Below are 112,682 nucleotides of genomic sequence, written 5' to 3'. Positions count from 1 at the left end.
TGATTGGATCATCAAACTCCAAAACAGCCTCCCGTTCTGTGAGCTCAGCTGATGATACCTCGCCAGCCTTCTCGCAAATCTCATTCCAGGTAAACATCCCGCTCTTCTTCTCTTCACCCATGAAGATGACATGTTTGAGGAAAGGAAATGAATCGGCTTTGATCTTTCCGGGCCGTGACTCTAGCGCCTCGGGACATGCCTCGTAGAACATGCCGACATAATCGGATGTCTTAAATGAATCCTGCAGAATCAGGGTCTGGACCTCGGCCTGCCTCAGGGCAAACTCAAGCTCATAAGTCCGGTATGCAGGATTGATATTCACCATGATAGCCCCGATTTTTGCTGTGGCAAACTGGATAATGACCCATTCAGCATAATTCAGAGCCCAGATTGCGACACGGTCACCGCGCTCAACCCCAAGCGACATCAGCCCGCGGGCAAAGCGGTTCACCTCTTCAAGAAATTCCCGGTAGGTATACCGTATTCCCTGGTGTACAGAAACAAGAGCTTCGGTATCCGGATATTTCGCTGCGATACGATTGAGCATATCACCAATCGTCTCACCCATCAGCGGTATCTCCGAGACACCGCATGCATAACTGCCAACCACCATTCCTTAACACGTAACAGCTACAGGAGAAAAAAAGTATCGAAACAATAGTTCGGAATATTTAAATCAGGATAGCACAATTTTATATTGGACAAAAGGGGGTCGTGGCCTAGTCCGGTATGGCGACGGGCTCCAGCGGTCTTGGCGTATGATGAACAATCGGGTCTGCTGATTTGATTAAGATGATGACCCGTTGGAGCGCTGATGCACAATTATCCGCTTCTCACGCCTGTCGGAGAGACCCGTCGATCGTGAGTTCAAATCTCACCGACCCCACCTTTTTCCCACACATTGCCACTCTTATTCTGAAATAACAGGAAACCTGCAGGCAGGTTGATCGAAAGACAGCTGCTTGACAATTTATATAATTACGAATCATATCAATACAGCAAGGCAGGAACATCTGTATGTATGCAATAGGTGAAGCATTAGTTGGAGATGGCGCAGAACTTGCGCACATCGATCTTCTGGTAGGAGATAAGAACGGGCCTGTAGGAACCGCATTTGCCAATGCACTATCCCAGCTCTCGGCAGGACACACGCCTCTTCTGGCTGTGATCCGACCAAATCTCCTGACAAAACCCGCAACCGTCATCATTCCGAAAGTGACGCTGAAACGGACAGAACAGGTAAACGAGATGTTTGGACCAGTTCAGGCGGCAGTCGCAAAAGCAGTTGCCGACAGCCTGGAAGAGGGGCTCTTTGCCGGTATGAATATCGATGATATCGTCATCATCGCCAGTGTCTACCTTGCGCCGGATGCAAAAGACTACAATAAGATCTACCGGTTCAATTACGGCGCAATGAAACTCTCGCTCTCAAGGGCATTTGAACAGTTCCCTGACGAGAAGACGATCCTCCATGAGAAAGACCGGGCAGCACACGCTGTTATGGGATTCAAGGTTCAGCGTCTCTGGAACCCGCCATATCTCCAGGTTGCACTGGATCTTGTTGATATGAAACAGGTTGAACGGGTCTTAACAGAACTCCCCGCAAACGACCACCTGATCATTGAGGCGGGCACGCCGCTCATCAAGCAGTTCGGCCTCCAGGTCATCAGCGAGATCCGAAAGATCAGGCCAAACTCCTTCATCATCGCCGATCTCAAGACACTCGATACCGGAAACCTCGAGACACGGATGTGTGCAAACGCTTCAGCAGACGCAGTCGTCATCTCAGGGCTTGCACCAGTCTCAACCATTGAGAAAGCCGTCAAAGAGGCCCGGAAAACCGGAATCTATGCGATCATCGATATGCTCAATGTCAAGAGCCCGGTTGACCTGGTCAAGTCACTTGCACAGGCAAACGCCCTCCCCCACATCGTTGAGATGCACAGGGCAATCGATGCCGAGGGATCAGACTATTCCTGGGGCGACATCCCCGCAATCAGGAAGGCTGCAGGCGGGAAGGTGCTGGTAGCAACAGCTGGCGGCATACGGGTGAATGTAGTTAAGAAAGCCCTTGAATCAGGTGCAGACATCATTGTTGTCGGCCGTGCCATCACCGCAAGCAAGAATATCCAGAACGCAGCAGAAGAATTCTTAGCAGAGATCAACCAGGAAGAGATCGATCAGTTCCGTATCATGACGGACTTCTAAACACTTTTTTTTAAACCCATCCCAAGGCTTCAACACAAACATCCCGATACGGGTACTGCATGGTGCGTTGGCAGCGAGACGTCAGGCTACACACCAGCACTATGCTCAAAAAAAAGAAAAGGGTGACGAGGACGCTTTTTCAGGCCTCAACAATCTCAACAAGCGTTACTTCAAAGATGAGGTTCTTTCCGGCGAGCGGGTGATTTGCATCAAGTGTGATCGAGTCATCATTGATCTCGGCAACACCGACTTCAATCACCTGGTCTTCTCCAACCTGCACCTGGAAACGGTCTCCGACACTTGGAGAGATATCCGGTGGGAACTGGTCCTTTGGTACCGGGAAGACGATCTCTTCGTTGCGCTCGCCATATGCCTGGTCTGCAGGTACTTCAATGCGGCGGGACTCTCCTGCCTCCATACCTTCGATACCCTGATCGAACCCTGCAATCACCTGGCCGGCACCGACTTCGAACTCAAGCGGTTCGCGTTCGAGCGACGAATCAAAAACCTCGCCGTCTTCGAGTGTACCGGTATAGTGGACCTTAACATGATCACCAATTGCTACTGTTGTCATATCCAGAGACGTAAGGGTTGATGCTATAAGAAAGAATCGGATCGGGCGATGAACACTCCCTTCATTATAGAATCTTGAGAAACCCGGTTCTCCAGACAGGGAAAAGGTAGAAGAACAAGATCAGCATTCAGACTGCAATATGAAAAAGAACCCCCACCTGATCCAGCAGATGACGGCAGCAGAGTATCGGGATCATCCGTTTGACATCGTGATCCTCCCACTTGGATCCCTCGAAAGCCACGGCGGCCACCTTCCCTTTGGAACAGACGCACTTACTGCCGCAATCCTTGCCGAAGAGGTTGCAGAGAAGATCCCCGGTGCAGCCGTCCTTCCGGTTGTCCCCTATGGGGCATCTGATCAGTACCGCAACTTCTCTTTCACCGTCTCGCTTGGTTTTGAGACCCAGACTGCCATTATCAGGGATATTCTGCTCTCGGTGTATCGTGAGGGCATCAGGAACATCTTCATTCTCAATGGTCATGACGGCAATATCGCACCAATCGAGATTGCCGCACTCAAGGTGAAGGCCGCTCATCCGGATATGAATATCATCACACTCGGTGCATGGTGGGAAAGCCTCGGGCCCCTCCTTCCGGATGGCTTCTTCGAGGTCTGGGGAGGGCTTGGACACGGCGGCGAGGGAGAACTCTCAATTGGCCTTGCACTCTTTGAAGAGCTCTGCCAGCCGGAACTCGCCAGGGGACGGGTCCCGGACCTCCCGGAGTTTGGGAAGATGATCTGGCTCTCTTCAGAGATAACCGATACCGGCGCAACAGGAGATCCGACAAAGGCAAGTGTTGAGAAAGGAATGGTGATGAAAGAAACACTGGTGGATGCAATCGTTGCAATGCTCACCAGGCAGAATGAGACGGGCTGGAAAACCGGGTATACAACCTGAGAGATCAGATTTCAATATTTGGGTTGAGCAGCGTCTCCTCATCGCATCCATGGAGCGAGACAGCAGCAAGAGCCCCGATAACCCCCCTCCCCCCGGCAAGACGGATACCGGTCTCTTCAGCCAGAGCCGCTGCCTCCTCGCGGGTAATTTCCTCCCGCCGGACCTTTGCCCCATAGGCACGAAGCAAGGGGTGTACCCTGATCCCAACTCTGACCGCAACCCCCCATTCTTCTGAGGCAGACTCACCTGAGACAAACGAGATCGCCTGATCAATGATCGCATCCAGATGATCGGGCTCAGCAGCAAACTCGATGAGGCTGCATGAGTTGCCAGCAGTCTTATTGGCAACCCCCGGCCAGAGCATGGCAACCTGGTGGGCAATCGGCTTCACCCCCTCAGTCCTGCCGAGCTGCTGGAGCAGGGCATAGGCAAGGGCAAATGTCGCACCATCACCAGCGGAGTCGGTATCATCAACCCCGACGACAACAAGCGAGAGTGCCTTTGTATAGACATCGCCTTCCACGATCGTCCCGCTCCGTCGGGTTGAAACCCCCAGAACACCCCGGGCACGTGACATCATCTCGGTGAGCGAATAGGACGGGCCACCGAAAGACCGGATGGTATGGACGATTCTGTCATCTTCCCGCTGAATCGAGATGACACCAACTGCCGGGAGCGGTGAAAGCCCCACATCCGCAGAGACTGAGCCGATCGCTCCACGTTCCCGGAGAAGGGTCCCGTCCCTTTTGACATGTGTCAGCACACCGCCGGTGCGGCCGTGATGATGCCTGCAGAAAGCCGCACACCCGGCACTCATACATTCATGGTAGATCTCGACGATATCATCATCACAGGTTGTAAAGATCCGCTTGCAGAGTGTCTGCGGCAGTGCTGTCCGGGCGACATACCGTGCAGGTTCCCTCCCTTTGCCGGGGGAATCGAGGATGATACATTCCTCCTCGAGAAGACGGTTGATCCAGTCCTGGGCAGTAGTCCTTGGGATACCAACAGCACCAGCTATCTGTGAAACAGTAAACGAACCGTCTTCAAGCGTTATACGCCTCATCAGGGAGAGGATTTTATTCCTCTTCTCAAGCACCCCGGCCATGGCAGTTCCTGATCAGTATGAGATCAGCAAGGATTGCACTTGCAGTGGGAATCGGGCCTGCACCCTTTCCGATGAAGGTTACAGGCCCGGCAAGGTCACAGCAGACAGATATCGCATTCAGTGTCCCGTCAACAACCAGCGGGTGATCGAGCGGGATAAGACGGGGCGAGACCCTGACCTGGTTCTTCTCAGGCAGGATCTCCCCGATCAGCCGAATCGTGGCACCCTGGTCTTCAGCCAGCGTCAGCGACTCGGCGGTGATCAGGTCGATACCATTGATCTCCACATCTGCCAGGTCCACATTCATCCCGAGGATGGTGTTTGCAAGGATCACCAGCTTGATCGCGGTATCGATCCCCTGGACATCATAGGTCGGATCAGCCTCCGCATACCCGAGATCGCGTGCTTCCTGGAGCGCCTGGGAGTAGGTCAGGCCCTCGTCACGCATCCGTGTCAGGATATAGTTGCAGGTGCCATTGAGAATACCGTGAAGAGAGCGGACAGAGTTCCCTGCAAGCCCGCTCCTGAGTGCATTGACGATCGGAACAGCACCGGCAACCGTCGCCTCGTACATGAGATGGGCGCCGGATTGATCGGCAGTCTCCTGCAGCGCCTGGAAGGCACAGGCGATCGGCCCCTTGTTGGAGGTGACAACATGCTTTCCAGCACTAAGGGCAGACCTGATGATCGACGTCGCAGGTTCTCCGCCATTTGCATTTGTCGGCGACGTCTCGACCAGAATATCAAAGGCACCTGAAGCAAGGATATCAGATGCAGCAAGGCCGGCTGTACCGCAGAGGCCGGTCTCTCTCTTGAAAGCGAGCACTGTGTCAGGATCAAGTCCTTCTGGCGCGATGACTGCGGATTTCGAATCAGCAATTGCTGTCACGCTGAAGCCATGATCGTCTGCGGCAAGCACCCGGGCAAGTCCCTGGCCAACTGCCCCAAATCCGATGATGGCAATCCTCATTCCACACCCTCCAGCGGTTCGAGCACAAGGATATTTTTTCGTCTGGAGACCGAATGGAGGAGTGCAACCGCCCGCTGCATATCCTCTGGAGAAACGGCACGTATCGTCATCTTTGCAGTTGAAGGCTCGTTTATTGCGGGCATCACCATGTGGAGTTCAGAGACCTCTGCATACCCGGTCTGGTCAATCTGATCAACTGTGTCCGTCAGATCCGTATGCATCAGATGACCGATCATGATCAGGGTCTGTTTCTGGAGGAGCCGCTCCTTGCCGATCCGGATCACGCCGCAGCCCCGGTCCCGGAGGATCTGGATCAGTGTATCCAGTTTCTTCTCAGGGAGTTCCAAAACAACATCCACGGTCAGGGTATTTGCAGTTGATGTCGGATCGCGCTGGTGGATGATAGTAATGATATTGCCACCTATATCCGAGATGGGTTTTAATGCCCCAAGCAGTTGCCCCGGTGTATCCTTTAACTCGAGCTTCATTGAGATCTGCACTCTGGATCACTCCCTGTTGTATAAATCGTCACATACCGATAAGAAGGATTCGGAGATCAAAAAGGAATTATTTCTTTGAACCCTTCGCACCGCTGATGATCGGGAGCAGGTCTGCAATCTCGCCGAGCCGTTCGGCAGGCAGCCCCATCACCATCTCACCATCTGCAATCCCGGAGAATTTCCTTGAGCCGTCACAGCCAAGCGAGATATTCGCATCCCCGTTCAGGTACACCATTGCAGTCGCATCCGAGCAGACTGACTGGATACCCGACATCTCCGCATGAATTCGGCCACCCAGGCGGTAGAGGAGCGACTGGGCCATCTTCAGCATCGGACGGGGTTCTGCCACAATGAGCACAACGTGGGGGGCAAACGGTGTTGATTCAAGTGGTGCATACAGGGTTGCATATGTCCCGCCTGAAGGCAGATGCGGGATCCGATCGATGGTCCGACGGCAGGCAGCCCAGCTCTCGTACTTCCCAAGTGCATAGTAGAACTCCCCTGAAGCAAGAGACGGGGTGCGTTCGCGGAGGCCAAGTGCCCAGCTCCCCCCCATACACGTGTGTTTTGAAACCGGGGCATAGAAACATCTGCCATCGGTTCGTGCCATTGAGACCATCTGGCAGTGCCGCATCTCCGACTCAGCCTCTTCCATACCGGAGGGGATCTCTTTCTCTGATCCTGCCAGTCTGATTGCCACAGGAGAGCCTGTGAGGCTGAGTTCGCTCTTCAGCACCCCTGCTAGTGCTGCATACTCCGGATCTGATTGCATATCTTCCATCGTTTCGTCACCTTCTTCTTTCGCTCCTGAAGACCCCTTTTGTTCGCTTCAAGATAAACCTGATGATCAGAGACGCCTGAGTTTCTGCTCAACCTTCTCAAAGAAGGTCCGCCTGGCCGTGATGAAGTGTGCCGGGTGCTCTGAACGTCTGACACGGATTGAGGCAGAGAGACCAAGCCGCCTGATCTCCACCCCGTCGATCACAAGGTTTGCCGGTTTGTCACTCTCAAGGCGGATCTCTATCTTTCTCTCTGTTGAGATGATATGCGGCCGTGATGAGAGCATGTATGGCGCCAGTGGCACAAGCAGGACCCCGTCTATCCCCGGATCAACAATAGGCCCGCCTGCGCTCATCGCATAGGCAGTCGATCCCGTCGGCGTGCTGAGGATGACCCCGTCTGCCCGGAATGTCTCTGCAACGATATCATCAATGACAATAGAGAACCTGAGCATCTTGGCAGGGCGCGAGGTGACGATCAACGCTTCATTCAGGGCCTCTCCAATGCTGCCGGTCTCATCTTCAAACGAGAGGCGCATCCGCTTCTCGATGGGAAAACCAGGTTCAAGGGATCTGAGAAACGATGAGGCATGGCCGCGTTCGAGATCCGCCAAAAACCCGACTTCACCCCAGTTGACCCCGATGATCGGGACCTGGTGCTTCATTGCCGAGACCGCCCGCAGCACGGTGCCGTCTCCACCGATAGCAACCACGATATCGGCTTTCCCGGGCATATCATCAAAACCTATGCCATCTTTATGGAGCTTATGGGCAGTATTCTCTTCTAAGAGAACCTCATGGCCTGCAGAGGCAAGATCCGCAGCAAGGCTGCCTGCAAATGCAACCGCCTCAGCGCGGTCTATCCGTGAGAAAAGAAAGAAACGCATGCGTCACCTCAGGTATTCGATCACTTTCCGGTGGATCGCAGCATTTGTCGCCACCATGCACCTCCCAACCCCGACATCATCTGGAAAATGAACAGGTGTTCCATCCAGTCCCGATACCATGCCGCCAGCCTCCCTGCAGATGAGCATTCCTGCTGCAGCATCGGTTACGCGGAGTGTGTTTCTGAGATCGACAAACCCATCCAGCCTGCCGCAGGCAACATAGCAGAGCTCGAGTGCAGATGCTCCAAAGAGACGCCAGCGCCGGATCCTGCTGCCCAGCTGCATGGCGCGGCCGGGATCAAACTTCTTGCCATACAGGCTCATTGCACTCTTCTCTAAGAGCGAGACAGATGATACATGTATCGGGGAGCCATTGCAGTATGCACCACCGCCACGAACCGCATAGAACTCCTCTGAAGAAGCGAGATCCAGCACAAAACCCTCCTGGATAGCGCCGCCCTCACCATATGCAAGAGAGAGGGCATAAAACGGAATCCCTGATACGGCATTGAAGGTTCCATCAATTGGATCGAGATAGATTGTTCCCTGCTCACCCGGCATGGAGACCATGCCAGCCTCTTCACTCAGCACCATGCTGCAGATCCCTGCATCCTCAAGCAGACTGAGGACGCATCGCTCTGCAATCTGATCTATGGCCTTTGTCGGGGATTGATCCGCACCCATCCCGACGATCTGCCCACCCTGATCAGTACCAGGAACAGACGCGATCTCTCTCTGTAATGCCAGCTGGATGGAACGGCAGGCAGCAAGGAAGGGTGTTTCTCTCATCCTGCGTTGTCTTTATGTTCTTCGGATTCAATAAATTACTCCTGCGAGTAAACATCATGAAAGAACAGACAGAAGTTGGGAAGCTCAAAGAAGGGCGTTACGTTGTCATTGAAGAAGAACCCTGCAAGATCCAGAGTATTTCTATCTCAAAGCCCGGCAAGCATGGTGCGGCAAAGGCACGTATTGAGGCAACCGGTATCTTTGACGGTGTCAAGCGCTCATTCGTTGCACCTGTCGGCGCGAAGATTTACACACCAATTGTCGAGCGGAAGAGCGGACAGGTGATCAGTATTGCTGGCAATGTCGTATCATTCATGGATATGAAAGATTACACAAATTTCGATCTTGCTGTTGAGGATGATCAGCTCGGAAAAGCTGAGCCAGGGAAAGAGCTCCCATATATCGAATCAATGGGCAAACGGAAGCTTGACATCTAGAATATGCAATCTTTTGCAACCCCACTTTTTGCCGATGCTGAAGCCTCCTATACCGAGGCACGGTATGTCATATTCGGCGTGCCCTATGACGGCACAACATCGTATAAGCCAGGCACACGGGCGGCTCCAAACGCCATCCGGGCCGTCTCCTACAATTTCGAACCCTATATGCCGGAGTATGATCTCGACCTCACAGACGTTCCCTTCTGCGATCTCGGTGATATGTATACGGAAACTGACCCCGAATCGGTCACAAACCAGGTCGAAGATACGGTCTCAATGATCCTCGCAGACGGAAAAGTGCCGGTGATGCTTGGTGGAGAGCATTCGATCACGATCGGTGCTGTGCGCGCTGTGCGGCCCCGCTGGTATCTGGTCTGTGATGCTCATCTCGATTTCCAGGACGAATACCGGGGCAGCCGGTATAACCATGACTGTGTCTCTGCACGGGTTGAGGAGATGGGAGTTGAGAATATCATCATCATCGGCGCACGGAGCGGTTCAAAAGAGGAGTTTGCCCATGCAGCCAGGCATACCGTCTATACAGCAGATATGGTGAGGGAGAGAGGTATTGATGCGATCCTGCGTGAGGTGAAGGAAATGATCAGATCTGATCCCCTCTACCTCTCAATAGATGCAGATGCAGTCGATTCGTGCCTGACTCCGGGGCTTGGGACGCCTGATCCTTTCGGTATCACCCATTGGGATCTCAGATCCGTCATCCGGGCGCTTGCACCTCTGGCGGTTGCATTTGATTATGTTGAGGTGCTTCCCTGCGATTCAGAACAGACCGCGGGGGTTGCTGCACGGATGATTCGTGAATTTATCGGGTGCAGGGAAGCATCCGGCACTGGCAGCGAATAAAACCAGTTGTTTTGATTGAAACGGTTCCGGACGGGGCAACTGATTTGAGATGTTGAACAGAGATGGTGCGATGTCAAAACACGACCTTTTTATCTTTCCACTACGTTCTAAGAGTGGTGTCTTGTGAGTATACGAGACTGGATTCTTCCAAAAGAATATATCTTCTATGATATCTTCGAGCAGCTCGCAGATACTACTGCGGAGGCTGGACGGCTCCTTGTCGATCTTGTCGATGATTATGAGGATGTCGACAGAAAGATCAGGGAGATTAAAAAACTCGAACATCAGGGAGACTCACTGGCGCATCATGCCTTTGCCGAGCTGAGCCGGAGTTTTATCACCCCCCTTGAGCCTGCAGAGATCTCCCGCCTGACGACTGCACTTGACGACATCCTGGATTTTATTGACAACACTGCCAGGAAGATGCAGAATTACGGCATTGAAGAGACGGATGCATATATGAGGGAATTTGCCAAGATCGTCTACTTCTGTGCTGCAGAGGTCGCAAAAGCGGTCAGGGAGATCCGATCGCTCAAGAATCCAAAGCTGCTTGAACAGAAATGTATCGAGATAAACAGGCTTGAGAACCTTGCAGATGATGTCCTCTCACATGCAATCCAGGATCTCTTCAAAAGCGAGGATGCGATCCGTATCATCAAGCTCAAAGAGATCTATGAGAGCCTTGAAGAGGCGACAGACAGGTGCGAGGATGCGGCAAATGTCCTTGCCGATATTGCAATTCGCTATTCGTGAGCATATATGGAACTGCTGATCATTGCCGGGATTGCACTCGCCCTGCTTTTCAATTTCGTCAACGGGCTAAATGATGCGGCAAACGTCATCGCTACCGTTGTTGCAACCCGGGCATTAACCCCCCTGAAGGCGATTGTCCTTGCTGCTTTTTTCACCCTGGTCGGCCCGTTTCTGTTCAGTACTGCTGTTGCAAAGACAGTCGGAACCGCGATTGTGAATCCCGATCTGCTCACCCCCTCGCTTGTCGTCATCGGTCTTGTGGGAGCAGTGTTCTGGCTCTATTTCTGTTCGCATTTTGGAATACCCGTATCAGCGAGCCACTCTCTGGTTGGTGGGATCATGGGGGCGGGTATTGCTGCAGGAGGTATAGTTGCTGTCTTATGGCCAACAACAGCAGCAATGACCGGTTTTGTCTATTACGGAATAATTGGAACACTTGTTGGAGGGTTCATCTTCGGGTGTCTCGCCCTTGCCATGGGGGATCGCAATATGAAGTATCCTGCTCTCGGAGCGCTGATCGGTTTTGCCTTTGCGATCCCGATCTCGATGCTGCTTGGCCTGATCGAGATACGGGGCATATTTGCTGTTGCGATCTTCATTATCATCTCACCTGTCCTTGGTTTTATTGCCGCATATACCCTCTCAGGGATGATCATGAGGTTCCTGTCTCGTGCGGGACCGCCACGTAAGATGAACAATCTCTTTAAAAAGCTCCAGATAGCCGCTGCCTCACTTCACGCAATCGGTCATGGCGCAAACGATGCCCAGAACGCCATGGGAATCATTACTGCGATCCTTCTTGCCGCAGGATACATCTCTGTCTTTGAAGTACCTATCTGGGTTATTCTGGCTTCATGTGGTGCGATATCCCTCGGAACACTTCTCGGAGGGTGGCGGGTAATAGACAAGATGGCTCATGATATCACGAAGATTGCCCCGTTCCAGGGATTCTCGGCATCCACATCAGGAGGGATGGTACTCTCGGCGATGTCAACACTTGGAATTCCTGTCTCAACAACCCATGCAATCACCGGAGCGATCATGGGGGCAGGCTCAACCCAGGGTCCTGCTGCTGTCAGGTGGGGTATTGTCAGGGAGATCGTGGCTGCCTGGATCATCACGGTACCAGCAGCTGCACTCGTCTCCTACTGCTTCTTTGTTCTGTTATCACTATTATTCTGACTGCCCATACCGGCAGAGTGATGCAATGGCACAGGAGGGACAGGCAGGTTTTCGTGCCGAACAGACCTCCCTCCCATGCCGGATGAGACAGTACGTCAGTTCACCCCAGATCTCCTGCGGAAACATGGCCATTAAATCCTCTTCTATCCGGTCAGGGTTTGAGGAGTCAGAGAAACCGATGCGCTGTGCAAGCCTGCGTACATGGGTATCCACTGCAATGCCGACATTTTTTGAGAACGCATGATCGAGGACGATATTTGCCGTCTTCCGCCCGACTCCCGGAAGCATCAGGAGCTCGTCCATGGTATCAGGTACACGGCCGGAAAACCATTCAAGCAGGGTCCGCGCAGCCCCCTGGATATGTTTTGCTTTTGCATGGTAGAACCCGGTTGGCCGGATAACCGTTTCCAGTTCAAAAAGATCAGCGTCTGCAAGCGCCTCTGCTGTCGGATACTGTTCAAAGAGCAGTGGCGCAATCCTGTTCACAGTCTGGTCTGTTGTCTGTGCAGAGAGGATCGTCAGTACCAGGCACTGGAACGGATTCGCTGACTCGAGAAACTGCGTGCTGGTATGAGGATAGAGGCCTGAAAGCCGGGAATAAACAAGAAGAGCAGTCTGTTTGTCCATAATGGGGTAGCGCAGATTCGAACTGCGGTCAAAGCGTCCCAAACGCTCTAGGATGGACCAGGCTACCCTACTACCCCGTGACCTTATCTTATTCGGGTTCAGTCTAAAAATAGGTATCGTTCTTTTCCGCCATTATCAGAGCGGGAGAACGTTTCTCTGCTGGTCCGACACAACTGTTCCGTCGAAACGTCCGGCTATGATCGCATCTTTGACAAGAGCCGGATTTTTGCCATCCATCACGATAAACGGAATATTGCTCCTCTCCACGATCTTTGCTGCCAGCAGATCGACTATCATATTTGATCCCGCACCCATCCGTTCCTTCATGATGATATCAATCAGGTTCGCAGGGGTGATCCGGGAATAGCGTTCTGCAGCGGGATCTTTCTTTGGATCTGCCGAATAGATCGCATCGATTGCTGTTGCATTCACCAGGAGGTCAGCTGACACCTCTTCGGCAAGCACTGCCGAGACCGCATCGGTGGTCTGGCCGGGGGCAACACCACCCATCACCACAACCCTTTGATGAAGCGCGGCCTCTTTTGCCTCCCGGTAGGTTGCCGGAACCGTGGGGTATGCTGCATCCCCAAGCGCAGAGAGGAGGAGGAACGCATTGATCCGTGTCACCATGATGCCAAGCTCATCTGCAGTTCCATCATCAAGCCCAAGCCCCCGGCAGACCGAGATATACCGCCTGGCTTCTCCACCCCCGCCACAGACGCAGAAGACAGAATAGTGCTGCGCAAGTTCCCGGAGCGTGGCCGCCCACTCACCAAGCAGGTGGGAATCCAGTGTGGGGACAAGGACCGACCCTCCAAGCGAGATAACTACTTTCTTCATGATACCCAGATCATTTCATCATGGATCACATATAATGCCGCATTATAGATTGGGGAGAAAACGTGTATGAGAGGTATGGGAATGACAAAAGAAAGACCTGGTATCGCACGGTTATGGATGCGTGAGGAGGATGCCATCCGCTGCCGGCTCTGCCCCCACGGCTGCCTGATCAAGGAGGGGCACGCAGGCATCTGCTGTGTCCGCAAAAATGTGGAGGGGTCGCTTATCTCCCTGACCTATGGAAAGGTGGCATCGGCTGCAGTTGACCCGATTGAAAAAAAGCCGCTGTTCCATTTTCTTCCCGGGACATCCACCTTATCGTTTGGCGGAATCGGCTGCAATTTCAGGTGCCGCCACTGCCAGAATCATGAGATCTCCCAGGCAAGCGTAGAATCCATCCCGCTTCAGACGATCCCCCCGGCAGATGGTGTCAGCATGGCAAAGCAATCAGGTGCGGAGAGTATCACCTGGACCTATAATGAGCCGACCATCTGGCACGAATATGCACTTGATATGGGAACAATCGCCCGCAGAGAGGGACTCTCTACGATCTATGTCACAAACGGCTATATCACCGAAGAGGCGCTGGATGAGCTGGCACCCATGCTTACTGCCTTCCGTGTGGATATCAAGGCGTTCAATGACGATTTTTACAGGAAGGTCTGTGGCGGCCGACTCCAGCCGGTCCTTGACGCAACCATCCGCGCGCATGAGCATGGGATGCATATCGAGACCGTCAGCCTGATCATCCCCGGTGTAAATGATGACCCAGCAGAGATTGACAGCCTGATCAGCTGGGTGATCGAAAGCCTTGGTCCCGAAACGCCGATGCATTTCACCCGCTACCGCCCGGATTACCGGATGCACCATCCGCCACCGACACCGGTTCCCCGGCTTGAAGCAATCTATGAGCGGGCACGGGAACTGGGACTGGTATACCCCTATCTCGGCAATGTGGTGGGATCTGCCTACACAGACACCTGGTGCCCGTCATGCAATGAGCATCTGATCCAGAGGGGCGGCCATGCTGCTCACCTGACCGGTCTTGTTGGCAACCGGTGTGGCAACTGCGGCCACCTGATACCGGTTCTTCTCCCATGACACCTGAGCCTGCATTTCTCGTTGACCGGATGCTTGGTCCCCTCACCCGGTATCTTCGGTTCCTCGGCTATGACTGCGAGAGTGCCGACAGCCTTCCTCCGGGAGATCCCCGTGAAGACACCACCCTGCTAGCATGGGCAGAAGCGGAGGATCGTATCCTCCTTACCCGTGATCGTGAACTGGCAGTGCGGGCAGGGGATGTGGGCATCTATATCGGGGCATCTGACGTTCTTGACCAGGTGCGGTACCTGAAGGAGCAGGGGGTTATCACGCTCTCGGTGAGGCTGATCCGCTGCTCGCGCTGCAACACACTACTTGAGGATGCAGACAGGGAGGAGATCGAGAAGACACCATATGCACCGCCGGATACGGACGGATTCACGTTTTATCGGTGCCCGTCATGCAGCCGCCTCTACTGGAACGGATCCCACACCGGGGATATCATCAGGCGAATCGGGGGCCTGAACCAGACGTTATGAAAATACCCCCTTGCTCTCCCAGTATTCATATTCGGATCTCCATTCATCCTTATTTGCCAGAACAAGATCGATCATGCGCTGCCGCAGAACCAACAGATCCGCCTCCTGGTCAGGGTAGCTCCGTTTCTCGCCTATAGCGTCACAGAGATCACGGCCGAGTGCTTCTGCCATCGAAAGGGCCGAATCCACAGCTTCTGGATCTCCCATGATATTGACCCCAAGTGAACCGGTTGCGACCCCGCCGAGGGTATTGATGACGCTGTTGAGGTATGTTGCAACCTCCTCTGCATGCGATCCGCCTGCAGTCGAGATGCTGCATCCGTACCTGCCTGCAAGACGCTGGCAGTGTACAGCATCAGCAAGCCGGTCAATGAATGTCTTGAGCTGTGCCGTCACCGAGTTGATGTAGACAGGAGACGAGAAGATGACACCATCTGAAGACAGCAGGCTGCCATACACCATCCCGAAGTCATCATCAAGGATGCATGACCCGGTTCTGTAGCATGTACCGCAGGCATTGCAGTACTGGATCTCAAGTTCACAGATATCCAGGATTTTTGTCTCTGCACCTGCCTCTGACGCTCCTTTGCAGGCAGCAGCCAGAAGGCGCCGTGTTGAGCTCTGGTACCCCCTCGGGCTCCCATTGAGTGCAAGGATCTTCATGGAAGAGAATCTGGCGCTCCGGATTTATAGATATTCAGAAGAAACTTTTTTAAAATTAAGGTGGAAGTATACTACCAGCATGAACACCCCCCTGCTGTCAATGATCGGAGATGCACGTGAGGATGGCATCCTGATCTCAGATAAAGATTCGATCATCTATGCAAATGATACAATCAGGAGGCTTGCCGGAGAGGAGAGGGGCGATTATCCCAATCCGGATCAGATGATCCGATCCATACTCAGACAGAGTGGGATTGATGATCAGGCAGAGATTGCAGAGATTTTGGGCCCCCTCCCCGGAATGATCCCGCTCAGGGGAAAGGAGCTTCTGCTACAGTCACCATCCGGTGAGAAGCAGTGGTACGAACTCTCCATCCAAAAGAGAGAAGATGGCAAAACACTCTGGTTTTTCAGGCAGATCACCCGTTGGAAGACGGCTCTTGCGAAGCAGCGGGAGAGTGAGGAGAAGTACCGCCTCCTCTTCCATGGGGGTTATGACGGGATCGTCGTCTATACCATCAGCAGTACTGGTGAGCCCAAGGCATTCATCGAGGTAAATGATATCGCCTGCCGGAGGCTCGGGTACTCAAGGGATGAACTCAGGTCCAGATCTCCGCTCGATATCGTCCCTCCCAGGCGGGTGGGCGGGATCCTGAGAGAGGTGAAGAAGCTCCTCGTCTCTGATCAGATCCTCTTTGAGACCGAGCAGGTGAGATCAGATGGAACGCTCTGCCCGGTCGAGATCAATGCCCACAGGATGATGCTCGGTGACCGTATGGTCATCGTCTCCATCTCCCGCGACATAACCAGGCGGCGGCGGGACTTTGAGATCAAGCAGACGGCATACCGCCAGATAGAGGAGAATATCGAGCAGTTCGCCATCCTTGGCGACCATATCAGGAACCCCCTCACCGTCATCCTCGGGTACGCGGGGTGCTGCGGGGATGAGGCGATCGGAGAGGAGATCAGGATGCAGGTTGAGATCATCAGGGGCTACCTTGACCAGCTGGACCAGGGGTGGATAGAGTCGGAGAAGGTCAGATCATTTCTCAGACGCCACTACCGTTGACACCATCTCTATACCTATAACCAACCGTGATCAACAGGTACAGCACGAATGAAAGATCTGATTATTCGCGGGGCACGGGAGCATAACCTGAAAGATATCATGGTGACGCTCCCCCGGGATCAGCTGATAGTGATCACCGGCGTCTCCGGCTCCGGCAAATCCACACTTGCATTTGATACCATCTATGCAGAGGGACAGCGCAGGTATGTCGAGTCACTGTCGGCATATGCCAGGCAGTTCCTCGGGCAGATGAATAAGCCGGATGTGGATGCTATCGAAGGGCTATCCCCGGCAATATCAATAGAGCAGAAGACCACCTCCAAAAACCCAAGAAGTACGGTTGGAACCGTCACCGAGATCTACGACTACTTCCGGCTGCTCTTTGCACGAATAGGAGTCCCGTTCTGTCCGGAGCATGGGATCAGAATTGAATCCCGATCCCCCCAGCAGATTGCTGATGCAATGTCGGCACGAGAATCCGCCAGGATCACCATCCTGGCACCGATCGTCAGGCAGAAGAAAGGGACATACGGACAGCTCTTTAAGGATCTTGATGCAGAAGGGTTTGCCAGGATCAGGGTCGACGGCACAATCCATCGGACAGACGAGGAGATCCCGCTTGAGCGGTATGTGAAGCACGATATCGAGATCGTCATCGACCGCCTGGATCCAAAGGAACCGTCACGGCTTGCCGAGGCTTGCGAAACCGCAGTGAAGCGTTCGGGAGGCCTGGTAATCGCAGTCTATGATGACGGATCTGAGGAGTGCTTCTCTGCAGAAATGGCCTGCCCGATCTGCGGGATCTCCTTTGATGAGCTCCAGCCACGGTTCTTCTCTTTCAACACGCCGTTTGGAGCATGCGGGACCTGCAACGGACTTGGCATCCGGATGCGGTTTGATCCCGATCTGATCATTCCTGACCGGTCGCTTGCTATCACTGAAGGTGCCGTTGCACTCTACAGAAACTTCCTCGATGGCTACCGGATGCAGTACCTGGCAGCAGTGGCAGCCCATGAGGGATTTGATATCTCCACACCCATTGAGAACCTGACAGAGAGACAGTATCATACACTGATGCATGGATCTGATGAGAAGATTCGGTTCTCGATGCGGATGAAGAACGGTGAGGGCGAATGGTCACATACTGGCGCGTGGGAGGGGCTCATCCCGCAGGCAGAGCGTCTCTATCGGGAGACAAAATCAGAATACCGGCGTGAAGAGCTGGAAAAGTTCATGCGTGTCACACCATGCCCCTCCTGCGGCGGTTCCCGGCTGAAAAATGAGGTCCTGGCCGTGAAGATCCATGATCATTCAATTGCGGACGTCACAAACCTCTCAATTACAAAAGCTCTTGCGTTCTTTGATACCCTGCCCCTCACCACCCAGGAAGAAGAGATAGCAAGACAGGTCAGAAAAGAGATCCGATCCCGTCTCCTCTTCCTCGAACAGGTCGGGCTTGGCTACCTGACCCTCTCACGAAACGCAGGCACACTCTCCGGGGGCGAGGCACAGCGTATCCGGCTGGCAACCCAGATCGGATCCAACCTGATGGGCGTCCTGTATGTGCTGGATGAGCCATCAATCGGGCTGCACCAGCGTGACAACAACCGCCTCATTGAGACCCTCAAACAGCTCCGGGATCTCGGCAACACCCTGATTGTTGTCGAACATGACGAAGATACCATCAGGCAGGCGGACTATGTCGTGGATATGGGCCCCGGAGCAGGGATTCACGGCGGGGAGATTGTTGCCTGCGGGACACTGCCTGAGATCCTGAAGAGCGATGAGTCACTGACTGCACGGTATCTCAGAGGAATCGAGACGATTCCTGTACCAGACCAGAGACGTAAACCCGGCCCGTGCATCAGGATTTCAGGGTGCAGCGAGCATAATCTCAAAACAATAGACTGCGGGATACCGCTTGGACTCTTCACTGTCGTCACCGGAGTCTCTGGTTCAGGCAAATCCACCCTCATCTACGAGACCCTCTACCCCGCCCTGATGAACAGGGTATACCAGTCACGCCATACACCCGGGGCATTCAGCACCCTCACCCTTGACCAGGAGATCGACAAGGTGATCGTGATAGACCAGAGCCCGATCGGGAGGACACCGCGATCAAACCCGGCCACCTATACCAAGGTCTTTGATGACATCCGGAAGATCTTTGCAGAAACAAAAGAGGCGAAGATGCGGGGGTATAAACCCGGACGATTCTCCTTCAATGTGAGAGGCGGGCGGTGCGAGGCATGCCAGGGAGACGGCACAATCAAGATCGAGATGCACTTCCTCCCTGATGTCTTTGTTGAATGCGAGGAATGCAAAGGAAAGCGATACAACCGCGAAACGCTCGAGGTCCGGTACAGGGGCAGGACAATTGCGGATGTTCTTGCGATGAGTGTCGAGGAGGCACGTGATCTCTTTATGAACATCCCCTCAATCAGGCAGAAGCTCGAGACCCTCTGCCAGGTGGGCCTTGGATATATCGCACTTGGCCAAAGCGCCACAACCCTCTCCGGCGGTGAAGCCCAGCGGATCAAGATCACTCGTGAACTGGCCAAACGATCAACCGGCCAGACGGTCTATCTTCTGGACGAGCCGACAACCGGCCTCCATTTCCATGATGTGAAGAAACTTGTCTCTGTTCTGGACAGTCTTGTTTCGAGAGGAAACACTGTTGTTGTGATTGAGCATAACCTTGATGTCGTCAAGTCTGCAGACTATATCATCGACCTTGGACCAGAAGGAGGCGATGCAGGCGGACACATTGTTGCTGCAGGCATGCCTGAAGAGGTGGCAGCAGTTGAAGAGAGTCATACGGGAGCGTTTCTCAGGCGAATGTTAGAGATATGATTGATGCAGCATCCATACCTGAGCTTCCCGGATCCTATCTCTTCAGGGACGGGGAGGAACGCGTCATTTATGTCGGCAAGGCAAAAAATCTCAGAAAGAGGGTGCAGAGCTACTTTTCCAAAAAGACCACCGATCCAAAGACAGCCGTGCTCGTGGATGCAATCAGGTCTGTTGATTTCATTGCAACAGATGATGAGACCGAGGCGCTCATCCTTGAAAATACCCTGATCAAGCAGTACCAGCCAAAATATAATATCGATCTCAAGGATGCGAAAAGCTACGCCTTCATCCACCTCTCAGATGATCCCTACCCCCGGATCGGCATTGCCCGCAGAACAGGACAAGACGGGAGGTACTTCGGGCCGTTTGTCTCTGGCCGTGAGCGAAACAGCCTCCTTGCAATGGTGAAGAAGACCTTTGGCATCCGTTCATGCCGTCGTCTTCCAAAACGCCCATGCCTCCGCTACCATATCGGAACCTGCAAGGCACCCTGTACCGGGACAGTCACCGAAGAAGAATACCAGGAGCGTGTCAGGCAGGCAGAGCTGGTCCTGAAAGGGAAAGCCACGCACCTGATAGCCGAGTTGAAGCAGGAGATGGAGCGGCTCTCATCCGGATGCGACTATGAGTCGGCTATTGCAGTCCGTGATACCATCACTGCCCTTGAAAACCTCTCCGGCCGCCGGATGACAGCCCGAAAACATGCCAGTGACGGGGATGTCATACACTACCGGCGATCCGGTGGCGAGGTCTTCCTTCTCCTCTTCCACCAGAGAAACGGGACGCTCATGGGCAAGGAAGAGTACCGGTTCGATGAGTCGCCTGAGTTCCTTTCGGAATTCCTTGTCCAGTACTACAGCGACCACGATGTTCCTGCGGAAGTTATTATACCAGAACCAGTTGATGATGCCATCACCGGGTACTTACGAAGCATCAGGGGGAAGAACGTGGATCTGACCATCCCAAAACAGGGTGCAAAACGGGAACTCCTCGATCTTGCGGGGAAGAACGTGGATCTCACCTGGTTCTCAGGAGAGGAGCGGGTACATGCACTGCAGCGAACACTCCGGCTGCACACGCTTCCCTGGACGATTGAAGGGTTTGATATCTCCCATCTCCAGGGAACAGCCGCAGTCGGGGCGATGGTCCGGTTCACTGGGGGCCGCCCGGATAAACGGAGTTACCGGCGATTCTCTCTGAAGACTGCTGACGGTGGTGATGATCCTGGAGCCATCCGGGAGGTGGTCAGGAGACGGTACAGCAGGCTGATCCGTGAGGGGAGGGATCTTCCGGATCTCGTTGTCATAGACGGGGGGAAGGCCCAGCTGTATGCTGCAGAGGCAGAACTCCAAAAGCTTGGTTCTGCCATACCGGTTATTGCAATTGCCAAACGCGAGGAGGAGATCTGGATGCCAAAGATACCCTATCCCCTCCCAATTACCCCGGATTCTCCTGAATCACTCCTTATCCAGGAGATCAGGGACGAGGCACACCGGTTTGCCCTCTCCTACAACAGGATTCTGCGGAGGAAGAAGGTGATCCCATGAGTTTCCAGATGCGTGCAGACTATAAACCCGCCGGATCCCAGCCCGATGCCATTCAAAGCCTCGAAGACGGGTTTGCCGGGGAGATGAGGAAACAGACCCTCCTCGGCGTGACTGGATCGGGCAAGACCTTCACGATCGCAAACCTGATTCAGAGGCTTGGGATGCCGACGCTGGTTCTTGCCCACAACAAGACGCTTGCAGCCCAGCTCTATAATGAATTCCGTGATTTCTTCCCGGATAACCGGGTGGAATACTTTGTATCCTACTACGACTACTACCAGCCGGAATCATATCTCCCGAGGAAAGACCAGTACATCGAGAAAGATGCTGATATCAACCCCAAAATCGAACAGATGCGCCTCTCGGCAACCGCATCGCTTCTCTCACGAAACGATACCATCATCGTCTCAAGTGTCTCCTGCATCTACGGCCTCGGCAACCCTGATCACTTCAGAAACCTGGGGTTTGAGCTGCGGGTTGGAGAGACGATACAGAGGCGGGATCTGATCGAGCGGCTCTTTGAGATACAATTTGAGCGAAATGACACCGAACTCGCACCGGGACGGTTCCGTGTCCGTGGCGATACAGTCGAGATCATCCCCGGCTATTTCAACAATATCATCAGAGTCGAGCTCTTTGGTGATGAGATCGAGCGCATCTCCGAGATCGAGAAGACCGGAGGGCGGAGGGTGGAGTCAATGGAGTACTTCCATGTCTATCCGGCACGCCATTTTGTCACCCCCGAGGAGGAGCGGAAACGGGCAGTTGTATCGATCCGGGAAGAGCTTGAGGAGATCCTCCCCGGGCTCGGTATGATCGAGGCACACCGGCTCCGCCAGCGCACCCTCTTTGATATCGAGATGATCGAGGAGACGGGGAGCTGTAAAGGTATCGAAAACTATTCACGTCATTTTGACGGCAGAAAGGCAGGAGAACAGCCATACTGTCTCCTCGACTATTTCCCTGATGACTTCCTGCTGATCATAGACGAGAGCCACCAGACCCTGCCGCAGGTGCGGGGGATGTATAACGGCGATTATGCCCGGAAGAAGAACCTTGTCGAGTACGGGTTCCGCCTGCCAAGCGCCTTTGATAACCGGCCATTAAAGTTTCACGAGTTTGAGCAGTACATGAAGCATGTCGTCTTTGTCTCGGCAACACCCGGAGACTATGAAGGAGAGCATGCTGAATTGGTTGTGGAGCAGATCATCAGGCCCACCGGCCTTGTTGACCCACCGGTTGAGGTGCGGCCGATCTCCGGCCAGACAGAAGACCTGCTCGGAGAGATCAGTCAGACCATTGATGCGGGGGATCGGATCCTCGTCACGACCCTGACAAAAAAGCTGGCAGAGGAGTTTACCGACTACCTCATCGGCCGCGGGATCAGGGCACGGTACCTCCATTCAGAGATAACAACACTTGAGAGGACCGAGATCATCAGGCAGCTCCGGCTCGGCACCTTTGATGTGCTGGTTGGGATCAACCTCCTGCGTGAGGGCCTTGACATCCCTGAAGTCGGGTTCATCGGCATCCTTGATGCAGATAAGGAGGGGTTCCTCAGAAACGAGCGGAGCCTCATCCAGACGATCGGCAGGGCTGCCCGGAATGTCAATTCGCGTGTCGTGCTGTATGCAGACAGGATGACAAACTCGATGAATCGCGCCATTGCAGAGACAGAACGGAGGCGGCGCCTGCAGATTGCATTCAATGAAGAGCACGGGATTGTGCCGGAGACGATCCGAAAACCGATCAGGGAGAAGGATGTCGAGGCGACAGACATTTCAGCGGTTCCACAGGACGAGATCCCAAACCTGATCATCAGGCTGGAGTCAGCGATGCGGGCTGCTGCCGAGTCACTGGATTTTGAACGTGCAATTGAGCTTCGGGAAGAGATCAGGCAGGCAAAAGAGATGATGGATCAGGGTGCTGACAGGAGGTAGCCTCTGTCATACCCCCTGGTAGGAGTCATCAATGGCTTTGTTTTCCTCTTCACCCTCGGGTATGATAATCCAGGCAAGGATATAGATGATGATACCCGGAAATGCCGGGACAAGCGAGAGGACGATCCACGCAATCCTGACAAGCGAGGGATCCCATCCATAGTGTTCTGCTATTCCTCCGCAGACTCCTGCGATCAGCCGGGTGGATCGCGATCTCATCAGACGTGGTGCTTCTTCCATACCTACACTAGAGATGGGAGTGCCTCTTACATGTACCTTCTGTTGGCAAGGGTGCATACACCTCTTGTTGTAGCGGTGGCATAGCCGGGATGAGAAGAGGCTTTCTGGCCCGGGGATGCTGTCGTACACCATGGCTTTTTTGGAAAAAGAGGGAAGTTATGTGCAGGCCTGTAATTTTTCCCGGATCAGGTGACAACAACTGTCAGGGTAAACGTGTCAGCTGGTGCGGCTTCAGGCTCCCATGGGCGGATGTCTTTTCCATCTATGGTGTATGTTCCGGGCGTCCGTGCTTCAAATGTCCAGATGTGTGTGCCGGGTGCACCCATAAGCCCGGTCTCCTCAGGGATGAATTCGTCATCTACCAGAGCAATGCCCGGAGGTACATCAAGATCCCAGGTATACCCGGTTGTCGGGTTCTCAGGAAGGCTGATCGCAAACCGGGAGCCGGTATCCAGCGTCACTGTTTCACCATCATTGGCCTGGTCAAATGTAAGCATCTCAGGGGACGGTGGAGGTGCCGGCTGATCATCAGGCGCTTCGGCAACACAACCAGCTGTCAGGAGCAGAAGAGCAGCAATAAGCGCAATAAATACAGGATTGGAGTTCATACGTTCTCACCTGTTGAGAATTCCCTGTTTCTTGATAATAAATGTATCGAAAGTGGACGAATCAAACCCTGGACGTCCCTGCATACCAGGAAAAAACAGCTCATGATGCCGCCATGGGCACCAGGCATACAGAATGAAAATGATGAATATGCCCATGCATTTCATATAAAAAGGGTGCCTGGAATGAGAGAGCGCTGCTGGTCTTCGATTAAATGCCAGTCTCCTCTTCATCAGGGAAGAGAAACTCAAACGAGCACCTGGAATCTCCGGCAGCATAACATTCCCGTTCGACTGCATGAACAGTTCTCCCCATATGTTTTGAAAAGATTACCGAGAGGAGGCCGGTATCAAAGGAACAGGCAGGACGCCCCAGCTGCGGGAGCTCGGCACATTCAAAGCAGTTTGAGACTGAGAAGGAGAGCGGTTCAAGGGTGGTGTCGTGAATCCTGCCAAGCTGATGATGCTCCCAGAAGAGAGAGAGGTTTGAAAGGAGCGTTTCTGTATCGGCAGCAAAAACCGCAGGGTAGATCGCCTCCCCGACAGATTCCCCGCACCGTCTGAGAAGTGGATCGATAGAGATGCCTTCCATCATGAGTGAGACCCGGAATATCCTGTAGACGAGTTTGTACAGGGCAAAGGGATCGATGCTACCATCACGGTACTCGAGAGCATAGACTTCAAGCTCATCAGTCAGGCGATCTGATGGAGAGAAGCTTCCGATACAACGGGAGGTTAAAAAGAAGTATTTTTTCCGTTCGTCATCCTCGCCATGCCGGGATCCGACGATCCCCTCATCAACAAGGTCTGAAAGGTGTGCGGAGATCGTCGATTTCGCCCTCCCGGATGAGGCAACGATTCTATCGAAACTCTGCTCGCCGGTCTCCAGCAGATCCAGAATCTTCCGGCGGACAGGATTGGCAACTGCACGGACACCTGCTTCTGTCCCGTATATCGATAGTTTATTCCCGCCTGTGCTCATGGATCACTCCTGTATAATCAAAAGGAACTGCATAGGTATATAATGTTCGTCCATATAAGAACAATAGGATAACCCAACCACTAGGAGGTGCAGATATGGTCAAAATATACTCGGTTGCTCTGGATACGATGCATGAAGTGGAGGAGATTAGCAAAAGTGAGAGTGAGTGGAAGGCGGTGCTCGATCCACTCACCTACCGGGTTGCACGCAGAAAGGATACCGAACCCCCATTCACCGGGATCTATCATGACTGCCACAAACCCGGCATCTATACCTGTGCATGTTGCGGGACAGATCTCTTTCGATCTGAAGACAAGTTCGACTCCGGCACCGGGTGGCCGAGTTTCATACGGCCTGTATCAGAGGCAAATATCCGGATTCAGCCGGATATGAGCCTCGGTTTTGTAAGGGATGAAGTCCTCTGTGCGCTCTGTTCAGCACACCTGGGCCATGTCTTTGATGACGGCCCGCACCCCACCGGGCTCAGGTACTGTATGAACTCTGCTGCGCTCAGGCTGAAAACCAATTCATCCTGATTTATATACTAGAAAAGATTACGTGTATGTGGATACCTCATGTCTGCTCTACCAGGATGTAAAGGACCTTGCCTTTCTTTTGTAGCAGACTTCGTCTTTTTCTTCTTTAGATAGGGAGACCGCCTTTATTTTTCGGTCTCCCGTGCAACGATGATGAGGTACCGGAGGTTATCGCCATGTTTGGTATTCCTGATCCGTTTATCTGGATTGCGTATCTGCTTGCGATTGGGTTTGCAATCGCATGCGTAGTGTATGGTCTCTTGAACTGGAGCAATGGAGGGGCTGACGGTGGCAGTTGATGCGTTGACCATCTCGATTGTGGTCGCAATCTACCTGCTTATGATCATCGGCATCGGGTACTATGGGTACCGCAAAACAAAGGTTGCCGAGGATTACATGGTTGCAGGGAGAAACACCCATCCGCTTGTCATCGCACTCTCCTATGGAGCAACCTTCATCTCCACTGCCGCGATCGTCGGGTTCGGCGGTGTTGCCGCCAATCTCGGGATGGGGCTGATCTGGCTTACCGTGTTTAATATTGGTATCGGTGTCTTCATTGCGTTTGTATTCTTCGGAAAACGTATCCGCGAGGCTGGAAAGAGACTTGGAGCCTATACCTTCCCTGATCTTATGGGAAAAGCCTATAAATCACCATTCCTGCAGTTTTTAAGTGGTATCATCATCATCCTTTCAATGCCTATCTACACCGCCGCCATCCTGATCGGAGGGGCACGATTCATTGAAGTCACACTCGCAATTCCCTATGAGACCGCGCTCCTTGGGTTTGGCATCATCGTCGGTTTATATGTCGTCTTTGGCGGTTTAATCGCTGTCATGCATACCGATGCACTGCAGGGCGCAATCATGCTCATTGGTATGAGCCTTCTCCTTGTCCTGACGTACGTCTATCTCGGAGGGGTGGTAACCGCACATACCGCACTCACGAACATGGCGGATCTCGTTCCTGAAGGGCTTGCCGCAGCCGGCCACCAGGGCTGGACATCCATGCCTGCACTCGGATCGCCGATCTGGATGACGTTGATCACCACCATGGTGCTGGGTGTCGGTATCGGTGTTCTTGCCCAGCCGCAGCTGATTGTCAGGTTCATGACTGCCCGTGACGACAAATCACTCCACCGCGCAACCCTGATCGGCGGGCCCTTCATCCTGATGATGACCGGTGTTGCCTTCACGGTAGGGGCACTGACAAACGTCTATTTCTACCAGAAGAGCGGGGAGCTTGCCATTACTGCAGCAGGCGGCAATGTCGATTCCATCATCCCGATGTATATCTCAAGTGCGATGCCTGATCTCTTTGTCATCATCTTCATGCTGACGCTCCTCTGTGCGGCGATGTCAACATTAAGTTCGCTCTACCACACAATGGGGACAGCACTTGCCTGCGATGTCTGGGGCAGGGGCAGGGAATGTGCCCTCTCGCTCAAAGCGAACAAACGCGGCATCATCATCATGATGGTCATCTCGATACTGGTTGCCTTCCTCCTTCCGGGGAGTATCATCGCCCGCGCAACCGTCATCTTCATGGGGCTCTGTGCATCGGCTTTCCTGCCCGCCTTCATCAACGGGCTCATCGCCAGGTCCCCCTGTGTCAATGGCGCAAAGGCATCAGTTCTCATCGGAGCCTTTGTCTGGTTCATCTGGACGCTCTTTGTCCATGCAGCAGAATCAAGCGTCCTTGGGTTATCCCAGTTCATATTCGGAGTTCCGTCAGTGCTCGGCCATCCCTGGAGCGTATGCAACCCGCTTGTCATCGCACTTCCAATATCACTCATCGTGATGGTCATCTTCCAGATACGGCATAACCGGAGGATGACGTCCTAAAAAACCTTTTTTTGAAAAATAAGAACCTGGATTGTCCCTGACTCACCTGTGGTAGGGCTCTCCTCTGATGATCCGAAACCCCCGGTAGATCTGTTCAAGGAGAAAAAGACGAACCATGGTATGGGTAAAGGTCATCTGCGAGAGGGAGAGGAGATGATCAGATCTGGATCTGATCTCTTCAGAGAGGCCCTCAGCACCCCCGATCAGAAAGGTGAGCGTGCTTGAGCCTTCGATCATGGAGCGTTGAAGAAATCCTGCAAAAGCCTCGCTTGTCATCCCGGTGCCAGATGGGTCAAGAGCAAGGACAAGGCCGGGTTTTTTTCCTGCGGCTGCAAGAAGTGCTTCACCCTCGCGTGCAATGGCCTTTCTCCTCTCACCGGGTGATGATGCAGATGGCTGATCAGGTACATCTGTCATACTGACCGTGGCATAAGGGGAGAGCCGCCGGATGAAATCGGCGATCCCCTCCTTCTGCCATGATTCACGGGCTTTGCCAACGGCGATGATCCGGATCTGCATCATTGATCAGATATCGGGATCGATCGCAAGAGCCTTCCCGAGGCACTCCATCGCTTCCTGCCGCTCCCCGATGCTGTCATAGATCCGTGACTTCTGGTACCAGGCAAGGGCATAGTCCGGCTCTGTTTCTGTGATCTGATCAAAGCATGCCATGGCCTGCTCCTTTTTGCCGACATAATTCAGGATGAGCCCTTTGCAGTACAAGGCATTGACCTCATTCTGGGAGAGATCAATCGCCCTGTCATAGGATTTGAGTGCATCATTGTAGCGTGCAAGGGCCATGAGGACTGCACCGCGGGCACTCCAGAGCGGGCCGTTCTTCGAATCGATGGAGAGCGCTTTCTCGTAATAGTCAAGCGCGTCATCATATTTGCCAAGCAATGCTGCAGCAGATGCGCGATTCACAATGGCAGCGACATCATCCGGATAGTGATCGATGAGCTCGTCGAACTGCCGGGCAGCCTCCCGGTATCTGCCGATATGTGCATAGAGCGATCCGATCGCATACATGGTGGATTTGGCTTCAGGCTCTTCTTCTTTGAGTTTTGTATAAACTTCGACTGCTTCATGGTACCTGCCGGCAGACTCCAGTGCCGATGCATACCCACGGGCGAGCGCATGATCGGCCTTTCGCATATGCAACGCACGTGAGTACGAGTCGATCGCCTCCTCGAACCGTCCGAGTTTGAGGAGGAGAGCGGAGGAGAACCTGAGATAATCCACATTGTCCGGCTCTTCCCCAAGCAGATCTGTCATCTGCTGGAGTGCCCGTTCATCATCGCCAAGGAGTGAGAGGACACGGGCGTTGGCAAATGCTGATCCGGGGACGCCGGCTGCTTTTCGGTATGCCTTTTCCGCCAGTTTCAGGTCACCGACAGATTCCGCCAGCCTGCCGAGTTCAAGCCAGGTGCCAAGATCATGCTCTTCCCTGATGAGATAGGTGGAGAGGGCATCACAGGCTTCCTTCCACTTCCCCGAGAGCGTCAGTGCAGTTGCCCTGCTCCGATGAATTGTTGCCGGGATCTCATCTTCCTGTATGGCACGGTCATATGCCTTGACCGCCTGCGAATATTCACCATCTGCGGTCAGTGCATCGCCCATGGCAGCCCAGATCCGTGCATCATCTGAGTGCTTCTCACCGGCTGCTTTCAGGATATCCAGTGCATCTTTGGGAGATTCGGCACTGAGGAATGCTTTTGCTGCTGCAAGAACGAGCACCGGATCATCGGGATGCTCAGCAATCGCTTTTCTGTATGCACCTGCTGCATCATCGTACTGGCCAAGGAGCATCAGCAGTTCCCCAAGCCTCCTGTAGATCATGGTCATCCCGGGATGCTGTTCTGTGATTGTCCGGCAGAGATCTGCGGCATCCTCAAATCGCCCGAGACGGGTGAGAATCCCCTCCATTGCAACCAGCAGTCCGGGGCTCTCTGCACCATGGTTCATTGCTTCCTGGAGTGCGTCACCAGCGGGTTCATCCATGCCGAGGTGCGCAAGCACAGATGCACGGGTATACCATGCCCCGATATCATCCGGATATTTCTCGCAGAACCTGGCAAGTGTCTCTTCGGCATCCTGGTTCCTGCCTGTGGCATTCTGAAGAGAGCCGAGCCTGAAGAGCGCGTCCGGGATCGTCTCGCTGACATTCTGGTAGTACCGGATAGCCTCCCCGTACCTCCCCATGTGTTCAGATGCAATTCCTGCAAAATATGCTGGTATTGCGTCATCTGCATGGGATCTGAGGTAATCCTCAAGATGGGAGAGACCATCCTCGAACCTGCCACTCCTGAGAAGCGCCTCTCCGGCAAGGGCAAGCTGGAGATCACCTCCGGCTTTCCGGAATGCTTCAGCTGCTTCCGGATACCGGGCACGCTGCATCAGGATGCTGCCTGCAACTGCATTGAGATGGAGATATTTGGGATCGATTGAGAGCACCCGGGTTATATCCTCAAGTGCCGGGTCGAACCTGCCGAGACGCCGGTAGGCATCTGCCCTCCCAATCAATGCAGACGGACTCCGTTCATTTCTGGAGAGAGCGTCGGTAAAGGCTTCAGCTGCATCTTCATAACAGCCGCGTGCAGAGAGAAGCTCCGCCTGCCAGAGCGAGATGCCATCTGCACCAGTACTCTTCTCCTGGAGGGACGTCACAGAGTCTGCTGCGAGTGCAAAGTCACCCATCCGGTATGCCAGCTGGGCGATATGCAGAAGAATTCCGGTATTGTCCGGGTCTTCAGCCAGTATCTCTTTTCCAGCCTGAAGTGCTTCTTCCACACGCCCGGATGCATCCAGTGCCAGTGCCCGGATCATCCGGAGTGACGGGTTCTTCCTCAGCCGCTCAGGGAGTGTCTCAAAGAGTGCAAGAGATCCGTCTGCATCGCCTGTGATCAGGATGAGTTCTGTCTTGAGTGCGACTGCATGCCAGTCTTTTGGGGCAATCTCAATCAGTTTTGTGAGATCTGCGGAACAGGCTTCATAGGATCCAAGTCGCATCAGTGCTTCTGCCCTGCCGCGGAGCGAGCTGACATCTTCTGGTTCATTCTCAAGAAGTGCACCAAATGCATCTGCTGCCTCAAGATACCTCCGTGACTTCATCAGGACATCGGCATAGAGACGCCGTGCCTCGGACATCTCCCCGTTTGTTTTGAAGAGCGTGGAGAGGATCTGAAGCGCTGCCTGGTAGTTGCCAAGCGCTGCCTCGGCTTCTGCTGCGATCAGCTGGATTGCGGTCTTCTTCTGCTCTTCCGGTGGCAGGCGGTTGATCATCCTGAGTGCGTCTTCATACTGGCCGACACCGGCAAGAGACTGTGCCTGGAGGGTGAGCAGGGCAATATTTTTGGTTTCGATCTCGATAGGGGCGATATGGGCAGTATCTTTTGGACCCGCTTCTTCAAATGAGCGGCCGAAGAGGCTCATCTCACCGTCACTTGCAACCCATGCAACCTTTTTGGATCCATCCGGATGCTGCATCCTCCTGAAACTCTCAAGTGCCTCCTTGTAGCGGCCGAGATTCATCATGGCAAGGCCACGCCTGTACCAGCCGTTTGTATTGGTCGAGTCGTTCTTCAGGATATGATCATAGCATTCTGCAGCCCGTTTCATTCTGCCAAGCCGCTCGCTGGTGACGCCAAGCAGGTACCATGCCGGTTCATACTCAGGGTTTTTCGTGATGATCTTCTCAAAACCACTATATGCCTCTTCATACTGGCCTGCCATGAAGTGGCAGTGGGCACGGGCAGTTCCTGCTGCGGTGTCGTCGGTGACGCCGCGCATCACCTCGCCATAGGATGCAGCAGCAGCAGCAAAGTCGCCTTTTGCCTCCTCGATCCGTGCCCGGGAATACCATGCGCCGGGGTTATCGGAGTTGATCTCAACAGATGCCCGGTACGCGGCAAGGGCGCCGGTCATATCACCTGTTCCCTCAAGTGCACGGCCTTGTATCGCATGCATCCGGGCCGGTTCATACCCGGCTCCAAGGGCGGTTTCTATCACGGGAATCGCTTCAGCATATTTTCCCATCCGCATCAGGAGGTTGATCCGCCAGGTCAGGATCACCCCGTCTTCGGGTGTCTCCCGGAGCACCTGGGCGAGGGTGGCTTCTGCTTCCTCGTACCTGCCAAGTGCATCCAGCCATTCAGCTTTACTCAGGTGAATATCACGCCGTGAGGCATCAGAGTCGGGGAGGCGTTCGAGATGGGCAACTGCTTCGGTAAACTTTCCGAGATGGGCATAGATGCCTGCCATTGCGATCCAGTTGGCGGGGTCTCCAGGGTTGATAGCGGATGCTTTTGAGAACGCCTCAAGCGCCTGGGTATACCGTCCAAGGACCCGTTCTCCCGATCCGATGAGATACCAGGCATCACCGTTCTGCGGTTCGATATCAACGGCCCGCCTGCACTGCTTCACCGCATCCTCGACTTTTCCTTTTTCAAGGAGCGCTTCTGCTTTCTGGATGAAGGGTGCGGCAGTATCGGTTTTTCCTAGAATATTTCCAAAGAAGTCCATCAGTCATCCTCTCTTTCATTAATGGTTGTGCTTCAAGAAGAAGGGTCTTGTGATCAGTTGGTTCCACCAGGAGATGTCCCGAAGACGGGGCTGCCGTGACGCTGGCTGATCCGGGATTGTAAGATTGTGGGCGCGTGGAAAAAAAGTGCTTACCATCTTCCTGCCCTGAAGAGGACAAGAAGGGCAATAAGTGCCGGGAAGACGGAGAGGGAAGTCGGGGCAGGCCCTGGAAGTGGGGAGAGGGTTTCTGAGATATCCAGCGTCTCGCCTGCAGCAATTGTGACAGTCCCGCTCCACGGAGCATATCCCGGACTGGAGATCCGGACCTGATAGGTGGCAGGAGCGAGATCGGTTGCATGGAATGGGGTTTTGCCATACAGCTGGTTATTGAGCGTCACTTCAGCACCGGCTGGAACTGATGTGACCCGAAGAGCTCCTGTCTCCACCGGTGCCGGTGGAGGTGATGGTTCCGGAGTATCTGCTGGTTCTGAAGAGACGAGACTGACAACGAGCACCTCGGTTTTTCCAGGGTATACGGTGATTGTTCGTGTCCATGGGTGATAGCCGTCTTTCCTGAGATTGATGATCTGTTTTCCAGTCGAAACCTCAGTCAGGATAGCAGGAGTGTTTTTCCCGGTTGGCGCACCATTGCGCAGGATCGGAATGCCCGGAGGCGAGGAGGTGATAGTAATTGATCCGGAGTGTGGAAGCGGCAGGGGATCCGCAGTAAGAACGGTTGTTCCTTCAGTCACCTGGACTATCGCTGACCACGAATAGCTGGCAGCACTTCGGAGTTCAAGAACCCTGCTTCCGGTTGGCACACCGGTGATGAGAGCAGGAGCAGTCCCCCGTGGTGCGCCATCAAGGTAGATTGTCGGATTCGTTCCGGCAGGCACCCGGATATCAATTGATCCTGTTTCTGAAACGGGCTCTTTGGGCTGTGGGATGATGATGTCAGCGATGATGGTGTCATAGCGGCAGGTTGTGCAGCGAGCCAGTGTATGGACGTTTCCGGGGGTGTCTGAGGCATAGAGCGTATAGGTGCCTGCTTTCAGGCCGGTTTTTCCGGATATCCCCTGGGTATGCCAGGCATACTCCCAGCTTCCATCCGGGTTCACAGGCACCCTGATTGTGTCTCCTGAATCGGCACGAGCGGAGCCATCCATCAGGGATACACCGGTTGGGTAGAGATCGGGGCCGGTCATAAACAGGTAGAGGACCGTGGTGTGCTCGGCTGTGCCGGTGAGCGTGACCGAATCACCAAGAGCAATATCAATTGGTTCTGTGGTTGTGAATGAGACACTCGCTGCTCCGGGAAGAACCAGAAGCAGCAGCCCAAGAGAGAGGAAGAAGAGACGAATCATGGCCAGTCACGCGCGGCGAAGTTCAATGGCTGCTCCATAGACATATGGTTTATCCGGATCGAAGAGTCGTGATGGTGATCCGAATTCGGGCACCTGTTCATAATGGGTGATGATATTGCCGGGATAGATATGCAGGGATCGCGTTTTGTAGGGGATCCCGGATTCACGGATTTCTGAGGGGCTTTCCGGGGAGAACCCTGGCGGCATTGTGTCTTTGTTGTATGCAAAGAAGATAACCATCATCGGGTAGCCCTGTGGCGGGATTACATCCCGGATTCTCTGGGCATCCATCACGAAGGTGAAATAGAGTGCGTCCTCCTGTCTCATTGGAATTGCGGAAAGGCTGACTGGTATACCGGCCAGTTGATCCGGAATGATGAGAACGGGAGATTCAACGACGGGAACCGGCTCTGGTACCGGTGTTGGAACTGGCACTTCTGGTGCCGGTTCGTCTGCTGCGGTGCATCCTGCGAGGAATGGCACAAAAAAGCAGAGGGCAAGGAGAGGGAGAAGAAGTTTCTTCATGATAGATAAAATACACGCAGTGGATAATATACATACCGTCCCCGGATGTGTCTACCCTGCCTCTCTGCGTATGGCTCATATGCAGGAGGGGTGGTAAGACAAACCCGGTTCAAAAATGCAGAAAGAACAGTTTTTATAAACTCCTCCTCCATTACTCATGATCATATGACGGATGAGGGTTATCAGACTGCTGAGGTTCAGGGAAAAGAGATCTCCTATGACCCGGAGACACTCCGGAGGATCAGGGATCACCCCTGCTTCTCGGAGAAGGCATGCCATGCGTTTGGAAGGGCGCATCTTGCTGTCGCTCCGAAATGTAATATCCAGTGCAACTACTGTGTCCGCGACTTCGATTGTGTGAACGAATCCCGTCCGGGCGTGGCAAGCGAGGTGCTGAGCCCGGAGCAGGGGCTTGAACGGGTGAAGGAGGTGCTTGAGAAGTTCCCATACGTGAAGGTGATTGGTATCGCCGGGCCGGGCGAGCCGCTTGCGAACCCGGAGACGCTTGAGACGATGCGGCTGATTCATGAGAACTTTCCCCACCTGATCCTCTGTGTCAGTACAAATGGCCTGGTGCTGCCGGATGTCATTGATGAGCTGATCAGCTATGATGTCTATAACCTGACTGTGACACTGAATGCCATTGATCCGGAGATTGGTGCAAAGATCTATTCGCATGTCACGTACAAAGGGAAGAAGTACGAGGGGGTTGAGGGGGCGGAGATCCTCCTTGAACAGCAGTTGAAAGGTATCCGGATGGCGGTTGAGCGGAAGATGATCGTCAAGATCAACACGGTCTATATTCCCGGCATCAATGACGAGCATATCCCTGAGATTGCAAAAAAGGTTGGTGCGATGGGTGTCTTCAACTACAACATCATCCCGGTGATTCCGCAGTATAAGTTTGCAGATGTCACTCCACCAACCCCGGCAGATAAGAGAGCTATGCATGACCGCTGTGCACCGTACGTGAAGCAGATGAAGCACTGCCAGCGGTGCCGGGCGGATGCTGTCGGGAAGCTTGGAAAGGATCAGCAGTCCTGCCTTTCAAGCGGAAAAGGAGATGGGTGTTCCTGAATCATACAGGAGAGCCATGAAGAGAGCCGAGCTGAATACACACTGAGGGAAAAAGGTTGCAAACAGATGAACCCGGATGCCGGAGTACGGGGGGGAAATGGCTATCTGCGGGCATCTTGCACCCAGGTGCACTTCTACAGGCTCTGTCACGGCAGGAGACGAAATGACAGGCAGTTGCCATAAAAAGGTGTGAGCATGAGCAAAATCGTGCTTGTTGACGAAGCAACCGGAAAGCCGATCCGCCACCCGCTCCGGACGCTGAAGGAGGCAGACGAGCAGCGGGAATGGTACGAGCGGATGACCGGCCGGAAGTTCCGGGTGGTGAAGGTCTTCCGATCCGGGATCGGGGCTGAACGGATAGATAGGAAATAATCCGCAGAAAGAGATGGCGGGGAGATTGTGTTTCTCCTTTTCCCTTCGGATCTCCTCTTTTCAATACTTCATTCCATCCTTCTTCTTCCGGATAGATAGCACCTCGATCACCAGCCGGTTATGCAGAAGAAAGAAGATGACGCGGTAGTTGCCGGATCGCATCCGGTACCGGGGAAGATCGGCTGAGGAATCAACGATCTTCCGGACATCATACCGGCGGTAATCAAGGCCATCGGCAAAACCTTCCAGATCGTCAAGGACGGCGGAGATCTGCTGTTTTGGAATCCGTGAGATCTGCTGCTCCACGCGGGCCGGGATCAGGGGAGGGTGCGGGTACACCAGATGGAGGCCCCCGGCATCAGAGCCACTGAAGACCACCCAGCCGGGGCGATCACCCCGATTATCTTCCAATACTTTTTCTGGATGGACGGCACATTCTATTACGGCGCGAGGGTAGCCAAGCCCGGCCAACGGCGTCGGACTTAAGATCCGATCCCGCAGGGGTCCGCCGGTTCGAATCCGGCCTCTCGCATTCCAGCATCATATTTCAGTATCAGATTTCATTTCAGTAACAGGCACATCCAGCCACGCGCAAATCCTGCCAGAAGAGGTGGACTGGATTCTTCTGTTTTTTCATCAGGAGCGACCGTCGATGTATGAACACCTTGCACTTTCGGCAACGGCATTTCTGATGGGATTTCTCCCTGTTTTTGAGATTTATCTTGCAATCCCTGTTACAATGGCACTTGGGCTTGATGGTTTCTCCGCAGTGCTCTGGTCATGCATCGGAAACTTTCTGGCAATACCGTTTGTTATCGTCTTCTATGATGCCCTCAACAGTAGGGAATGGTGGAGCAGGTACCTCATGAAACTGACATCGTCAAAGTGGAGTGTCAGAATGAAGCAGCACGGCTGCCTCTTTATCCTCATTGCAACCCCGCTTATCGGATCATGGGCAGTCGGGGTGCTTGGGAAAGTGATAGGGATGGAGAAGCCAGGGCTCCTTGTATCGTCAGGAGGCAGTATCATCGCCTACGGGATTCTTATCGGGGTTCTTACGCAGTTTGGGATAGACATTTTGTAGGGAGGCGGTAGTACTGAGAGAGAAAGATGATAGAGATAGAGACGAGAGAGAGAGAGAGAGTAAGAAAGAAAGAGAAAGAGTAAAGCCTGAGATTACGATGAATGAGAGGAACTGACTATGGATGAGCAGATAGTGGAATATATTGCAATACAAGATTTCCGAACCGACATTCAAGATCCCATCGTGTTACAAAAGGGAGAGAGAGTCATTATTGGAGAAGAATCTACTGATCCCTGGCCAAACTGGGTTTTCTGCACAAAGGCAGATGATTCAATACCTGGTGGAGCAAGAACGGACGGATCAAAAGCAGGTGATTTAAAAGCAGACGATATAAAGAAAGGCGGATTAATAGCAGATGGTTTAAAATCAAATGATGGAAATACTGACGGTTCACATCAGGGTTGGGTTCCAAAACAAATAATACACTTCTCAAATCAATTCGGTGAAATCCTTGAAGATTATTCTGCAAAAGAGTTAGACATCGATGAAGGAACAATTGTTGAAGGAATCAAAGAACTGAATGGCTGGTTATTGGTTAAAATTCAAAGCACAAATGAAATTGGATGGGTTCCAATGGAAAATATGAAGAGGGTTGACTGAAACAGCGTGGTTATTGGAGATAGTCACATTTAATGGAAAATTTGGGTTTTATCTGGCCGATGATCACGGCTGTATCCATACTTTCCAAGTGGAGCCTTGGTGCCATGAAGAACAAGGCTCGTCCAGTCCATGTTGATGTTTGTATGACCAAATTCATACCTCTCAAATAGGATGTCCTGGATGTCGGAGATGATTTCTTCCCGGTTGGCACCAAGAATTTCGAGGACACGGTAGAGTGTTCGTTCGCTGAATTCAGGAAGGTTGAATTCGTCGAGCACTTCAGGCCGGTAGATCCATTCGTGAGACCGCTTTATGCTGAAGTTATCCGTCATTTTGTAGCTGACAAGGGCTTGAAGCAAATTGTTGATATCGATACCCCTCGTCTTGTGTTTCCCGAAAACAGGGGAGAGATTCAGGGTTTCATACAGCCTTTTAACGAGGTAAAGGGTACCGATAGGAAAGGATATATTCTCATTCGGTTCAAGTTCATTGGTTCTTAGTTTTGTTTGCATTTTCGTCGATACAAACATCACTAAGAACACTTTTATTTCTTGTTAATGGCAAAGTTGGGTTATTAAGCGGTTTAAAAAATACAAAGAGTGTAAAAATATCCGACTGGGTGGTGAAGGGAAACTCAAATGGGGACCACCATATTATGCATATCTTGCAATGAAAATAAAATAAACAATTAAGAATGAATGCATTTATTATAGTGAAGTAATCCCGTGGAGTGTTGCACGCAAAAATAATGGATTTGCCATTATATCAAAAATATAAATTAAATTACAATATATAATTATAATGGAAGATTTTGTAGCAGATTGTTCTCATTCTTTTTTAAATGAGATGCTTAAAGAGATATCTGGAATAATTCATCCATTTTATTCAGACAAGTCTGTGTAATATCAGCTATGGATTCGAAGTATAAAATAATTGGATGATCTTTAGTATATTCCTTAAGTGGAGAGTAATCCTTATCTGGATAGCGGGTTTTGCTTTCATGCAGTTGAGTTACAATCGCAAAATAAAGGAGAGGATTGATAATAACCATATCTTTGGTAACAGCGAGTAGAATATTTTTAATTCTTTCATCATCAAATATATTATTTGTCTTATTATCAATAATTTCCTTAGCTTTAGGATTATTTTTTAAAACGGACATGACCTCTTCTATTGCCCTAGAACGAATTGACTCTCTAGTTTTTGGATCGAATTCTGGAGATTTGAAATAATCCTCACATTCCTGAATTTTTTGCTCATCATTTTGATAACGTTCTATTCTTGTTTGCAGTTCTTCAGAGGTTGGGTTGGGATAAGATTCCGTAATTTTATCAATCTCTTTTTGAGCCCAGTGGAGATCATTATCAAAATGTGTTAAAAACGTAGAACCTTCAGGCGATTCTTTATTTATAGATGATGGATAATATTTTCTGATAGCGTTTACTTGACGTATCAAAGGACTGATTATTATGCGACGGAATTCATTGAGAGTGATTTTTAATACTTTATGACCTTTATGACCTACACCATCATTTCTCATACTCCTTGCCTTCTCAGGAGTTATTGTACCAATGTAATAACCATATGCTTTCCAACCTTTTTCTATACCTTGTTGGAGAGAAAAAACCGCTTGTGGAAAAAAAGAGTGTTCAAATAAAACAATTGAAGCTTTTATGTCCTGTTGAGCTACAGCAAGTGTATCCTTTGCCAATTTCATATCAGGATTTAAATTATTATTAATCCCCAAGTTCATTAATAATCACCTTCTGATATAATCATACCTAAAAAACCCCATTCTATAAAAAATTACTTATACGTCTCTGTACTCTACATACCCATCCGCTCAACGTAACCATTCAGATACATCGATTCTGCAAGGAGAGGGTTTCCCGGCACTGAACCATGGACCTGCCGGAGTTTCTTTATCGCCAGGGATGACGGGAGCCTATCAATTACTCACACCCCCCAGATACCGCACATCCCCAACCCCATCCCTCCCAAAAAACCCCGATAGGGGGAAAAAGATCTCTTGTACTAGTACTGCTCACAACAATAACACGATAACACCCGGATCAAAAAATCACTCACACCCCGCCGCTCTTTCTGATATACCCATGAAACAAACAGAAGAGACAGAATCGGAAAGAATGAGTGGACGGGGTTCTTTCCGGAACTTAGAGTGGAACCTCTTTTTGTACACGCTGGTGAGTAACAATAATAACACGATAGAGCCTGTTGTCCGGCAATTCCAACCCCCCTTTCATCCTTTTATCCGGCGACGATAACAATCGCTGGCGAACCGATCCCTTCCCCTCTCGCACAAGAATATTTCATACAACCTTAACGCAGTTCCGGGAAAAGTTCAGGGACAAGTTCAGGGAAAAGCTCCTGGTGCAGGAGGGACTCTAAGAGTTTTTTGGCGAATCTGTTGAGAGAGGGAATATCTGGAATCTTATGGCTTAAATGGTCGTGTTGGGGTGAGGCAACAATCCGGAATTTCCGTATAGTTGGCTTCCTCTGAAGGTTTACTGTGAGAAACGGGTACCTGCGGTCCAATCAACACATCGATCATTCCAATCTTAAGTTGCCATTTCGTGTACCCGGTACACATTTTTGCAACCAATTATGTGGGAGATGTACACATTTATCCAACTTAAGAACTGAAGGGATGTAGTTTTCATAGAACTCCACCAGAGGACATCCAAAGATCCAACCTACCTTGTAATACCTGCCTTGTAATACCTGAAGCAGATCGATAGTTTAGGTTCTGAGTCTCATCGAGCCGGTTTTGGGTAATTATAAATCCACTCAGGATTATTCTAGAACAGGCAGTATCAAAGTTCAGGACAGGCTGTATTAAAGTTCAGAAAAGGCTGTATAAAAGCGATTTTGACAAATTGATTCAGGAAGCAGAAATAAAAGCCCCTGATAATGAATCCTAAAACAATCACACGAAGAGGAGAAGATGATTCAGGAGTACCTCCGATGACCCACCCCCAGCACAACATCATCCTTATCGGCATGCCGGGTGCCGGGAAGAGCACCGTCGGCGTCGTCCTTGCAAAGACGCTTGGCATGCAGTTTATTGACTGCGATATCCTGATACAGCAGCAGAGCGGCAGGATGCTCCAGGAGATCCTTGACGAGGACGGCCCCGATGCATTCCGCCAGATCGAGGAGGAAGTGATCCTCTCACTCAGCCCCCGCCACTCGGTGATCGCAACCGGCGGAAGCGTCATCTGGAGCAGGGCCGCAATGGAGCACCTGAAATCTCTTGGAGTTGTTGTGTACCTGGAGATCTCCTGTTCCGAGATGGAAAAGAGGATCAAAAACATCACAACACGGGGTATCGTCCTCCTTCCGGACCAGACCCTCCGCGAGATGTACGAGAGCCGGGTACCCCTCTATGAGCAGTATGCCGACATCACGATCGCATCTTCAGAAAAGGATGTGGAGTCTGTTGTCAGGGAACTGCATGCGATTTCATAAAAACGAACATGGTTCATGGGGGAGAAAGAGACAGAGAATGCCTCCCTGCAAGAACCCGGAGCCAGCCATCACTTTTCAGAAATCAATTCAACTTATTTTATATAGGAGAAGGGTTTTTCTACAATCATGCGAATCAAGGCATTACTCTTTGCAATCATCCTGATGATTGCGATGCTCGCTTTCGCGGGCTGCGTCTCCGATCACCCTGTTCACACCGAAGAAAATACCGGCGAAACCCTATTCCAGAAGGGCCTTGCCGAATACGAAGCCGGAAACTACCAGGCCGCAGAAGCAGCATTTGAAGGATCAGCGGCCTGGTATTTCGCTCATGGCCACACGGATCCCGGGATTGAATCCAGAAACTGGATGTTTCGGTCAACGAGAACCTATGGCGAATTTTCACTGGGTGAAGCTGCCGCACGGGATGCCCTGAAAGCGGCAGTGCCCGATATCACCGAAGAAGAGATCAACAGCTGGCTCGCAGACGAAGCCCAGAAACTTGTCTCCGACGGTGAGACCCTGTATTTCTATAATACCGCAAGGAACTACCTCTATGCCCATCCGGAACTCCTGCAGAAGCAAAAGCTGGCATTCTCCTTTGAATTTATGTCCCGGTATGCACTGGCTGAAGATGTCCGGACAGGCAGTCTGAAGGCAGAGGATCTCCCCTACAGGAACCCGATACACTACGAGGGGACGATGCATCTTGAGATTGCAAAAGAAAACCTTCCCGAAGGAGGCACCCTGAAGATCTGGTACCCCCACCCCATCGAGACCGATATCCAGCGTGATGTCTCGGTTACGAACATGGCATATCCTGAGTATATCGTGAAGGGCCCGGATGTCCATCACGAGATCGGGATCATCTACTACGAGATTCCTGTCGATGCCATCGACGGCGATCTGGTCCTCACCGCTGATATCGCGTTCACCTCTTATGAGGGAATCTTCATTGTCGACCCCGAAAAAGTCGGCGAATATGACACAACCGATCCCGAGTATATCCTCTACACGAGGTCAGAGCGGAACATCGAGGTAAACGACGCGATCCGGAATAAAGCGCGTGAGATCGTCGGAAGCGAAACAAACCCCCACACGCAGGCACAGATGATCTATGAGCATATCATCACAACATACCCCTACAGCCTCGTCCCGCATGTATCGCTGGATTCAAAGACCCCGAAAGTCGCCGAGTCCACCCATATGTTCACAACAGGCCGTGGCGACTGCGGCACCCAGAGCATGCTCTTCTCGGCATTCTGCCGATCACTTGGCATCCCCGCCCGTGCCACCGGCGGGTTCCAGATGCTCCTTCAGGACACTCCAAGCCCCCATTTCTGGGCTGAGTACTATCTCCCCGGATATGGATGGGTACCGGTTGATCCGACCGTCGCCGACGGCGGCGACTGGTTCGATATCCCCGAAGATGACAGGGCAGCCTTCAAGAGATACTATGGAACCAATATCGACCCAACCCGGCTTGTGATCCAGAAGAATGTCGATGCAACAGTGATCCCCGATTATCCCGAGGGCGCCGTGATCTTCAGAGTCGTCCGGCAGTTTCCGGCGATTATAAGCGACACCTCCATGGAAGATATGGAGTTATTCGCAATGGAGAGCTTCAGAATCGAACTTGAGAAGAAAAACTAAATCTCAATTTTTTGACTCTTCTCCAAAATTCTGATCACTCGTGTTTTTCCTGAATTCTTCGGAACGTGGGAAAAGATCCCGATGCAGCAACCAAAATAATCAGGAGTGACTAAAAGCAGTTGCGGCGCGGGTATCGGGGGGCGGGGTCAGCGAAAGAGGCAGGCTGGCAGAGGTGATAAGCCCTTGCTCATCAGAGCAACCTGAAAGGCGATTCTGAAAGAATCGGGGCATATCTCCTCTGAAAGCCCAAAGGGAGCATTCCCGCCCCTCCCGCGCCAGCATCTGCGGCAACCCGGCTCAAACTCCCTTGCGAAGCATTTGCGGACGGGAACGCGGGCGGTGGGGGCTTCTGACACGCAAATACCAGAGCCCCCTATCCAACATAACTCCATGCCTGTCTCTGACTCTTCTACCACCAAGAAGCCTAAAAAGAAGAAGAACCTTATTTAACAAAAGCATTCCCACCATCTAATCCCCGCATTCCTCGCGCTCAAGCTCCTGGAGAAACATACGAAGAAACGCATGCCTCTCTTCGGCTATCTCACGGGCAGCCTCCGTATACATCCTATCCTTCAGCTTCAGCAACTTCTCATGGAAATGAGCAACCGCCCCTGAAATCCCGGTGCCCTCCTCCCCTGCCTGCATGAAAGTCCGGGCAATGCCTGCTGCACCCATCGCATCCAGCTTGTCGGCATCCGAGAGGATCTTCGCTTCACGCGTCTCCGGCAGAACCCCAGAACGAAAACGGTGGGAACGGATCGCATGCGTGATTGCAGCAACCTGATCACCGGGGTACCCGGCAGATGTGAGATATGCTGCCGCCATCTCTGATCCCTGCTCTTCATGGGGGATGCCCGTCTCCTCCTCAAGGGGCCGGGCGATATCATGGAAGAGGGCGGCAGGGATGAGTACCGACATATCCGCACCCTCGCGCAATCCGATTCTTTTGCAGAGACGGGTGACACGGGCGGTATGATCGAACCCGTGGGAGCCCGATTCCTTGAGAAACGCCCTGACATGCCGTTGTATCAGATCAATTCCATCATCTGTTTCCATACCCGGACTCACGGCAGATACCCATCCATATACTCTAAAAACCGCTCAACAGTCTCAGTTGAGTACGGTCCCTCCTCGTATGCAGTCATGAGGGTAACCTCTTCCAGAACGGTATAAGCCGTCACCAGGAACCCATATGGCCAGCAGACACAGGGGATGAACCAGACATCGCGCAGGTCAGGCGAAGAGCCGTCACGCCCCGGAACAGGAAGATAGGCATCGCAGTCGATCACACCAAGGTTTGCAAAGACCGGGTTCTTCTGGCCGGATTCCTGGTACCGTTTGATCATCCCGTCAAAGAAGCCTTCAACTGAATCCATCCCGCCTGCCATAATCTCTTCATAAAAATGAATGCAGCCGGGCCCCAGCCCGCCTTCCTTTCGCCTGCGTGTGAAGGCTACAACCGTTGGAAGAATATCCTCAAGCGTTGCACCCTCGTCGACACTGAGTGTCAGTTCAAATGCAACCGAGAGATTCGCAGGCGGGGTATCGCCGTCACCCGGCAGAAACTTCCGCATATCTGCTGACGTCAGAATCCCGCGGGGTGCTCCGCGGTCAGCAGGATCATCCCTGATCGCAAGAAACGCGAGGAAGAAGGCACCAAGCAGCAGATCATTGACTGTAGCATCAAACCTCTTCCCAAACGCCTTGATCCTGCTGAGGCGATCACCCCTGAGTCTTCTGTATGCAGCCTTTGGAACACCCCGGCCGGCACTCACCACGGGAAACCGCCACCTGTCGATGAAGGGTTCTTCTTCCGCAATAGCAGCTCTTTTCTCCTCTTCAGTATAGAGGGAGAGCAGACGAGCAGTTGTCCGGTCATAGAGGCCCGTTTCCGGATGGACATACCCGGTATCGTTACATACACCACGATATGCGGCAAAAACCTCCTTTCCAAGCACAAATGCACCATTCGCATCACAGAACCCGTGATGGCAGGTGACAACAACGCAGTCAGAATCCGGTTTTCTGTAGAGAGCAACCCGGATCTGTGGGCCGTTCCGGACATCAAGCGGATCGGGCACAACAGCAGGCGGGAAATCTGTTTCTGCTGCATCGAGAAGAACAAACGCCGCATCCCACAGAGTCTGCTGCGTCTCCTCCCAGACCGGCACACCGTCGACCACTATGAAACGGGTGCCAAGATAGGGGTTGGCAGCAATCACCTGCATGGTCGCATCCCGTAGTTTTCCCTCATCAAGATGGCCGGAAAACGTGAATACGACATGAACTGTTGGATCGTATATCCGTTCAAAAAAGACATTAAAGAGATCAAAAGCAGGTACTGGATGGCGGGCCGGGTTGGAGGTCATTGGTGTATGATTTTAATCCCGAGACATTAATGCTTTTATTATTCTCTCTGACGGAAAACCACCTCTCAGAATTCCCGGATACAGCCCAAAAACCAGGGCAAGGCCAGAATAACAGATGATAGAGCCTGTCCTATATCCCTGCTGCAATCTCCTGAGCCCATTCTTCTGCGTACAACAGAATCCTGGTTATGCATCCGTGAGTCTGGTTGTCCTGTCTGCATACTCATCCTTCATCTTGATGAAGAGCCAGCGGCCTTCAGATGGCTTCCCCGTCCGGATGAGAGCCCAGCCGCCTTTCATCCTGGTACCTGAAAAGAATACCTCAACCTTCCCTTCAGCAAGGGATCTCTCTATATCCGTTCCATCTTTCTCCAGCCTGAGGTTTTCGAAGGTGCCGCGATCCCAGATCAGCACCGTACCGGCACCATACTCACCTTCCGGGATCACCCCTTCAAACGCGGCATACTCAAGGCGGTGATCCGCTGTCTCCATGGCAAGCCGTTTCACCGCCGGGTCTGCGGATGGGCCTTTTGGAAGAACCCAGGAGCGGAGGGTTCCCTGAACCTCAAGCCGGAGATCGTAATGAAGGTTCTGTGCATCATGCTTCTGGATAACAAACAATGGTGAATCTGTCATAGAGCCCTCTGTACAGTCTTTGTATGCATATAAAAGATAGTTCCAAAGCCTTCTTGAGGAGGCCAATGCAATCTGAAGACAGATTGTGATGCACCAGAAAGAGAGAAGACAAAACGATCCCGCAATCAAAGAAGCAATCCAGAACCAGGCCCTCCTACTCGGTGCGGATTGCGTGGGGTTTGTCCCGGCACGGGACCTCATCAACTGCCCCTCGGCAGTAGCAGACGGCTACCAGGGATCAGAGAGGGAGCATGGATCCTATATCATCCTCGGCCTCTCCCATGACCGATCAGATCCGGAACTGGATTTATGGGAAGAAGACCGTGGCACCCCGGGAGATCAGCACCTTGCAGCCATTGGAAAAGCGCTGTCTGCGTGGCTTGAAGAGACATATGGCATCAGTGCGTCAGTAATCCCCTACCAGCTCTTCCATGGCGGAATCTATCTCAAAGATGCCGCCTGCATGGCCGGCCTTGGCATCATGGGACGAAGCAACCTGGTGCTGGTCAAAGGTTTCGATGCGCAGATCAGGTTCCGGGCAGTCTGGATAAACCTCGATACAACAACCACCAGCCCACTTCAGCCAGACACCCCCTGCACCGGATGTCCGGGCCATTGTATTGATTCCTGCCCGATGAACGCCCTTGAAGAAGGGATATACAGCCGGGAAAAGTGCTTCAAGCGGATGAATTCAGATAAAGCATCAGGCTGCGGGTTAATTGAACACTGCCGTGCATGCGAGCTCTCCTGTCCGGGATGGGATGCCATGGAAACCTGACGTCTGCTCCCGGAAAAAAGAGAGAGCCAGGAGAGACCATACCTAGCTCCGGAGTTCCAGAAGCTTTGCCATCACCTCGTCAACATGACCTTTTACCTTCACTTTTCGCCAGATATGAGCAATTTTTCCTTCAGGATCAAGTAAGAACGTGCTCCGGAGAATACCCATCGACTCTCTCCCATACATCTTCTTCAAAACCCAGACACCATAGGCATCACTCACCATGTGATCAGGATCCGAGAGCAGGGTTACCGCGAGGCTCTGTTTTTCAGCAAACCGTTTATGGCTTTTTGGAGAATCAGGGCTGATCCCAAGAACCACTGCATTTGCATCAGTAAATGCATCCAGCTCTTCAGTAAAGGATCGTGCCTCAAGCGTACAGCCTGATGTGTTGTCCCTTGGGTAGAAATAGACGACCACAAACCTCCCTCTGTGTTCGGAGAGGCAGACCATCTGTTCATCTGCATCAGGGAGGCAGAAATCCGGCGCAGGCATCCCTACAACGAGTTCAGTCATGGCTAATCCTCACAGGATAACAAAATAAGCATACCGAAGAGACACACTGCCTGCAGGACATGTATTTCATCAATACCCAACCAACAGGTACAGCACGATGAGTCAATCACCTGAGTTTGTATGGAAACAATGCCTGATCATCCGGGACGACCTCAAGATGAGCTGCGGCAAGAAATGCGCCCAGCTTGCTCATGCCGCAGTCGGCGCCTCTGAGAAAGCCACTGCAGCCTCAAAGCGTGCATGGATGGATGAAGGGCAGAAGAAGGTCGCACTGAAGGCAACCGGTGAGCGGGCGCTCTTTGAACTGAAGGTTATCGCTGAGGCAAACAGCATTCCCACATCCATCATCCAGGATGCAGGCCTCACCGAGATCCCCCCTGGAACCGTCACTGCCCTTGGCCTTGGGCCAGCAAAAAGCGAGATCCTTGACCGCATCACCGCAGAATTAAAACTCCTATGAAGCCAAGCACCCACCCCCTGGAACACGAGCTGCAGATGCGGTACTATGGAGACGACCATCCCGGCATCGGAGGAAAGCTGAGGACCATCCCTGAAGACTTCGTCGTGGACGAGATTCCAAAGCCATTCACCGGGAGCGGGCCGTACCTGATCTGCAAAGTAACCCGCCGCTCCTGGGAGCACCAGCATGCCATCCACGAGATAGCAAAGAGGCTTGGGATCAGCAGGAAGCGGATAGGATGGGCTGGCACAAAGGACAGAAACGCCATTGCAACTCATTACATCTCACTCTACAAAGTCGATGCTGATGCAATACGCAGGCTCTCGCTGAAGGATATGACAATCGAGGTTGCCGGCTCCCACCAGTTTGGACTCTCACTTGGGGATCTTTTGGGCAACCAGTTTACGATCACCATCCGTGACTGTGAGAAGGAGATGATGCAATCCATTCCGGAGATTGCAGAGACCGTGAGATCCGGCATCCCGAACTATTACGGTGTTCAGAGGTTCGGCGCCCAGAAACCGATCACCCATCGTATCGGCAAAGCGATCCTCCTGGGCGACTACCAGGATGCGGTCATGACCTATATCGGGGAGGCGTTTCCAAATGAGGACGCATTTGTCAGGGATGCGCGTGCTGCATTCCGGGAGACCGGAGATGCAAAAGAGGCACTCCATGCGCTCCCGGTGCGGCTTGGATTCGAGCGTGCCATGCTGGACCACCTCACAAAAAACACCGGTGATTACCAGGGAGCACTCACACAACTCCCCAAAACGCTTGGCTCAATGTTTGTCTCAGCCTGGCAGTCCTATATCTTCAATGCAGCCCTCAGCGACCGCTTTGATCGCGGATTTGCACCAGGTGAGCCCGAGCCCGGTGACAGACTCATCTTTGGAAACAAACGATCAGACATCGCAACCGAACAGAACCTCCCGACAGCTCGCCAGCATATCAGACGGCAGCGGGCAGAAGTAGCTGCGTTCTTACCCGGCGGAACAGGGATTCAAAATCCCGGGCCGATGGAGACCTATATGATCAGCCTATCCCGGGAGCACGGTATCACCGAAGATTCCTTCAAACGCGCATCACAATTCCTGAAAACTGCTTTTGACGGAGCTCTCAGGTCAATTTCCCTGAATACGGATATTCATTCAGTACTTGAGGAGAATACGGTCATCCTTACATTTACACTTCCCCCCGGCCAGTATGCGACATCGGTATGCCGCGAGTTCATGAAAGGGGACCCATTATCCCTGGTCTGAAGAACGAGCCCTGGTTTTACCCAACAGGCAGCCATTCATCTTCCGGAAAAACCCTCATCCGGTTTTTTTTAAAAAAAAAAGGTCTGGTTCACCGCGCCCGGGCCATTGCCCGCGCGCCGGCTATCGCATCCTGGAGGTTTCCGATCTCATCGACAAGCCCAAGGGCAATCGCATCTTCCCCGCGGATCAGGCGCCCATCTTCAATAGACTCGCGTGTGATATTCCGCTGGCTGCTGATATCATCAAACAACCGGTCGAAGCTGGCATCAACAAGTTCCTGGGCAACAGCCTCCTCATCCGGCGAGATGGTGCGGTAGGGGTGGGTCATATCCTTCATATCACCGGACTTGACCACATCCACTTCAATTCCTTCAAGGTCAAACTGCCTGCTCAGATCATAGAAGACCCACATAACCCCGATGCCGCCCGTCATCGTATCCGGGCTTGAATAAATGCGGTCGGCATAGGCGGCGATATAGTATGCTGCCGAGGGTGCAGCATCTCCCATTGAGACGACAACCGGTTTCTTCTCCTTTGCATAGGTGATATCACGGATAATCTCCTGTGCTGCTGCAGGGGTGCCGCCGGGAGAGTCTATCCTGAGGACAATTGCACGTGTCAGGGGATCGTCAGCTGCCTTTCGGATCTCTGCACCGACATATTCGCTCCCGATATGGCTGGCTGATTTTCCAGGACCAGTAACCATGAGTCCTTCGACCCGAACCACAGAAACATCACTTAGAGAGAGAGGATCTGCAAGGCTCAGGAAGCCCAGAATGGCGAATATGCCAATGACGAGAAAGAACAAACCAAGAAAAACAAGCTTGAGTTTTTTCCTCCTCCTGACTTTCTGAATCTCCCGTTCTATCACATTCATACTATCGCCGGATAGAGTACATCGTACTCCGTTACAAGGTTTGTGCCACAGAGATAATGATTCCTGAGATCAAGCCTGATCATCTCATCCTCACTCTCGATATGCATACCGCCAACAAGTGATGGCGTATCATCCCCTCCGACAATGAAGGGAAGGTGGATGAGCCGGATCTCATCAACAAGCCGGTGATGGAGCATATGCCAGTTCAGGGTCGGTCCCCCCTCGACCATCATCTTTCTTACACCATACTGGTCAGAGAGAACTGAGAGAAGAGAGGGGAGATCGATCTGATCTGATCCCGCAACAACCACGTCAGCGCCAGTTGCGCGGATTGCCTGCACATTTTCAGCCGGAGCTGCGTCAGAGACCGCAATAACGGTCTTTGCATCTGATTTAAAGATATTTGAGGAGAGAGGGAGATCTCCCCTGCTGTTTGGGATAACCCGGAGAGGACTCTTCCCCGGGACTTTCCGGACAGTGAGAAAGGAATTGTCGATACGGATGGTCTGCGACCCGACCATGATGGCGTCGCATGCGGCCCGTGTCCTGTGGAGGAGGAGTTCGGTCTCCTCAGCCATATATTTCATCAGGATCTTGCTTGACGCATCCTTTTTGAGTGTAAGTTTCCCGTCTGCTGTAATCTCTGACATCATGAGTACGTGGGGTTTTTCTGGATGCTGCCTCATACTGATCCTCAGCATTGATATATCTCGTTGAATGCCTTAAGAATATAGGATCATTTCAACCAGCCATCAAAACCGTGAAGAGACCATGAATATCACCGCACTCCGGCCACGCTGTATCAGGTATCTCGAACCTCTCGCAAATCTCTGCGTACGGCTGGGCCTCACTCCCAACCAGATAACAATCCTCTCGTTACTCTTTGGTATAGCATGCGCCGCCGCATTTGCATACCGGGAATTTCTGCTTGGATCACTGCTCCTCTTCATCTCTGCGGTGCTCGATCTTGTTGACGGGAGTGTCGCGCGGAAGACCGACAGGAACAGTTGTTTCGGCGCGGTTCTCGACTGGATTATCGATAAGTACATTGATGTACTCGCACTCCTCGGGGTTGGCCTCTCAGGAGTTGCCATCATCTCAGAAATAGCTCCAGTCCCCCCGATTGCAGATTTTGGAATTGTCGCTGTTGCCATCATCGGCTCAATGATGAACACCTTCATCAAGCCGGTTGTCTATGCGGAAGTCGGGTTCTCAGACCGGGTCTGCGGAAAAATTGATGACCCACTGGAAGGAGTCGGGTTCTTTGGCAGGCCCGAAACCCTCCTTGTCTTAATTCTCGGGGGCGTGACAGGATTCATCTGGGTATCCATCATCATCATCGCGCTCTGCACAAATCTCTCTGCTATCCAGCGGATCATCTACCTCTCAAAACGGCTTGCCTGAACCCGGCCACAAGCTCTCTGCTATCATGAATATACCTGGAAATCAGCTGCTCTGCCATCACCCCGAGATCGGGGATGAGTCGGAAGAGCGCATAAGCCATTCCAATGAGAAGTGCAAGGGCCAGTAGTTCAGAGACGACATTGTGTGCCCAGAAGAAACTCTCATAGCCATAGGCTCCCCGTCCCACAAGCTCAGGAAGCCAGGGGTACCACTGGCCGGTATATGCCATGATGACATAGGCGTTCCTGAAGAGATTGAGAATATAGATGGTTGGTGCTATCAGGAGAAAGGCGAGGACCTTCTGCCGGAGAGTCGTCGGCACCATATTTGCAACCGCAAGCATGATGGCGATGCTGGCAATTCCCGTGCACCCAAGGACAATCTCAACCCGGAATCCGAGATCACTGCCGGGTATTGACCCTGCCATGAAGGTATTCCATGAGTACAGGGTGACTGGATACTTGAGAAGCGACAGGACAAAATATGTCTGGTCGACAACGACTGCTATCAGCCAGTTTCGAAGTGGATCAATGAACCCAAACGGTGCATAGATGAGAAATGAAAACGCCGCTGCTTTTGTAAGTGAGCCGATAGCCTGATCTTCTGCCAGCAGACGCCGCGCTGTCAGGTAGACAAAGGGAACCGAAAGGATGCCGATTGTCGGATAGAGGAAGTTGTTAATCTCGAGAAAACCTGGCAGCTCAAGTAAGAGAAGCAGGGATATGGACGCCCAGCCGATGATGCCTGCATACCATCGGTACCTGTTTGGTATCAGAAAAAGAAGAAAACCAATACAGGATAGAAAGACCAGGTACTCATTCATTCAGGATAGATTGGTCGTCTGATAAGAAAAAACCAGGGGAACGTACCAGTACCATCGCCAGATGCGGCATTCTTTAAACGTCTCAGGCATAATAGTACAGTCATGCGTTTTTGCCCAGAATGTAAGAGCCTCATGATCGCGCGCTCCGGACGGATGCACTGCCGCCGGTGTGACTATTCTGAAGAGATCACTGATTCGGAATCATTTCAGGTGACAAAGGAACGAACCGAGAAGGAGATCGTCATTGTTGATGATGAGAACAAGATCGCGACGCTCCCGACCTGTGCGATGAGATGTCCGGAATGCGGGCATAACACAGCATACTGGTGGCTTCGGCAGCTGCGCTCTGCTGACGAGAGTGAGGTCAGGTTCTTCCGGTGTGTTGCCTGTGAACACACCTGGCGGGAATACGATTAGGCCGTTTTACAACTCACATGGAGAGCTGCTTCAGCCATCAGACACAGAAGCACCCCTCTTATATTTTTCTCTTTTTCCAGCAGAAGACCATACCATGTTTTTATATCATGCCGGTGAACCGGATACGGTAATCTACATCATTAATCATGTCAATTTCGGAGGCAATATATGACCGAGAAACAGGTGAAGCTGAGTACAAAAACATACATGCCCGATCCCATCTTCTGTAAAGATGCGTTTGTCAAAGATGCTGACCATGTCTACCAGGGTTATCTCACTGATCCGGATGGATTCTGGGCTCGGATAAGCAATGAACTCGAATGGTTCCAGCCGTTTGATACCGTAAAAGACTGGCAGCACCCCTTTGCCCGCTGGTTTGTCAACGGAAAGACCAATATCTCCTTCAACTGCCTTGACAGGCATATCGGGAGCCACCGGAGGAACAAAGTCGCACTCTTCTGGCAGGGCGACGACGGAACAACAAAAAGCTATACCTACTGGCAGCTTCTCCGTGAGGTAGAGCGGTTTGCAAACGGACTGAAGAGCCTTGGCGTTGCAAAAGGCGATACCGTCTGCATCTACATGCCAAATGTCCCCGAGCAGGTTATCGCGATGCTTGCGTGTGCACGGATTGGAGCAGTCCATTCAGTTGTCTTTGCAGGATTTGGATCAGACGCACTCCATGCACGCATAACCGGGGCAGGAGCAAAAGTTGTCATTACTGCTGATGCCAGTATCAGGCGTGGAAAGACGATCCCGCTGAAGCCTATCCTTGAAGAGGCGCTTATCAATGCAACAACAGTCGACCATGTCGTTGTCTACCGGTCACAGAGCCCAAAGATCAACCTCATCCCCGATTTTGAGTGGGACTTTTACGAACTGATGGAGAGGAGTGTAAAAACATGTGCACCCGAGTCTATGGATGCCGAAGATCCGCTCTTCATCCTCTATACCTCCGGAACCACCGGGCAGCCCAAGGGCATTGTCCATACAACAGGAGGCTACATGGTCGGGACCTACTACACAAGCAAGTATGTCCTGGACATCAGGGACTCTGATGTCTTCTGGTGTACAGCCGATCCCGGATGGATCACCGGCCACTCCTATATCGTCTATGGGCCGCTTCTGATGGGCGCGACCATCTTTATCACCGAAGGAACGCCAGACTACCCGGATCCGGGCATCTGGTGGAAATATATCGAAAAATTCGGCGTCTCAATCCTCTACACCGCCCCAACAGCGATCCGGATGTTCATGAGGTTTGGAGAAGAGTATCCGAATCAATATGACCTCTCCACGCTGCGTCTGCTCGGATCGGTAGGTGAACCGCTGAATCCTGAGGCATTCGAATGGTATTACCATACGATTGGGAAAGGCAGACTCCCGATTATCGACACCTGGTGGCAGACCGAGACTGGCATGCACATGATCACCACTATGATCGGGGAGCCGATGAAGCCGGGATTTGCCGGGAAACCAATACCCGGTGTTCTTGTCGACATCGTCGATAAGGAGGGCAATCCCGTTCCTCCGGGCGTCTCCGGCCAGCTGATCATCAAGGAGCCCTGGCCATCAATGGCGCGTATGGTTCACCAGAATGAAGAGAGATACCGTCAGTACTGGAGCGGGCCTGGCAACAGCTTCCAGGCAAGCGATCTTGCGGTCAGGGATGACGAAGGGTACATCATGATCCTTGGGCGCTCAGACGACCTGATCATCGTCTCAGGCCATAACATCGGCACTGCCGAGGTGGAGAGCGCACTCGTCGCTCACAAGGCCGTTGCGGAGGCAGCAGTCGTTGGTATTCCTGATGAGATGAAAGGCAACCGGATCCTGGCATTTGTGCTCCTGCGGGAGGGGATCGTCGAGACGCCAAAACTCAAACAGGATCTCGCCTACCATGTCAGGATCACCCTCGGCCCGATTGCGGTTCCCTCCGAGATCAGGGTTGCCGACTCTCTGCCAAAGACACGAAGCGGCAAAATCATGAGGAGAGTCCTCAGGGCACAGGAACTCGGAGAAGATCCAGGGGATCTCTCGACCATCGAAGAATGATACAGAGAACCCGGATGCCAGCAATCAGGGCAGGCAGGGTAATGGGCGGGATATCTCTTCCGCCAAAGTTTTTATATACTGAATAGTGGTATTTATAAACATGACATTCAATCCCGAGGATTCTCTCAAGATTGAAAATATCGTTGCATCGGCAAAAGTTACCGATTTTCTCGATCTTCCATCACTTGCTGCTGAGATAAAGGGTGCTGAATATAATAAGAAGCGGTTTCCTGGCGTCGTCCTGAGGATGCAGAACCCAAAGATCGCTGCTCTTGTTTTTGGTTCAGGGAAAGTTGTGCTCACCGGCGCAAAGAGCATCGACAGCCTGAACCAGGGACTGGAGATACTCGGGGGGCTGCTCAGGGATCTGAAGATAGACATCCCTGAGAAACTCACCTATAAAATTCAGAACATCGTCACCTCAGCCGATCTGGGAACTCCGATTAACCTCAACAAAATTGCTGTTGGCTTCAATCTTGACAGAATCGAGTATGAACCCGAACAGTTCCCCGGACTGGTATACCGGCTCGAAGAGCCAAAGGTTGTTGTCCTCCTCTTTGGATCAGGCAAACTGATCATAACAGGCGGAAAGCAGCCCGAAGATGCAAAGGGAGCTGTTCAGAGAATCTTAAATGATCTCTCAAATCTCGGGATGATATAATAATTCACCTCTCTTTTTCCCTCACATTCTCTGACACCGTATAGGCTGAAGGAATGGGAGGGCTTTTATAATATCAAATATTAATAATGATACATATCAGGAGCATCACTATGGAAACAGGAGCATTCGGTACACTGACACCAAAGCAGGAGGAAATCGTAACTCTGCTCAATGGTGTCGGGATGAAGAGAAATGTAGCTAAAGTGCTTGTCTATCTTTCTGAACTCCCGGAGGCAACGTCACGTGAGATTGAACGTGCAACTGATCTTCGCCAGCCTGAAGTGAGTATCGCGATGCGGGAACTCAAAGAACAGGAATGGGTCAACTGCCGTGAGAGCAAGACAGAAAATAAGGGACGGCCGGTGAAGATCTACTCGATTTCTCTTGGCTTAAATGATATCACCAATATCCTTGAGCAGAAGAAGCGCCAGGAAGCAGAAACCCAGATATCCATGATCAACCGGATGCGCGAGTGCATCGAATCATAAAAAATTATTTTCCACCAATAATAACCCTTGTTTTTCCGGTATACCGGGTAAAGAGACCGGATTCGAGAAGGCCGGGTATGACTGCAAGACGCAGCTCAAGATCGTCAGGCGAAGCGAGAGCCCCAAACTGGCAGTCCATGATCAGGTGTCCGTTATCCGAGACGACAGGGCCGTCCTTGCCGGAGCCTGAGCGTACGGCCGCCTGAGCGCCGAGATCAGTTATCTGCCGAACCACAGACCCTTGTGCAAAGGAAAGAACTTCGATTGGCACCTGCCCATGGAGTTTTTTCACACATTTTGATTCATCAATGATGACCACAAACTGGTCTGCCGCATCCGCCACACACTTTTCACGAAGAAGGGCAGCACCCCGGCCTTTGATCATCCTCTTCCCGGGATCGACCTGATCTGCACCATCTATTGCGAGATCAAGAACCGGGTGCTCATCGAGCGTGGTGAGTGGAATCCCCAGCCCGACAGCCCGGTATGCTGCTTCATATGATGTCGGCACGCCGGCAATCCGGAGATCCTCATCACACATCCTTGAAGCTATGCTCTCCATCGCATAGAGGACGGTTGAGCCGGTTCCAAGACCGATAACCATCCCGTCCCTGACCAGATCAGCTGCCCGGTACCCTGCATCCTTTTTTGCTTCATCCATGGGATCACATATGCTGAAAGAGACTATCTATATTGTTGTCAGCAGAACTGCTTCCGCAATCCCTCAAATGCAGCCGGGGCAGTGCAGTCAAGTGTGATCGGTGTGAGCGATATCCGCCCCTGCCTGACCGCATGGACATCTGTTCCCTCCTCGGCATCCTCGACAAGAGGGCCGTCAATCCAGTAATATGGCCGCCCACGCGGATCGAAACGCTCCTCAACACCGGTATGGAAGAGTGTATGGGCAAGCCGGGTCACCTCATAGCCACCTTTGATCTCGGCAGGGATATTGACATTCAGGACATCGGTATGCTCAGGGAACCCCTTCTCAAAGATCGTGGAGCAGACATCCTTTACGACATCCCCAATAGAGTCGTCATGCATCATATCCGACCTTGGATCATCGAACTTCATCCCCTGGTCATTCACCTGGAGAGAGAATGCCACAGCACGAGGTCCCTGGTTTGCAGCTTCAAGTGCGGCACCGACAGTGCCTGAGGTCATAATAGATTCAAAGCTGAGATTTTCTCCGATATTAATCCCTGAAACAACGAGGTCAGGATTGAGCCTGAGGGCATAGAGCCCGATGATGACCGCATCAGTTGGTTTCCCATCAACAGCATAGGCCGGGAATCCGTTGATAATGACCTTATGCAGCCGGATCGGCTCGAAGATGGAGATTGATCGTCCAACCGCGCTCTGTTGCGTTGCCGGGGCAACCACGGTCACCTCGGCAATCTCGGACAGAGCAGCATATGCAGCCCAGAGCCCTCCTGAAGAGACACCATCGTCGTTTGTCAGCAGGACAGTTGGTTTCATATATATAATTCAACCTCCGGCTAAGAAATACCCTCGTATCGGCAAAGCCTCATCTGACTATGGGATCAATATACCCTGTATGAAGGTACTCCTGGCAGAGTATACAAAATTCCATGACCCCGTGCTTGCACCGGAAGGTGAAGCGATGCTGACGACGCTCAGGCGGAGTTTTGAGGCGCTTGGATATGACGTCCTCTCCCCGACAACGGGAGATTTTGCTGAAGAAATCGCACGGCTTGCCCCCGACTGCAGGTATGGACTGATTATTGCTCCTGATCACCTGCTCGCAGGTTTTACCAGTGTGATGGAAGGTGTGACGCATAATGTGGGCACCGACAGTACAAACGCAGCTGTCTGTGCAAACAAACGCCTCTCAGCACGCCTTCTCGCAGAACATGGAATCGATGTCCCCCGGGAAGTCACCAGCGGCAGGCGGGTGATCAAGCCGATCCGGGGATCAGGTTCAATGAAGATCAGAATACGCGATGAAGAGCCCGGAGAAGCCGAATTTGGCCAGGAAATACTCACAGGAGATCATATTTCTGTCTCGGTTATTGCCTCACGGGTCGTCGGCGATGCATGCAGCTTCTATACCGGCGCACCACCACTAGTCCTTGCAATCAACAGGCAGAGAATTGATACAGATGACGACGGCATCATCACCTATCTCGGAGGTGAGACGCCGATTGAACACCCGCGGGCAGAGGAGATCAGGGAGACTGCAGAGAAAGTCGTGACGACACTCGGGTGCCAGGGCTATATCGGCATTGACATGATTGTCGGTGAGAGGATCACTGTTGTGGATGTCAATCCACGGATCACAACAAGCCTGATCGGAATAGCCGGGGTGATGGAGGAGGAGATTGCTGACCTGTTGATCAAGGCCTCAGAAGGTGTCAGGCTTCCCCCGGTGCACCTGAATGGATCAGTTGCCTTCGACACACGTGGAGGGATGACCAGGCAATGATAGGCATAGACATCGGAGGAGCAAACACAAAGATTGTCACAGACGATGAGGTCATCATCCGGTACTGCCCTCTCTGGAAAGAGGCTCCAATTGGTGAGATGCTTTCAGGCATTGAAGGGGAGGCTGCAGTGGTGATGAGCGGAGAGCTCGCTGACTGCTTTTATTCCAAGGCTGAGGGGATCCGGTTCATCGTTGATGCAGTTCTGGACGTTCTGCCTGATGCCCGATTCTATGGAACAGATGGAAGGTTCCATACCGAACCCGTCCCGCAGCTTGCAGCCGCGAACTGGCTTGCATCAGCCGATTTCCTCAAGGACCACTATCCTGACGGTATTCTCCTTGATTTTGGGAGCACCACTGCAGATATCGTTCCGCTCTCCCCCTTTAGAGAGCTGCCCGGCCGTACCGATCTCTCCCGGCTGCGAGCAGGAATGCTCGTCTACTGCGGCATGCTGAGAACACCGGTTGCATCGCTTCTCCAAGCAGTCACTATCGCAGGCGAGGAGACCCCGCTCTCGACTGAGTATTTTGCGCAGGCAGCAGATGCCCATCTTGTGCTTGGCCATATCACTCCACGGGAATATACCGTGCCTGCACCTGATGGAAAAGAGGCAACCAGGGAGCTGAGCCTTGCGAGACTTGCCCGATCCGTCTGCGCAGATACAGACGAGATCGGGGAGCAGGGTGCTGTTGCGATAGCAGAAGCATTCTGGGAGGCTGAGAAAACCCTCTTCCGGAAGTCGCTTGAGCGGTTTGGATCAAAGCCTGTGCTTGCAGCAGGAATCGGGGCAGAACTGATTCACCAGACCTTTGGCGGGATCAACCTCAACCAGGAGCCTGGATCATCTGCTGAAGCACTCCCCGCATATGCTGTCAGGGAGGTGGCGATACGAGACGGTTTCTGATACCGGCTGTGCTTCTTGCCGGATCACTTGCAATCACCGTACTCTCGTTTATACTTGGGTATCCGCTCTTCTTTCTACTCCTCTTCATCCCGTTCCTCTTCTACAGACGGCGGGGTACGAAGAGATGCCCGGTCTGTGGGTGGGAGGCCAAGGGCAGCGAGCAGTTCTGCCCCTTCGATGGCTCTCCCCTGGGCGACGAGCCCGGAGAGTGACATAAACCGGATCGGGAGCCGCATCCCGTACATATCAGTGAGTTCAGGCCGGGGAAGCAGATCACGCATCAGTGCATAGCGCCGGACTGTGCCCCGGTCCAGAGAGATGCCAAGGGCGGCGATCCTTTTTTCAGTATGATGGTAGGGATATTTTTCAGAGAGTGCAAGCGCAAGGTCAACAACAGGTATTCCGTGGCGGGTACCTTTGTAAAACGGCTCATCAGCATACCAGAGTTTCCCACAGTCCGGACACCGGTAGCGAACAACACTGACGAAAACAGTCTCTTTGTTCCCATCCACAATCAGCGTGGCAAACTGTTTCTTTTTCTGATCATGCTTTTTGAGGGATGCACCGCATATCCTGCAGTGCGAACCTGCCGAGGAGAAGACGACGCCATCAAAGAGTGTGATGATTGAAGTGATCATCTCCGTGAGAAACGGTGGTGCGAGGATACGTTTTACCAAGGGCTCATCACCTCAACTATCTGAAGGGGCGGGTGGGGGAGAAGCAGTCCACCTGGATCCGGGATTTTCTGCGCGCAAGTATCCGGCAGTTGAATTGGAAGTGTTGATCCCGCGAAATACGGGCCATTGAAATTGGTGAATATAAACATAATAGTTACCTTTTTTAATTGGTCAATTAACCCAATATATACTTAACCCTACCCTACCATCCTGCAAACTCCGGCAGGCCGGTTTTTTGAGGAACATTTAGAAATCTATTAATAAGTCCTTCATTTAAATCATCAATTATGCCTATGCCGAAGTTACTGAATACTTTCCGGTGATAGGTGGGATTTTAGAAAAGAGGTGTGTAGAAATATGGTATTTCATCCTCCAGTGCAGATAGTTGCCAAGGCAGGAGATGCAGGCAAGTATAAAGCAGGCTTGCCATACTGGAACATGCTCCTTCGAGGATTCATGTCCGGTGCATACATCGCCATGGGTGGTGGCCTTGCAACTGTGTGCAGTACAGGTGTTCACGAAGCCATAAGTCCAGGGTTTGGACAGCTTATTATGGGAGCTGTGTTCCCTGTCGGTCTTATTATCACCGTCATGACCGGTGCTGAACTGTTTACCGGAGACGCGATGCTTGCCCCAATGGCTGCTTTTATCCATAAGATCAGCTGGGCAAGTGTCCTGAACCTCTGGGTATGGGTCTATATCGGAAACGTCATCGGATCGATACTGTATGCGTACCTTATGGCAATGGGCCCCCTGACAGCCTTTGATGCTGCGGGTGTAGGTACGGTGACGGTATTTGGTGAACGAGCGATTGCTATAGGTTGGGCGAAGGTGAATTATCCGCTTGTAGCAATGGTTCAATGGGATCTCTTCTGGAAGGCTGTCGGCTGTAACTGGCTTGTCAACCTTGCAGTGCTGCTTGGTATCTGTGCTGATGACGCCATCGGCAAGATTGCAGGTATCTGGTTCCCAATCATGGCATTCGTTTCGAGCGGACTCGAGCACAGTATCGCCAACATCTACTTCCTTCCGGCGGCTATCTTCACCCAGGCGTATGCGACCCCTGAGCAGATGGCTATCTATGCAAATAATGCCATAGAACTTAATTGGGTCACCATGTGGACAAACAACGTCATCATGGTTACCATAGGCAACATCGTCGGAGGATTGCTCTTCGTTGGTGTCATCTACTGGATTGCATTCCGCAAAGAGATGGCAGCATTAAAGTAAAGAACGGAAGCGTAAATCCATGAAGATTGGGAATATTACGGTGAGGCTGACGATCGTCCATCTGGGCGCATTCCTCTTCTTCACCGCGATCTTCTTTTTCTCATTTTACACAACCAGAGACTGGACAATGCTCCTCTGGGGCATCCCGACACTGCTGCTCATCCTGACCATTCCGCTTGCCATGAACTACATGAGCCAGAGCCAGTACCAGAACCTCAGGCCTGTCTATGAGGCAGAGGCACGGAAGGTGCGGGCAAATGAGATCAATGAAGGGCTGATGAGCAAGCCTGTCAGGTATGAGGGTGTCGTTGAGCGGGTCTATTTCAAGTTCTTAAACAGACCCCAGTTTTTGATTGGAGATCGGACCGGTGAAGTATCTGTCAAGATGTTCACATCTCCCGAAGAAGACATCAACAAGGATGATGTCGTCGAGGTTCTCGGCCAGGTGATGAAACGATATGTCATCTCCGGAGACCCGGTCATCAACTGTGTCTCTATCAGAAAAAAGACAGTCAAGACGTCTGCTGAGAGTGGAAGAAAAGAGAAAAAGAAGAAAGAAAATTAAAAACTCTTCTCCAAACCTTTCCTGAGAGAATCATTCTTCTTCATTGACGGTTCCTTGATATACCGGTCAAAAGGATGGATCCGACAGCTGATCGGGAACGGAACCGAGAGGGTGCTGATCACCGCTTCTCCCCGTTCAAGTGTCTGGATCTCCCCATCAAGGGGGGATAAATCCTGTTTTGCACTTGAGGCAATCATTTGCCTGTCACCACGGTCAGAGAGACCGAGAACCACATAGGTGTTGATCTGGGCAAGTATCCTGGGATCAATATTCTTCGGCTGCTGGGTGATCACACAGAGGCCTATCCCGAATTTTCTCCCCTCCATTGCACATTCACGAAATACCGCTGTTCCGCGACCAGGACCAAGGACACGCTGTGCCTCCTCAATGGCAATCAGGACCTGTCCGGACTGGTGCTGATCATCACTTCCAAAGCCGCTGTTTCTCCGTTCATTGAGAAAAATCCGGGTCAGAAGTGAGAGGATAAAGAGCTCGGACTGTTCCCGCATCCCCGGTATATCAATTAAAACCACTTTCCTGTCACTGAGGGCTGCCCTGATGGCATTCACTGAAGATCCCGACCTCCGGAAGAAAGAGTTCTGCCGTGTCAGGATCTCAAGTTTCCGCTTCACCGACCGGAGCGACAGTTCATGGAACTCTTTCAGCCTGCGGGCCAGCCCCGGATTTGATCCGGTGTATTTTTTGTGCCAGTCCTCAGTGAAATCGGTCTCCTGGAAGAAATCGATCATCTCTGATCCGGTGATATCGCCAATTGTCTCAAGGATCTCTACCTGTGGTTCGGTAAACTCAAAGATTGGATAGAGATCTGCGGGGCGAAAATCATCATAGGCGATGCTCAGGGTGGATGCACCATACCGCAGGATCGTCTTCTCATCGCGGGTTGAGAAGACCGCAAGACCATCAGCCCCGTCCTTGTAGTGGAGAAGCCCCGGGTTCTGGCTGCCATCGGGTGATGGGCGCCCCTTGAGATATTCCCCATGAGGATCGACCATTAAAAGCCCAAAGGGCTGCTCTTTCATGCATGAGGCGGAAAAGACCTTCATAAAGTTGCTCTTGCCCATCCCGGTCGTTGCAAAGACACCCATATGCTGGTTGAGATCATGGGGGTGGAGACCAACGTTTGCGGTTCTGACTGTGCCGGTTCCGTTCCTGACAAGCCCGACCCCGATTGTGCCCATATACGCATCAAGAAAGGCAAAATCATCTTCCCTGGCAATCCTGACATGAGAGAACTTGGTTGGCACTGTCTTTGGGCGTCGGAAGTTCCCGGCGGCATCAAGATATCCAAGCGGAGTTGCCTCAAGCATGAGGAAGACATCCTCGCCAAGGTTGTAAAAGTGGGTGGTGTGCGGCCGTGTATCCCAGTTTGCATCCGCAAAATTGCTTGAATGCTGTATACCGGTCACTTTGGCATAGAACGTGAACTGCTTCTCCTCATCAATGATTGCCAGGAGATCACCAAGAAAGATCTCGCTTGTATAGGGAACAGCACACCGGTAGCTTGCATGGGTCTGGCCGATAAGCCGGAATTTAGCTGCATCGGGTGTATTAGTATCGATTAAGTTCGTCATGATAATCTCCAAGAATATCTTCATAATCCAGGTAGTTGATCGACTGGGTTGCACAGCCGGCGATGATGTCATTTCGGACATGCCGCACCAGATCATGTCTGATCACCGCATACCGGTGGGCATCCATCAGGGGATAGGGGTATCCGACAACACGCCCGTCTCCGGCATAGGATGAGAGTGCTGAACAGACAGCCGAGACCTCCTCGTCGCCATAGGCATCCGGCACCGTGACCAGGAACCCACGGGCAGAGCTGGAATGGAGACAGGCAACATAGCCCTCCTTCACCTTCAGGTACCAGGGTGGCTGGATCCCAAGTGTTGCAGCACCCTTCACTGCAGCCGGGACAAGAGGCTGCTTCCCATCCCAGGTTGCGCCAGCATTCTTTGTCACAGCCGCAAGAAGGAGACCGCGTTCCCGGCAGGTATCGGTGATGGCATCAAGGATCGGGGCATGTGAGGGATGTTCGGCATAGAGGGCGCCATCAAGGAGGAGAAGGGTCCCGGGTGAGGCTTCCCGTGCGGCAGCCATGGCAAGGCCGTACTCGATGGTATCGCGAAACGCGGCCTCTGCTGCCAGGGTATCACCCATATCAAGAGGAACAGCGGGTTCGCATCCAAAATAATCCCTGTGGACGTCGGCATAGTCCTCGTCCTGGCCATCACCAATCCGAAAGATCCGAAGCGGTGTCTGCCTGAGCATCACCCGCTCCTGTCGGGCATACCCGGTGACGGCACCCCGGAATACATCAAGTGTAAAGAACGGGGTGGAGTAGACGGTGGCATTGCTCCCGTCAACTGCGGTGATGGCACGATCGTCAGCCGGCACAATCCGCACATAATCATCTGATCCGATACCCTGCTCTGCGATAAAACCGGTCGGGCTGAGATTACATCTCCTCTGTTTGATATCCGCAACCACCCGGATAAGATCCTGGACATATGTTCCTTTCATTGATCAACCTCGATTGCAATACTGGTGAGATCAGGCTGCTCCTCCACCCGGATTACCGTCTGGCATTCCTCCTGCACCCCCTCGATATGGGATATCAGGAGAATCTGCGGGAAATAAGGCTCCTGTTTTCTCAGTGCGCGGATCAGGTTCCTGCGCCGCTCTTCATCCTGGCTCCCAAAGATCTCATCAAAGATGAGCACCGTTGCGTCCCTGATGCGATGGGTTGCCGCAATATGGCGCGAGAGGGCTATCCTGAGGGCGACTGCGATATCATCCTGCTCTCCACCAGAGAACCGTGATGCCGGATAATCCTCACCCGCTTCATGCACCCTGATGGAGAAGTCCGAATCGACAGTAACATGCTCATAGCGACCATCAGTGATGAGAGAGAGGATCTCGCCCACCTCGCCTTCGATCCGCGCCCGCACAGATCCGATTAAGTGCTCGGCAAACTGTTTCATGACGGTTCCTGTTGTTTCAAGAAGCGTCTTCTCAGAGAGGAGCTGTGCCTGCTCCTTCTCATATGCTGCCGCATTTCTGAGAGACCCGGCTATCTGGCCACGCCTCTCCCGGACACTGCCGAGGAGGCCGGTGATCTCGCGTATCCTGGCATCGGATTTTTTCTTCTGTTCATGGAGCGATTCGGCTTCCTGCCTGGTTGCATCAAGCTCCTCTTCGATATACCCGTACCCGGCAATCTTCTCTTCGATTCCAGCCAGCATCGCCTCCTCACTGTTCTTTTCCTCTGTTAACCGCAAGATATCGGCTTCGATAAAAGGAATCCGCTCAACCTTTCCTTTCAGGGAGAGGTAACGGTCATGGTTTTCTGCTGCCAGTGCCAGTTCTTCCTCTGCATTCTGAAAGGCCGCCTCATCAAAGCCTATCCTGTCGATCTCAGCCTTTAATTCTGCAGAATGCTGTTCCATACGGGTGATCTCTTCGGTCTCGACCCTGATAGCCTCTTCAACTGCCTCCCGCTCCCGTGCAGCAACCAGAGCTTCCCGGTACTCCTCATAGAGTGGTTCGAGTGCCTGAAGAGCAGAATCGATCTCCCTGAGCACGTCCTCAGAGTACGCTGATTCTTCCCGGCGTGCAGACACCTCGTCCATCCGCTGGAAGAGCCCTTCGGCACGGCTGGCAAGCGACTTCTGTTCTTTTTCTATCCCGGATACCCGCCTGAGTGCACCTGCAATCTCATCTCGCTTCCTGGTGAGTGCCTGGAATTCCTCTACCTGCCGGATCATTTCTTCATGGCTGATATCCGGCACATCCAGCCTCCTGATTGCATCCTCCTTCTCACAAACGATCGAGGCGAGGCGTTCCTTCTCGTTTGTCCGCTCATGTATCCGCGCCTCGATCCCGGCGAGGTTGCGTTCTGCCTCCACGCATCGTGCAATCTGATCTTCCTTCTCTCTGATCGCAGCATCCATCTCCCTGATCCGGAGTTCACATGAGGCAAGCCTCATTCTCCCGGATTCGGTATCTGCTTCGAAGGCGGCAATCTGATCGAGGAGGCGGGTGCGTGCTTCAAGGTAGCGATCCTGGAGAGGATGGCCGCAGGTCGGGCAGCCGCTCTCCTCCCCTGCAGCGTCAAGTTCACTCAGGTGACGCCCGGCCTCCTGTTTCGAGGTTTCAGAATGGGCAATTTTGGATCTGAGAGTGGCAATCCCGCCCCGGATCTGTTCAGCAGCACTCCTGGCATCAGATAGTTCCCCGGCTATTTTCTCCCTGATCGCAACCTCCTGGATGAGAGGGGCGGCGTGTTCACGCAATGAGTGGATATCCGCCTCGATCTCTCGGATCTGATCCCTGTAGAGACGGCATTCCTTCATCAGCCGTTCCACCTCAAAGAATCGCTCTGATAGTGCCAGAACTCCGTTTTTGGATTCGATCTCCTTATTGATACGGCTACATTCAGCTTCAAGCGCCGCAAGCGTCTCCCGTTCACTCATCAGCGCCTGCACCTGATCCTTCAGCACCCGGATCTCAGATTCAAGAGATGCAAGCTCCTTTCCCAGGCGATAATAGTCCTCCTGCGCCGCCTGCAGCGAGCGCCGCCTGGTAAGGAGATTCTCACGCTCTCCTGGTATATGGGCAAGGCGTTGTACTGTTGCTTCTGCATCCCTGGCACGTGAGAGCTGCTCAAGAAGCCGTGCACGCGAGCGGGAGAGCTCGGCATGGCGTGCACCGGCTTCACGGAGGCGGTTTGTGGCATCCATATGCGCCTCCCGTGCTGCGCGAAGTGCAAGGGCATGGGCTTTGATCTCCTCATAGCGGGCTTCCTGCACCTGTGAAGCTTCAAAGTGCAGACGATCCTCCCGGAGAGAGACGAGTTCAGTTTCAGCGGCATCAAGCTGGCGGGCAAGTTTCAGAAGGGCATCCTGCCGTCCCGCTTTCTCTGAGGAGAGGGCGGAGAGCTCCTGCATCGTCTGCTGGAGCACCTCTCTTCTGGCCGTGTTCTCTGTCTCAGCCAGCTGGATCGCCTCAAGTGTGGCGGTTGCATCAGCAAGGGCTCCCGTATACTGCTTCTCCTTCTGCTCCTCCTCCTGGTCAGCGACCTTCAGGCGGTCGGAGTCGATCTCTGCAAGCCTCCCCGAGAGGGTGGTGATCCGATCCTCCAGTCCCCTGATCTCTGAGCGTATCATCTCCCAGGATGTATCACGGATCCGTTCAATTCCAAGGGCCCGCATGAACCAGCGTTTCCGTTCGACCGGGTTCTTATCCAGGAGGGCGAGCAGATCCCGCTGCGGGGCATAGATGGTGGTCCTGAAGTCAGCGGGCCCCATCCTCAGGATCTGCTGCACCGCCTCCCTCACAGGGCTGACCCCGGTTGCAATCAGCCTCCCATCCCCGAAATTGAGCTGCGCATCATGGTGTGTCGTCTGGCCTTTCCGGAAAGACCGGACGATCGTATAGTATTCCCCGCCTGTCTGGAAGGAGAGCCTGACCTCGCATCTCTCTTTTGGCCCGGCAGCGGCACTGACCACATACTCAGCATCGATCCCCGAGCCTGAGATCCCATACAGGGCAAAGACGATCGCCTCCATGATCGTACTCTTCCCCGAACCATTGCTCCCGACAATCGCAGTGATACCATCTTTGAAGGTGAAGGTCTGGTGACGGTACCGCTTGAAGTTCTTCAGGGTCATGGATTCGGGGATCATTCGGTATCCGCCTCCTCTACAATCGAGGAGAGGATCGCAGATCCCTTCTCAAGAATGAATGACTCGGTCTTCTCCGGGAGCCCCTGGCCTTTCACGAAGACTGAAAATTCTTTCTGGATATTGAATGCGGAATCGGTATGACTCCGTTCCATCACGATCTCGTCGGGAGATATGGATTTGATCCGGAGGTCAAGCACCTGTTCACGGATCCGCGCCATCTCCCGGCCTGCTATGGCACGTCCCGTCTCTTTCCTGATCCCCTCAAGGGTGATCTGTGCCATCGGGGGCGTATGTGAGGATATAGCTTCTATCCGTGCTTCGATCTCGCTAATAATCTCACTCGCGGTCAGATCGTCCGCTTGCAGCGAGCCGAGATCGATCATCGGGGTCTTTGGGAGAGGGAGAGGTTCGACTGTCCTGCGTGCCGTATCGACAGTGAGACCCCCCTTTGTTTCATACATCTCGCCGTAGGTCAGGTGCTCAAGCGACCCCGAGTACCAGGCATGCGGCCCCACCTGGCTCTGGCTATGGTAGTGGCCAAGGGCGATGTAGTCGAAGTCGGCGGTCGTCATGGTCGCGTCGATCTCGTGTTCTGCAACCGTTGCCAGCCGCCTGTCGGTGATACTGCTCGCAAGCCCGTGAGTGACCAGGACATTGTTGTGTGACTTTGAGCGCTCAACGTCATTGTATGCCTCACGGTATTGATCGGGGTTGAGCATGTTTGGTATCAGGTGGAAGATTGTATCCCCGCACTCAAATGATTCGTACCGGAGACTATACGCCATATGGATCGTGCCGGGATGGTACTCAAAGAGGGAGAAGGGCGCGCGGGTGTACCTGGTCTTTGGGATGCTGTGGTTGCCTGCGATCATGATCAGGGGGATGCCGGCATCTGTGAGGCGTTCCAGCGCCTCGAATGCAGTGACATAAGCCTGTGTCCTCGGCTTCACAGAGTCAAAGAGATCTCCTGCATGGAGAAGTGCATCCGGCCTGATTCTACAGATCTCCTCAATAGATGAGAGAAAATTGTCGTAAATCTGCTTCTCCCTGAGGTTCATACCGGTCTTTGGATCGATCCGGGAGAAGGCGGTGACGCCAAGATGGGTATCGGCGATGTGGATGATCTTCATTGATCGTATCTTCTACTCAGAGAGAATTAAGTGCTGGGAATGGAGGGTGAAAGTAAAAGGGAAGGCAGCATAATGATCCAGTACCATGTCACAACGTGCAACTGATGCACTCTTTCAGTCACTCTTCCTCCTGACTGATATCAGGATGATGCTCCGGGAAACGGCACCATTCCACCAGCTGAGTGCTGAAGAGAAGCAGAAAGCAGAAAAGCTGCTGAAGAGCGTGCGGCGCCAGGTCGATATACTGGAAGAGGAGCTGATCTGAGTATGCGGTGTGCAGGCGATATCGATGTCCGGCAAAACGACGAGATGACGATTAACATTGACCCAATCCAGGTTGGCGGGCGGCTCACTGCTGATGCGATGAAAGCGGTGATCGCCTACGGCGACGGATACTCGGTCTGTGATAACTGCAGAAAGCCGTTCAGGCTTGATTATATCAAAAAGCCAGCTATTGCAGATTTCCATGCCGATCTCGCTTCCTGGCTCTCAATGGATACCTGCCGGGTTGTACCTGGAGCCCGCCGGGGCTTCCAGGCGGTCTGCCAGGGGATGGTGCAGAAGGGCGATCCCGTGATCCTCACCTCGCTCTCCCACTATACCGAGTTTATGGCTGTTGAGTCGGTTGGGGGAGTTCCCCGTGAGATCCCAAAAAATCCAAAAAACCAGATCACCGCCAATGCCACAGCAGAAACAATCGAGAAGGTGATCAGAACTGACGGCAGGAGACCGGCACTGCTCTTTGTCGAGGGGGTGGACTACCAGTTTGGCAATCATCACGAGGTGAAAGGGATCGCAGAGGTCGCACACAGCTATGATATCCCGGTGCTCTATAACGGAGCCTATACCGTCGGCATCCTTCCTGTCAGTGGGAAAGACCTCGGTGTCGATTTTGTCATCGGATCCGGCCATAAATCGATGGCAGCACCGGCACCATCCGGGCTTGTCGCAACAACCGAAGAGTATGCTGACCGCATCTTTGCAACAACCGCTGTGAAGGGAGACCTGACCGGCAGGACCTTTGGAATCAAGGAGGTCTCGATGATGGGCTGCACCCTGATGGGCGTCACCCTGATGGGAATGATGGCATCGTTTCCCCATGTGAAGGAGCGGGTTTCTGCATTTGATCGGGAACTGGAGAATGCCGGGATCATTATCGATGCACTCTGCTCAATTGAGGGGACAACAATCCTCTCCGAGATGCCCAGAAGGCATACCCTGACCAGAATTGATACACGCGAATCCTTTGACCGGGTTGCAGCAACACACAAGAAACGGGGATTCTTCCTCTCGAGTGCACTTGCAAAGAGAGGGATAAGCGGGGTGATCCCCGGTGCGACAAAGGTCTGGAAATTCAATACCTACGGAATGTCGAGAGTCCAGGCAGAGTATACCGCAGAGGTCTTTACCTCTATTGCAGCAGAAAACGGGCTAACCGTCAATGATTGAGCCAGAGAGGGCAGTTATCCTGGCTGCTCCGGCTACTGCTTTTTTAATCAGATCCTGAAGCGGGAGAGTTGCCTCCAGCTCTTCGACCTCAGCGTTGGTTGCATGGGTGGCAGGTTTCTTTGGGACAGCCAGGCAGGCGTGATCACCTGGTCTTTCAATATACGTCCGAATGGATCGTGCCAGTTCAATCACCTCCACCTTGTCGTAGGTGAGTAACGGCCGGAGGATGGGGAGTGTGGCAGCAGGCGAAACAACAGAAAGATTCTGGAGCGTCTGGGATGCCACCTGGCCGAGGTTGTCGCCATTGACAATTGCCATGCATCCTTCTGCCGATCCGATCCGCTCTGCGATACGGAGCATGAACCGTTTACAGAGGAGACACGTAAACCGTGGATCCGGGAGGGTTGCAAGGGCCTCAAAGAACGGCCCCATCGGAACCTCGATCAGAGAAAGCGGCATTCCCATACAATGCCGGGAGAGGGCTGCTGCGTGCTTTCTCGAATCAGTTTTTGTATCTGCTCCTGCATACCGGCCGCCATCCATGTGAAGGAAGACGATCTCAGTTCCACGCCGCATCATGAGCCAGGCGGCAACAGGTGAGTCGATCCCGGCTGAGAGGAGGCAGACGGCTTTTCCCTGGGTACCGAGGGGAAGGCCGCCTGGACCCTGAAAGAACCGATCAGTAACAAAACCGCCGTACTTTCGTGCCTCGACAAAGACCTCGTACTCCGGGTTTGTGAGATCGACGGTCAGATCCGGGAAGTGCTGAATGATGGCTGATCCGATTGTTGCACCGAGTTCCTGGCTGGTGAACCCGGATACCCCTTCTCTCCTTGCACGGACAGCAAATGTTCCTTTTCGTCTTCCGGATTCTGCCACACAGCGGACTGCTGCCTCTGCAAGAGATGCAGGGGTTGGTTCACAGCGGTATGCGATGGAGGTTGAGACGACACCAAAGAGCAGGGCAGCGGCTGCGGCGCGATCAGGGTCATCGGTATTGATAAAGAGCCTCCCCCTGTGCTCTTCGATTGAATGGGGGATCTCTGCTGCTTCAAGGGCCCTGCCCAGGTTGCGCCTGAGTATCCTGATATAATGCTGCATAACAGGTTCGCTCTTTAAGAAGAGCTCGCCATACCGCACCATAACCGTCTGCTGCATGACTATTCATTTGCAGTCATCACAGAAGAGGAGAGCGGTAACCTCTTTAACACTCAGGTGAGATGGTACATGAAATGGCGCGGAAGAAAAGTACAGCTAAAAAGGAAGAGCCGATGAAACTCTTCTATATCTTCTATAATCAGGAACGCTGGGACAACTGGCTGACAACACTTTCAGAAGCAGATTTCGAAGGGAGTGGCGGTGATGAGATGCCGGAAGGCTTCCGGTTGCTTGAGAACTTCAGCGAGGATATCACCATCGCTGTCTTGAAGATCATCAAGCTCTGGCAAAACGAACGGATCAGCCATGAGGATGCGATGCAGAAACTCGCCGAAGTCGAAGAGATTGTGCTCGGTGAGGTGCCGGAAGGAGAACTTGGCGAGATTGTCGGATCCGTGCAGGTTGCGATGATGGTGGTCTTTGCCTCTTGCCATAATTTCCTTGCAGGCGAGACCGAGGCGGATATCAAGGCGCTTGTGAAGGAAGGGAAGAAGGCAGTCGATGACGACCCTGAAGAAGCACTCAGGATTGCTGCTGTGATCGGATCTGCTGTGATCAATGGTGCTACCTGCTGTGCCAGGTATGTGAAGGATACAGATGATCCAACAATCTTTGATGAGTGGCTTGTTGCTGTCGAGAAGATGGGCGAGGCGATGAAGTCCCTCAAGAAATTCGATGAGGAACCCGGAGAAGCATAAGTGATCGCAGGAAAGGCCCGTCTCCGTTCCAGCAGGAAGATCCAGCGGATTGCCGGATATCGCCTCCCCGATTTTGCATTTCATGGTGCCAATCTCGAGGCGATTGCCGGATCCCTCAATTACGAAAATCTCGACGCTACGCTCCGTGATCAGCTCCTCAGGTTCCAGAAGGACTTTCTTGACTGCCGGTGCAGGGGAAACCCCCTCTGCGGGTGTCCTGAGCAGAAGTTCGTCCTGGTACTCATCGAACTCAGGATGATGGGGCTTGATCACCGGGAGATTCATGCCCATCTCCTTGATGAATACGGAATAGATCTCTTCCCAGCCGATATTCTCTCATTCCTTGAGGACGCCGTCCACCGCCTCGAGGCGATCAGGCGGGTTGCTGAGCTTGAAGGAAAGCATGAGCTTGCCGGGAAGACTGAAGCGGCGATTAAAGAGATTGAACAGTAGCAGAACCGCAATAGAAATACAGGGACACGTGATCCCGGTATTTTTTTTATATTTTTTTAAGAGTGGACTGGTGTTTGAGAGAGGATGCTTACCCTCCCCGCTGCGCCACCATATCAGCAACCGTCACATCCGGGTGCGTGTACCGCCGTTTTCCCTTTGTCCTGTTCCCGATCTCAACTGCCTCCTCCGGGCACCAGTGGATGCAGGCATAACAGAGGGTGCAGGCACTCCCCCAGGAGACGGCACTCCCGGTGATGGTGATGTTTTTTGTCGGACAGATCCGGCTGCATAGTCCGCACCGGTTACAGGCCTCTGTTGCATGAAACCGTCTCTTTGTCGGATAGAGTTCTGTCAGGAGGAAGCGGACAACCGGCCCTGCAATCCTGAAGGGAAGGGAATCCGACCCCTCAGGCGGCAACTCCTGCTTTTCCCGGATCACCGCTGCAACCTCAGGTATCCGCTCCCCGGCAGATGCGAGTCTCTTTTCGACCTCGTCCAGGGATTCCATCAGGTTTATGGGTCCATTGAAGTTCTCTGGCATGGTGAAGACAAAACCTGATGAGAGATGGAGCCCTTTTGCCTTCAGGAGCATATCAAGATTATATAATGCGCCTCCCGCACTTCCCCCGCATGTGGCGATGCCGAAGATGTAGGGATTGCCGCTGATAGTGAGAGATTCCACCCATTCCCGGACGATTTCTGGCATATCCATGAAATGAACCGGAAATGCAATTCCAATTGCATCAGCAGACGTCAGATCTGGCGAGGAATCGGTATCTCCCCCGGCTCCCGGAATAGGAGCAATAACTGTCTGACCAAGTGCTGATGCAAGGTTTTGGACAACCGAGAGGGTGTTTCCAGTGCCGGTAAAGGTATAGATCGTCGTCTTCATGGCTTCACCAGAGCGGGTATTCCATACGAATAGGTATCCTCCATACAGCACCATGCAACATAAAGCAAACGCAAGTGTTGTAAATAACCCGATCTGATCTCCAACCGGGATTTCTGAGAAGAACAATACGGAATACCTCCCAAATCCCTATATTCCCCTGACACAAATATACTGGAGAATCTTCTTACTCCCGTAGTGTAGCGGTCAATCATGCAGGACTTTGGATCCGGCGACGGCGGTTCGACTCCGCCCGGGAGTATTTATAAAAATAAAAATCTACAACTATTTTTATAAAAAGTTATAACAATATTGCACAGGAGCAGCAACGCCAGGTAGCATTGCGAGAAACTATTATATAGCATAAGATAGTAGGTGCTCCTGATGACAATGGCTGATGTAATCGAAAAGCACCAAACCCTGATTATGGTAATTCTGATGGTTATTATCGTAATTCTTGCTTCAGTTGGTGGCTACATCTTTGGTGTGGATGCAGGATATTTCATCGGGTACCAGGATGGATTCCAGGACGGACTGATCTTTGGTCCTGACGTTGCGTACTGATCCATTTCCATCCTCCGCTACCTTTTTTTGGCACCATGGCAGGTAAACCACGTTGCTACCGGGAGTTCCGGCGCCAGCACCAGGGTTCAATTTACAGCTTTCTGCAGTAATGATAAAAAAAGGCAGTTCCCAGGTTCAGTATTTCTTTCCTCACAATTTTATCACCACAACAGATCATATAAAACTATGAGGAGCTGAAATGGGCCTTTTTCAATTCCCGCATGGTGAGGCGTATCTCTTGGACAATGAAGTACAATCTCAGGGAAGAAGAAGCCCCAAAGGTCAGATTCTAAGTACCGTAGAGACCCGGAGCACCCTGACGACCCCCGTACTTTTTATATCACTTCTGCCCCAAAACCCAATGAGAAGGAATTACCATGTCAGTTGCACCTTCCGTTCATGCACTCAGGCTCAACTATACCATACCGGTTGCACCGGGAGTCACCCTTGATCGTTTCGTCTCCTGTTTTCTCATCTATGGTGAGACGATCACCCTGATTGACACAGGGGTTGCCGGATGCAGCACAGATATATTTGAGAGTATCAGGGCCTCGGGACGCGCCCCAAAAGAGATCAGCCGGATTATCCTGACCCACTCACACCCCGATCATATGGGGGGAGCATGGGCAATCCAGAGGGCAACCGGGTGCACAATCGCCGCACATGCTGCCGAATTGGAATGGATTGAGGATCCGGAGCTCCAGAACCGTGAACGGCCGGTGCCCGGGTTTGAGTCGCTCATCAGTGGGGCTGTCACAATTGATGCTCTCCTCAGCGACGGTGAAGTCCTTGTTCTGGATGAAAACCTTGACGGTATGACGGATCTGACAGTGATCCACACACCCGGCCATTCACCCGGTTCCATTTCACTGTTTATGGAAGAGACCGGGATTCTCTTCTCAGGCGATGCCTTGCCGGTTCCGGGCGCAGCACCCGTCTATGACGACCCCGGTGCATCAGTTGAATCGATCGGACGGCTGAAGGAGGTTGAGGGTGTCAATGCACTCTTTCAGTCATGGGATGAGCCAAGGGAAGGGCTTATGGCATATGCAAGGATGGATCAGGGGCTTGCCTGCATCCAGTCAGTCCATAGTGCCGTGCAGGCAGCAGCAAAAGAAGGATTGGATGATCCGGATGACGTGGCAGCAAAAACAAAAGCAATCCTCGGCCTGCCAGCAGACACTATCGGCCCGCTGTTTACAAGGACAATAGAAGCCCATCTCAAACTCCTGGAGCGTGAAAGCCTCATAGAGGAAGCAGAACCGGAATAATCAGGCATCCACAGAATGATTCTGCCATCTGCCAGTAACATCAGGGCTTCAGACAGTTGACAGGACAGAGATATGCCAGAATCACTGTCCGCGATCAGTAACTATTTTTATCCCCATACTGTATTCACTCAACAGGAAACAGGTCAGATACCCTTCTCTCATGTGAGACGTGCAAAAAAAGCCCTGTTGACTATGTCTGGTGGTGTTACAGTATGGGTACAAAAGAGATCAATATCAGCATAAAGGAATTAGAAACCGAACTTGGCCAGATAAAAGACCTCAGGATGTCTGTCGGGCGCCTGGCACAGGAGACCTGGGATGAGCCGCAGGGCCCGACTCCCTTTCCATCGCTCACCACACTCCGGAACTGGGATCTCACGCTCCTGAACCGGTACAGGCCGTTCTATCTGCCACTCTGCGACCTCTGCTGTCTCTGTACCTATGGAAAGTGTGACCTGACAGGTGACAGAAAAGGTGCATGTGGTATCAGCATGCCGGGGCAGCAGTCGCGGATCGTCCTATTAGCCGCATGTATCGGTGCTGCAACCCATATGAACCATGCCCGTGAAATGGTCACACACCTGGTTCACACGTATGGAGATGAGAAGAAACTCGACCCCGGCGGCCTGAGCATCAAGGTCGAGGCGCCGATCACCAGGCTCGTCTGCGGGATGAAGCCGGAGACGCTCGGGGATCTTGAGGCGGTCCTGGATTATGCTGAACAGCAGATCGGCGCCCTTCTTGCCTGCACCCATACCGGCCAGGAGGGTAATCCCCTTGACCTTGAGTCCAAGGTCTTCCACACGGGCATGATCGACCATCTCTCTATGGAGGTTGCCGATATTGCACAGGTGTCTGCATATGATCTCCCAAAAGCAGATCCTGATGCACCACTTGTTGAGATCGGCTATGGTTCGATTGACACGACAAAACCGGTTATCCTGGTCATCGGACACAACGTCGTCCCGTCAGTTGGCATTATGGACTATATGCAGGATCATGACCTGACAGGTGAACTGGAGGTGGCAGGCATATGCTGCACCGGTATCGACATGACCCGGTACTCGGCACGGGCAAAGATCGTCGGGCCGATCTCCTGGCAGATACGGTACATCAGAAGCGGCATACCTGATATCATCGTCGTTGATGAGCAGTGTATCAGAACAGACGTCTTTGATGAGGCACGGGTGCAGCAGATACCAGTCATTGCAACAAGCGAGAAGAACTGTCTCGGCCTCCCGGACAGAACAGGTGACCCGGTCGACGATATCATCGATGAATTTACACGCGGTACATTGGAAGGGGCATTAATTCTGGATCCCGAAAAAGTGGGTGAGATAGCCGTCAGGACGGCAACCATAAACGCCCCGAAGAAGAGAAAGAAGAAGAAAGCGAAATTAACCCTCAAAGAAGGAATGGAAGAGGCAAAGAAGTGTACACAGTGCAGGGAGTGCCGGAGAGCCTGTCCAAATGATCTCCATATCCCCGATGCCCTGAAACTCTTTGCACGTGGCGATTCAGCAATGCTCGCCGGGGTGTATGATGCCTGTGTCGGTTGCATACGGTGTGAGCAGGCCTGTTCAGAGGATATCGACATACATTCCCTGATTACCCTGACAGCAGAGGAGAGGCTCGAACACGAATCCTATAAACTCAGATCAGGCAGGGGAGCCATACAGGATATTGAGATCCGGCAGGTCGGAGGGCCTATCGTGCTTGGTGAGATCCCAGGTATCGTCGCCTTTGTCGGGTGTGCCAACTATCCCTCAGGTGGCGAAGACCTTGCAGAGATGGCAATGGAATTTGCCAACCGCCGTTTCATCATCTGTACTTCCGGCTGTGCTGCGATGACAATCGGCATGTACAGGGATGCAGACGGGAAGTCACCCTACGAATTATATCCTGGAAATTTTGAGGCAGGAGGTATTGTCAATGTCGGCTCCTGCGTCTCCAATTCCCACATTGCAGGTGCAGCAATCAAGATCGCCTCCATCTTCGCACGGAGAAACCTCCGTGGTAATTACGAAGAGATCGCAGATTATGTCCATAACAGGGTGGGTGCAGTCGGTGTTGCGTGGGGTGCGATGTCCCAGAAGGCAGCAGCCATTGCAGCCGGATTCTGGCGCCTTGGCATTCCGGTGATTGTCGGGCCGCATGGTACGAAATACCGGCGGATGCTGCTTGGCAGGGCAGATCGTGACGAAGACTGGTATGTCACGGACGCACGGACAAACGAGAGGATCTATGTCGGCCCTGTCCCCGAACACCTCTTCATCTCGGTTGAGACAAAAGAAGAGGCGATGGTGATGATCGCAAAACTCTCGATGCGGCCAAACGACACCTCACGGGGCCGGGCACTGAAGCTGACCCATTACATCGATCTCCATCGCCGACTCCTCGGATCGATGCCAGCAGACATCCATCGGTTCGTCAGGATGGAAGCAGACATCCCGATCACCATGAAAGAGGATATTGTCGCGATACTCAAAGAGAAAGACTGGAAAGAGACGGTGATACCCGATCCAACGCTTATCCGGAAGAAGGAGGTGGTATCATGAACCAGGAGAGCTGGCTGACAGCTGAAGTCCCCGGCCCGAAGAAGGCTTCGCTCATCACCAAGCCCGAGATTGCCGATGCGATGATCCGGCGGGCCAGTCGGCCGGTCTTTGTTGTCGGGAGCATTGCCAGCGAGATCGATCTCGAAGAGAAGAAGCTGATCGATTATGTCATCAGGCTCGCCCGGCAGTTTCAGATCAGAGTGATTGCAACCGGCAGTACAAATACTGCATTTCTTGCGAGAGACTTCACGCCGGATGCGGTGATGCCAGCTGTGGATGCCGGATTCAGGCTTGCTGACCCGGCCTGGCAGGGAGTCGATGGCAACGGCCCTCATGATCTCGCAATCTTTGTCGGCCTTCCCTACCAGATGGGTTTTACCATCCTCTCAGGCCTGAAGCACTTTGCACCCTCCCTGAAGACGATCAGCCTTGACAATGTCTACCAGCCGAACGCCAGGTGGTCGTTTTCGAACATCTCTATCAAAAACTGGATCATCAACCTTGAAGCAATCATCGGCAACAAGGAGGAGGAGTAAGGATGTTTGAAGAGATACCAGTTGATGTCGGCCTGGTTCATGAAGGAGAGAGGATTCGGAAAAATGATATGCAGATTGAGCTTGGGGGGCCTAAGGTTGATGAGAAGTTTGAGCTTGTCAGGCTGAAACCTGCAAGAGAGATCGAATCGGGATCAATTCATATCATCGGACCAGACATCCCTGACCTTGAGGAGGGAAAGAGCCACCCCTTTGGCATACTCATTGAGATTGCCGGGCCTGAGCTTGAAGAGAACCTGGAAGGTGTGATCGAGCGGCGGATCCACGAGTACTGCAACTATATCGAGGGGCTGATGCACCTTAACCAGCGCTACGACATCTGGATGCGGCTCTCAAAAAAGGCATTTCAAAAAGGGCTTGATTCGTTCAGGTTTTTAGGCATGGCAATGCAGGAGCTCTTCAGAAACGAGCTGCCGATCATTGAGGACATCCAGATCACCTTCATCACCGATCCAGAAGAGGTCAAAGCACGGTATGATGAGGCTCTGGCTATCTATGAAGCCCGTGATGCACGGGCTCGCGGGCTGTCTGATGAGGATGTGGATGTCTTCTACGGGTGCGCACTCTGCCAGTCGTTTGCCCCGACACATGTCTGTGTCGTGACGCCACAGCGGTATGCGAACTGCGGGGCGATCAGCTGGTTTGACGGGCGTGCTGCTGCCAGGATCGATCCCAAGGGCCCAATCTTCCCAATAGAGAAAGGGGAATGCCTTGATACAGAGACAGGCGAGTATACAGGCGTCAATGAGAGCGCACAGGCGCGGTCGATGGGCGAGGTGAGCAGGATCCAGCTCTATTCAGGGTTTGGCTATCCCCACACCTCCTGTGGCTGTTTTGAGGCGATCGCCTTCTATATCCCCGAAGTCGCAGGGTATGGTATTGTCCACCGTGGTTTTACGGATCTGGCAGTCAACGGCCTGCCTTTCTCGACTATGGCCGATTCAACAGCAGGCGGCCGCCAGATCGACGGGTTCCATGGGATATCAATTGAATATATGCGCTCAGAGAAGTTCCTCCAGGCTGATGGCGGGTATGATGCTGTCGTCTGGATCCCAGTTGAGATCAAGGATCGGCTCAAAGACTACATCCCCGAAGACGTCTCTCCGGCTATTGCAACCGAGAAGGATGTCCAGACAATAGGTGATCTAAAGGAGTTTCTGCTCTCGCATAGCCATCCGGTTACCGCACGATGGGTTAAAGAGGAGGAAGAGCCGGAAGAGGCGCCGGTGATGACCGCTGGCGAGATCCCGATTACCACAGGAGGATTCAGGATCATTCTGAAAAATGCCCGGATCTATGCTGACAGGGTGATCATCCAGCCTGTACAGCCGAAGAAACCAGGCAGGGGGGATTCATAATGACAGATAAAGAGAAGAATACCGGATACACCGTACTGGGCGAACGGCTGCTCTCTCTCCTCTCAGGGGTTGAGCAGGTTGAGTTTGAGAACTTCAGAATGGAGATTGGTGATCTTGAACTCTTTATACCGGCCGGTTCAGGTGGACCACACATTCCGGCCATGCCAGCTCCTCCCACCCGGCCAACAGAACTCTTCCAGGAGAGGTTCAGCCCCCCAGACGAGAGCTATCCAGGCGCTATCAGGGAGGTGACACTCGGATCAACAAAGGCAGACGGAGGTACCAGGGGGAAAACGATCAAAATCGGCGGATCGACCAGCATGGCCTTCTCAAGTCCCAATCATCTTCCAAAGAACCGTACCGCAATTGCAATGGATGTCTTTGATATGGATGTCGCGCTCCCAAAAGCGCTGAAAGCACCAGTACTTGATGTCCTTGACGATCCTGCAGAATGGGCACGGATGAATGTTGAGAAATTCGGATCTGATCTGGTCACGGTGCACCTGATGAGCACGGATCCGCTCATCCAGGATCGCTCACCACAGGAGGCGGCAAACACGGTTGAGGAGGTGCTCCAGGCAGTTGATGTTCCTTTGATCATCGGCGGGTGCGGTGATCCGAAGAAGGATGCGGCAGTCTTTACAGAAGTTGCTGAACGAACCAGTGGCGAGCGGCTGCTCCTGAACTCCGTCACCCTTGATATGGCTGAAGCAAAGACACTGGAATCTGTTGCAGTGGCTGCACGCGATAACGGCCATGTGCTCCTTGCCTTTACCGGACTTGAACTCAATAGTGCGAAAGAGCTGAACCGGCGGCTGTATGAATATCTCCCCCCTGAAGAGATCGTTATGGATCTCACAACTGTTGCACTCGGGTATGGTCTTGAATACTCGTTCACCATCCACGAGCGTGCCCGGCAGGCTGCCCTGATGGGAGATTCAGAACTGCAGCACCCGACCATCTCTGCGTCCACCAATGCCTGGGCTGCCAGGGAAGCATGGCTGACAATGGATCCCATCTATAGTCCAAGGGAGATCCGTGGGCCGGTCTGGGAGACGATCAATGCACTCACGCTTCTTCTGGCAGGTGTTGACATCTTCATGATGATGCACCCGGCAGCGGTGAGGACAATGCAGGATATCAGGGAATGGCTGATTCAGAATGATCGAAAACAACCACCCATACCGGACTGGGTGAGGACACGATGCTAGGGGGTGAATAGTGGAATGGTACAGAAACAGAAGAAGAAGAGCATCAAGGAGATAAGCCCAATTGATGTCTATGGGCTCCTGCCAAAGACCAACTGCGGCGAATGTGGCGAAGCAAACTGCATGGCATTTGCAACAAAGCTTGTCAATGGGGAGTTCACGATCCCCGACTGCCCGCCGCTTCTCAGGGAGGAGTATGCAGATCTTCTGGAGAGTCTTGGGGAGCTGCTAGCGCCTCCGGTCAGGGCGGTGACAATTGGAAGAGGTGAAGATGCGATTACGATCGGTGGAAAACATGTCCTCTACCGGCATGACTTCACCTACCACAACCAAACCCCAATCGCAATCGATCTGGCAGACAGCATGTCTGAGGAAGAGATTGTTGAGCGGATAGATGCAATTGTGGGTTTTTCCTACGAATATATCGGCCGCGAACTTCGCCTTGACGCAGTTGCGATACGATCCGTTACAGATGATCCACAAAGCTTCCAAAAGGCAGTTCAGATAGCAAAACAGAGAACAGGTAAGCCTTTCATCCTCTGTTCCCAAAACCCTGCGGTGATGGAGGCGGGCCTCCGTGAGGCAGATGACTGCCGGCCACTTATCTTTGCGGCAAACACCCTGAACTGGCAGGAGATGGCAGCACTTGCATTGGAGTACAAAGCACCGCTTGTGGTATCGGCCCCAGGCGATCCAGGACAGCTGAGATCGCTTGTAAAAACCCTTGCTGCATATGGTATCGATGATCTGGTGCTCGATCCCGGCACATTTCCGGATGAAGGGTTTGCCGATACAATCCTAAACCATACCCTGCTCAGGAAGGCTGCCTGCATCTCGCGGGACGAACTTGTAGGTTTTCCTATTCTTGGAACCCCGATTGCCGCATGGACCGGCGAGGAGATCTCGCCTGAAGTTGTACAGTGGAAAGAGGCCTATATGGCGGCGATGCTCATCTCCCGGTATGCTGACCTTCTGATCATGCACAGCATGGAAGGGTGGACACTGCTTCCTCAATTGATATGGCGGTTCAACATCTACACAGACCCAAGAAAACCAGTCTCTGTCGAACCAGGTGTCAGGACATTTGGCAATCCCGACACAAATTCGCCGCTCCTGATCACGACAAATTATGCACTCACCTATTTCACTGTAGAGGCGGACATCAAATCAGCACATATTGACTGCCACCTGATTGTTGTTGATACAAGCGGCATCAGTGTCGAGAGTGCTGTTGCGGGAAGGTATCTCACGTCCGCATCCATGGCCGAGGCTTTAGAGGAGTTCAATGCTGAAAGCCTCGTTGATCACCGTGTCCTGATCATCCCCGGCCTTGCAGCACGCCTCTCCGGAGAGACCGAGGAGGCAAGCGGGTGGCGGGTTCTGGTCGGGCCAAAAGACTCCTCCGGTCTGAAACGCTTCATTGAGGAACGCTGGCCACCAAAGGATGAATAATGAGGCAGGAAGTAACCGTCATCTTCCACCCATTGAACAGGGTCGCCCAGGTTCCTGTCGGAACGAACCTGCTTTCTGCCCTCCGGTGCGCAGGAATAATGATCGAGAGCATCTGCGGAGGGAAAGGCGAGTGTGGAAAATGCCGGGTGATCATCGATTCGGGTGACTACACTGAGCAGAAGCTCTCCCATAAGAGCCGTCTTTCACCTGCTGAGAGAGATGCCGGTTACCGGCTTGCCTGTGAGATCACCATTGCAGGAGCAATGGAAGTCACAATTCCTGTTGAGAGCCGGGTCGAACATGCCCAGATCCTCTGCGGGCTCTTTGGAGAATGTGACTGCGGCGGGATCAACCCTTCAGTTGTCAGGTATCCACTTGAGATCCGATCTGATCCCGTGATGCCGTTTCAAAAGCCTTCCATCCGGCTTGTGGGGTATACCGGACCACGGCCGGTGATTCCCGTACGCATATATGAAACAATCACCGGGCAGGAGACCCGGATGGAGGCAGTGATAACCAGAACAAACGGGTATCCGGAAATACTCGATCTTATGGAAGCTGATGAGGGAAAACCACTCCTTGGCCTTGCCCTTGATCTCGGAACGACGACCATTGCCTGTGCAATTGTTGACCTTGAGACAGACATTGTGCTTGCCGAAGCAACCACTTTGAATACCCAGATCACCTATGGAGAGGAGGTGATCACAAGGATTGGGTTTACACGAAAGGACGGTGGTCTTTTCGTTCTCCAGGAGGCAGCCGTAAAAAGCATCAATGCAGTCATTGACAGTGTGACGGAATCTGCCGGTGTGCAGAGAGAGGAGGTATTGGAGATCTGTATCGGCGGCAATACTGTCATGACACACCTGGTTGCCGGTCTTGATCCAGCCTATCTTGAGCTGGCAGATGCTGCTGTTTTCCGAACGCCGATCATCTGCAAAGCAGCCGGGCTCGGCATCAGGATACATCCTGAGGCATACTGCTACTGTCTCCCGAATGTGAGCCGGTTTGTTGGTGGCGACGCTGTTGGGGGAGTTCTCATCTCCGGCCTCCATTGCAGTTTTGAAATCTCGCTCTTCATAGATCTTGGAACAAACGGAGAGATCATCATCGGCAACAGGGACTGGATTGCATCGGTATCCTGTGCATCGGGACCGGCATTTGAAGGAGCGGGTATCAGTTCCGGGATGCGGGCGATGCGGGGGGCAATTGAACGGATCAGGATTGATCCAGGTACCGGCCTTGCGATGATCCGGGTGATCGGAGGTACACGCCCACGGGGCATCTGCGGGTCAGGACTGATCGATCTGGTTACCGGGATGTTTCAGGCGGGCATCCTGGATTTCAAGGGGAAATTTACCACCCATCCGCGTGTCCGCATGAGTCCCGGGGGAGCTGAATATGTTGTCGTCGGAGCAGAAGAGAGCGCAACCGGCAGGGATATCGTCATCACCCAGGATGATATGGACTACTTCATGGACTCAAAAGCTGCCCTCTCCGGCGGTATTGGTGTCCTGCTGAAGAAATATCGGCTGAGCGTATGGGACATCAGGGAGATCCATCTTGCCGGGGCGTTTGGAGCATTTGTTGATATCGGGAATACTGTTGCATTTGGGATCATACCCTCATTTCCGAATGCGGTGATCCACCCGGTTGGCAACACCTCGCTGAAAGGGGCATATGCAGCACTGATCTCTGTTGATAAACGAAGAGAGGCAGAACGTATTGCACAGATGATGGTCTACATTGATCTTCTGGTTGATACGGATTTTATCGAGGAGTACACAGCAGCACTCTTTATTCCAGGAAGAGAAGAGTTTTTTCCGGTTATACCCGGAGAGAGAAGAGAATTGGAATTGGGAGAAGAGAGAAATATTTCAAAAAGCAGGTGAAAGGGAGAATGAAGACACTGGTGACAATGGGACGGGGCGGTACTGGCAAAACAAGTTTTACCGCATTGATGGCCAAATATTTCATAGAGACTGAACAGACGCCAATTCTGCTGGTTGATCTGGATCCTGACCAGAACCTTGCCGAGATGGTGGGGGTTGACCTCCATGCAGCAGGTGTGAAGACAATTGCTGATCTTATTGCTGATACGTTCATCCGGAGAGGAGGAACAACCACAGGGGTTGCCCCGACTGAACGGATCGAGTCAAGAATCTGGGAAGAGGGCCTCTATGAGGGGAAATCATTTGACCTGCTGGCTGTCGGGACAAAGTGGGTGGAAGGGTGCTACTGCCTCCCGGACTCTGCCCTGAAGGGAGCACTCACAAAAATCGTGAAGAACTACCGGTATGTCCTGATCGACTCCCCAGCCGGTCTTGAACACTTAAACCGGAGAGTGACAGGGCAGGTTGATGAGATCTTTGATATTATCGGTCCGTCCCATAAATCCTTTGAGCATGTCAAACGGGCATACCGGATCATCAGGGAAGTGAAGATTCAGACAGATAATTTCCGAATCATCGGCGGATACCTCTTCCCCAAATCCGCAGAGGATCGGGCTCGATCTGAGCTTCCGCATGAGTATCTCGGAAAGATTGCAGAGGACCCGCTTCTCCAGGAGTATGTGCTTGCCGGTGAATCTCTCCTCTCAATTCCCCGGGAGACGCCCGGGTACAGTTCGGTACAAGAGATACTCCAAAAAGCCGGATACTGAGGGAAGAGAGAAAGAGAGAGAGAGTAAGAGAAAGGCAGAGAGAAAGGCAGAAAAGAGAAGTGAGAGCCAGAGAGCCGGCAATGGATAATCCAAAATGAGAGAGAACGAGCAGGGATCAGTAGGGAGTAGGGATCTCAAAATGTTTTTCGAAAACGAAGGAATTGACACCTATGGAGAGGCAGCACTCCATAAACTTTCCGATAAGGATAGGGAATACGTGCAGGAGTTCTTTTTCCCCGGAGAGTCTGTGATCATCTTTTCAAAAGCAGTCCCGGTGGAGGCATATTCCCTATCAGCACGCGAACAAACAGATATCATGCTTGGAATTGCCCAAAACCTGAATGAAACCGCTATCCGGCTCGAAGGACTGCTCGCAGCGGAGGGCATCCCGGCACGGCATGTGCCTCTCTATCTCCCGGTCAGGATCACAGATGGGCAGGTTCGGGGAGTGGTGCGGCTGAAGCAGGTTGCCGCCGCCGCAGGCCTTGGGACAACCGGAAAGAGTACCCTCCTCCTGAACAGGGAACATGGCCCCCGGCTGATCCTCTCCGGCGTTGTCACAGGAGAATCGAGTCTGATCAAATCCGGAGATATGCAGGAAGAAATTGATACTGATAGTACGCCAGGCCAAACCCCGGATATCTGTATTGAGTGCGGGAAATGCATCAAAGCCTGCCCTTCTGGTGCGATACGACAAGATGGTGTCGAGACATTCAGGTGCAGAACAATCAGCCCATGGGTGCCAGAGCCAGTCGTCCCGATAGCGAAGTGGCTGATCGGCAGGCAGCTCCTCCTCCGTTTTATTGCGCCGATTGCCCCCTGGATTGCGAAGGCGGCGACGATCCGGTGCAGCAGGTGCGTGACGGAATGCCCGGTGTTTGATAGAGGAGATTGATAAAAGAGAGATATAGATAAGAGCGGAATTAATGGACAGTTCTTTCATTGTTGTAATTTATTGAGCAAAAAAACAGCATATCCTTAATAATTGAAGTAAAGAGCGTGATCATTAATTATTGATCCATAACCCAATATATGAACTTTTGATGAGCTGGGATCATTCGAAGTTTTCTATATTACCAATATTGATTTTATATCTATTTTGTATATTAGTAATATATACTTTCTGCCAGATTCACTGGAACACCATACCTAAAATGTTGAGCCCATCCATGCACTCTCACCCCCTCCCTTTTTCTCCCATCCCCACCCATCTCTCTTTTAGATGAACGAATACGGCATCAATACCATCGGCAAATCCCTCACTGTCTTTGAGCCGGTCACAATCGGTTTTCCCTCCCGCGACTATATCGGGAGAACCGATCACCCTGGCACCATAATCGGTGAAGGCGTAACGCTCAGGTCAGGCACAATACTCTATGCAGACGTTACCCTTGCGGATCGCTGCAACACCGGCCACAATGTCTTAATCCGCGAGAAGACAGTCATCGGGGAAGGGACATCGGTTGGCACCGGCACCATCATCGAGGGGAACTGTTCAATCGGATCCCACGTGAGCATCCAGAGCATGGCATTCATCCCGACCCACACACAAATCGGCGACCATGTCTTCATCGGCCCCCACGCCGTGCTCACAAACGACCGCTACCCGCCATCAGGCAAACCCCGGCTTGAAGGGCCGGTGATCGAAGACTATGCAACAATCGGGGCAGCCGCCATCATCCTCCCGGGGATCACAATCGGGAAGGGTGCGGCCGTTGCTGCCGGATCGGTTGTGACGCATGATGTACCGGCAGGCATGATGGCAGTTGGTTCCCCGGCACAGATACGGCCCCTTCCTGATGAGATGAAGAGGGGATAAAGTATCTATTTTAGGGAATATGCTATGGCATATCATCGAAAAAGTGTACTTCCATGACACTTTTTAGATCCAAAAAGTGTACTCCAGCAACACTTTTTTTCCTCTTCTCCAAAATTCTGATCGCGAGGGATTTTCCTGAACTCTTCGGAACGTGGGAAGAGATCCCGATGCAGTAAACAAAATCATCAGGAGTGAGTGAAGCACGTGCGGACGGGTCCGTGGCGGTGGCGGGATTCTGACACGCGAGTACGAGAGCCCCCTCCCCCCTACTCCCCCTTCCTCCAGGAGAGCATCGCGGTAATGCGGACAGACCGCTCATGGTATTTTCCGTCATCACCCTTCTCAAGAAGATCCTCAAAATGCCGGGTAACAAGGCCAATATCTTCAAAATCCGGTGCATGCATCGTCAGCCACTGTTCTGCAGCCTCTTTTGGGGAATCATATGCCGTCTCCCAGAGTGCACGGTAGATCCGGATATCCGGATAAATCTTATACCCATGAAGGATATTTGCTAGGAAGAGAGCATCCGGATACCCCACCTGGCGGGTACCTTCCTCCCCATAGACTGCCGTATAGATTGCCATCTCCTTTTGGCTCCGCCATTCGCCCATATGCCAGAAGAGATGCACTGAGCGCCGGGCAGCAGCATCCAGCTTCAGAAGTGCTGATCCGACATCATAGAACCCAAGCGAGAATGCCGCGATCACGACATCATGCACCTGGATATCCTCTCCAACCACCACGTCCTCAAAGCGCTTCACCACGCAGGAATAGTTCGTCCTCCCTTCTGCTGCCATCCGCTCCTCAAGGTGTGAAAGCATCCCAGGGGATGCATCAAGAGCAGTCACATGCGAAACCTTCCCCGCAATCGGAACAGCCAGCCGCCCGGTTCCCGCTCCCATATCAAGAACGGTATCAGCAGGCCTGAGATCGAGCATGGAGAGCTCCTGCCTGGTCGACTCTTTTTCATCCCTGGTGATGCGGGAGTAAGCACCGGCTTTCTTATCCCAGACCTTCCCCGGATCCTGGTCTTTCTCAACACGAAGCCGGGAGCTGACATGAATTGCCTTCCAGAGTTCGTCCCAGTTGATGATTGAATCCATACTGATTCCTTTTTTCGTGAGGGACTATCAAATGGATGGTCAGGTGACACCTCCTCCGCAGGCACATGGGTACCGGGCGGTCTGATGATGTCCGGCAATAGCCGATATCACCTCCTCCGCAGGCACATGGGTACCGGACCAGAAGAAGGTTTATCTCATTGCCGCGCCATGCCGAACGTGTTGGTGATGTGACGATGGATAAAGAGAGGATATCCTACCATGACTCTGTACACCAAGTCTATGGACGGCTGAAAGAAGACGGTATGTCAAATGTCTGGGATCGCTATGCCGCCCAGGGGCTTGGATCAAATCCGGATACCCGGTGCAAATTCTGCATGGGTGGTGTCCGGTGCGACTTCTGTTCAAACGGACCATGCCGTGCAGATGCGGAATCTGACAAACGCGGCGTATGCGGTATATCAGCAGACGGAATGGCAATGCGCATGATGCTCCTCAGAAACGTAATGGGTGCTTCAACATACCAGTACCATTGCGAGGAGACAATCCGGACACTCAGGGAAGCAGCAGACGGGAAAGGGCCATTTACCATAACCGAACCGGAGAAACTCGCTGCCTTCAAAAAGCGGCTTGGAATCACCGGGGACATCCATGCACTCTGTGACTTCCTCCAGGAGGATTTTCACAGGCGATCCCATGAGGAGAGCAGGATTGTTGAGAAACTCGCACCCGAAGACCGGAAAAAATGCTGGCGTGAACTTGGCATCTTTCCGGGAGGCATCTATGGCGAGATGGTGCTTGCCACGGGATCTTCACTGACAAATGTGGACGGCTACTATGTGAGCCTCGCAAAAAAAGCGATGCGCCTTGGTGTTGCAATGGCATACCAGAGCCAGATCGTTCTTGAATCAATTCAGGACATACTCTTTGGCATACCGAGGCCGCATGAGGTGAATGTTGACCTCGGCGTTCTGGATCCAGACTACGTCAACATCCTTCCTAACGGCCATGAACCATTCCTCGGGTTCGCGCTTGTTATGGCGGCACGACGGGAGGAGCTCCAGAAAGCAGCCCGTGACGTCGGGGCACAAGGCCTCAGGATCATCGCGAATATCGAGACCGGGCAGGAGATGATCCAGCGGTGGAAGATGGATGATGTCTTCACCGGTTTCACCGGCAACTGGATCATGCAGGAAGCGGTTCTGGCAACCGGGGCAGTTGACGTCTTTGTCGCCGACATGAACTGCTCACTCCCAATGGATCCGCTCTATGCAGAAAAATACCAATTCAGACTGGTACCGGTGAGCCAGCTGGTTGCCTTCGAAGGTGAGTCGGATCGCGAGGAGTACGATCCGGTTGAGGCAGATGCCCAGGCAGAGAAGCTGATCCGCATGGGGATAGAGAACTTCAAGAAGCGCAGAAAGGCGGTCACTCCAATCACCGGGCTTCCGGTACGAACAGCAGTGGCCGGTTTCTCAGCAGAAAGCATCCAGGCCGCTCTTGGCGGTACACTTGATCCCCTGCTTGATGTTATCAGGGATGGAACAATCAGGGGCATCTGCGGCCTCGTCTCCTGCACGACACTGAGAGACCACGGACAGGATGTACATACCGTGGCAATAGCAGAAGAACTGATCAGACGGGACATCCTTGTCCTCTCAATGGGATGCGGATCAGCCGCCCTCCAGGTGGCAGGGCTCGCTTCACCCGAGGCTTGGAATCGGGCAGGTCCTGGTCTTGGAAAACTCTGTACAACACTCAGTATACCGCCTGTCCTCTCCTTTGGAACCTGTACCGACACCGGCAGGTGTGCCGACCTGATCAGGAGTGTCGCCGATGCTCTTGGAGTTGCGGTCACGCAGCTCCCGGTTGCAGCAGCTGCACCCGAATACATGGAGCAGAAGGCAACAATCGATGCCATCTTCGCCCTTGCCTTTGGCCTCTACACCTATGTAAACCCGGTTCCAACCGTTACCGGTGCTCCAAATCTGGTAAAGCTCTTAACTGAAGACCTCAAAGGATTAACTGGCGGAGTCCTCTTTGTTGAACCAGACCCGGTAAAGGCCGTCGACGGGATCGCCGCACATATCGAGTCAAAGAGAAAGGAGCTTGGAATATGAGTGATGATATCAAGGGGAAAAAAATCCGGCTGGACGAACTCGTTGAATACCAGGATGGAGCAGTCTCCAGCAGAATGGTGATCAAACAGAAGAACGGCAACATCAGTATCTTCTCTTTTGACGAAGATGAAGGGCTCTCTGAACATACCGCGCCCTTTGATGCCCTTGTCACCATCCTGGACGGAGAGTGTGAGATCTGGCTTGAAGGCAAGACATTTGAGATGAAGACTGGTGACTCGATCATCTTTCCGGCACATGCCCCGCACGCCCTCTCGGCGATCACGAAGTTCAAGATGATGCTCACCATGATCAAGGAGTAAAACTCAACATGGCAGACGAAGGTGATTACTGCACGATATGTGGAGGAACTCCACCTGATAAAATCCTGATAAAGCAGATCATTGTGGATGGAAAAGAGACCGGGATCGATAAGCTCGACTGGATCATCGGGGAGGTCAAAAAACTCGGCCTGACCGAAAAGCAGGCTATTGCTGATGAGCTGATCCTCCGGGCGACCCAATTCAACTATATCCCGAAAAAGAAGAGAGAAGCATACCGTGAGGCACTCCTCCAGGAGTACCTCAGATCAGTATAGATTCTGGATCCACACCATAGAGATCCAACAGGGGCATCGAATAGGATGCCCCCCGGACAAACCGGATACCCGCAAGATCTCCAATATCAAGCAGCGTCCCATCTTCCTGTGACGCAGCCTTCAGAATGAGGCAAGCGTCCGTCTTCTCAAGATGCAGGATGCGGATTTCGCGGGAAACCGGTGCCAGGTAGGTGATTGTACGCATCTCGTCACGAGACTCCAGGGTGCCTGCACCAACAACCGGCTCCTCCGGTGCACCTGGATCCTCAAGCCCTGTAAAGATGACATCAACACGATCATCGGGATGGATACTGAAGATGAAGACCGGAGCCGGGCTGTCATGAACCCAGATTCCAGACATCGTCCCAGGAGATAGCGGATCCTCCATCTCACCGACACATCCGGTCGTGAGAAGGAGAAGGACAAGCGGGATTGCAAGTATATACAGTCTCATACAATTTCACCAGTTGTTTAGCCGCCAAACCCTTCAGCTTCAGGTAGTTCAAGTCTCTCTCCGGGTTCAAGGATCGCAACCCTCATGTCAGAGGTCGCCTCTATCGCATGTTTAAATGGCAATGGATCCTGGCTGATGACATCCCAGGTATTGTAGTGTATCGGGATGATCAAATCAGCTCCGATATACGATGCGGCGACCATCGCCTCATCCGGCCCCATCGTAAACCTGCCGCCGATAGGCAGGAGTGCAACATCCGGATGATAGAGTTCACGGATCAGTTTCATATCCGAAAAGAGAGCAGTATCACCGGCATGATAGACCGAGACGCCATCCATCCTCATCACATACCCGGCTGCAGGGCCGCCATAATAGCCGCCGCCTGCATCCTCAAGCCAGGACGAATGGACTGCGGGAGTCATGGTAAACGATACACCGTCAATTGAGATGCTTCCCCCGATATTCAGGGCTTCAACAGGAACACCTTCCTTCTTGAGATACTTGGCAAGCTCGTTAGGTGCAATGGTCTGTCGCTTCATGCTGGCAGTATCGCCAAGGTGATCGGCATGTGCATGGGTCACACAGACGATATCCGAATCCGGCGGTGCTTCTCCTGAGGGTATAAACGGATCGAACAGCACCCGCCTTGATCCCTCGCAGAGAATACAGGCATGGCCCAGGTATGTCAGGTACATGGAGATGAGTCGGTTCAGAGAATAAAAAAAGTTTAGCCGAGATCGATCATCTCGGCTTCCGTAATATCGATGGCATCACCCAGACTGTCCTTCGTGACTCCAAGCGTCATCTGCTCGGTGAGATCACGATCCTCCATCACATCGCGGATACGCTCAAGATAGGGATCAAGGGTGGTATCTTTCTGTTCATCAAGCACATGCCGGTATTCTCTCAGGGTTGAGGGGCTTATACCAAGCACCTCAGAGATCTCCTTCATGGTGAGATCCTGTGCCATCAGATCCTCAAGAACCTGTGTTTCAAACGGCATCTTAAAATCAAGATCCCGGAAGAGTTTCAGCCTGACACGTGCCCGGGCAACCGTCTTTGACAGTTTCTCATCACCCAGGCTCCGGGCAATCTCGGTATCGTTCTTTCCTGTATGATAGAGCGTGATAAGACGCGCAAGCTGAATTGGTTCCAGTTTCGTCTTAAAATAGCCCTGATCGAGGATTTCCCGCATAATCAGCGCTATCTCTCTCTCAACTGCATCCTGATCACGCAATGTTCCGTGAATCTTCTTCATAGGTTCGACGATCTCTGTTTTACTGGTGATATCGGCGAATAACTTGAGAAGGTTTTTTTGTTTGCTGCTGGTAGCCATGTGTATATCGACCTATTGTATGATCTTCACATCTCATCGGGTTTATATGATAAATAGTTTGTTGATCCGGCCGTCACAGCAGGGTGACAATCATATCAAATATCGAGTCGTCTAATAGATAAGGAAGTCGTGATACCATGGAGGATGTATACGAAAAGGTGATCGATCTCGCCCGCCGCCGCGGCTATGTCTGGCCGTCAGGGGAGATATACGGATCTGTTGCAGGCTTCATCGATTATGGCCCGCTTGGTGCGATGATGAAGCGGCGGATCGAAGATATCTGGCGTGAATTCTATATCGTCAGGGAAGGGTACTACGAGATCGAATGCCCGACAATAGGCATTGAGCCGATCTATGTTGCATCCGGTCATCTCAAAGGTTTTTCTGATAAGATGTTCCAATGCCCCGGCTGCCAGGAGTTTTTCCGTGCAGATCATGTGGCCGAAGAATACGGGATAGCAAATGCACAGAGTCTCGCAAAGGAAGAGCTGTCTGCGGGGCTTGCAGATAAGCCCTGCACCTCCTGTAAAAAGCCTCTGACAGACATTTTGGTCTTTGAGTTCAACCTGATGTTTTCAACCTCAATCGGCCCGGGCGGACACCGGAAGGGATACCTGCGCCCGGAGACCGCACAGGGGATATTCACCGACTTTGCCCGCCTTCTCAGGTTCTACAGGGACGCACTCCCCTTTGGGGCAGTCCAGATCGGGAGGTCCTACCGGAACGAGATCTCGCCCCGGCAGGGGATGATCCGGCTTCGGGAATTCACCCAGGCGGAAGCCGAGATCTTTGTGCATCCCGATAAGAAGGATCACCCGGACTTCTCCCGCTATGCAGACTACACCATGCCGTTCTATGGTATCGAACACCAGGAGAAAGAGAGCGAACCGGAAACATTGACGGTTGGGGAAGCTGTTTTGAGCGGGCTTGTTGCAAGCGAATATGTCGCATACTATCTGGCGCTCACCCATGACTACATGGTCAGGATCGGCGTTGACCGTGAGAAGATCCGGTTCCGCCAGCATCTGCCTGACGAGCGTGCGCATTATGCAGCAGACTGCTGGGATGCGGAGTTTTATTCAGAGCGGTTCGGATGGGTTGAGGCTGTCGGTATCGCAGATCGAACCGATTATGATCTCCGGGCTCATGCTGAGGTGAGCGGTGAGAAGATGACCGTCTTTATCCAGTACCCGGAGCCCAGAACCGAGCGGAGAGTTGCAACTGTTCCGAAGATGGGGCTGCTTGGACCCCGGTTCAGGAACCGGGCAAAAGAGGTCGGCGAGAAGATAGCAGCAGCAGAACCACAGGGCGATACAATCACGATCACACTGGATGGCGAGGAGATTGAGATCGGTTGCGATCTCTTCGAGGTCAGGGACGAAGAGGTGCTTGTCAGGGGAGAGGAGGTCCGCCCCCATGTCATCGAACCATCCTATGGGATCGACCGTCTCTGCTATGCTGTTCTTGAGCATGCCTTTCACCAGGATGAAGTGGAGGGTGAGACCAGGACATCGCTTCGGCTACCCCCGGCAGTGGCGCCTGTCCAGGTTGCCGTCTTTCCACTGATGAACAGGGACGGACTTGAAGAGATGGCCGGATCTCTTGCTGAAGCCATCCGCGCTCTTGGGATCGTAACAGAATATGACGATTCAGGCGCTATCGGGAGAAGGTACCGGAGACAGGACGAGATCGGAACACCGTATGCGATCACAATCGATTACGAATCAAAAGATGATGCAGCTGCAACACTCAGGGAACGGGACAGCATGCAGCAGGTCCGGGTACCACTAGACGAGATTCCATCTATAATCAGAAAGCTGATACGGGGTGAGCTGCAGTTCTCCGGGATCTGAAGATGAAGACCATCCAGCACCCGTATATCACACCCGATACCGTTGAATCCCGTCAGTACCAGCTTACCATCGCGATGCGGGCACTTGAGGAGAACACACTGATCGTTCTTCCAACCGGTCTTGGTAAGACGGTTGTGGCACTGCTTGTCGCTGCATCACGGCTCCTGAACACAGGCGGACGGGTGCTCATCCTCGCCCCCACAAAGCCGCTTGTTGAACAGCACCTCAACTTTTTTCAGAAAAACCTCAGGCTCCCCGAACCATCTGAGAAGGACTGCATCAGCTTCACCGGCAGCACACCGCCGAAGAAACGGACGCTTCTCTGGGAGGAGTGCCGGATCTGTTGTGCGACACCACAGGTGATCCAGAACGACTGCCAGAACAACCGCTATGATCTCAGAACAGTCTCCCTGCTGATCGTCGATGAATGCCACCGGGCAGTCGGCAACTATGCCTACACCTATCTTGCAGAACAGTACCTTGAAACAGCCGACAATCCTCTTATCCTCGGGATGACCGCCTCTCCCGGGAGCAATCGTGAGCGTGTCCAGGATGTATGCGATCACCTCGGTGTTACGCATGTTGAGAGCCGGGATGAGAACGATCCCGATGTCATACCCTATATCCACGAACGGACAGTCGACTACATACCAGTGGAGCTTCCTGCCTCACTGCAGCAGTGTGTCAGGATCCTCGAAAAAATGATAGATGCCCGTCTTGCCACGCTTGCAGGACTTGGCTGTTCTCTCCCCAGACGGGAACAGCTCTCAATGAAAGTGCTGAACCGGCTGCAGGCAGACATTCAGGAGCGGATAGCAGAAGGCGATACCCGCGCCTATGCAGCATCCTCGCTCCATGCCGAGATCATGAAGCTCAGGCATGCGGTTGTCATGGCTGAGTCGCAAGGGTCCCTCGCACTTGGCCGGTACATAGAGAAGCTCCACGCCGAAGGCCAGTCAAAGAAAGGAAGCAGGGCAAGCCAGAAGATGGTAAAAGACAGGATGTTTCTTGATCTGAGACGTATTGTCACGGAAATTGAAGGGGAGGTGCATCCAAAACCATCTCTTGTTGCATCGGTCATCCATGACCAGCTCATGGAAGCTCCTGAAAGCAGGATCATCGTCTTTGCAAGCTACCGCGACACGGTAACGATGCTTGTCGATCACCTCTCGGATAAAGGGATCATCGCATGCAGGTTTGTCGGCCAGGCATCACGGGAGAGCGACACCGGCCTGTCTCAGAAGAAGCAGATTGAAGCGATCCGGAAGTTTCGTGGTGGAGAGTACCCGGTACTCGTTGCCACGTCAGTTGGTGAGGAAGGACTTGACATCCCATCCACCGATCTCGTCATCTTTTATGAGGCCGTCCCATCAGAGATCCGGAGCATTCAGAGGAAAGGAAGGACCGGACGGAGCGCTGCAGGCCATATCATCGTGCTGGTCACAAAAGGAACAAGTGACGAGACCTTCCGCTGGGTGAGCAGCAGGAAGGAGAAGGCGATGGCAACCGGGGTGAAGCGGCTGGGTGCACACAAAGAAAAGAGGGAGGAGCAGGCAAGTATCGAGCGTTTTGTCACTCCCTCTCATGACAGCAGCAATGCTCCCCACGGAGCGCCATCATCGCAGAGACCCCCTCCCTGATCGTCTGCATATAAACCGCACAGCGGGCCGGGTCGGGTTCATCTGCCATGCGGCGGCAGAGGGCTATCAGCGCATCCTCTATAGACCCGGCAAGCATGGATGGTGCCTCCTGCGGCTCATACTGACGGCGGCTTGATACCGATGCTGCAGCTGGCTCTGGATCGACCTGCAGATCCCTGGCAGGCGGTTTTTGGATCGTATCCTCTGCAGCAGCCTGGTTTTGCTCAAGAGTTGCCAGCGTTTCTCCCTCTCTGCCTGATGATTCCGTGCAGAGAACACAGAAGCGCTCACCCTTGTACTCAAAGAGCGGTGCCTGGCAGACAGAACAGGTCTTTGCCAGCATCTTTCCACCCTTCAGCAGATACTCAGCCATTATCTCATCTATCTCTGTCATACGCACCAGTACCTTTGCCACCGAAGAGATAAAGCATCGCTGGCCGAACTATGAAACTATATAAACCCTCAGGGGGAATAGTAAAGGGAAAAGATGGAGGGTTTCATTTGGCAGAAACGGGCAATACATTACGAAATTGTGTTCAGATCCTTCAGATGATGATGGAAGATAACACTATACCACGGAATATTCGTCGGGTCGCAGACGAGACACGATCTATTCTTCTGGATGAGAGCAACGCACCGGGTCTTCGTGCGGCAACAGCAATATCAAAGATCGACGAGGTCAGCAACGACCCGAATATGCCTGTGCATGCACGAACGCGGATCTGGGAACTTGTATCGCAGCTGGAATCCGTCCCACTTGATTAGGAATTTACGAAACTATCGTTACGATAACACTTCTCTCTCTCATAGAGCGGACATCAAGTTCGCAGAGGACAATCTGTTGCCACGTTCCGGTAAGGAGCCTCTTTTCAGCAACAGGGATCGAGAGTGAAGGACCTATGAGAGCAGCCCGTACGTGGGAGCGGCCATTGCCGTCTCCCCAACGGCTGTCATGAGCATAGGGCACATCTTCAGGTGCAATGCGGGAGAGAGCATTTCTGAGATCGGCAAGAACGCCGGATTCATATTCTATTGTGGTCAGGGCAGCAGTTGATCCCACCACGAAGAGGTGAGCAATGCCTGAAACAATACCGCTCTCCATGACCGCGTCCTGAACCTGATGGGTGATATCAATGATATCACCCTCTCCATGGCTCTTCAGCTGAAGCGTTGTCTGAAACATAAAAAGGGGATTAGTCCCCAAAACAACCTATTCTTTTTGGTCTTCATCTGCCTGAAGATCCAAATCAGGCAGGACATCGGGATCAGCCTGATCATCCGGATCGGCAGATGTCTGCATCTCCGCAGTGACAATGGCAAACCCGGTTACGCGATCGCCCTCATCAAGCCGGATGATCCGGACACCCCGGGTGCTCCTCTTCTGGATGGCAATCTCATCAACCCGTGTCCTGATGACTATTCCAGAAGCAGTCATGACGATTATCTCATCTGTTGTCGAGATGGCACGGGACGCGACAACCATGCCTGACCTGAGATCGGTGATGATGTTTTTGACACCAAGCGTACCCCTGCCATGACCCCGGAATTCATCAAATTCAGTCCGTTTGCCATATCCCTTCTCGGTGATTGTCAGGAGATGGTCGAAGTTAACGACGGTGACAGCCTGGAGGCGATCGCCATTTCGAAGCGATATACCGCGTACACCCATAGCTCCCCTTCCAACAGCACGGACAGCCTCTTCATGGAACCGCAGGCTCTGGCCGTGTGCGGTTGTCAGGATCAGTTCGCGATTGCCGTCTGTCCATTTCACATCGACAAGAGAATCGCCGTCACGGAGCCTGATGGCATTGATCCCGCTCTGCCGCGGATTTGAAAACTGGTCAAGTGCGATCTTGACAACCGTTCCCTTCCGTGTTGCAAAGAAGAGGAAGCGGTCACTCCTGAAGCTGGATACCGGGATCACCTTCTGGATCGTCTCGCTGTTGATATTGAGAAGGTTCACGATGGCTTTGCCACGGGACGTGCGGGAGCCTTCCGGTATGTCGTAGATCTTCAGCCAGTATGCCCGCCCCTGATCTGAAAAGCAGAGGAGGTAGTCATGGGTGGATGCGACAAAGACCGAACTGATGCAGTCCTCCTCTTTTGTCGACATCCCGATGACGCCCCTGCCGCCTCTCCTCTGCTGCCTGTATGTTTCAAGCGGCATCCGCTTGATGTAGTTCTGCTCAGTCAGTGCAACAAAGACCTTCTTCTCCTCGATCAGTGCCTCCTTATCAAGGAACTCGGCGCTGTGAGCGATCTCGGTTCTCCGGGGATCTGCAAACTTCTCTTTGATCTCGCGGGTCTCTTCCCTGACAACGGAGAGGATGTTTGCTTCACTTGAGAGCAGTTCCATAAGTCTTGCAATCTCGGCTTCAAGAGCGTTCTTCTCATCAACAATCTTCTGGTGTTCGAGAGCGGCAAGCCTCCGGAGCTGCATCTTCAGGATTGCGTCAGCCTGGATCTCGTCAAGACCAAACTTTGAGATTAACGCAGTACCTGCCTCTTCAACAGAGGCGGATGCCCGGATTGTTGCAATGACCTCGTCAATTTGGTCAAGGGCGATCAGGAGACCAAGGAGGATATGGAGCCGGTCCCGTGCTTTCTTCAGCTCAAACTCGGAGCGTCTCCTGATAACCGAGACCCTGTGGGCAAGGAAATGCCTGAGGATATCGGTGAGCGGGAGTACCTTTGGCTGGCCGTCCACAATCGAGAGGTTGATGACACCAAACGTCGTCTGGAGCTGGGTATGCTTATACAGGAGATTGAGGATGACATGTGCGTTGATCCCTTTCTTCAGTTCGATGACGACACGGATCCCGTCCTTGTCTGATTCATCGCGGAGATCGCCAATCCCTTCAATCTTCTTCTCACGCACAAGCTGGGCAATATTCTCGATCATCTTTGCCTTGTTCACCTGGTAGGGGATCTCGGTGATGATGATCTGCTCAAGATCGCGTTTGCCGCTCTCGATCTCGGCCACGCCACGGACAATGACCCGTCCGTATCCGGTCGTATAGGCGTTCAGGATGCCTTCTGATCCCATAATCCGGCCACCTGTGGGAAAGTCGGGGCCCGGCATGATAGAGAGGATATCCTGGAGCGGGAGATCGGGAGTTTCGATGAACCGCTCAAGCAGTGTGCAGACCTCACCAAGGTTGTGGGGAGGCATGTTTGTTGCCATCCCAACAGCAATCCCGCTTGTCCCGTTCACAAGGAGGTTTGGGATACGGGCAGGGAGGACAACCGGCTCGGTTGTGGATCCATCGAAGTTTGCTATGAAATCAACTGTCTCCTTCTCGATATCGACAAGAAGCGCCTCAGCTGCCTTTGTAAGCCGTGCCTCGGTATAACGCATCGCCGCAGCCGAGTCGCCGTCAATTGATCCGAAGTTCCCCTGGCCCTCAACAAGGGTGTAGCGGTAGGAGAAAGGCTGGGCCATCTTGACCAGGGTGTCGTAGATGGCCGAGTCGCCGTGGGGATGGTAATTCTCCATTGTGGCTGCGACTGCTTTAACCGATTTCCTGAAGGGTTTGTCTGAGGTGTTGCCGGATCCCCACATTGCATAGAGGGTTCGCCGGTGAACAGGTTTCAGGCCGTCACGGATATCGGGGATGGCACGACCGATGATGACGCTCATCGCATAATCGATGTAGCTCTTCTTCATCTCATCCTCGATCGCCACCGGGATGACGCGTGGTGCCACGTCTTCAGATGTCAAGGTTCTTCACCTCCAGTGCATGCCGCTTGATGAAATCCTTTCGTGCAGAGACATTTTCACCCATCAGTTTCTCAAAGATATCGTTTGCGTGGATCGCATCCTCGATCCTCACCTGTTTCAGCACGCGCCGGCTGGGATCCATTGTCGTCTCCCAGAGCTGCTGGGCATTCATCTCACCAAGACCCTTGTACCGCTGGACATGGACACCGTTTTCTCCCATCTCAAGAACGGCTTTCCGCATCTCGTCCTCACGGAAGACGTAACGCTCCTTCCTGCCCTTTGAAACCCGGTAAAGGGGGGGCTGAGCGAGATAGATATAGCCCATCTCAATTAATTCGGTCATATATCGGTAGAAGAAGGTCAGAAGGAGCGTGCTGATATGTGCTCCATCCACATCTGCATCAGTCATGATGATGATCGAATGGTAGCGGGCACGCTCAGGATCGAAATTTGTCCCGATACCAGTTCCGATTGCTGAGATAAGCGCATTAATCTCAAGATTCTTGAGAATCTTGTGTTCGGTTGCCTTCTCAACATTCAGGATCTTTCCTCTCAATGGAAGGATCGCCTGGAACTTTCTGCTCCTTCCCTGTTTGGCTGATCCCCCTGCTGAGTCTCCCTCGACGATATAGATCTCGCTCTTTGAGGGATCGCGTTCTGAACAGTCTGCAAGTTTGCCGGGGAGCGTTGAGGATTCAAGTGACGTCTTCCTCCGGGCGAGCTCACGTGCGTTGCGTGCCGCCTCGCGGGCACGTGCTGCTGTCGATGCCTTTTCCGAAATGATACCGATGATTTTGGGATTCTCCTCAAAATATTCGGTCAGATACTGGTAGACGAGGGAGTCGACGATGCCCCGGACATTGGAGTTGCCAAGCCGCATCTTTGTCTGGCCCTCGAACTGGGGGTTTGCGATCCTGACGCTGATGATGGCGCAGAGACCTTCCCTGACATCATCGCCCTTTAAGGATATCTCGCCCTTGATATGGTTATTTTTCTTTGCCGAGCTGTTAATTGCCCGGGTGAGCGCAGACCGGAACCCTTCAAGGTGGGTTCCTCCTTCCCTGGTGTTGACACTGTTGACAAAGGTGAAGAGGGTCTCGCTGTAGCCGCTGTTGTACTGGATTGCGACATCCACCTCAACCTTATGCTCCTCATCCTTCCGTGAGAGAAAGATCACATCAGGGTAGAGAGCCTCTTTGCCGTCATTGAGGTACCTGACAAACTCGCTTATGCCGCCTTCGTAATAGAAGGTCTCCCCATCCCCGCTCCGTTTGTCGAGAACACGTATCCGGACATTGCTGTTGAGGAACGCAAGCTCTCTCAGGCGGGAACTGATCACATCAAAATCAAAGTGGGTGGTTTCAAAGATTGTTGTATCAGGCTTGAAGGTGATCCGCGTTCCGGTTGAGATTGCGGGATCATGCTGGTTCATCGCCTCGAGCCGGGAGCCGTACCGCTTTTTCAGCCGCTCACGGATCTCCTCCTCAGATTCAGGAGCAGACGAGAGGGGGGAGACAACACCCCCCCGTTCAAACCGCATCGAATGAATCCTGCCGTCACGGAAGACCTCGACAACCATCCATTCGGAGAGGGCATTGACGACCGAGACACCAACACCATGCAGGCCGCCTGAGACCTGGTACGTGTTTTTATCAAATTTCCCACCTGCATGCAGGACGGTCATAACCACCTCAAGGGCGCTCTTCCCGTACTTCGGCATGGTATCAATTGGAACACCCCTGCCGTCATCCTCGATGGTGCATGAGCCGTCAGGATTTATCGAGACATCGATATGGCTGCAATAGCCTGCCAGCGCCTCATCAATTGAATTGTCCACCACCTCATAGATGAGATGGTGCAGCCCCCGGGCATCGGTGCTCCCGATGTACATTGCAGGCCGCTCCCGTACCGGAGCAAGCCCTTCAAGAACTGTAATATGGTCTGCATTATATGTGCTATTCATGTGTGACTCCGAATATGGCGGACTGTATAGAGGACTGATGCCCTGCAATCGGTGCCAGCCACTTCACTAACTCCTGCAGGCAGGGTTTTTTGCCTGCTTTACCATTATATATTGGTATTTGGAGATGATATACTTCGCCTCTGATACAGAAAATACTGAAATAAACCATTAGATCAGTCAAATGACCCCATATCAGGATCTTCTATACCAAGTTCCCGATCGGCGGCCAGAATGAGCTTATTGATGATCTTTTTTGCCGTTGCAGCATCCTGGGAATCATTGATACCAATCTTGTGCCAGATGATGAGTTTTTTCAGCCTTTCAGTCAGTTCCTGGACTTCGGTTCCCTTCAGTCGCGGCGGCACCTGCATCTCCGTGAGATGATCTGATGCACCATAGAACGCCTGCTCAGGCGGGAGGGTAAAATGTTTGCTGAGGAGGACCAGGTTCACAACAAATCCTCTGCCAAATCTGCTTTCCATAGATAACAATCTTGTTCTGGGATCTCATGAATTCTGCGATCAGGCATGTTTTTCTGTGGGATGCAAAAATAGACGATGCCATCCGGAGGCAGGGAGGGTGTGATGCTACTGCAGGCTCCGGAGCAGCTGCATAATCCCAAGCCTTCCAAAGAGCGGGAGAAGATCAGGCCTGAAGAGGAGGCGGCGGATGAGCTTTCCCGGCCGATCCATATCGCCTTCTTCCACAATAATTTTCAGGACCTCAGGATCAGAGAGTGTCCGGATGGCATGGTCAACATCATCCCCGGTCATCCTGCACCGCATCTGGTAGATCTGCATCCCAAGTGCGAGGTCGCGGCCCATGTCAGCCTTCCAGAGCCGCTCATAGGTATACAGTGCCTCAGCTGTTGTATTCCCCACTTCAAACGCCCGCACCGCTGTTGCCACGGCATGGCGGGCCGAACGGATGCCGGTATAAATACCGCCGCCGGAAGTGGGCTTCACAAGTCCTGCTGCATCCCCGCAGATCATGAGGCGATCAGCATATGTCTGCTCCAAAGGCCCAAGCGGGATTGCCCCTGTGACACAGTGAATGGAGCTGGCAGCATAGTTCCTGATGAATGCCTCAAACCGGGCAGGAAGATCAGCGCGTCCGGCAAGACCAACCCTTACTCTGGATGAAGAGACCGGGATTACCCATCCGAAGAAGTCGGGTGATGCGTCAGGATGCAGTTCAACGAACCTGGGATCGCATTCATGAGGGATTTCAGCCTGGATTCCTCCAAGTACCAGTCGGTGGCGGCCAAGGCCTGCGGATCGTGCAATACCGCTCCGTGCGCCATCTGCGGCAATGCAGATCCGGCAGCCGATCTCTTCTCCTCCCCTGATGCCTCGAGTTTTGAGAAGCCCGGGTCCAAGCCATTCCGCACGTGTCTTCAGCCTGACCTCGGCTCCTGCATCTGCGGCAGCTTTGCCCATCTCACGATCCAGCAGCGTGCGATCAACCACGCAGGCTTTCGTCTCCTTTGCATCAAAGGTGAGTTCGCTTCCCCTGCCGGAGACAAACCGGGCCCCAGAAACGGTGTTCAAAACAGAACTGTGCCCGACTTCACATTCTGCAAATGCCGACGAGCTGAGGAGTCCGGCACACTGAACGGGATGCCCGATTGTGGCATGTTCTTCGATAAGGAGAGTCGAGAGACCTGCTTCTGCCGAGAGACGGGCAGCTGTTGCACCAACCGGCCCGGCCCCGACGACGACGATATCATACATGCTGCGCCTTGATTGGTATGTGAGCCAGCAGATTAAAACGTGCTTTTTTTCACAGGTGAGGCGCACCTGTGGTTTCAGAGAGAGAGAGAGAGAGAGAGAGAGAGAGAAAGGGAGATTGGAAAACCAGCAGGGGTGGAAGAGAAGAGAGCATTGGTGCATCCCCGGTTTCAGAAGAGGTTTCAGAAGAGAGATGTGCCGGATTGACACAGGAGAATCACACGTTTTACAGGAGAAATACCCATCCCTACTCCCATTTCACCCCGAAGATCGGCTCATCGCTCTTCGGCTCGTTCAGCGGCACAACAGTTGTCTCCCAGGGGATAGCGTCTGTGCCTTTCTTCATCAGGGCAAAGAGGCGTTCAAGAGCCGCTTTCTCGGCCTCCTTCCTCGTTGCTGCACCGCCCACCTTCAGGGTGACGGTGACTGTCACCTTCCACTCATCCGGCATACCAGAATCCTCGATATATGAGAGATTGGCAGGTGATGGTAAATAAGCTCTGGTGGAATTGTGAAGCAGCAGCCCGGATTGTTCCGGCTGGGTTGCAGGAGAAGGAACTTTGTCATGAAGAATAGAATTAAACAGGTTCTTCTATACAATTACTGCATAGAACAACACCAGGGAGAAGCAGACAATACCCGCATACAGGCAGCCTGCATAATCACGGCAGATGGAGAAGCAATGAGTGCTATTATCGTCGAAAACCTCACCAAGCGATTTCACGACCTGACCGCTGTAGATAGCGTCTCCTTTGAGATCCGTGAAGGAGAGGTGTTTGGACTCCTCGGTCCAAACGGGGCTGGCAAGACGACCATCATCTCCATGCTCGCCACCCTCCTTGAACCAACAGGCGGTATTGCTCTTCTCAATGGCATTGATATCCAGAAGGATGCAGATGGAGTACGGAAATCAATAGGTATTGTCTTTCAGGACCAGAGCCTTGACGAAGAGCTGACTGCATGGGAGAACATGGACTTTCATGGCAGGCTCTACCGCATCCCCAAAAAAGTCAGGGAGGAGCGAATTGATGAGCTGCTTCGGCTTGTTGAGCTAACAGATCGACAGCAGAGCCTGGTGAAGACCTATTCGGGCGGAATGCGCAGGCGGCTTGAGATTGCCCGCGGGCTTCTGCATGAACCATCAGTCCTCTTTCTTGACGAGCCGACACTCGGCCTTGATCCCCAGACACGAAACCACCTCTGGGACTATATCCAGAACCTGAACAGAACAAAAGGCATCACCATCATCCTCACCACGCACTACATGGATGAAGCAGACCGCCTCTGTGATCGTGTCGCCATCATCGATCGTGGAACAATAGTCGCGATGGATACACCGCAGAACCTGAAGAAGATGGTGGGCGGGGATCTGGTGACGCTCACCTCACCGGATGCTGCAGAAATTGCTGCGGGGCTCGCCGCATCATGGATTATCGGCGCTACACACCATGACGGTGAGGTCTTCATCAGGCTTCGGTCAGCAGAAGAGCATATACCTGACCTCATCCGGATGGTTGGCAGCAACGGCAATCTGATCAGCTCACTCTCGATCAAGAAACCCACGTTAGAGGATGTCTTCCTTCACTATACAGGACGGAGCATGCGGGAAGAAGAAGCCGGATCCCTTGATCGCATGCGGATGATGATGCCACGGAGGAACTAAACCGATGGATATTATCTATACCCTCTGGCTCAGGAGTGTCAAGCGCTATGTCCGCTCAAAGAGCAGGGTCGTCGGCAGTCTTGGCATGCCGATCTTCTTCCTTCTCGCACTCGGATTCGGATTGAATGCTGTTGTGGATCTGCCGGGGGATTCCGGGGTGAACTACATCCAGTTCCTGGTGCCGGGGATCATCGCAATGGCAGTGCTCTTCACCTCGGTCTTTTCAGGGATCATGATCATCTGGGACAAGCAGTTTGGGTTCCTGAAAGAGACGCTGGTCGCACCGGTCTCGCGGCTTGAGATCATGCTCGGGCAGACCGTTGGCGGGGCGACAACAGCCGTCATACAGGGAGCATGCATCCTTGTTTTATCGCTCTTCATCGGGATCAGCCTGCCTTCCGTTCCGGGTTTTGCAATCGCCTTCCTCTTCATGACACTGATTGGCATCTGTTTTGCAGCACTTGGGATCGCAATTGCATCAAGGATGGAGGATATGCACGGGTTCCAGCTGATCATGAACTTTGTTGTCTTCCCGATCTTCGGCCTCTCAGGCGCACTCTTCCCGATTGAAAGCCTCCCTGGGTGGGTAATTCCCCTGACACTTGCAAACCCGCTCACCCATGGTGTCGAAGGAATCAGGTATGGACTCCTCGGCACCTCGGCAATCCACCCGCTTGTAAGCCTTGCGGTGCTCAGTGCCAGCACGGTGGTGATGATTGTTATAGGGGCATTTCTTTTCAGGAAGGCGTCTGTGTAGTTGGGATTAGGGAAGAAAATGAGGGATTTATAAACCCAATCTGATTGGCTGGCTTCAGATGATCAGAATATACCCCGATATTTCTTCCATTGCATGACAAGCTGTCGGCATTCATCCTGCGGCGGATTGCGCTTACGTAAACGCATCCTCTGCAAAGCAGTGATAGCCCTCTCAGGGGTTATCACTCCTGAATTCACCATGTAATCCAGTAGCCAGCAGGTGCCACACCATTCAACCCCCTGGGCAACCGCAACATGGATGAGCGCCCGATCTCCGGTAAGGAGAGGTCTCTTCACCTGTTTTGCAAGAACCATAACAGAGAGATCGGCATAGGAAGGTTGCGGATACCTGTCAATCAGACCCATCAATTCCCGAACTGAATCCGGACTCAGAGACAGGACAGAGAGCCCCAGATCGAGAAGCGCAGTAAACGGAGGATGCAACAGCTCTTTCTGGACGAAATCTGAGACGACAAAACTGCAGGGCAGTTGAAAGAGATCCGAAATCAGATCCGCTTCATTCAGATCGATGATCGCGTTCGTATCAATGACATACAGTTGCCGTGCTGTCACGCGAAGCGTCTCCATTCAGAACGTAAAATTCAGCGATATTCTGGTTTAAGAGTTCTGCTGCCTTTGAGACAGAGATGATACCTTCTGCAAGGGATCGATAGACAAGTGATTCGAGGGAGACTGGATCATCGCCTGCCTTTTCATCACCGGGTTCCTTTCGATTCCATCCAAGCACTGAGAACTCTTTCCTCATCCTGGTATGGGTATCTGCTGAAATAATACCAAGATCAGATGCCCTGTATATCCATGCACTCATTGAGAGTCCGTACTTCTCTTTCAAGAGCGCAAGTTCGTGAACAGATATCTGCCTGCGGCTGCTTCCAAGTTCAAAGAAGGCTCGTGTGGATGGAACCAGGAATGCACCAGCAAACCGGTGCATTACTTTTTCATGATCCATACCGTCCCCCGGTATCAGGAGGCAGTGACCAAGCTCATGGGCAAGGGTAAACCTCTGCCGTGCATACGAGAGCCCATCTCGCATCAGGATGACAAGATCATCCCCAAAACGGGTGCAGAGGGCATCGAACTTCGTAATCCCCCTGATGATCCCAATCTTCATGCCCTTATCTTCAAGCAATGAGGTGAGGTTATCAACGGGATGATCCCCAAGAACCCAGGCTTTCCGAAGAACATCTGCTGCCTGCTCAACCTCATCATAGCATGAGACTTCTCTTGGGAATCCTGCAGGCATCTCAAATATTCTGCGGATTCCGCTCAGCTCTTCAATGGAGAGGTACCGCTCCAGCCAGTCTTTCGTCTCTGCTTCAATACGCATTCTCTCCTTTCCGCTGATCTTTTTTGTCCGGAAACTGATCTGGCCATCTGGTATCTCATGGGTATGGCGGGACGGCCTGAGAAGTGCAGCAAGCGGTATCTCAAGGACTTCGCTCAGACGGATCAACACCCCCGAATCAGGCACGAGAAGACCCTTTTCAAATTTATCCACTGTTGTATGCGATCTCTCGATCTTCTGTGCCATATCGCGCAGAGACAGCCCAAGACACTTCCTCCGTACTCTGATACGCTCTCCAATGGTCATGAACAATTACACCCCCTCTCCTGATTCACCCTGAAGACTTTGTTTACAAAATGAACTTTGGAACATATATTTGTAACCCAAAGCATAACCCTATGTTATGTATTGAACGTGTGCCTGTCAGTGGGCAGATCCACGACACATCATTTCCGGATGGTGTTTCTGTGTCAATTCCAGGTGCTATCAAAAGAGCATTCAGGAGAGAAACCGTTATGGCCACCGTAGCTCATAGGTATTACTGACCGGTTGGAAGTTTTTTCATACCTTATCATCTGGCAAGGAATTTGCCTATAACAGGAATGTTGCTAATCCACGACTCTGTATTTAATACAAACCCAGCATCCGGATTGTTTTTCCTTTTTTAAGTAATCGTAAAGAAGATGAAATGTTTTATCAGTTCTCTGTTTGAAAGGAGCCCATCAAATCAGGAGGGGTGTTGTTATGACGGGCTCTCAGTAATGAGACGGACAATTACAACCGTTTTTTAACTTCCGGCACAAACCTATGAACCCGGGAGGGGAAAAGGTGGTTGTAAATCCGCTGGTATCAGATATCGGCAATTATGCGATCTGGTTTTTTGTTGTTACCAGCATTGCCGCCATGGGACTCAACCTGACGGTAAAGGAGATCATTGCCCCATGGAAGAAGAAAGGGCTCCTCTCCATCTCGCTTATTGCAAATTTTGTTGCCGTCCCGCTCTTTGCCCTTCTGATTCTCAGGATTTTTCCCCTTGATACAGGCCTTGCAACCGGCCTTCTGATCGTTGCCGCCGCTGCGGGTGCACCGTCGCTCCCAAAAGCAATCTCGATTATGAAGGGTGATGTTGCCTATGCCGTCGGGCTGACGATGATTTTGATTCTGGCAACCATCATGTACATGCCAGCAGTCCTCCCCTTCATGATCGGTAGTGTCGCAATCGATAAGACCAACACAATACTCTATCTCATCGTCTTCATGCTCATCCCGCTCATCATCACGATGGCACTGCGGGCACGGCTGCCTGAGATGGCAAAACGGATTCATCCACTCATCAGCAGGACCTCAGATCTCTCGATCATCCTTGTGCTCCTCATCTATACCTTCATCCTCTTCACAAGCGATTTCACCGTGAAAGCCGGTGCAGTTCTTGGGCTCCAGGGAGTGCTGGTTGCGATTCTCTTTATCCTTGGATCCTTTGGGATCGGCCACCTGATGGCAGGGAGAGAGAGCGGAAGCCGGGAGGTCCTTTCGTTTGGAACGGGATTCAGGAACATCTCTGCGGCCCTCGTCGTCGTCACCGCCAATTTCAGGGACCCCCAGATCATGTTCATGGTCCTTGTGATCGCCATATTCGGGATCATCTTCATGATGCTGTTTGGAGGGTTGATCTTTCAGAAAAAGCGGAAAAACAAGAAGAAAACACTATCCCGGACAACGTCAGCTATCCGCCCATAGAAGAAGAGCGGTTCCTGGCTGACGTAAAACGTATACTGTCTGATCCGGGATGGCAGGCAAAACTTTTTTGACAGGGGATCAAGAACGTACCCACTGACATGAGGCTTGCGAATGGTTTTTTGAATGAAAGCTTTTTTAGAGAATGCGCTTCAGGATGTGGTTGGATATGCGATACATGACCATAATGGGCGAAAAGAAGGCCATTCCCAGCTACCCTCACCATAGGGACTATGCCTATCGCAAACGGGAATTGTTAAATGCAAGCACACTTTTGTCTTTTTTGACCCTGTCAGGGGGTCGGGCATTCAAAGAGTGCTACAACTGTTTTAAATACACGTGTGCAGTTCCCCGGGAAGTTCTGATCGACCCGACAAATGCATGCAACCTGAAATGCAGGGGCTGCTGGGCAGGAGAGTACACCAAGAGCGATCATCTTTCATATGAGAAGCTGGATGAAGTGATTCGTGAAGCAAAAGAACTGGGTGCAATGGATATTTTGATGACAGGTGGAGAACCGCTCCTTCGGAAGAAAGACATTCTAAAGCTCGCATCCACACACAGAGATTTATTTTTTGCTGCTTTCACAAATGGAACACTGATCGATGAAGCGCTTGTTCAGCAGATGGCGAAGCTCAGGAATTTATCCGTTTTCATAAGCATCGAAGGATTCGAAGAGGAGAACGATTTCAGACGTGGAGAAGGTTCATTTTCACGGGCCATCCGGTCCATGAACCTCTTAAAACCCATGATATCAGTTTCGGCTTCTCTCTCTGTTACCATAGCCAGAATTACAAGAGCATTACGAGCGAAGAATTTTTAACCTTTTTAAAGGAGCAGGGGGCATGGTATGGCTGGGCTTTTGGCTATCGCCCTGTGGGCAGAGATGCTGATCTTTCCCTCTGTTTAGATGCCAATAAGCGAGCCTATGTACGGAAGAGATTGGATGATTTCAGGAACAAACATGATTTTACCATTGTAGACATGTTCAACGACGGGCACAAAGTGTATGGGTGCGTGGCTGCCGGGAATGGCTATCTCCATATTAATGCCCGCGGAGACGTTGAGCCCTGTGCTTTCTGTCATTACTCAGATAGCAATATCAACGAGGTTTCGCTCAAGGAAGCTATGCGTTCTCCCTTTTTCAGGGCTTTCAGAAAAGCCCAGCCTTTTACCAATAATCCACTCCGTTCCTGCCCCATGATGGATACACCCGATACATTTGTAGAGATAGTCCGGGAAACTGGTGCCAAATCCACACATAGAGAATGTCCGGAAAGCGCAGAAGAGTATGCCTTGAAAGTGAAAGATATCGCCAGTGAATGGAAGGATGTTGCAGAGAGAGAATACGCTGGCTATCCAGAGATTGAGAGGCGGAGATTTAGCGTTTTGCTGAAGTATCTGAATTTCAAAAAAAGGCTATCTGGAGATGCATAGACGATTTATTTAATTCGTTTGGGAAAAGAAGCCTGGTATGCTGATATGGGGATTTGAACCCCAGTCGTAGGAGTGAGAGTCCTACATGATTGGCCGACTACACTATATCAGCAGGCAATTTGTGCTTTAATAACTGCGTCACAAGAATATTTAATCCTTATGATATTTGCCGCATCAGCCTCTTCTCTACCCTCCATATGCACACATTTCCCGCGAACCGTCCCGCTTATTTTTCCGTTGCATTCCTGTTGCATTTCTATTACCTTCCTGTTGCATTCCTGCTGCCTTCCCGCCACCGGCAGAACGTCAACCCTGATCCTGCCGGATTGCCCGCTGTTTTGCGCACCCTGCCATAGATTCATGTCATCCGGGGACGAATTATATTGGAATGAGTAGCCTTGAAGAGCAGATCCGGGAAATTGAGGATGAGCTCAGGAATACCAAATACAATAAGGCAACATCTCTCCACATCGGCCGCCTGAAAGCCAAGATGGCCAAGCTGAAAGACGAGGCAGTCTCAAGGGCCATGAAATCCTCTGGCACCGGGGAAGGCTATTCCGTCAGAAAATCTGGTGACGGAACCGTTGTTCTCGTTGGCTTTCCATCTGTTGGTAAATCTACCCTCTTAAACCAGCTGACCGGCACAAAGAGCGAAACCGCAGATTATGCATTCACCACGCTCACTGTTGTGCCCGGCCTGATGGAGTATAAAGGCGCAAAGATCCAGATCCTGGATATTCCGGGCTTGATCGCCGGTGCTGCAATGGGGAAAGGCCGTGGAAAAGAGGTGATTGCAGTTGTCAGGACGGCTGATCTGATCATCATCCTTGGCGATGTCTTCAATGACAGGCACGTCGATGTCCTGATGAAGGAACTCTATGATGCCGGAATCAGGGTCAATACCCCAAAACCTGACATCACCATCAAGAAGACCGGAATGGGCGGTGTCAGGTTGAACACCGTCGGGCCGGTGGAGATAAATCTTGAAGAGATCAGGTCGATCCTAGCTGAAAACAAGATCATGAATGCTGACGTGCTGGTCCGTGGAAATATCAGCCAGGAGGATTTCATTGATGCGATGATCGGCAACCGCCGCTACATCCCTGCCTTCATCGCGATTAACAAGGTGGATCTCGTTGATGACCAGACAAAAAAAGAGATAGTCAAAAATCTGAAAAGCCAGTTCGGCCAGCACCCGATCATGATCTCGGCTCATTCGGGATACAATATCGATGGGCTGAAAGACGCAATCTATGAGCACCTTGGATTCATCCAGATCTTCCTAAAACCTGTTGGCGGCCCTGCCGACATGGAGGAGCCCCTGATTGTCCGGTCAGGCAGTACCGTTGAGGATGTCTGTAACCGGCTCCACCGGGATTTTGTGGACAGGTTCAGGTATGCAAAAGTCTGGGGAGATTCAGTCAAGCACGATGCACAGCGTGTCAGCCTGCCGCACGTCCTTGCAGACGGCGATATCCTGACGATCGTCACAAAACTCTAACAAACTACCCGGCCGTGCCTCTACCTCACCTGGAGAGCTCGGCTTCGAATACCTCAACTGGAGCATCTGTCAGAAGAGCTGTGCCTGAATAATGCGCACGGCTTGCCGCATACCCTGCCTCAATAAGACGCGTGAGAAGCGTATCCATTGCGGGTGGCGAGACACCAAGCCTTTTTGCTTCCTTGTGATAATCATAGTGTGGAAGAACCTCTTCCTCCTCAGAAATCATCTTCAGGAGGCGTGAGAGCCGGGCCTTTGATCCGAGTCTCATCACCTCTGCCTGCTGGTGCAGCAGAAAAGCCAGTTTTCGATCTGCAATTGCACCAATCCAGAGCGGACCGATCGGATCTGCCTTCCTCCCGCACCGGGGACAGAAGACAGCGCCCGGCAAAATTCCTGCTTCCACCTCACGATACGAACAGGACGCACAATGGTGAATGAACCCAAGCGATCGAAGGGTTTGCTCTGCCGCACGCACACCCGGCACCATCCTGATATGTGTCCTGTGGAAATGTTCAAATGCAAACGAGAGGAGCGGTTCGATCCCCCGATCATATTTCATCACTTCACGGCCCACATACCCAATCAGCATCCTGAGCCCGACTTCAGGATGGTAATCGGTATTCATCGGTTTTGCCGCATACCGCCGCATCCCCGCCTTCAGGTGGGCGCCGCAGAGTGGTGCAGTATCGGTTGCAGTCACAAAGAGAAACCGCCGGGCAGACCGGATTGCAGAATCCAGAAAGGGTGCCGGGCTCCCGAAGGGATCGAGATCAACCGCATCAAACCTCTCAGAAGATAAAAGCGCATTTGCGTCCCGGTTCACCACACGGAGAGATACACCAAGCTTTTGGGCATTGAACCTCAGCAGCCGGATCGCATCAGAGTCACGATCATTTGCTATCACGGGTATCCCGCATTCATGTGCCACCCGCAGCGCCCTGATACCCGTTGCCGTCATCAGGTCAAGATACTCAGATGGAATACATTCACGCAGCAGGAGAATCGTTGCATCCCGGTTCAGCTCCATCCGCCTGTTGAAGAAGACCTCTGCTGAACCCGGCGGGAAATGGAGTGAATCATCCTGCCGGGGAACATAGACCTCTGTTATCCCTTCTGTGATCTGAGCAAGATCCATTCCTACAATCTGGTTTTTCGCAAACCTTATACCTTCGTCACCCGAAGAATAATGGTCAACAGGGCATGTGGCCTAGTCAGGATAGGGCGTTAGCCTCCTAAGCTAATGGTCGGGGGTTCGAATCCCTCCATGCCCGCTCGTTTTTATAGAGAAAAATATCCAGCCTGGAAGGCAACATTTCCAGTCAGCCTGTTCCAGGCATCAGCAGTATCCAGACAAAAACAGTAGCAGAGGCGAATGACAAAATAGGAGCAGAGCCTATTCTCCTGTAGAATGCATATCCGAGCATATGTCAGGATCACGCGGCCGGCAAATGCAACCATATCAGGTGCAACCGCGATTCTTGCCTATTTCATCGCAACCGGCACACTCATCCCGGAAGTCCTGCTCCTCTTTGGAGCAGCTCTTCTCATAACTGCTGCTGGCAACACTATCAATGATGCATATGATGCCGCAATCGACGCCATCAACCGTCCTGACAGGCCGATACCCGCAGGAGAAATACGTATCAGATCAGCGTATCTCTATGCCTCGCTTCTCTTTCTCGGAGGAGTCTCTTGTGCGGTCCTGACAAACCCGATCTGTCTGGCAATCGCCCTCTTCAACAGTCTTCTGCTGATCCTCTATGCACGCACCCTGAAACGCACCATACTGGCAGGTAACCTTGCTGTTGCATACCTTTCAGGAAGCATCTTCCTCTTCGGCGGCGCACTTGCGGGTGTTGAAGGGATCATCATCACCCTGCCGCTCGCTGCAATCACCCTCTTTGGCACACTCGCACGCGAGATCCTAAAAGATGCAGAAGATGTTGATGGCGACAGCGCTGGCGGAGCAACTACCCTGCCGATGAGAATCGGGATCAGGAAATCAGCTCATGTTGCATTTGTCTCCGTCATTTTCGCTGTCATCGCCAGTTTCATCCCCTACCTCTGGTGGGGACTCCCCTACCTTGTCGGAATAATCATAGTTGATCTGGCGATCCTGAAGCTGATATGGAAGACACAGGCCTGCGCAACACCTGTATGCATCCGCGGCCTTGATGCAACAACGCATCTCAAGTACCTGATGTACGTCGCCCTGCTCGTATTTATGGCGGCAAGCGGAATAGAAATATTAATGCCGATGAACTAAAGGCTTAGTAAGAGAGGGGAACGATGAGGATTTATAAGAAAAATAACACCTATATCGCCAGGCCGGGATCCTATTTTGAAGGAAACGT

114 protein-coding genes and 6 tRNA genes (2 of these 120 only partly in view) are annotated in these 112,682 nt (G+C 52.6%); 66 read left to right on the top strand and 54 right to left on the bottom strand.

Features of this window, described 5'->3' with window-relative positions:
* A protein-coding gene (locus ABCO64_RS06680) for an AMP-binding protein (protein WP_253458690.1) crosses the window boundary here: on the bottom strand, window positions 1-613 show its 5' end (the start). The gene continues 1,088 nt to the left of window position 1, outside the view; 613 of the gene's 1,701 nt are visible here — the first part of the coding sequence; the start codon lies at window positions 611-613; the stop codon falls past the left edge of the window.
* A 95-nt stretch (window positions 614-708) separates the two neighbouring features.
* Between ABCO64_RS06680 and ABCO64_RS06675 the strand changes: the two genes are divergently transcribed.
* Window positions 709-886: transfer RNA gene (locus ABCO64_RS06675), tRNA-Trp, on the top strand.
* A 131-nt stretch (window positions 887-1,017) separates the two neighbouring features.
* The gene (locus tag ABCO64_RS06670; RefSeq protein WP_253458693.1) at window positions 1,018-2,208 is read left to right on the top strand and encodes a bifunctional 5,6,7,8-tetrahydromethanopterin hydro-lyase/3-hexulose-6-phosphate synthase; all 1,191 of its coding nucleotides are present in this window, start codon (window positions 1,018-1,020) and stop codon (window positions 2,206-2,208) included.
* A gap of 139 nt (window positions 2,209-2,347) precedes the next feature.
* On the opposite strand, the gene ABCO64_RS06665 is transcribed toward ABCO64_RS06670, so the two are convergent.
* Window positions 2,348-2,782, bottom strand: coding sequence for an FKBP-type peptidyl-prolyl cis-trans isomerase (locus ABCO64_RS06665; RefSeq protein WP_292615911.1), 435 nt, complete (start codon window positions 2,780-2,782; stop codon window positions 2,348-2,350).
* 139 nt (window positions 2,783-2,921) lie between these two features.
* On the opposite strand from ABCO64_RS06665, the gene ABCO64_RS06660 reads away from it, so the two are divergent.
* Entirely contained in the window at window positions 2,922-3,680 is a 759-nt protein-coding gene (locus tag ABCO64_RS06660) for a creatininase family protein (protein ID WP_253458697.1), read from the top strand.
* Between the two features lie 4 nt (window positions 3,681-3,684).
* Here ABCO64_RS06660 and ABCO64_RS06655 read toward each other — a convergent pair whose 3' ends face one another.
* The 6 genes from ABCO64_RS06655 to ABCO64_RS06630 all read right to left on the bottom strand — a co-directional run bounded on the left by ABCO64_RS06655 (window position 3,685) and on the right by ABCO64_RS06630 (window position 8,713).
* Window positions 3,685-4,788, bottom strand: a complete 1,104-nt coding sequence (locus ABCO64_RS06655) for a sugar-specific transcriptional regulator TrmB (protein WP_253458700.1) — start codon at window positions 4,786-4,788, stop codon at window positions 3,685-3,687.
* Entirely contained in the window at window positions 4,772-5,758 is a 987-nt protein-coding gene (locus ABCO64_RS06650) for a homoserine dehydrogenase (protein WP_253458704.1), read from the bottom strand. The genes ABCO64_RS06655 and ABCO64_RS06650 overlap by 17 nt, the downstream gene beginning before the upstream one ends.
* Window positions 5,755-6,246: an amino acid-binding protein gene (locus ABCO64_RS06645; protein WP_253458707.1), complete on the bottom strand. Its 492-nt coding sequence runs from the start codon at window positions 6,244-6,246 to the stop codon at window positions 5,755-5,757. The genes ABCO64_RS06650 and ABCO64_RS06645 overlap by 4 nt, the downstream gene beginning before the upstream one ends.
* 79 nt (window positions 6,247-6,325) lie before the next feature.
* Window positions 6,326-7,039 (bottom strand): DUF169 domain-containing protein, encoded by a 714-nt coding sequence (locus ABCO64_RS06640; protein WP_253458710.1) that lies wholly within the window; start codon window positions 7,037-7,039, stop codon window positions 6,326-6,328.
* A 66-nt stretch (window positions 7,040-7,105) separates the two neighbouring features.
* Window positions 7,106-7,924, bottom strand: a complete 819-nt coding sequence (locus ABCO64_RS06635; RefSeq protein ID WP_253458713.1) for an NAD(+)/NADH kinase — start codon at window positions 7,922-7,924, stop codon at window positions 7,106-7,108.
* A gap of 3 nt (window positions 7,925-7,927) precedes the next feature.
* Entirely contained in the window at window positions 7,928-8,713 is a 786-nt protein-coding gene (locus ABCO64_RS06630) for a bifunctional fructose-bisphosphatase/inositol-phosphate phosphatase (protein ID WP_253458716.1), read from the bottom strand.
* A gap of 56 nt (window positions 8,714-8,769) precedes the next feature.
* Here ABCO64_RS06630 and ABCO64_RS06625 point away from each other — a divergent pair, with 56 nt between their 5' ends.
* The 4 genes from ABCO64_RS06625 (at window position 8,770) to ABCO64_RS06610 (ending at window position 11,949) form a co-directional block, all read left to right on the top strand.
* Window positions 8,770-9,150, top strand: a complete 381-nt coding sequence (locus ABCO64_RS06625; RefSeq protein WP_253458719.1) for a translation initiation factor IF-5A — start codon at window positions 8,770-8,772, stop codon at window positions 9,148-9,150.
* A gap of 3 nt (window positions 9,151-9,153) precedes the next feature.
* Complete coding sequence (speB, locus tag ABCO64_RS06620) at window positions 9,154-10,014, top strand: agmatinase (RefSeq protein ID WP_253458722.1); 861 nt, start codon at window positions 9,154-9,156, stop codon at window positions 10,012-10,014.
* A gap of 123 nt (window positions 10,015-10,137) precedes the next feature.
* A complete protein-coding gene (locus ABCO64_RS06615) occupies window positions 10,138-10,767 on the top strand; it encodes a DUF47 domain-containing protein (protein WP_253458724.1) in 630 nt (209 codons plus the stop codon).
* A gap of 6 nt (window positions 10,768-10,773) precedes the next feature.
* Entirely contained in the window at window positions 10,774-11,949 is a 1,176-nt protein-coding gene (locus ABCO64_RS06610) for an inorganic phosphate transporter (protein ID WP_253458727.1), read from the top strand.
* Here ABCO64_RS06610 and nth read toward each other — a convergent pair.
* The 3 genes from nth to pyrH all read right to left on the bottom strand — a co-directional run bounded on the left by nth (window position 11,941) and on the right by pyrH (window position 13,416).
* Window positions 11,941-12,576 carry an endonuclease III gene (nth, locus tag ABCO64_RS06605; RefSeq protein WP_253458730.1) on the bottom strand — a complete coding sequence of 212 codons (636 nt, stop codon included), beginning with the start codon at window positions 12,574-12,576 and terminating at the stop codon, window positions 11,941-11,943. The two genes, ABCO64_RS06610 and nth, sit on opposite strands and share 9 nt — an antisense overlap.
* 2 nt (window positions 12,577-12,578) lie before the next feature.
* Window positions 12,579-12,653: transfer RNA gene (locus ABCO64_RS06600), tRNA-Pro, on the bottom strand.
* Window positions 12,654-12,711: 58 nt separating this feature from the next.
* Window positions 12,712-13,416: a UMP kinase gene (gene pyrH, locus ABCO64_RS06595; protein ID WP_253458733.1), complete on the bottom strand. Its 705-nt coding sequence runs from the start codon at window positions 13,414-13,416 to the stop codon at window positions 12,712-12,714.
* Between the two features lie 81 nt (window positions 13,417-13,497).
* Between pyrH and amrS the strand changes: the two genes are divergently transcribed.
* Both amrS and ABCO64_RS06585 read left to right on the top strand, forming a co-directional pair.
* Window positions 13,498-14,517 (top strand): AmmeMemoRadiSam system radical SAM enzyme, encoded by a 1,020-nt coding sequence (gene amrS, locus ABCO64_RS06590; protein ID WP_253458735.1) that lies wholly within the window; start codon window positions 13,498-13,500, stop codon window positions 14,515-14,517.
* Window positions 14,514-14,996, top strand: a complete 483-nt coding sequence (locus ABCO64_RS06585; RefSeq protein ID WP_253458738.1) for a Mut7-C RNAse domain-containing protein — start codon at window positions 14,514-14,516, stop codon at window positions 14,994-14,996. Before amrS ends, ABCO64_RS06585 begins: the two co-directional genes overlap by 4 nt.
* Here ABCO64_RS06585 and ABCO64_RS06580 read toward each other — a convergent pair.
* The gene (locus ABCO64_RS06580) at window positions 14,991-15,659 is read right to left on the bottom strand and encodes a flavodoxin family protein (protein WP_253458741.1); all 669 of its coding nucleotides are present in this window, start codon (window positions 15,657-15,659) and stop codon (window positions 14,991-14,993) included. The genes ABCO64_RS06585 and ABCO64_RS06580 overlap by 6 nt on opposite strands.
* Before the next feature lie 79 nt (window positions 15,660-15,738).
* On the opposite strand from ABCO64_RS06580, the gene ABCO64_RS06575 reads away from it, so the two are divergent.
* The 4 genes from ABCO64_RS06575 to uvrB are packed head-to-tail and all read left to right on the top strand — an operon-like array spanning window position 15,739 to window position 23,068.
* Entirely contained in the window at window positions 15,739-16,728 is a 990-nt protein-coding gene (locus ABCO64_RS06575; protein ID WP_253458746.1) for a PAS domain S-box protein, read from the top strand.
* A 48-nt stretch (window positions 16,729-16,776) separates the two neighbouring features.
* Window positions 16,777-19,581: an excinuclease ABC subunit UvrA gene (gene uvrA, locus ABCO64_RS06570; protein ID WP_253458749.1), complete on the top strand. Its 2,805-nt coding sequence runs from the start codon at window positions 16,777-16,779 to the stop codon at window positions 19,579-19,581.
* On the top strand, window positions 19,578-21,128 hold the full coding sequence (gene uvrC / locus ABCO64_RS06565) for an excinuclease ABC subunit UvrC (protein WP_253458752.1): 1,551 nt from the start codon (window positions 19,578-19,580) through the stop codon (window positions 21,126-21,128). Before uvrA ends, uvrC begins: the two co-directional genes overlap by 4 nt.
* A complete protein-coding gene (uvrB, locus tag ABCO64_RS06560; protein ID WP_253458755.1) occupies window positions 21,125-23,068 on the top strand; it encodes an excinuclease ABC subunit UvrB in 1,944 nt (647 codons plus the stop codon). Before uvrC ends, uvrB begins: the two co-directional genes overlap by 4 nt.
* A gap of 6 nt (window positions 23,069-23,074) precedes the next feature.
* On the opposite strand, the gene ABCO64_RS06555 is transcribed toward uvrB, so the two are convergent.
* The 3 genes from ABCO64_RS06555 to msvR all read right to left on the bottom strand — a co-directional run bounded on the left by ABCO64_RS06555 (window position 23,075) and on the right by msvR (window position 24,895).
* Window positions 23,075-23,308, bottom strand: coding sequence for a PspC domain-containing protein (locus ABCO64_RS06555; RefSeq protein WP_253458759.1), 234 nt, complete (start codon window positions 23,306-23,308; stop codon window positions 23,075-23,077).
* A gap of 185 nt (window positions 23,309-23,493) precedes the next feature.
* Window positions 23,494-23,916, bottom strand: a complete 423-nt coding sequence (locus tag ABCO64_RS06550; protein WP_253458762.1) for a protease inhibitor I42 family protein — start codon at window positions 23,914-23,916, stop codon at window positions 23,494-23,496.
* 208 nt (window positions 23,917-24,124) lie between these two features.
* On the bottom strand, window positions 24,125-24,895 hold the full coding sequence (gene msvR, locus ABCO64_RS06545; RefSeq protein WP_253458765.1) for a transcriptional factor MsvR: 771 nt from the start codon (window positions 24,893-24,895) through the stop codon (window positions 24,125-24,127).
* 95 nt (window positions 24,896-24,990) lie between these two features.
* Between msvR and msrB the strand changes: the two genes are divergently transcribed.
* From msrB to ABCO64_RS06530, 3 genes are all read left to right on the top strand, one after another.
* Window positions 24,991-25,431 carry a peptide-methionine (R)-S-oxide reductase MsrB gene (gene msrB / locus ABCO64_RS06540; RefSeq protein ID WP_253458768.1) on the top strand — a complete coding sequence of 147 codons (441 nt, stop codon included), beginning with the start codon at window positions 24,991-24,993 and terminating at the stop codon, window positions 25,429-25,431.
* Between the two features lie 176 nt (window positions 25,432-25,607).
* The gene (locus ABCO64_RS06535; RefSeq protein ID WP_256472498.1) at window positions 25,608-25,730 is read left to right on the top strand and encodes a symporter small accessory protein; all 123 of its coding nucleotides are present in this window, start codon (window positions 25,608-25,610) and stop codon (window positions 25,728-25,730) included.
* Window positions 25,705-27,273 (top strand): sodium:solute symporter family protein, encoded by a 1,569-nt coding sequence (locus ABCO64_RS06530; protein ID WP_253458771.1) that lies wholly within the window; start codon window positions 25,705-25,707, stop codon window positions 27,271-27,273. Before ABCO64_RS06535 ends, ABCO64_RS06530 begins: the two co-directional genes overlap by 26 nt.
* Before the next feature lie 42 nt (window positions 27,274-27,315).
* On the opposite strand, the gene ABCO64_RS06525 is transcribed toward ABCO64_RS06530, so the two are convergent.
* The 4 genes from ABCO64_RS06525 to ABCO64_RS06510 form a co-directional block, all read right to left on the bottom strand.
* Complete coding sequence (locus ABCO64_RS06525) at window positions 27,316-27,795, bottom strand: 23S rRNA (pseudouridine(1915)-N(3))-methyltransferase RlmH (RefSeq protein WP_253458774.1); 480 nt, start codon at window positions 27,793-27,795, stop codon at window positions 27,316-27,318.
* Window positions 27,796-27,798: 3 nt separating this feature from the next.
* A complete protein-coding gene (locus tag ABCO64_RS06520; RefSeq protein WP_253458777.1) occupies window positions 27,799-31,794 on the bottom strand; it encodes a tetratricopeptide repeat protein in 3,996 nt (1,331 codons plus the stop codon).
* Window positions 31,795-31,943: 149 nt separating this feature from the next.
* Window positions 31,944-33,158 (bottom strand): PEGA domain-containing protein, encoded by a 1,215-nt coding sequence (locus ABCO64_RS06515; RefSeq protein WP_253458780.1) that lies wholly within the window; start codon window positions 33,156-33,158, stop codon window positions 31,944-31,946.
* 6 nt (window positions 33,159-33,164) lie between these two features.
* Window positions 33,165-33,683: a hypothetical protein gene (locus tag ABCO64_RS06510; protein ID WP_253458782.1), complete on the bottom strand. Its 519-nt coding sequence runs from the start codon at window positions 33,681-33,683 to the stop codon at window positions 33,165-33,167.
* Window positions 33,684-33,848: 165 nt separating this feature from the next.
* On the opposite strand from ABCO64_RS06510, the gene nifB reads away from it, so the two are divergent.
* Window positions 33,849-34,760, top strand: coding sequence for a nitrogenase cofactor biosynthesis protein NifB (nifB, locus tag ABCO64_RS06505; RefSeq protein WP_253458784.1), 912 nt, complete (start codon window positions 33,849-33,851; stop codon window positions 34,758-34,760).
* A 195-nt stretch (window positions 34,761-34,955) separates the two neighbouring features.
* On the top strand, window positions 34,956-35,132 hold the full coding sequence (locus ABCO64_RS06500) for a hypothetical protein (protein ID WP_253458787.1): 177 nt from the start codon (window positions 34,956-34,958) through the stop codon (window positions 35,130-35,132).
* A gap of 60 nt (window positions 35,133-35,192) precedes the next feature.
* On the opposite strand, the gene ABCO64_RS06495 is transcribed toward ABCO64_RS06500, so the two are convergent.
* Complete coding sequence (locus ABCO64_RS06495; protein WP_253458790.1) at window positions 35,193-35,543, bottom strand: type II toxin-antitoxin system RelE family toxin; 351 nt, start codon at window positions 35,541-35,543, stop codon at window positions 35,193-35,195.
* Window positions 35,544-35,579: 36 nt separating this feature from the next.
* Here ABCO64_RS06495 and ABCO64_RS06490 point away from each other — a divergent pair.
* The 3 genes from ABCO64_RS06490 to ABCO64_RS06480 all read left to right on the top strand — a co-directional run bounded on the left by ABCO64_RS06490 (window position 35,580) and on the right by ABCO64_RS06480 (window position 36,816).
* Window positions 35,580-35,664: transfer RNA gene (locus tag ABCO64_RS06490), tRNA-Leu, on the top strand.
* A gap of 120 nt (window positions 35,665-35,784) precedes the next feature.
* On the top strand, window positions 35,785-36,216 hold the full coding sequence (locus ABCO64_RS06485) for a small multi-drug export protein (RefSeq protein WP_253458792.1): 432 nt from the start codon (window positions 35,785-35,787) through the stop codon (window positions 36,214-36,216).
* Window positions 36,217-36,333: 117 nt separating this feature from the next.
* Complete coding sequence (locus ABCO64_RS06480) at window positions 36,334-36,816, top strand: SH3 domain-containing protein (RefSeq protein ID WP_253458793.1); 483 nt, start codon at window positions 36,334-36,336, stop codon at window positions 36,814-36,816.
* A 29-nt stretch (window positions 36,817-36,845) separates the two neighbouring features.
* Here the strand turns inward: ABCO64_RS06480 and ABCO64_RS06475 are convergent, their stop codons facing one another.
* Window positions 36,846-37,328, bottom strand: a complete 483-nt coding sequence (locus ABCO64_RS06475; protein WP_343089291.1) for a hypothetical protein — start codon at window positions 37,326-37,328, stop codon at window positions 36,846-36,848.
* 338 nt (window positions 37,329-37,666) lie between these two features.
* The gene (locus ABCO64_RS06470; RefSeq protein ID WP_253458797.1) at window positions 37,667-38,569 is read right to left on the bottom strand and encodes a HEPN domain-containing protein; all 903 of its coding nucleotides are present in this window, start codon (window positions 38,567-38,569) and stop codon (window positions 37,667-37,669) included.
* A 1,178-nt stretch (window positions 38,570-39,747) separates the two neighbouring features.
* Between ABCO64_RS06470 and ABCO64_RS06465 the strand changes: the two genes are divergently transcribed.
* Entirely contained in the window at window positions 39,748-40,305 is a 558-nt protein-coding gene (locus tag ABCO64_RS06465; RefSeq protein ID WP_253458799.1) for a shikimate kinase, read from the top strand.
* A 126-nt stretch (window positions 40,306-40,431) separates the two neighbouring features.
* Window positions 40,432-41,955, top strand: coding sequence for a transglutaminase domain-containing protein (locus ABCO64_RS06460; RefSeq protein WP_343089290.1), 1,524 nt, complete (start codon window positions 40,432-40,434; stop codon window positions 41,953-41,955).
* A 468-nt stretch (window positions 41,956-42,423) separates the two neighbouring features.
* Here the strand turns inward: ABCO64_RS06460 and ABCO64_RS06455 are convergent, their stop codons facing one another.
* The 3 genes from ABCO64_RS06455 to ABCO64_RS06445 all read right to left on the bottom strand — a co-directional run bounded on the left by ABCO64_RS06455 (window position 42,424) and on the right by ABCO64_RS06445 (window position 44,960).
* On the bottom strand, window positions 42,424-43,011 hold the full coding sequence (locus tag ABCO64_RS06455; RefSeq protein ID WP_253458803.1) for an HD domain-containing protein: 588 nt from the start codon (window positions 43,009-43,011) through the stop codon (window positions 42,424-42,426).
* Between the two features lie 8 nt (window positions 43,012-43,019).
* Window positions 43,020-44,324, bottom strand: a complete 1,305-nt coding sequence (locus ABCO64_RS06450) for a condensation protein (RefSeq protein WP_253458806.1) — start codon at window positions 44,322-44,324, stop codon at window positions 43,020-43,022.
* A 186-nt stretch (window positions 44,325-44,510) separates the two neighbouring features.
* Window positions 44,511-44,960, bottom strand: coding sequence for a DNA polymerase ligase N-terminal domain-containing protein (locus ABCO64_RS06445; RefSeq protein WP_253458808.1), 450 nt, complete (start codon window positions 44,958-44,960; stop codon window positions 44,511-44,513).
* An 88-nt stretch (window positions 44,961-45,048) separates the two neighbouring features.
* On the opposite strand from ABCO64_RS06445, the gene ABCO64_RS06440 reads away from it, so the two are divergent.
* Window positions 45,049-45,738, top strand: a complete 690-nt coding sequence (locus tag ABCO64_RS06440) for a hypothetical protein (RefSeq protein WP_253458811.1) — start codon at window positions 45,049-45,051, stop codon at window positions 45,736-45,738.
* Between the two features lie 42 nt (window positions 45,739-45,780).
* Here the strand turns inward: ABCO64_RS06440 and bcp are convergent, their stop codons facing one another.
* Window positions 45,781-46,254: a thioredoxin-dependent thiol peroxidase gene (gene bcp / locus ABCO64_RS06435; RefSeq protein ID WP_253458813.1), complete on the bottom strand. Its 474-nt coding sequence runs from the start codon at window positions 46,252-46,254 to the stop codon at window positions 45,781-45,783.
* Window positions 46,255-46,351: 97 nt separating this feature from the next.
* On the opposite strand from bcp, the gene pth2 reads away from it, so the two are divergent.
* Together pth2 and truD are read left to right on the top strand one after the other, a co-directional pair.
* Window positions 46,352-46,714: a peptidyl-tRNA hydrolase Pth2 gene (gene pth2, locus ABCO64_RS06430; protein ID WP_253458815.1), complete on the top strand. Its 363-nt coding sequence runs from the start codon at window positions 46,352-46,354 to the stop codon at window positions 46,712-46,714.
* Window positions 46,711-47,976, top strand: coding sequence for a tRNA pseudouridine(13) synthase TruD (truD, locus tag ABCO64_RS06425; protein ID WP_253458818.1), 1,266 nt, complete (start codon window positions 46,711-46,713; stop codon window positions 47,974-47,976). Before pth2 ends, truD begins: the two co-directional genes overlap by 4 nt.
* Window positions 47,977-48,064: 88 nt before the next feature.
* On the opposite strand, the gene sppA is transcribed toward truD, so the two are convergent.
* Window positions 48,065-48,853: a signal peptide peptidase SppA gene (sppA, locus tag ABCO64_RS06420; RefSeq protein ID WP_253458819.1), complete on the bottom strand. Its 789-nt coding sequence runs from the start codon at window positions 48,851-48,853 to the stop codon at window positions 48,065-48,067.
* Window positions 48,850-49,539, bottom strand: a complete 690-nt coding sequence (locus ABCO64_RS06415) for a dihydrofolate reductase family protein (RefSeq protein WP_253458821.1) — start codon at window positions 49,537-49,539, stop codon at window positions 48,850-48,852. Before ABCO64_RS06415 ends, sppA begins: the two co-directional genes overlap by 4 nt.
* 85 nt (window positions 49,540-49,624) lie before the next feature.
* Here ABCO64_RS06415 and ABCO64_RS06410 point away from each other — a divergent pair, with 85 nt between their 5' ends.
* A complete protein-coding gene (locus ABCO64_RS06410) occupies window positions 49,625-50,257 on the top strand; it encodes a CDP-alcohol phosphatidyltransferase family protein (protein WP_253458823.1) in 633 nt (210 codons plus the stop codon).
* On the opposite strand, the gene artA is transcribed toward ABCO64_RS06410, so the two are convergent.
* The gene (gene artA / locus ABCO64_RS06405; RefSeq protein WP_253458826.1) at window positions 50,229-51,080 is read right to left on the bottom strand and encodes an archaeosortase A; all 852 of its coding nucleotides are present in this window, start codon (window positions 51,078-51,080) and stop codon (window positions 50,229-50,231) included. The two genes, ABCO64_RS06410 and artA, sit on opposite strands and share 29 nt — an antisense overlap.
* Window positions 51,081-51,182: 102 nt before the next feature.
* On the opposite strand from artA, the gene ABCO64_RS06400 reads away from it, so the two are divergent.
* The 4 genes from ABCO64_RS06400 to mreA all read left to right on the top strand — a co-directional run bounded on the left by ABCO64_RS06400 (window position 51,183) and on the right by mreA (window position 54,701).
* The gene (locus ABCO64_RS06400; RefSeq protein WP_253458829.1) at window positions 51,183-51,497 is read left to right on the top strand and encodes a transcription factor S; all 315 of its coding nucleotides are present in this window, start codon (window positions 51,183-51,185) and stop codon (window positions 51,495-51,497) included.
* Window positions 51,498-51,665: 168 nt separating this feature from the next.
* Entirely contained in the window at window positions 51,666-53,552 is a 1,887-nt protein-coding gene (gene acs, locus ABCO64_RS06395; RefSeq protein WP_253458832.1) for an acetate--CoA ligase, read from the top strand.
* A 100-nt stretch (window positions 53,553-53,652) separates the two neighbouring features.
* A complete protein-coding gene (locus ABCO64_RS06390; protein ID WP_253458836.1) occupies window positions 53,653-54,213 on the top strand; it encodes a TATA-box-binding protein in 561 nt (186 codons plus the stop codon).
* Between the two features lie 110 nt (window positions 54,214-54,323).
* Window positions 54,324-54,701 carry an MreA family transcriptional regulator gene (mreA, locus tag ABCO64_RS06385; protein WP_253458839.1) on the top strand — a complete coding sequence of 126 codons (378 nt, stop codon included), beginning with the start codon at window positions 54,324-54,326 and terminating at the stop codon, window positions 54,699-54,701.
* Window positions 54,702-54,705: 4 nt separating this feature from the next.
* Here mreA and rpiA read toward each other — a convergent pair whose 3' ends face one another.
* Window positions 54,706-55,362 carry a ribose-5-phosphate isomerase RpiA gene (gene rpiA, locus ABCO64_RS06380; protein WP_253458842.1) on the bottom strand — a complete coding sequence of 219 codons (657 nt, stop codon included), beginning with the start codon at window positions 55,360-55,362 and terminating at the stop codon, window positions 54,706-54,708.
* 38 nt (window positions 55,363-55,400) lie between these two features.
* A complete protein-coding gene (gene surE / locus ABCO64_RS06375) occupies window positions 55,401-56,180 on the bottom strand; it encodes a 5'/3'-nucleotidase SurE (RefSeq protein ID WP_343089289.1) in 780 nt (259 codons plus the stop codon).
* Window positions 56,181-56,259: 79 nt separating this feature from the next.
* Between surE and ABCO64_RS06370 the strand changes: the two genes are divergently transcribed.
* Together ABCO64_RS06370 and ABCO64_RS06365 are read left to right on the top strand one after the other, a co-directional pair.
* Window positions 56,260-57,147 carry an ATP-grasp domain-containing protein gene (locus tag ABCO64_RS06370; RefSeq protein ID WP_253458848.1) on the top strand — a complete coding sequence of 296 codons (888 nt, stop codon included), beginning with the start codon at window positions 56,260-56,262 and terminating at the stop codon, window positions 57,145-57,147.
* Window positions 57,144-58,052: a hydantoinase/oxoprolinase family protein gene (locus ABCO64_RS06365; RefSeq protein WP_253458852.1), complete on the top strand. Its 909-nt coding sequence runs from the start codon at window positions 57,144-57,146 to the stop codon at window positions 58,050-58,052. Before ABCO64_RS06370 ends, ABCO64_RS06365 begins: the two co-directional genes overlap by 4 nt.
* 74 nt (window positions 58,053-58,126) lie before the next feature.
* On the opposite strand, the gene ABCO64_RS06360 is transcribed toward ABCO64_RS06365, so the two are convergent.
* Window positions 58,127-58,729, bottom strand: coding sequence for a hypothetical protein (locus ABCO64_RS06360; protein WP_253458855.1), 603 nt, complete (start codon window positions 58,727-58,729; stop codon window positions 58,127-58,129).
* 357 nt (window positions 58,730-59,086) lie between these two features.
* Here ABCO64_RS06360 and ABCO64_RS06355 point away from each other — a divergent pair, with 357 nt between their 5' ends.
* Both ABCO64_RS06355 and ABCO64_RS06350 read left to right on the top strand, forming a co-directional pair.
* Window positions 59,087-59,959 carry a formate/nitrite transporter family protein gene (locus ABCO64_RS06355; RefSeq protein WP_253458858.1) on the top strand — a complete coding sequence of 291 codons (873 nt, stop codon included), beginning with the start codon at window positions 59,087-59,089 and terminating at the stop codon, window positions 59,957-59,959.
* A 19-nt stretch (window positions 59,960-59,978) separates the two neighbouring features.
* Window positions 59,979-60,524 carry a nucleotide-binding protein gene (locus ABCO64_RS06350; protein ID WP_253458860.1) on the top strand — a complete coding sequence of 182 codons (546 nt, stop codon included), beginning with the start codon at window positions 59,979-59,981 and terminating at the stop codon, window positions 60,522-60,524.
* Here ABCO64_RS06350 and ABCO64_RS06345 read toward each other — a convergent pair.
* Genes ABCO64_RS06345 through ABCO64_RS06330 form a run of 4 tightly spaced genes read right to left on the bottom strand, consistent with a single transcriptional unit; the run spans window position 60,521 to window position 67,362 of the window.
* Window positions 60,521-62,116, bottom strand: a complete 1,596-nt coding sequence (locus ABCO64_RS06345) for an ATP-binding protein (protein ID WP_253458863.1) — start codon at window positions 62,114-62,116, stop codon at window positions 60,521-60,523. The two genes, ABCO64_RS06350 and ABCO64_RS06345, sit on opposite strands and share 4 nt — an antisense overlap.
* Entirely contained in the window at window positions 62,094-63,068 is a 975-nt protein-coding gene (locus tag ABCO64_RS06340) for a DNA double-strand break repair nuclease NurA (RefSeq protein WP_253458866.1), read from the bottom strand. The genes ABCO64_RS06345 and ABCO64_RS06340 overlap by 23 nt, the downstream gene beginning before the upstream one ends.
* Window positions 63,065-66,232: an AAA family ATPase gene (locus tag ABCO64_RS06335; protein WP_253458869.1), complete on the bottom strand. Its 3,168-nt coding sequence runs from the start codon at window positions 66,230-66,232 to the stop codon at window positions 63,065-63,067. The genes ABCO64_RS06340 and ABCO64_RS06335 overlap by 4 nt, the downstream gene beginning before the upstream one ends.
* Window positions 66,229-67,362, bottom strand: coding sequence for a metallophosphoesterase family protein (locus ABCO64_RS06330; RefSeq protein ID WP_253458872.1), 1,134 nt, complete (start codon window positions 67,360-67,362; stop codon window positions 66,229-66,231). Before ABCO64_RS06330 ends, ABCO64_RS06335 begins: the two co-directional genes overlap by 4 nt.
* Before the next feature lie 85 nt (window positions 67,363-67,447).
* Here ABCO64_RS06330 and ABCO64_RS06325 point away from each other — a divergent pair, with 85 nt between their 5' ends.
* Together ABCO64_RS06325 and ABCO64_RS06320 are read left to right on the top strand one after the other, a co-directional pair.
* Entirely contained in the window at window positions 67,448-67,627 is a 180-nt protein-coding gene (locus ABCO64_RS06325; protein WP_253458874.1) for a hypothetical protein, read from the top strand.
* A gap of 2 nt (window positions 67,628-67,629) precedes the next feature.
* On the top strand, window positions 67,630-68,811 hold the full coding sequence (locus ABCO64_RS06320) for an aminotransferase class V-fold PLP-dependent enzyme (RefSeq protein WP_253458877.1): 1,182 nt from the start codon (window positions 67,630-67,632) through the stop codon (window positions 68,809-68,811).
* Here the strand turns inward: ABCO64_RS06320 and thiI are convergent.
* Window positions 68,794-69,969: a tRNA uracil 4-sulfurtransferase ThiI gene (gene thiI / locus ABCO64_RS06315; RefSeq protein ID WP_253458878.1), complete on the bottom strand. Its 1,176-nt coding sequence runs from the start codon at window positions 69,967-69,969 to the stop codon at window positions 68,794-68,796. The two genes, ABCO64_RS06320 and thiI, sit on opposite strands and share 18 nt — an antisense overlap.
* A 62-nt stretch (window positions 69,970-70,031) precedes the next feature.
* On the opposite strand from thiI, the gene ABCO64_RS06310 reads away from it, so the two are divergent.
* Window positions 70,032-70,667 (top strand): DUF2150 family protein, encoded by a 636-nt coding sequence (locus ABCO64_RS06310; protein ID WP_292616353.1) that lies wholly within the window; start codon window positions 70,032-70,034, stop codon window positions 70,665-70,667.
* The gene (locus ABCO64_RS06305; protein WP_253458882.1) at window positions 70,668-71,120 is read left to right on the top strand and encodes a DUF5814 domain-containing protein; all 453 of its coding nucleotides are present in this window, start codon (window positions 70,668-70,670) and stop codon (window positions 71,118-71,120) included.
* An 88-nt stretch (window positions 71,121-71,208) separates the two neighbouring features.
* Here the strand turns inward: ABCO64_RS06305 and ABCO64_RS06300 are convergent, their stop codons facing one another.
* Complete coding sequence (locus tag ABCO64_RS06300; protein ID WP_253458884.1) at window positions 71,209-72,012, bottom strand: EFR1 family ferrodoxin; 804 nt, start codon at window positions 72,010-72,012, stop codon at window positions 71,209-71,211.
* 186 nt (window positions 72,013-72,198) lie between these two features.
* Between ABCO64_RS06300 and ABCO64_RS06295 the strand changes: the two genes are divergently transcribed.
* The 12 genes from ABCO64_RS06295 (at window position 72,199) to ABCO64_RS06240 (ending at window position 85,455) form a co-directional block, all read left to right on the top strand.
* Window positions 72,199-72,271 (top strand) — tRNA-Gln (locus ABCO64_RS06295).
* A gap of 122 nt (window positions 72,272-72,393) precedes the next feature.
* Window positions 72,394-72,573, top strand: a complete 180-nt coding sequence (locus ABCO64_RS06290) for a hypothetical protein (RefSeq protein WP_253458886.1) — start codon at window positions 72,394-72,396, stop codon at window positions 72,571-72,573.
* A 377-nt stretch (window positions 72,574-72,950) separates the two neighbouring features.
* Window positions 72,951-73,844: an MBL fold metallo-hydrolase gene (locus ABCO64_RS06285; RefSeq protein WP_253458888.1), complete on the top strand. Its 894-nt coding sequence runs from the start codon at window positions 72,951-72,953 to the stop codon at window positions 73,842-73,844.
* A 212-nt stretch (window positions 73,845-74,056) separates the two neighbouring features.
* On the top strand, window positions 74,057-76,402 hold the full coding sequence (cdhA, locus tag ABCO64_RS06280; protein ID WP_253458891.1) for a CO dehydrogenase/acetyl-CoA synthase complex subunit alpha: 2,346 nt from the start codon (window positions 74,057-74,059) through the stop codon (window positions 76,400-76,402).
* The gene (gene cdhB, locus ABCO64_RS06275; protein WP_253458895.1) at window positions 76,399-76,938 is read left to right on the top strand and encodes a CO dehydrogenase/acetyl-CoA synthase complex subunit epsilon; all 540 of its coding nucleotides are present in this window, start codon (window positions 76,399-76,401) and stop codon (window positions 76,936-76,938) included. Before cdhA ends, cdhB begins: the two co-directional genes overlap by 4 nt.
* Before the next feature lie 2 nt (window positions 76,939-76,940).
* A complete protein-coding gene (gene cdhC / locus ABCO64_RS06270) occupies window positions 76,941-78,314 on the top strand; it encodes a CO dehydrogenase/CO-methylating acetyl-CoA synthase complex subunit beta (protein ID WP_253458898.1) in 1,374 nt (457 codons plus the stop codon).
* Complete coding sequence (cdhD, locus tag ABCO64_RS06265) at window positions 78,314-79,525, top strand: CO dehydrogenase/acetyl-CoA synthase subunit delta (protein ID WP_253458901.1); 1,212 nt, start codon at window positions 78,314-78,316, stop codon at window positions 79,523-79,525. Before cdhC ends, cdhD begins: the two co-directional genes overlap by 1 nt.
* Window positions 79,526-79,540: 15 nt before the next feature.
* A complete protein-coding gene (gene acsC / locus ABCO64_RS06260) occupies window positions 79,541-80,974 on the top strand; it encodes an acetyl-CoA decarbonylase/synthase complex subunit gamma (RefSeq protein ID WP_253458904.1) in 1,434 nt (477 codons plus the stop codon).
* Window positions 80,974-82,866: an ASKHA domain-containing protein gene (locus ABCO64_RS06255; RefSeq protein ID WP_253458908.1), complete on the top strand. Its 1,893-nt coding sequence runs from the start codon at window positions 80,974-80,976 to the stop codon at window positions 82,864-82,866. The genes acsC and ABCO64_RS06255 overlap by 1 nt, the downstream gene beginning before the upstream one ends.
* Before the next feature lie 8 nt (window positions 82,867-82,874).
* On the top strand, window positions 82,875-83,636 hold the full coding sequence (locus ABCO64_RS06250) for an ATP-binding protein (protein ID WP_253458913.1): 762 nt from the start codon (window positions 82,875-82,877) through the stop codon (window positions 83,634-83,636).
* A 139-nt stretch (window positions 83,637-83,775) separates the two neighbouring features.
* On the top strand, window positions 83,776-84,531 hold the full coding sequence (locus tag ABCO64_RS06245) for a 4Fe-4S binding protein (protein ID WP_253458916.1): 756 nt from the start codon (window positions 83,776-83,778) through the stop codon (window positions 84,529-84,531).
* A gap of 327 nt (window positions 84,532-84,858) precedes the next feature.
* The gene (locus ABCO64_RS06240; protein ID WP_253458919.1) at window positions 84,859-85,455 is read left to right on the top strand and encodes an acyltransferase; all 597 of its coding nucleotides are present in this window, start codon (window positions 84,859-84,861) and stop codon (window positions 85,453-85,455) included.
* Window positions 85,456-85,721: 266 nt separating this feature from the next.
* Here ABCO64_RS06240 and ABCO64_RS06235 read toward each other — a convergent pair whose 3' ends face one another.
* The gene (locus ABCO64_RS06235) at window positions 85,722-86,558 is read right to left on the bottom strand and encodes a class I SAM-dependent methyltransferase (RefSeq protein WP_253458922.1); all 837 of its coding nucleotides are present in this window, start codon (window positions 86,556-86,558) and stop codon (window positions 85,722-85,724) included.
* 194 nt (window positions 86,559-86,752) lie between these two features.
* Here ABCO64_RS06235 and cooS point away from each other — a divergent pair, with 194 nt between their 5' ends.
* The 3 genes from cooS to ABCO64_RS06220 are packed head-to-tail and all read left to right on the top strand — an operon-like array spanning window position 86,753 to window position 89,231.
* Complete coding sequence (gene cooS, locus ABCO64_RS06230; RefSeq protein WP_253458925.1) at window positions 86,753-88,636, top strand: anaerobic carbon-monoxide dehydrogenase catalytic subunit; 1,884 nt, start codon at window positions 86,753-86,755, stop codon at window positions 88,634-88,636.
* Window positions 88,633-88,956, top strand: a complete 324-nt coding sequence (locus tag ABCO64_RS06225) for a cupin domain-containing protein (protein ID WP_253458928.1) — start codon at window positions 88,633-88,635, stop codon at window positions 88,954-88,956. Before cooS ends, ABCO64_RS06225 begins: the two co-directional genes overlap by 4 nt.
* Window positions 88,957-88,964: 8 nt before the next feature.
* Window positions 88,965-89,231: an NAC family transcription factor gene (locus ABCO64_RS06220; protein WP_253458945.1), complete on the top strand. Its 267-nt coding sequence runs from the start codon at window positions 88,965-88,967 to the stop codon at window positions 89,229-89,231.
* Here ABCO64_RS06220 and ABCO64_RS06215 read toward each other — a convergent pair.
* The 3 genes from ABCO64_RS06215 to ABCO64_RS06205 are packed head-to-tail and all read right to left on the bottom strand — an operon-like array spanning window position 89,218 to window position 91,021.
* Window positions 89,218-89,685, bottom strand: coding sequence for a hypothetical protein (locus ABCO64_RS06215; RefSeq protein ID WP_253458952.1), 468 nt, complete (start codon window positions 89,683-89,685; stop codon window positions 89,218-89,220). The genes ABCO64_RS06220 and ABCO64_RS06215 overlap by 14 nt on opposite strands.
* Window positions 89,686-89,702: 17 nt before the next feature.
* Window positions 89,703-90,380, bottom strand: a complete 678-nt coding sequence (locus ABCO64_RS06210; protein ID WP_253458955.1) for a metal-dependent hydrolase — start codon at window positions 90,378-90,380, stop codon at window positions 89,703-89,705.
* Window positions 90,381-90,412: 32 nt separating this feature from the next.
* Window positions 90,413-91,021 (bottom strand): response regulator receiver protein, encoded by a 609-nt coding sequence (locus tag ABCO64_RS06205; protein ID WP_253458957.1) that lies wholly within the window; start codon window positions 91,019-91,021, stop codon window positions 90,413-90,415.
* A gap of 137 nt (window positions 91,022-91,158) precedes the next feature.
* Between ABCO64_RS06205 and glyS the strand changes: the two genes are divergently transcribed.
* The gene (glyS, locus tag ABCO64_RS06200) at window positions 91,159-92,874 is read left to right on the top strand and encodes a glycine--tRNA ligase (protein WP_253458959.1); all 1,716 of its coding nucleotides are present in this window, start codon (window positions 91,159-91,161) and stop codon (window positions 92,872-92,874) included.
* A gap of 2 nt (window positions 92,875-92,876) precedes the next feature.
* Window positions 92,877-94,514 carry a DEAD/DEAH box helicase gene (locus ABCO64_RS06195; RefSeq protein ID WP_253458962.1) on the top strand — a complete coding sequence of 546 codons (1,638 nt, stop codon included), beginning with the start codon at window positions 92,877-92,879 and terminating at the stop codon, window positions 94,512-94,514.
* Here the strand turns inward: ABCO64_RS06195 and ABCO64_RS06190 are convergent.
* Window positions 94,447-94,908, bottom strand: coding sequence for an Sjogren's syndrome/scleroderma autoantigen 1 family protein (locus tag ABCO64_RS06190; protein WP_253458964.1), 462 nt, complete (start codon window positions 94,906-94,908; stop codon window positions 94,447-94,449). The two genes, ABCO64_RS06195 and ABCO64_RS06190, sit on opposite strands and share 68 nt — an antisense overlap.
* 107 nt (window positions 94,909-95,015) lie before the next feature.
* Here ABCO64_RS06190 and ABCO64_RS06185 point away from each other — a divergent pair, with 107 nt between their 5' ends.
* The gene (locus ABCO64_RS06185; RefSeq protein WP_256472501.1) at window positions 95,016-95,279 is read left to right on the top strand and encodes a stationary phase-response protein; all 264 of its coding nucleotides are present in this window, start codon (window positions 95,016-95,018) and stop codon (window positions 95,277-95,279) included.
* A 4-nt stretch (window positions 95,280-95,283) separates the two neighbouring features.
* Here the strand turns inward: ABCO64_RS06185 and ABCO64_RS06180 are convergent, their stop codons facing one another.
* The 6 genes from ABCO64_RS06180 to ABCO64_RS06155 all read right to left on the bottom strand — a co-directional run bounded on the left by ABCO64_RS06180 (window position 95,284) and on the right by ABCO64_RS06155 (window position 102,379).
* Window positions 95,284-95,697 (bottom strand): secondary thiamine-phosphate synthase enzyme YjbQ, encoded by a 414-nt coding sequence (locus tag ABCO64_RS06180; protein WP_253458969.1) that lies wholly within the window; start codon window positions 95,695-95,697, stop codon window positions 95,284-95,286.
* Window positions 95,698-95,724: 27 nt separating this feature from the next.
* Complete coding sequence (gene gyrA, locus ABCO64_RS06175) at window positions 95,725-98,235, bottom strand: DNA gyrase subunit A (protein WP_256472502.1); 2,511 nt, start codon at window positions 98,233-98,235, stop codon at window positions 95,725-95,727.
* The gene (locus tag ABCO64_RS06170) at window positions 98,225-100,198 is read right to left on the bottom strand and encodes a DNA topoisomerase subunit B (RefSeq protein ID WP_253458971.1); all 1,974 of its coding nucleotides are present in this window, start codon (window positions 100,196-100,198) and stop codon (window positions 98,225-98,227) included. Before ABCO64_RS06170 ends, gyrA begins: the two co-directional genes overlap by 11 nt.
* Window positions 100,199-100,371: 173 nt before the next feature.
* Window positions 100,372-100,680 (bottom strand): hypothetical protein, encoded by a 309-nt coding sequence (locus ABCO64_RS06165; protein ID WP_253458974.1) that lies wholly within the window; start codon window positions 100,678-100,680, stop codon window positions 100,372-100,374.
* Between the two features lie 105 nt (window positions 100,681-100,785).
* A complete protein-coding gene (locus ABCO64_RS06160) occupies window positions 100,786-101,931 on the bottom strand; it encodes a geranylgeranyl reductase family protein (protein ID WP_343089288.1) in 1,146 nt (381 codons plus the stop codon).
* Between the two features lie 244 nt (window positions 101,932-102,175).
* Window positions 102,176-102,379 (bottom strand): hypothetical protein, encoded by a 204-nt coding sequence (locus ABCO64_RS06155; protein WP_253458980.1) that lies wholly within the window; start codon window positions 102,377-102,379, stop codon window positions 102,176-102,178.
* A gap of 231 nt (window positions 102,380-102,610) precedes the next feature.
* On the opposite strand from ABCO64_RS06155, the gene ABCO64_RS06150 reads away from it, so the two are divergent.
* Window positions 102,611-103,591: an ATP-binding cassette domain-containing protein gene (locus ABCO64_RS06150; RefSeq protein WP_253459000.1), complete on the top strand. Its 981-nt coding sequence runs from the start codon at window positions 102,611-102,613 to the stop codon at window positions 103,589-103,591.
* A gap of 4 nt (window positions 103,592-103,595) precedes the next feature.
* Window positions 103,596-104,348: an ABC transporter permease gene (locus ABCO64_RS06145; RefSeq protein WP_253458983.1), complete on the top strand. Its 753-nt coding sequence runs from the start codon at window positions 103,596-103,598 to the stop codon at window positions 104,346-104,348.
* 62 nt (window positions 104,349-104,410) lie between these two features.
* On the opposite strand, the gene ABCO64_RS06140 is transcribed toward ABCO64_RS06145, so the two are convergent.
* Together ABCO64_RS06140 and ABCO64_RS06135 are read right to left on the bottom strand one after the other, a co-directional pair.
* Window positions 104,411-104,920, bottom strand: a complete 510-nt coding sequence (locus ABCO64_RS06140; RefSeq protein WP_253458986.1) for a PIN domain-containing protein — start codon at window positions 104,918-104,920, stop codon at window positions 104,411-104,413.
* Window positions 104,892-105,959, bottom strand: coding sequence for a helix-turn-helix domain-containing protein (locus ABCO64_RS06135; RefSeq protein WP_253458988.1), 1,068 nt, complete (start codon window positions 105,957-105,959; stop codon window positions 104,892-104,894). Before ABCO64_RS06135 ends, ABCO64_RS06140 begins: the two co-directional genes overlap by 29 nt.
* Window positions 105,960-106,481: 522 nt before the next feature.
* Here ABCO64_RS06135 and ABCO64_RS06130 point away from each other — a divergent pair.
* The 3 genes from ABCO64_RS06130 to ABCO64_RS06120 all read left to right on the top strand — a co-directional run bounded on the left by ABCO64_RS06130 (window position 106,482) and on the right by ABCO64_RS06120 (window position 108,824).
* A complete protein-coding gene (locus ABCO64_RS06130; RefSeq protein ID WP_253458990.1) occupies window positions 106,482-107,390 on the top strand; it encodes a bile acid:sodium symporter family protein in 909 nt (302 codons plus the stop codon).
* Window positions 107,391-107,556: 166 nt separating this feature from the next.
* A complete protein-coding gene (locus ABCO64_RS06125; RefSeq protein ID WP_343089287.1) occupies window positions 107,557-108,210 on the top strand; it encodes a radical SAM protein in 654 nt (217 codons plus the stop codon).
* A gap of 161 nt (window positions 108,211-108,371) precedes the next feature.
* Complete coding sequence (locus ABCO64_RS06120) at window positions 108,372-108,824, top strand: SPASM domain-containing protein (RefSeq protein WP_343089306.1); 453 nt, start codon at window positions 108,372-108,374, stop codon at window positions 108,822-108,824.
* 38 nt (window positions 108,825-108,862) lie between these two features.
* On the opposite strand, the gene ABCO64_RS06115 is transcribed toward ABCO64_RS06120, so the two are convergent.
* Window positions 108,863-108,936, bottom strand: a tRNA-Glu gene (locus tag ABCO64_RS06115).
* Window positions 108,932-109,186 (bottom strand): hypothetical protein, encoded by a 255-nt coding sequence (locus ABCO64_RS06110; protein WP_253460446.1) that lies wholly within the window; start codon window positions 109,184-109,186, stop codon window positions 108,932-108,934. The genes ABCO64_RS06115 and ABCO64_RS06110 overlap by 5 nt, the downstream gene beginning before the upstream one ends.
* A 26-nt stretch (window positions 109,187-109,212) precedes the next feature.
* On the opposite strand from ABCO64_RS06110, the gene ABCO64_RS06105 reads away from it, so the two are divergent.
* Complete coding sequence (locus ABCO64_RS06105; protein ID WP_253460448.1) at window positions 109,213-110,325, top strand: OBG GTPase family GTP-binding protein; 1,113 nt, start codon at window positions 109,213-109,215, stop codon at window positions 110,323-110,325.
* 25 nt (window positions 110,326-110,350) lie between these two features.
* Here the strand turns inward: ABCO64_RS06105 and ABCO64_RS06100 are convergent, their stop codons facing one another.
* On the bottom strand, window positions 110,351-111,463 hold the full coding sequence (locus tag ABCO64_RS06100) for a tRNA (guanine(10)-N(2))-dimethyltransferase (protein WP_253460450.1): 1,113 nt from the start codon (window positions 111,461-111,463) through the stop codon (window positions 110,351-110,353).
* Between the two features lie 61 nt (window positions 111,464-111,524).
* Between ABCO64_RS06100 and ABCO64_RS06095 the strand changes: the two genes are divergently transcribed.
* The 3 genes from ABCO64_RS06095 to ABCO64_RS06085 form a co-directional block, all read left to right on the top strand.
* Window positions 111,525-111,599: transfer RNA gene (locus ABCO64_RS06095), tRNA-Arg, on the top strand.
* A 137-nt stretch (window positions 111,600-111,736) separates the two neighbouring features.
* Window positions 111,737-112,594 (top strand): geranylgeranylglycerol-phosphate geranylgeranyltransferase, encoded by an 858-nt coding sequence (locus ABCO64_RS06090; RefSeq protein WP_253460453.1) that lies wholly within the window; start codon window positions 111,737-111,739, stop codon window positions 112,592-112,594.
* A gap of 23 nt (window positions 112,595-112,617) precedes the next feature.
* Window positions 112,618-112,682, top strand: the 5' portion of a protein-coding gene (locus ABCO64_RS06085; protein ID WP_253460456.1) for a polymer-forming cytoskeletal protein. 346 nt of this gene lie beyond the right edge of the window; 65 of the gene's 411 nt are visible here — the first part of the coding sequence; its start codon is at window positions 112,618-112,620; the stop codon falls past the right edge of the window.

Origin of the sequence: Methanocalculus natronophilus (assembly GCF_038751955.1) — an archaeon.
GTDB classification, from domain to species: domain Archaea; phylum Halobacteriota; class Methanomicrobia; order Methanomicrobiales; family Methanocorpusculaceae; genus Methanocalculus; species Methanocalculus natronophilus.
This window is presented reverse-complemented; position numbering and strand designations above follow the sequence as displayed.

Bases quoted from the DNA above. Each gene is read 5' to 3' on its own strand.
- ABCO64_RS06670 (WP_253458693.1), top strand. From the start codon at position 1,018: ATGTATGCAATAGGTGAAGCATTAGTTGGAGATGGCGCAGAACTTGCG.
- ABCO64_RS06665 (WP_292615911.1), bottom strand. From the start codon at position 2,782: ATGACAACAGTAGCAATTGGTGATCATGTTAAGGTCCACTATACCGGT.
- ABCO64_RS06660 (WP_253458697.1), top strand. From the start codon at position 2,922: ATGAAAAAGAACCCCCACCTGATCCAGCAGATGACGGCAGCAGAGTAT.
- ABCO64_RS06655 (WP_253458700.1), bottom strand. From the start codon at position 4,788: ATGGCCGGGGTGCTTGAGAAGAGGAATAAAATCCTCTCCCTGATGAGG.
- ABCO64_RS06650 (WP_253458704.1), bottom strand. From the start codon at position 5,758: ATGAGGATTGCCATCATCGGATTTGGGGCAGTTGGCCAGGGACTTGCC.
- ABCO64_RS06645 (WP_253458707.1), bottom strand. From the start codon at position 6,246: ATGAAGCTCGAGTTAAAGGATACACCGGGGCAACTGCTTGGGGCATTA.
- ABCO64_RS06640 (WP_253458710.1), bottom strand. From the start codon at position 7,039: ATGGAAGATATGCAATCAGATCCGGAGTATGCAGCACTAGCAGGGGTG.
- ABCO64_RS06635 (WP_253458713.1), bottom strand. From the start codon at position 7,924: ATGCGTTTCTTTCTTTTCTCACGGATAGACCGCGCTGAGGCGGTTGCA.
- ABCO64_RS06630 (WP_253458716.1), bottom strand. From the start codon at position 8,713: ATGAGAGAAACACCCTTCCTTGCTGCCTGCCGTTCCATCCAGCTGGCA.
- ABCO64_RS06625 (WP_253458719.1), top strand. From the start codon at position 8,770: ATGAAAGAACAGACAGAAGTTGGGAAGCTCAAAGAAGGGCGTTACGTT.
- speB (WP_253458722.1), top strand. From the start codon at position 9,154: ATGCAATCTTTTGCAACCCCACTTTTTGCCGATGCTGAAGCCTCCTAT.
- ABCO64_RS06610 (WP_253458727.1), top strand. From the start codon at position 10,774: ATGGAACTGCTGATCATTGCCGGGATTGCACTCGCCCTGCTTTTCAAT.
- nth (WP_253458730.1), bottom strand. From the start codon at position 12,576: ATGGACAAACAGACTGCTCTTCTTGTTTATTCCCGGCTTTCAGGCCTC.
- pyrH (WP_253458733.1), bottom strand. From the start codon at position 13,416: ATGAAGAAAGTAGTTATCTCGCTTGGAGGGTCGGTCCTTGTCCCCACA.
- amrS (WP_253458735.1), top strand. From the start codon at position 13,498: ATGACAAAAGAAAGACCTGGTATCGCACGGTTATGGATGCGTGAGGAG.
- ABCO64_RS06585 (WP_253458738.1), top strand. From the start codon at position 14,514: ATGACACCTGAGCCTGCATTTCTCGTTGACCGGATGCTTGGTCCCCTC.
- ABCO64_RS06580 (WP_253458741.1), bottom strand. From the start codon at position 15,659: ATGAAGATCCTTGCACTCAATGGGAGCCCGAGGGGGTACCAGAGCTCA.
- ABCO64_RS06575 (WP_253458746.1), top strand. From the start codon at position 15,739: ATGAACACCCCCCTGCTGTCAATGATCGGAGATGCACGTGAGGATGGC.
- uvrA (WP_253458749.1), top strand. From the start codon at position 16,777: ATGAAAGATCTGATTATTCGCGGGGCACGGGAGCATAACCTGAAAGAT.
- uvrC (WP_253458752.1), top strand. From the start codon at position 19,578: ATGATTGATGCAGCATCCATACCTGAGCTTCCCGGATCCTATCTCTTC.
- uvrB (WP_253458755.1), top strand. From the start codon at position 21,125: ATGAGTTTCCAGATGCGTGCAGACTATAAACCCGCCGGATCCCAGCCC.
- ABCO64_RS06555 (WP_253458759.1), bottom strand. From the start codon at position 23,308: ATGGAAGAAGCACCACGTCTGATGAGATCGCGATCCACCCGGCTGATC.
- ABCO64_RS06550 (WP_253458762.1), bottom strand. From the start codon at position 23,916: ATGAACTCCAATCCTGTATTTATTGCGCTTATTGCTGCTCTTCTGCTC.
- msvR (WP_253458765.1), bottom strand. From the start codon at position 24,895: ATGAGCACAGGCGGGAATAAACTATCGATATACGGGACAGAAGCAGGT.
- msrB (WP_253458768.1), top strand. From the start codon at position 24,991: ATGGTCAAAATATACTCGGTTGCTCTGGATACGATGCATGAAGTGGAG.
- ABCO64_RS06535 (WP_256472498.1), top strand. From the start codon at position 25,608: ATGTTTGGTATTCCTGATCCGTTTATCTGGATTGCGTATCTGCTTGCG.
- ABCO64_RS06530 (WP_253458771.1), top strand. From the start codon at position 25,705: ATGGAGGGGCTGACGGTGGCAGTTGATGCGTTGACCATCTCGATTGTG.
- ABCO64_RS06525 (WP_253458774.1), bottom strand. From the start codon at position 27,795: ATGATGCAGATCCGGATCATCGCCGTTGGCAAAGCCCGTGAATCATGG.
- ABCO64_RS06520 (WP_253458777.1), bottom strand. From the start codon at position 31,794: ATGGACTTCTTTGGAAATATTCTAGGAAAAACCGATACTGCCGCACCC.
- ABCO64_RS06515 (WP_253458780.1), bottom strand. From the start codon at position 33,158: ATGATTCGTCTCTTCTTCCTCTCTCTTGGGCTGCTGCTTCTGGTTCTT.
- ABCO64_RS06510 (WP_253458782.1), bottom strand. From the start codon at position 33,683: ATGAAGAAACTTCTTCTCCCTCTCCTTGCCCTCTGCTTTTTTGTGCCA.
- nifB (WP_253458784.1), top strand. From the start codon at position 33,849: ATGACGGATGAGGGTTATCAGACTGCTGAGGTTCAGGGAAAAGAGATC.
- ABCO64_RS06500 (WP_253458787.1), top strand. From the start codon at position 34,956: ATGAGCAAAATCGTGCTTGTTGACGAAGCAACCGGAAAGCCGATCCGC.
- ABCO64_RS06485 (WP_253458792.1), top strand. From the start codon at position 35,785: ATGTATGAACACCTTGCACTTTCGGCAACGGCATTTCTGATGGGATTT.
- ABCO64_RS06480 (WP_253458793.1), top strand. From the start codon at position 36,334: ATGGATGAGCAGATAGTGGAATATATTGCAATACAAGATTTCCGAACC.
- ABCO64_RS06475 (WP_343089291.1), bottom strand. From the start codon at position 37,328: ATGCAAACAAAACTAAGAACCAATGAACTTGAACCGAATGAGAATATA.
- ABCO64_RS06470 (WP_253458797.1), bottom strand. From the start codon at position 38,569: ATGAACTTGGGGATTAATAATAATTTAAATCCTGATATGAAATTGGCA.
- ABCO64_RS06465 (WP_253458799.1), top strand. From the start codon at position 39,748: ATGAATCCTAAAACAATCACACGAAGAGGAGAAGATGATTCAGGAGTA.
- ABCO64_RS06460 (WP_343089290.1), top strand. From the start codon at position 40,432: ATGCGAATCAAGGCATTACTCTTTGCAATCATCCTGATGATTGCGATG.
- ABCO64_RS06455 (WP_253458803.1), bottom strand. From the start codon at position 43,011: ATGGAAACAGATGATGGAATTGATCTGATACAACGGCATGTCAGGGCG.
- ABCO64_RS06450 (WP_253458806.1), bottom strand. From the start codon at position 44,324: ATGACCTCCAACCCGGCCCGCCATCCAGTACCTGCTTTTGATCTCTTT.
- ABCO64_RS06445 (WP_253458808.1), bottom strand. From the start codon at position 44,960: ATGACAGATTCACCATTGTTTGTTATCCAGAAGCATGATGCACAGAAC.
- ABCO64_RS06440 (WP_253458811.1), top strand. From the start codon at position 45,049: ATGCACCAGAAAGAGAGAAGACAAAACGATCCCGCAATCAAAGAAGCA.
- bcp (WP_253458813.1), bottom strand. From the start codon at position 46,254: ATGACTGAACTCGTTGTAGGGATGCCTGCGCCGGATTTCTGCCTCCCT.
- pth2 (WP_253458815.1), top strand. From the start codon at position 46,352: ATGAGTCAATCACCTGAGTTTGTATGGAAACAATGCCTGATCATCCGG.
- truD (WP_253458818.1), top strand. From the start codon at position 46,711: ATGAAGCCAAGCACCCACCCCCTGGAACACGAGCTGCAGATGCGGTAC.
- sppA (WP_253458819.1), bottom strand. From the start codon at position 48,853: ATGAATGTGATAGAACGGGAGATTCAGAAAGTCAGGAGGAGGAAAAAA.
- ABCO64_RS06415 (WP_253458821.1), bottom strand. From the start codon at position 49,539: ATGAGGCAGCATCCAGAAAAACCCCACGTACTCATGATGTCAGAGATT.
- ABCO64_RS06410 (WP_253458823.1), top strand. From the start codon at position 49,625: ATGAATATCACCGCACTCCGGCCACGCTGTATCAGGTATCTCGAACCT.
- artA (WP_253458826.1), bottom strand. From the start codon at position 51,080: ATGAATGAGTACCTGGTCTTTCTATCCTGTATTGGTTTTCTTCTTTTT.
- ABCO64_RS06400 (WP_253458829.1), top strand. From the start codon at position 51,183: ATGCGTTTTTGCCCAGAATGTAAGAGCCTCATGATCGCGCGCTCCGGA.
- acs (WP_253458832.1), top strand. From the start codon at position 51,666: ATGACCGAGAAACAGGTGAAGCTGAGTACAAAAACATACATGCCCGAT.
- ABCO64_RS06390 (WP_253458836.1), top strand. From the start codon at position 53,653: ATGACATTCAATCCCGAGGATTCTCTCAAGATTGAAAATATCGTTGCA.
- mreA (WP_253458839.1), top strand. From the start codon at position 54,324: ATGGAAACAGGAGCATTCGGTACACTGACACCAAAGCAGGAGGAAATC.
- rpiA (WP_253458842.1), bottom strand. From the start codon at position 55,362: ATGGATGAAGCAAAAAAGGATGCAGGGTACCGGGCAGCTGATCTGGTC.
- surE (WP_343089289.1), bottom strand. From the start codon at position 56,180: ATGAAACCAACTGTCCTGCTGACAAACGACGATGGTGTCTCTTCAGGA.
- ABCO64_RS06370 (WP_253458848.1), top strand. From the start codon at position 56,260: ATGAAGGTACTCCTGGCAGAGTATACAAAATTCCATGACCCCGTGCTT.
- ABCO64_RS06365 (WP_253458852.1), top strand. From the start codon at position 57,144: ATGATAGGCATAGACATCGGAGGAGCAAACACAAAGATTGTCACAGAC.
- ABCO64_RS06355 (WP_253458858.1), top strand. From the start codon at position 59,087: ATGGTATTTCATCCTCCAGTGCAGATAGTTGCCAAGGCAGGAGATGCA.
- ABCO64_RS06350 (WP_253458860.1), top strand. From the start codon at position 59,979: ATGAAGATTGGGAATATTACGGTGAGGCTGACGATCGTCCATCTGGGC.
- ABCO64_RS06345 (WP_253458863.1), bottom strand. From the start codon at position 62,116: ATGACGAACTTAATCGATACTAATACACCCGATGCAGCTAAATTCCGG.
- ABCO64_RS06340 (WP_253458866.1), bottom strand. From the start codon at position 63,068: ATGAAAGGAACATATGTCCAGGATCTTATCCGGGTGGTTGCGGATATC.
- ABCO64_RS06335 (WP_253458869.1), bottom strand. From the start codon at position 66,232: ATGATCCCCGAATCCATGACCCTGAAGAACTTCAAGCGGTACCGTCAC.
- ABCO64_RS06330 (WP_253458872.1), bottom strand. From the start codon at position 67,362: ATGAAGATCATCCACATCGCCGATACCCATCTTGGCGTCACCGCCTTC.
- ABCO64_RS06325 (WP_253458874.1), top strand. From the start codon at position 67,448: ATGTCACAACGTGCAACTGATGCACTCTTTCAGTCACTCTTCCTCCTG.
- ABCO64_RS06320 (WP_253458877.1), top strand. From the start codon at position 67,630: ATGCGGTGTGCAGGCGATATCGATGTCCGGCAAAACGACGAGATGACG.
- thiI (WP_253458878.1), bottom strand. From the start codon at position 69,969: ATGCAGCAGACGGTTATGGTGCGGTATGGCGAGCTCTTCTTAAAGAGC.
- ABCO64_RS06310 (WP_292616353.1), top strand. From the start codon at position 70,032: ATGGTACATGAAATGGCGCGGAAGAAAAGTACAGCTAAAAAGGAAGAG.
- ABCO64_RS06300 (WP_253458884.1), bottom strand. From the start codon at position 72,012: ATGAAGACGACGATCTATACCTTTACCGGCACTGGAAACACCCTCTCG.
- ABCO64_RS06290 (WP_253458886.1), top strand. From the start codon at position 72,394: ATGACAATGGCTGATGTAATCGAAAAGCACCAAACCCTGATTATGGTA.
- ABCO64_RS06285 (WP_253458888.1), top strand. From the start codon at position 72,951: ATGTCAGTTGCACCTTCCGTTCATGCACTCAGGCTCAACTATACCATA.
- cdhA (WP_253458891.1), top strand. From the start codon at position 74,057: ATGGGTACAAAAGAGATCAATATCAGCATAAAGGAATTAGAAACCGAA.
- cdhB (WP_253458895.1), top strand. From the start codon at position 76,399: ATGAACCAGGAGAGCTGGCTGACAGCTGAAGTCCCCGGCCCGAAGAAG.
- cdhC (WP_253458898.1), top strand. From the start codon at position 76,941: ATGTTTGAAGAGATACCAGTTGATGTCGGCCTGGTTCATGAAGGAGAG.
- cdhD (WP_253458901.1), top strand. From the start codon at position 78,314: ATGACAGATAAAGAGAAGAATACCGGATACACCGTACTGGGCGAACGG.
- acsC (WP_253458904.1), top strand. From the start codon at position 79,541: ATGGTACAGAAACAGAAGAAGAAGAGCATCAAGGAGATAAGCCCAATT.
- ABCO64_RS06255 (WP_253458908.1), top strand. From the start codon at position 80,974: ATGAGGCAGGAAGTAACCGTCATCTTCCACCCATTGAACAGGGTCGCC.
- ABCO64_RS06250 (WP_253458913.1), top strand. From the start codon at position 82,875: ATGAAGACACTGGTGACAATGGGACGGGGCGGTACTGGCAAAACAAGT.
- ABCO64_RS06245 (WP_253458916.1), top strand. From the start codon at position 83,776: ATGTTTTTCGAAAACGAAGGAATTGACACCTATGGAGAGGCAGCACTC.
- ABCO64_RS06240 (WP_253458919.1), top strand. From the start codon at position 84,859: ATGAACGAATACGGCATCAATACCATCGGCAAATCCCTCACTGTCTTT.
- ABCO64_RS06235 (WP_253458922.1), bottom strand. From the start codon at position 86,558: ATGGATTCAATCATCAACTGGGACGAACTCTGGAAGGCAATTCATGTC.
- cooS (WP_253458925.1), top strand. From the start codon at position 86,753: ATGGATAAAGAGAGGATATCCTACCATGACTCTGTACACCAAGTCTAT.
- ABCO64_RS06225 (WP_253458928.1), top strand. From the start codon at position 88,633: ATGAGTGATGATATCAAGGGGAAAAAAATCCGGCTGGACGAACTCGTT.
- ABCO64_RS06220 (WP_253458945.1), top strand. From the start codon at position 88,965: ATGGCAGACGAAGGTGATTACTGCACGATATGTGGAGGAACTCCACCT.
- ABCO64_RS06215 (WP_253458952.1), bottom strand. From the start codon at position 89,685: ATGAGACTGTATATACTTGCAATCCCGCTTGTCCTTCTCCTTCTCACG.
- ABCO64_RS06210 (WP_253458955.1), bottom strand. From the start codon at position 90,380: ATGTACCTGACATACCTGGGCCATGCCTGTATTCTCTGCGAGGGATCA.
- ABCO64_RS06205 (WP_253458957.1), bottom strand. From the start codon at position 91,021: ATGGCTACCAGCAGCAAACAAAAAAACCTTCTCAAGTTATTCGCCGAT.
- glyS (WP_253458959.1), top strand. From the start codon at position 91,159: ATGGAGGATGTATACGAAAAGGTGATCGATCTCGCCCGCCGCCGCGGC.
- ABCO64_RS06195 (WP_253458962.1), top strand. From the start codon at position 92,877: ATGAAGACCATCCAGCACCCGTATATCACACCCGATACCGTTGAATCC.
- ABCO64_RS06190 (WP_253458964.1), bottom strand. From the start codon at position 94,908: ATGACAGAGATAGATGAGATAATGGCTGAGTATCTGCTGAAGGGTGGA.
- ABCO64_RS06180 (WP_253458969.1), bottom strand. From the start codon at position 95,697: ATGTTTCAGACAACGCTTCAGCTGAAGAGCCATGGAGAGGGTGATATC.
- ABCO64_RS06170 (WP_253458971.1), bottom strand. From the start codon at position 100,198: ATGAATAGCACATATAATGCAGACCATATTACAGTTCTTGAAGGGCTT.
- ABCO64_RS06165 (WP_253458974.1), bottom strand. From the start codon at position 100,680: ATGGAAAGCAGATTTGGCAGAGGATTTGTTGTGAACCTGGTCCTCCTC.
- ABCO64_RS06160 (WP_343089288.1), bottom strand. From the start codon at position 101,931: ATGTATGATATCGTCGTCGTCGGGGCCGGGCCGGTTGGTGCAACAGCT.
- ABCO64_RS06155 (WP_253458980.1), bottom strand. From the start codon at position 102,379: ATGCCGGATGAGTGGAAGGTGACAGTCACCGTCACCCTGAAGGTGGGC.
- ABCO64_RS06150 (WP_253459000.1), top strand. From the start codon at position 102,611: ATGAGTGCTATTATCGTCGAAAACCTCACCAAGCGATTTCACGACCTG.
- ABCO64_RS06145 (WP_253458983.1), top strand. From the start codon at position 103,596: ATGGATATTATCTATACCCTCTGGCTCAGGAGTGTCAAGCGCTATGTC.
- ABCO64_RS06135 (WP_253458988.1), bottom strand. From the start codon at position 105,959: ATGACCATTGGAGAGCGTATCAGAGTACGGAGGAAGTGTCTTGGGCTG.
- ABCO64_RS06125 (WP_343089287.1), top strand. From the start codon at position 107,557: ATGCGATACATGACCATAATGGGCGAAAAGAAGGCCATTCCCAGCTAC.
- ABCO64_RS06120 (WP_343089306.1), top strand. From the start codon at position 108,372: ATGTTCAACGACGGGCACAAAGTGTATGGGTGCGTGGCTGCCGGGAAT.
- ABCO64_RS06110 (WP_253460446.1), bottom strand. From the start codon at position 109,186: ATGAATCTATGGCAGGGTGCGCAAAACAGCGGGCAATCCGGCAGGATC.
- ABCO64_RS06105 (WP_253460448.1), top strand. From the start codon at position 109,213: ATGAGTAGCCTTGAAGAGCAGATCCGGGAAATTGAGGATGAGCTCAGG.
- ABCO64_RS06100 (WP_253460450.1), bottom strand. From the start codon at position 111,463: ATGGATCTTGCTCAGATCACAGAAGGGATAACAGAGGTCTATGTTCCC.
- ABCO64_RS06090 (WP_253460453.1), top strand. From the start codon at position 111,737: ATGCATATCCGAGCATATGTCAGGATCACGCGGCCGGCAAATGCAACC.